Genomic DNA, 84,568 nt, shown 5'->3' with positions numbered 1-84,568 from the left:
GCCGCTGCCGGCCGCCCTGGCCACAGGTGAGCCGCAGTTCGCCGTCCGCAAGGGGCGGCCCGGCGTGCCCCGGGTGGCCAGGATCTCCGACTCGCCCGCGTCCCGGCGGGACCTCGCGGTCGGCACCGTGCTGCTCTCCGGTGCCAGCGGGACCCTGGGGGGTCTGTTCGCCCGGCATCTGGTCGCCCGGTACGGGGTGACCCGGCTGCTGCTCACCAGCAGGCGCGGTCCGGACGCCCCCGGCGCCGCGGAACTCGCCGCGGAGCTCACCGAGGCGGGTGCGACGGTCACCGTGGCCGCCTGCGACACCGCCGACCGCGACGCGCTGGCCGCGCTGCTGGCGTCGATCCCCGCCGAACACCCGCTGACCGGTGTGGTGCACGCAGCCGGGCTGCTCGACGACAGCGTCGTCGAGGCGATGCGGCCGGAGCAGCTCGAACGCGTCCTGCGGCCGAAGGTCGACGCCGCCCTGAACCTCCACGAGCTGACCGAGGGGCTCGACCTGTCGATGTTCGTGCTGTTCTCGTCGGTCGCCGGGATCCTCGGCCTGCCGGGCCAGGCCAACTACGCCGCCGCCAATGCCTACCTGGACACCCTGGCCCAACACCGCGCCGCGCGGGGCCTGCCGGCCGTGTCGCTCGCCTGGGGCCTGTGGGCCGAGGCCAGCGGCATGACCGGCCACCTCGCGGACGCGGACCTCGGCCGGATGCGCCGGGCGGGCCTCGCCCCGCTGTCCACGGCGGACGGACTGGCCCTGTTCGACGCCGCGTTGGCCTCCGGCGAGGCCCTCCTCGTCCCGGCCCGGCTCGAACCGGCCGCCGTGCGCGCCCAGGGCGTCGTGCCGCCGCTGCTGCGCGGGGTGGTCCGCGACCGGGTCCGGCGGGCGGCGGCCGCCGCCGCGGGCGGGCCGGGGGCGGTCGCGCCGCTCGGCGACGGCCTGGCCCGGATGTCCCCGGCCGACCGGGCGGAGACCCTCCTCGGCCTGGTCCGCGAGCACACCGCCGGCGTCCTGGCCCACGGCACACCCGGCGCGGTCGACCCCGGCCGCACCTTCAAGGAACTCGGGTTCGACTCGCTGACCGCGGTGGACCTGCGCAACCGGCTCGGCGCGGCGACCGGCCTGCGACTGCGCGCCACCCTGGTGTTCGACTACCCGACGCCGACGGCCCTCGCCACCCACCTCGGCGCCGCCCTCGGCCCGACCGACCCGACCGGCCCGACCGGCCCGACCGACCCGACCGACCCGATCGCGAAGCCCGCGCGGCCGGCCCGCGAGCTGGACGGGCTGGAGCTCGACGAGCTCTTCGACCTCATCGACGGCGAACTTGGCATGCCCTGACGGAGGACCCGTGAGCAACGAAGAGAAGCTGGTCGAGTACCTCAAGCGGGTCACGGCCGAGCTGCAGCAGACCAGACAGCAACTCCGCGACGCCGAGCAGGCCGGCTCCGAACCGGTCGCCGTCATCGGCATGGCGTGCCGGTTCCCCGGCGACGTCGGCTCGCCCGAGGACCTGTGGCGGCTGCTGGACGCCGGCGACGACGCCATCACCGAGTTCCCCGCCGACCGGGGCTGGGACCTGGAGGCGCTCTACGACCCGGACCCCGACACCCCGGGCCGCACCTACACCCGGCGCGGCGGATTCCTGCGCCGGGCCACGGAGTTCGACCCGGAGTTCTTCGGGATCTCGCCCCGCGAGGCGGTCGCGATGGACCCGCAGCAGCGGCTGCTCCTGGAGACCTCGTGGGAGGCGCTGGAGCGGGCCGAACTGCGCCCCGCCGCGCTGCGCGGCGCCAGGGTCGGCGTGTTCGCCGGGGCGATGGCCGCGGACTACGGCCCACGGCTGCACCAGGCCGTCGGCGGCGCGGAGGCGCACCTGCTCACCGGCACCACGAACAGCGCCGCCTCCGGACGGATCGCGTACACCTTCGGCTTCGAGGGGCCCGCCGTCACCGTCGACACGGCCTGCTCGTCGTCGCTGGTCGCGCTGCACCTGGCGGTGCAGTCGCTGCGCCGCGGGGAGTGCACGCTGGCGCTGGCCGGCGGCGCCACGGTGATGTCCACCCCGGGCATGCTCGTCGCGTTCAGCCGCCAGCGCGGGCTGTCCCCGGACGGGCGCTGCAAGTCCTTCGCCGACGCGGCCGACGGCACCGGCTGGGGCGAGGGCGTGGGCATGCTCCTGGTGGAGCGGCTCTCGGACGCACGGCGGCTCGGGCACCCGGTGCTCGCCGTGGTGCGCGGCAGCGCGGTCAACCAGGACGGCGCGTCGAACGGCTTCACCGCCCCGAACGGACCCTCCCAGCAGCGCGTCATCCGCCAGGCGCTGGCGGACGCCGGGCTGTCCCCGGCGGACGTGGACGCGGTCGAGGCGCACGGCACCGGCACCAGCCTCGGCGACCCCATCGAGGCGCAGGCCGTCCTGGACACCTACGGCGTCGACCGCGAACGTCCGCTGTGGCTCGGGTCGTTGAAGTCCAACATCGGCCACACCCAGGCGGCGGCCGGGGTCGGCGGAGTCATCAAGATGGTGCTGGCGCTCCGCCACGGCGTGCTGCCGAAGACCCTGCACGTGGACACCCCGTCCTCGCACGTGGACTGGTCGGCGGGGACGGTCGACCTGCTGACCGAGCGCCGCGCATGGCCGGCGACGGACGGGCCGAGACGGGCCGCGGTGTCGTCGTTCGGCATCAGCGGCACCAACGCGCACGTCATCCTGGAACAGGCGCCGACCCCCGAGCCGACCGAGCCGACCGAGCCGGAGGCCGTGGCCCCCGTGCCGCAGCCGCTCGCGCCGCTGGTGCTGTCCGGCAGGACGTCCGAGGCGCTGGTCGGCCAGGCCGAACGGCTGCTGCCCGCCGCGGCGGCCCTGGACCCGCTCGACGTCGCGTTCACGCTGGCGACGACCCGGACGGCGTTCGAACAGCGCGCCGCGATCGTGGCGGCGGACCGTGACGGGCTGCTCGCCGCCCTGCGCGCCGTCGCCGACGGCGACCCGGCCTCCGGTGTGGTGCGCGGCGTCGCCCGCCCCGGCCGGACCGCCTTCCTGTTCGCCGGACAAGGCACCCAGCGGCCCGGCATGGGCCGCGAACTGTACGCGGCGTTCCCGGTGTTCGCCGCGGCCCTGGACGAGGTGTGCGCCGCCTTCGACGGCCTCCTGGACCGCCCGCTGCGCGAAGTACTGCTCGGTGACACGGACACGGACACGGACACGGCCTCGGACGGTACCGACTCGGACGGGGCGGAACTGCTGGACCGCACCGGCTGGGCGCAGCCCGCGCTGTTCGCGGTCGAGGTCGCGCTGACCCGCTTGCTCTCCTCCTGGGGCGTGCGCCCGGACGCGCTCGCCGGGCACTCCATCGGCGAGCTGTCGGCGGCGTTCGTCGCCGGACTGTGGACGCTGCCGGACGCCTGCCGGGTGGTCGCCGCGCGCGGCCGACTGATGGAGCGACTGCCCGCGGGCGGCGCGATGGCATCGATCCAGGCGACCGCGGACGAGGTCGCGTCGGCGCTGACAGGCGACGACGCCGACGAGACCGGCGAGGCCGGTGTCGCCGCCGTGAACGGCCCGCGCTCGGTGGTCGTGTCGGGCGAGGAGGGCGCCGTGCTCCGCTGCGCCGAGCATTTCGCGGCCCTGGGCAGGCGGACCAAGCGCCTACGGGTCAGCCACGCGTTCCACTCGCCCCTGATGGACCCGATGCTGGAGCCCTACCGCGCGCTGCTCGCCGACGTGACCTTCCACGAGCCGGTGCTGCCGATCGTGTCCACGCTCACCGGCGAGCCGGCGTCGGCCGAGGAGCTGCGCTCACCGGAGTACTGGGTGCGCCAGGTCCGCGAGCCGGTGCGGTTCGCCGACGCGGTGCACCGGCTGTGCGAGGACGGCGTCACCCGGTTCGTCGGCGTCGGACCGGACGCGGCGGTCACCACGATGGCCGAGGGCTGCTTCACCGAAGGGGACGCGCTGCCCGTCGCGGTGCCGGTGCTGCGCGCCGACCGCCCGGAACCGGCCACCGCACTCACCGCGCTGGCCGCGGCGCACGTCCACGGCATGGAGGTGGACTGGCCCCGGGTGTTCGCCGGCACGGGTGCGACCGCCGTGGACCTGCCGACCTACGCCTTCCAGCGCGACCGGTACTGGATGGACGCCGTCGCGCAGCCGGGCGGTCTGCGGGCCGCGGGCCTGGCCGCCGGGGAGCACCCGCTGCTCGGCGCCGTGCTGACCCTGCCGGAGTCCGGCGCGACGGTGCTGACCGGCAGGCTCTCGCTGGAGGCGCAGCCCTGGCTGGCCGACCACGCGGTGCTGGGCCGGGTGATCGTGCCGGGCGCGGCGTTCGTGGAGATGGCGCTGCGGGCCGGCCGCGAGCTCGGCTGCCGGCTGCTCGACGAACTGACCGTGCACACACCGCTGGTGCTGGGGGAGCGCACCGGCGCCCGGATCCAGGTCGTGGTCGGCACCGCCGACGAGTCGGGCTGCCGCACGGTGTCGGTCCACGCCCAGCCCGACGGCGGCGACTGGATCCGGCACGCCGACGGCTCGCTGGCGGACGCGCCCCGGCCGACGGAGTTCGAGGCCACGGTCTGGCCCCCGGAAGGCGCGGACGAGATCGCCGTCGGCGCGGTGTACGCCGACCTCGGCGCCCGCGGCTACGACTACGGCCCGGCCTTCCAGGGCCTGACGGGACTGTGGCGGCGCGGCGACGAGATGTTCGCCGAGGTCGCCCTGCCGCCGGAGCCGGCGGCCGACGCGGACCGCTTCGGCCTGCACCCGGCGCTGCTGGACGCCGCGCTGCACACGGTCTGGTACGGCGGCTTCCTCGACGCGGCGGACGGCGCCGTCCTGCCGTTCGCCTGGTCGGGGGTGTCCCTGGCGGCGGTCGGGGCGTCCGTGCTGCGGGTGCGGATGGCACCCGCCGGCGAGGACGCGGTGACGCTGCAGCTCGCCGACGCGACCGGTGCGCCGGTGGCGTCGGTCGAAGGCCTGCGCTTCCGGCGACTGCCGACGACGGGTTCGGGCGGGCCCGCGGAGTCGATGTTCCGGGTGGACTGGTCGGCGGTGCCCGCCGAGCCCGCCGAGCGCGTCCGCTGGACGCTCGCGCACGGCACGGCGGACCTCCCCGCCGACCCCGAGGTGGTGTTCCTGCGCTGCCCGGCCGGCCCGGACGCCCGGCAGGTCACCGGTGCGGTGCTCGCCGTCATGCAGGAGTGGCTCGCCGACGAGCGGTTCGCCTCCGGCACGCTCGTGCTGGTCACCGAGGGCGCGGTCGGCGCCGAGCCGGGGGAGCGGGTCGGCGGGCTCGCCCAGGCGGGCGTGTGGGGCCTCGTGCGGTCGGCGCAGACCGAGAGCCCCGGCCGGTTCGGGCTGCTGGACGTGGACGCCGAGCCGGTGCCGTGGGACGCGGTGGCCGCGCTGGTCACCCTGGAGCCGCAGCTGGCGGTCCGCAAGGGCCGGGTGCTGGTGCCCCGGCTGGTCCGGGCCGAGGTCGGCAGCGGCGCCGCGCCACCGGCGGCGTTCGGCGCCGGAACGGTGCTCGTCACCGGCGGCACCGGCATGCTCGGCGGGGTCGTGGCCCGGCACCTGGTGAGCGCCCACGGCGTGCGGCGGCTGCTGCTCGTCAGCCGCGCCGGGGCCGGTTCCGCCCGGGGCGCGGAGCTGGCGGCCGAGCTGACCGGGATGGGCGCGGAGGTCGTCCTGGCCGCCTGCGACACGGCGGACCGGGCCGCGCTGTCCCGGCTGCTGGCCGACATCCCGGCCGCGACGCCGCTGACCGGGGTCGTTCACGCGGCGGGCGTGGTCGACGACGGCGTCCTGACCGATCTGACCCCGCAGCGCCTCGACACCGTGCTGGGCCCCAAGATGGTCGCCGCCTGGAACCTGCACGAGCTGACCCGCGACCTCGACCTGTCGGCGTTCGTGCTGTTCTCCTCGATGTCCGGCCTGATCGGCCCGGCCGGCCAGGCCAACTACGCGGCGGGCAACGCCTACCTGGACTCCCTCGCCCAGTACCGGCGGGCCCAGGGGCTGGCCGGGGTCTCGCTGGCCTGGGGCATGTGGGCCGAACGCAGCACGATGACCCAGCAGCTCTCCGACGTGGACCTGGCCCGGCTGGGCCGGCTCGGGGTGAGCCTGTTCTCGTCGGAACAGGGCCTCGCCCTGCTGGACGCCGCGCTGGGCCTCGAAGAGCCGGTGCTCGTCCCGGTCACCCTGGACCTCGCCTCGACCCGCGCCCAGCCGGACGTGCCCCCGATCCTGCGCCGACTCGCCGGCCGCGCAGTCGTACGCCGCACCCCGCGCTCGGCGTCCGCCCGCTCGGGCCCGGTCCTCGACCGGCTGGCCGCCCTGCCGGAGGACCGGCGCTTCGACGTGCTGCTCGATCTGGTCAGCACCCAGATGGCGGCGGTCCTGGACTACCCGACCGGACGCGCCGTCGAACCCGACCGCGCGTTCTCCGAGCTGGGCGTCGACTCGGTGTCCGCGGTGGAGTTCCGCAACCGCCTCGGCGCCGAGACCGGCCTCAGACTCGCCCAGACGCTGGTCTTCGACCACCCGACGGCGTCCGCCGTCACCCGCGAACTGATCCGGGAACTCGCGGCCCGCGTCCCGGCCCCGACCGGCTCGCTGCTCGCCGAACTCGCCCGCGTCGAGTCCGCCCTGACCCCGTCCTCGGTCACCGGCCCGGACGGCGACGAGGTCACCGACCGCATGGAGAGCCTCCTGGCGAAGATACGCGCCTACCGAGACGCCACCGACCGCCCCGAACCGAAACTCGACGTCACAGCGGCCACCGACGAGCAGCTCTTCCAGTTCCTGGACGGCAGCTGACGCTGCGTACGCCGGCCGGCGTCGCCGTCACACGCTGACGTCGACGCCCCTTCCGGCGGGCAGCCAGCGGAAGCGGTCCCGGATGTCGGCGGGGGCCGTGGCCAGGTGCCGTTCGATGGCTTCGCGGTTCTCGCGGAAGTGGTGCCAGCCCTCGTAGTGGACGGGGACGACGGTTCGCGGGGTGAGCAGACGGCACAGCTCCACAGCCTGAGCGGCCGTCATCGAGTAGCGGATCGGGCCCGTCAGCGGGAAGCGCACGCCGCCCATGTGCAACAGGGCGGTCCCCACGTCAAGGCGGCCGGCAAGGTGTCGTATCCCGTCGTGCAGGACGGTGTCTCCGGAGATCCAGAGCACGCCGTGCCGTTGTCCCTTCCAGTGGAGCGCGAAGCCGGTGACGTCCCCGGTGATCGGCCGGGACAGCGGCGGTCCGTGGCGAGCGGGGGTCGCGGTGACGTCGATCGTCGTGCGACCCGGGGCCCGGAGGCGCGTGGTCGTCCACGGTGCCAGGCCACGAGCGTTGCCGCCGAGGCGTTGTGCTCCGGACGGCGTGGTGAGCACGGTGTCCACGGTCGGCAGCAGAGCGCGCCCGGCCGTGTCGAGGTTGTCGCCGTGGTGGTCGTGGCTGAGCAGGACGGCGTCGACCGGCGGCAGGTCCGCGACGGCGAGGGCGGGACCGGACGCCTTGCGGGAGGACGTGCCCCAGCCGAACCGGTAGCGGCGCCCCGGCGGATCGAACGTCGGGTCGGTGAGCAGCCGCCAGCCGCCGACCTCGATCAGTGTGGTCGGACCGCCGATGTGGGTGACGCGGACGTCGGTCATGCCGTGATCCCTTCCGGTGGCCCGGGACGGCGGATATCACCGTCCCGGGCGTGCTGGTAGGCGCTAGCGGGCGTGCGACAAGGCCCACGAGAGCGCGTAGTCCGCGATCTCCTCCCAGCCTGGCGAGGCCGGCATCAGGTGCGGCTGCCCGGGATACACCTTGACTTCGGTGACGGTGTTCGACTTGTAGTGCTGGGCGTTGGACTGCTGGACCTTGGGCGGCATGAGGTGGTCCAGCTCGCCGGAGAGGAACAGCAGCGGTGCCCGGTCGTCGTTGTGGTAGTTCACCCAGATGTCCTGGTGGCCGGGCTGGAGGTTGGCCAGCACGCTGTTCCACAGGATGCGGCCCGACGCGGGAATCGCGTACCGCTCGTAGAGCGCCCGGGACTCGTCCTCGGGAAAGGTGTTGGTGAAGGCGTAATGCCACTGCTCAGGGGTGAGGCCGACCGCCTTGTGGTGGTTGGCGGGGTTCTTGAGCACGGGGAAGGTCGCCTTCACCTGACTCAGCGGGGTCACCTTCACGCCTTCGGTGGGCGCGGAGTTGATGGCCACTCCCGCCGCGCCGAAACCGTGGTCGAGCAGGACCTGGGTGAACGCGCCGCCCGCGGAGTGGCCGATCAGGACGGGCGGTCTGTCGAGCCCGCGGATCACGTTCGCCAGGCTCTCCATGATCTGCGGGGCGGTCACCCTCTCGATCGGGGTCGGGTCGGCGTTCAGGGACTCGACCTCTGCCTCGAAGCCGGGGTAGGCGGGCGCGAGCACGCGGTAGCCCTGCTTATCGTAGCGGTCGATCCAGTGCTCCCAGCTGCGCGGCGTCACCCAGAAGCCGTGGATCAGGACGATGGTGTCCGGTGCGTTCATCGGTGTTCCTTCCAGGACGTCAACGGGTGGCGCGGTGGGCGGCCAGGATCTGGCGGACCACGATGTCGGGGTGCGACATCATCACGACGTGGGAGGAGCCCTTCACCTCGACGGTCGTGCTCCTGGCGCGCTGGGCCATGAAGCGCTGCACCGCGGCCGGGATGACGTGGTCGGCGGTGGGGATCACGTACCAGGACGGCAGGCTCCGCCAGGCCGGTACGCCGCTGCCGGAGGCCAACCCGCCCACGCTGCCCGGGCGTTGGGTGGCCGCCATGAGGCGTGTCACGGAGGTCGGCAGATCCTGGGCGAAGACCTCGTGGAACTTCGCCTGGTCGATATAGCCGTCGGTGCCGGTTGTGCCGTCGGGCAGCGGGAACGGGCGGGTCACCAGCGCATCCTTCAGTTTACTGCCCGGGAACATGTCGGCGAGTTGCAACGCGCTCTCGCCCTCGTCGGGCGCGAAGGCCCCGACGTACACCAGTGCCTTGACCTGGGAGCGATCGCGTCCGGCGTTGGTGATGACCTCGCCGCCGTAGGAGTGGCCGACCAGGATGACCGGGCCGGGGATCGTGTCGATGACGCTGGAGACGTATGCGGAGTCAGTCGTCAGGTCGCGCAGGGGGTTCGCCGGGGCGATGACCGGGAAGCCGGCCTTCAGCAGCCGGGCGACGACGTCGTTCCAGCCGGAGGAGTCGGCGAACACGCCGTGCACGAGCACGACGGTCGGTTTCGCGCCGCCGCCCGGGCGGGCGGCGGCGGGGGCGGGGGCGGCGCCGAGCGTGACGGCTCCCGCCGCGAGCAGCCCGCCGAGTACGCGGCGGCGGGGCTGACCTTCGGGAATCATGCGGTGGTTCCTTCTGTGGTCAGGAGTTGAGGAAGTCCAGCAGGTCGGCGCCGAGCTGTTCCTTGTGCGTGTCCGTGATGCCGTGCGGCGCGCCCGGGTAGACCTTCAGCGTCGCGTTCTTGATGCGGGCCGCCGACGCCTTGCCGCCCACCTCGAAGGGCACGACCTGGTCGTCGTCGCCGTGGACGACCAGGGTCGGCACGTCGAAGGCGTCCAGGTCGGCGCGGAAGTCGGTGGCCGAGAAGCCCGCGATGCACTCGTAGGCGCCTCGGTGTCCGGCCTGCAGGCTCTGGCGCCAGAAAGCGTCCCGGATGCCCTGGGACACGTCGGCGCCGGGCCGGTTGTTGCCGAAGAACGGGCCGTCGGCCAGATCGCGGTACAGCTGTGAGCGGTCGGCGAGCGAGCCGGCGCGGATCGCGTCGAACGCCTCGACCGGTACACCGCCGGGATTGTCGTCGGTCTTGAGCATGAACGGCGGTACGGCGGAGACCAGCACGAGCTGCGCGATGCGGGCGGTGCCGTGCCGCCCGATGTAGCGGGCGACCTCCCCGCCGCCCGTGGAGAAGCCGACGAGCGTCGCGTCGCGCAGGTCGAGCGCGTCGATGAGGGCGGCGAGGTCGTCGGCGTAGGTGTTCATCTCGTTGCCGTGCCAGGTCTGGGAGGACCGGCCGTGCCCACGACGGTCGTGGGCGATGGCGCGGAAGCCGTTCGCGGCGAGGAACAGCTGCTGCGCCTCCCAGCTGTCCGAGTTCAGCGGCCAGCCGTGGCTGAGCACGACCGGCCGGCCCGTGCCCCAGTCCTTGTAGAAGATCTGCGCTCCGTCGGTCGCGGTGACATAGGGCATGGAAAGCTCCCGTCTGCAGGATCTGTTCGGTCGCCCCAGCCTCGGCCAGGACGGACGGTGCCCGAATCCCGTGGAGCGCGTAGGCGTGGCCGCCGTCAGTCGTCGAACGCGTGGTGGAGTTGGCGCCGGGACGTCACGTCGAGCTTCCGGAAGACCTTCCGCAGGTGGTAGTCGACGGTGCTGGCGCTGATGTACAGCTGGGCCGCGATCTCGGCGTTGGTGGCTGCGCCCTTGGCGAGGCGGGCGATCTGGAGTTCCTGCGGGGTGAGTGTGCTCGTCGTCCCGGCCGTCCCGCGCCGGGGGTGCGCCCCGGTGGCGGCAAGCTCCTTGGCGGCGCGCGCCGCGTATCCCGTGGCCCGCATGGCGTCGAACATCGAGACGGCCGTGCGCAGGTGCTCGCGGGCGTCCTTGCGGCGCTTGCGGCGGCGCAGCCACTCGCCGTACAGCAGGTGGGCGACGGCGAGATCGGAGCGGGCTCTTGTGCCCGACAGGAGGGTGATCGCCTCGTCGTACAGCGGCTCGGCGTCGTCGACAGGTGCGAGCAGGGCGCTCGAGCGGGCCAGCAGGCCCAGGGCCCAGGGCGTGCCGGAGGCCGTTGCCCGGGAGGCCAGCGTGGCCAGCGTGGTCGTGGCCAGGAGCCGGTCGCCGCAGCGTACGGCGGCCTCGACAAGGCAGGGGAGCAGCCGGGAGTGCACCCCGAGCACGTCCTGCTCGATCAGTTCGTGCGCGACAGTGCGCGCCTCGGCGTAGTCGCCGCGGCTCAGGGCCAGCACCACCATGCCGATGCGGGCGATGGACTCGACCGCACCGCTGCCGAGCCAGGTGCCGGCCTCCAGCGACCCGCGCAGCACCGCGTCCAGGTCGTCGCGCCCGCCGTGCCAGGCCATCAGCTCGGGATGCCGGTAGATGGCCCACACGTCGTCGTTCGCGCCGATCGCCGCACGAATCTGGTGGCTCTCGGCCAACAGGTCGTCGGCGGCCGCCAGCTCGCCGAGATTGGTCTTGGACATCGTGGCGCAGTACAGCGCGGAGTCCAGTTGCCACAGGGAGCCGGTCCGCCGGGCCACGTCAGCCGCCCGCCCTATGACAGCGATGTGCGTCTGCTCATCCCAAAGGATCATCGACAGAGTGACGGCGGGCAGATAGGCGCGCAGCACCTCCTCCTCGGGGGTGTCCGGGTCCAGCACCACGGCGCAGGCCCGCCGCAGGTGCGGTACGGCCTGTTCGTAGCCGTCGGTGGCCAGGACCGCGAAGCCGCGCAGCACGAGGTCGACGCCGGTCGCCTCACCGGTGCGCGGGACGAGCGTCTCCACGGCCCGGGCGATATCGGCCGGCGTCGTGTCCCGTATGAGGTGCTCCGCGGTGATGACCCGGTCGATCGCCCTCAAGAGCGCCTCACGAGCCAGGTCCGGAGCGCCGTCGGAGAGGAATCGTGCGGCGCGCACGCACAGCGCCGGCGCCTGCGCGAACGAATCCGCGCGGCCCAGCGCGATGCCCGTGTTCGCCCGGACGAGCAGGGCCCGGCCCTGGCCGACCTCCCCGAGCAGCTCCCCGTCGATCCCGTCCAGCAGCGACTCCGCCTGGAGCGGCGCCCCGGCCCGCAGCGCCGCCTCGGCCGCCGCCAGCAGGCGCCCCACTCGTACGTCGCTTTCGGGCGTCAGCTCGGCCGCCCGGGTCAGGAAGGTGGCGCGCGCGGCGTAGCCGCCTCGCGCGCCCGCCCGGTCGGCCACGCGTTCCACCTCCGCGGCGACGGCGGCATCGGTCCCGATCGCGGCCGCGGCGAGATGCCAGGCACGCCGGTCGGCGTCGGCCGGGCGGTCGGTGACCTGGGCCAGCGCGTGGTGCGCCCGCCTTCGCTCGACGCTGGTGGCGCCGCTGTACACCGCCGACCGCACCAGCGGATGGCGGAACTGCGCGGCGGCGTGCAGCACCACGAGGCGCGCGGCTTCGGCCGGACCGGAAGCCTCCGTGCCGATCCCGAGCAGGTCTGCCGCGCTCATGAGGTACCTGAGATCACCGCCCGCCTCGGCGGCGGCGAGCAGCAGCCAGGTCTGCGTCGGCTCCGGCAGCTCGCGGACCTGCTCGAGGTAGTGCGCCTCCAGCCTGCCGCCCACGGGCAGCGGTTCGGGCAGTGCGAGCCCTCCGGAGAGCTGGTCGGCGGACAGTTCCCGGCCCAGGTCGGCCAGTGCCAGCGGATTCCCGGCCGTGGCGGCCACGATCCGCGCCGCGACACGGGCGTCGAGCTGTCCGGGGACGGCCTCCCGCAGCAGTTCCAGAGCGAATTCTTCCTCCAGCCCGGCGACTTCGGTGCAGGGAATGCCCGCAGGTGCGTCGAAACCGGTCCGGGCGGCGAACAGCAGACCGACGCCCTCGGCGTGCACCCGCCGACCGACGAAAGCGAGCACGCCCAAGGACTCCTTGTCGAGCCACTGCACATCGTCGACGCAGGCCAGCACAGGTCGTTGCTTCGCGGCCTCGGCGAGCAGACTGAGCGTCGCGAGCCCCACCAGGAACTGATCGGCGGCCGGGCCGTCGGCCAGCCCACAAGCCACCCGCAGCGCCGCGCGCTGGGCCGCGGGCAGCGCGCCGGGCTCCTTGAGGCCGTCCAGGAACGGCAGGAGCAGACGGTGCAGCGCCGCGAACGGGAACCCGGACTCCGGCTCCACCCCCGCCACCCGCAGGACGCGCAGGTCGGCGGCCTCCGCAGCCGCATGATCCAGCAGGACGGTCTTACCGATCCCGGCGTCACCGCGCAGGACGACGACGCCGCTCAACCGCTCGCGCAGGTCCGCGACCAATCGACCGAGGGTTTCACGTTCCCTGACCCGCCCCTTGAGCATCACGCCGACAGTCCGTTCACTGCCACGGTCAGAGCCCTCTTGCGTAACCTGCCCCCCACGACAACCCCTCCCGAGTCGCTCGGCATTCGACTATCTTGATAGTCGAGACATATTTAGCTTGATTGTCGTGCTACTTGAATGTCAAGGGAACCAGTGGAGTCCGTCGAAGAACTGCGCGCCCGGCTCGGCGAGGAGGCGCAGGCGTATCAGGCCTCGTTCGATGCCGTGGACGAGGCCGCCGCCTCACTTCTCGGTGTCAACCGCACCGATCTGCGCTGCCTGGAGATCCTGGTCGGGCAGGAGAGCGTGCCCCCGAGCCGGCTCGGCGCCGCGCTGGGCCTCACCACCGGCAGTGTCACCGCGATGCTCGACCGCATGGAACGCCTGGGCTACCTGACCCGCACCCCGGACCCGGACGACCGTCGCAGAACGCAGATCCGCATCACCCCCGAAGCCGCCCGCCTGGCCTGGGAGATCTACGGGCCCATCGCCGAGGAAGGCGCCGCCGAGATCGCCGCCTACACCGGCGACGAACTCGCCGCGATCATGAACTACCTGCGCCGCAGCCGGGCTCTCCAGGACCGCCATCGCCTCCGCATCGCAGCCATGCCCCCGGCCCCCGGCCGCAGGTGACCTACCGCGTGTGTGTCGATTTTCATAGACATCTTTGGGTCCGGGCATGTCATTGTTCGGTGAAGAAAGCCTCTGACCTGCAGAAAGCGGGCGGAGAGCCGTATTCGGGAGCCCAAATGCTGCGCACCATGTTCAAGTCCAAGATCCACCGCGCCACCGTCACCCAGGCCGACCTGCACTACGTGGGATCGGTGACCATCGACGCCGAGTTGTTGGACGCCGCCGATCTGCTGCCCGGCGAGCTCGTGCACATCGTCGACGTCACCAACGGGGCCCGGCTGGAGACGTACGTCATCGAGGGGGAGCGGGGGTCGGGGGTGGTCGGGATCAACGGGGCCGCCGCCCATCTCGTCCACCCCGGCGATCTGGTGATCATCATCAGTTACGCTCAGGTGACCGATGCCGAGGCGCGGACGCTGGAGCCACGGATCGTGCACGTGGACCGCGACAACCGGATCGTGGCCCTCGGCGCCGACCCGTCGCAGCCGGTACCGGGCTCCGACCAGGAGCGCAGCCCGCACGCGGTGTCGGTCTGACCGCAGCAGCCCTCGCACCGGGAGTGCCCATGAGCGACATCGAGATCCGCGACGACCGGGCGGCCGGCCGCCTCGAAGCCGTCGGCGAAGGCGGCGAAGTCGTGGGCCGCATCGAGTACTTCGTCCTGGAGTCGCCCGGGCGCGCGTTCGTCCCGGTGCACACGATCGTCGAGCCCGCCCACGAGGGCAAGGGCATCGCGGGGTCGCTGGCGCGCGAGCTGTACGCCGTCTCCGAGCGCGAGGGCGTTTCCGTGGCGCCGCTGTGCCCGTATGTCGTGAAGTGGGCCGCCCGTCATCCCGACGAGGCTCCCGCCGCCGACCCCGAGCTGCTGGCCGCCGCGAAGGACTGGCTGCGCGCGCACCCCGGCCGGTTCTGACCGGGTGAGTGACCGGGCGCGCCCCGGGTACGCGGGGAGTGGTCCAGAGCCAAGCGCGACAACTGGCCGGAGGACACCATGACCGACCCGCACCCCACCCCGCCCCCGGTCCCCCCGGACCCCTTCCCCACCCCGGTACCCACCCCGCCCCCACCCCCCACCCCGGAACCGCCCCCTTCCCCGATCCCCCCGGGCCCGGAACCACCCCCCATCCCAGACCCAGGCCCACCCCTGACCTGACCCCAGCGCCGCGCCCCCCAAGGGGCGCGGGGAACCGCGCACCCAACCCCCACACACCCGCCCCCGACCGACGGGCGCATGCCCCCCCAGGGGCGCGGGCAACTGCGCGGCCACCCCCCACGCACCCGCCCCCGACCGACGGGCGCACGCCCCCCAAGGGGCGCGGGGAACTGCGCGAGCAACCCCCCACTCACCCGCACCCGCGCCCCCACAGAACCCCCCACCCCCCCTCGCGCACCGCGGGCTACGCGCTTGCGCACCGCGGGCTACGCGCTACGCGGAGACCTCCGACCGATCCCCGCCCCACAGCGTGTGGAACGCCCCCTCCCGGTCCACCCTCCGATACGTGTGCGCCCCGAAGAAGTCCCGCTGCCCCTGCGTGAGCGCCGCAGGCAACCGCTCCGCACGCAGCGCGTCGTAGTACGCGAGCGCCGCCGAGAACCCGGGCGCCGGCACCCCCTGCAGCGTCGCCGCCACCAGCACCTCACGCCACGGGTCCTGCGCCGCCGCGATCTCCGAGGCGAACGTCGCGTCGGACAGCAGGCTCGGCAGGTCGGCGCGGGCGTCGTACGCGGCGCGGATCCGGTCCAGGAACGCCGCGCGGATGATGCAGCCGCCGCGCCAGATCGCGGAGACCGCGCCGAGGTCGATGTCCCAGCCGTACTCCTGGCTGCCCGCGGCGATCTCGTGGAAGCCCTGCGTGTACGACACGATCTTCGAGGCGTACAGCGCCTGCTCCACCCGGTCGGCGAAGGCCTGCGCCTCCGCCGCGCCCAGCGCCGACGCCTTCGGCCCCGCCAGGCCGCGCGAGGCCTCGCGCAGAGCCGCGTGACCCGACAGCGACCGTGCGAAGACCGCCTCGGCGATGCCCGAGACCGGCACGCCCAGGTCCAGCGCGATCTGCACCGTCCAGCGGCCGGTGCCCTTCTGCTCGGCCTGGTCCACGACGACGTCCACGAAGGGCCTGCCGGTGGCCGCGTCCACGTGGGACAGCACCTCGGCCGTGATCTCGATCAGGTAGGAGTCGAGGCGTCCGGTGTTCCAGGTGCGGAAGATGTCCGCGATCTGCGCGGGCTCGTACCCGGCGACGTCGCGCAGCAACTGGTAGGCCTCGCCGATGAGTTGCATGTCGGCGTACTCGATGCCGTTGTGGACCATCTTCACGAAGTGGCCGGCGCCGTCCGGGCCGACGTGCGTGACGCAGGGTGAGCCGTCGGCGGCCTTCGCGGAGATCTTCTCCAGCATCGGGCCCAGCGATTCGTACGACTCCGGCGAGCCGCCCGGCATGATGCTCGGGCCGTGCAGCGCGCCCTCCTCGCCGCCGGAGATGCCGGCGCCGACGAAGTGGATGCCCTGCTCGCGCAGTTCGCGCTCCCGGCGGCGGGTGTCGGCGAAGTGCGCGTTGCCGCCGTCGATGATCATGTCGCCGGGTTCGAGCAGCGGGGCGAACTCCCGGATCACCGCGTCGGTCGGGTCCCCGGCCTTGACCATGATGACCAGGCGGCGGGGCCGCTCCAGCGCCGCCACGAACTCCTTCGCGGTCTCGGCCGCGACGAACGTGCCCTCGTGGCCGAATTCCTCGACCAGGGCGTGCGTCTTCGCCGCCGTACGGTTGTGCACCGCGACGGCATAGCCGTTGCGGGCGAAGTTGCGGGCGAGATTGCGGCCCATGACCGCGAGCCCCGTGACGCCGATCTGGGCTGAAGTGCTCATACGGTTGGCTCCTCCAAAGGTGTGCCCGTCAGTACGGTCGAAACCGTCACCGTCCTTGAGGACCATCTTGACGGGTTTGCCGACCGGTTTCCCGGCGGGGTCGCCCCGTGGTCGCCCCGTGCTCCCGACGGAGCCCATGCGGCCGGTTGTCGTCTTGTCATGGCCTGTTCGCAGCCCGTACTTTTGCCGCTCCTGACGCATGTCGATGGGGGATCTCCATGGCCGTACGCGGCCGGCACCGCCGGTATCAGCCGAACAGGATCAACCGCGCCTCACTCACCGTCACGGCGGGCGGCGCCGGCATGGCGATACCGCTGATCGGCACCGGAGTCGCCCAGGCGGCCGACGTGGACACCTGGAACAAGGTCGCCGCGTGCGAGTCGACCAACGACTGGAACATCAACAGCGGCAACGGCTTCTACGGCGGGCTGCAGTTCACCCAGTCCACCTGGGAGGCGTACGGCGGCACGCGCTACGCGCCCCGTGCGGATCTGGCCACCAAGGACCAGCAGATCGCCGTGGCCGAGAAAGTGCTGGACGGACAGGGCCCCGGCGCCTGGCCGCTGTGCTCGGAGCGGGCCGGGCTGACCCGGGGCGGCGACGCGCCCGACGTCCACCCGAACGGCACAGCCTCGAAGACGACCGAGAAGTCCGCCGAGACGTCGAAGACGTCCCTGGACGACGTGCGGCCGCAGAGCACGCCCCAGTCCCGGGCCGGCACCGCGGAGATGTACACGGTCGTCCGCGGCGACACCCTCTCCGGCATCGCCGAGACCGAGGAGGTCAAGGGCGGCTGGCAGGGGCTGTACGCGGCCAACCGGACGGTCGTGGGAGCCGACCCGGACCTGATCCTGCCGGGCCAGCGGCTGAGCCTCCAGGAGGCGGCGAAGCAGAAGAACTCGCCGAGCACCTCGCCGAAGACGTCCCCGAAAACCTCTCCCAAGACTTCCCCCAAGCCCTCCTCGGGCGCCAAGGAGAGCAAGAAGGAGACCAAGAAGGAGAGCAAACCGGCCAAGAGCGCCAAGGAGACCGGCGGCAAGACGACGACCGGCCATTCCCTGGTCGCGCCCGTCACCGCCGCCGCCGGAACGCCGTACCACGCGACCGGCTCCTCCTGGTCGAAGGGCTACCACACCGGCGTCGACTTCCCCGTGCCCACCGGCACGTCCGTGAAGGCGGTCTCGGCGGGCACGGTGGTCAGCGCGGGCTGGGGCGGCTCCTTCGGCTACCAGGTGGTCGTCCGGCACGCCGACGGCCGCTACTCGCAGTACGCCCATCTCTCGGCGATCTCCGTACGGGACGGTCAGTCGGTGAGCGGCGGCCAGCGCATCGGCCGGTCCGGCTCCACGGGCAACAGCACGGGCCCGCATCTGCACTTCGAGGTGCGGACGGGGCCCGGTTTCGGTTCGGACGTCGACCCGGTGGCCTATCTCAGGGCCGGCGGCGTCAGGATTTGACGCGCACCCGATGCCGGTCGGGGGCCGGTGCGGCGACGTACAGGCCCCCGGGGAAAGTGTGGTGGATGAGGACGACCGGTGGGTCGTCCTCCGCCGGCACGTCGACGGGTTCCGTCTCACCGCCCTGGGCAGGCACCCGTGCCTGCGCTCCCTGGACTCGCTGAGCTCCCCGCGCCGCCGACACCGGCAGGTTCGCCTGCTCCTCCAACGCGTCCTCCAGAGCCTCTTCCAAGGTCTCCCCCGAGGCTTCCGCTGAGGCCTCTTCCGGGGCCGGCGTCAGCGCCGCCGGGGCGGCCTGGGCAGCCGGAAGCCCGGCCACCGGGGATCCGCTTTGAAGACGCTCTGTCGTCAGCAGGATCAGTCCGCCCGCCGCCACCACACCGCAGCTCAGCGCGAGCGCCGTGCCCGTGCTGCCGTAGCGGAAGGTCTCGCCGAACATCGTGATGCCGACCGCGGCCGCCACCACCGGGTTGACCACGGTCAGCGTCGCCAGCGGGGCCGCGAGGCCCGCACCGCGGTAGGCGGCCTGCGAGAGCAGCATGCCGGCCGTGGCCAGCACCCCGATCACGGCCAGGGACGGGAGGTCGGCGGCGGAGACGCCGCCGGTCCAGTCGACGGCGACGGTCTTGGTGAACACCGACGACATGCCGAACGCGATGCCCGAAGCGGTCGCCAGCAGCATGCTGCGGACCGCCGGGTGCCGGTGCGCGGCCCGCGCGGCGATCATCAGGGCCACCACCGCACCGGCGGTGAACATGGCCACCGTCACCCGCTGCGGCGTGCTCAGGGACTGCGCGTCGGACGCCCCGACCAGGGACAGCAGACCGGCGAGGCCGACCGTCGCCATGATCGCGCCCCGCCAGGCCGTCGCCCCGGCCTTGCGACCGACGAACAGCGCGGCCATCGGCAGCGCGAACACGATGGTCAGCGCGCCCAGCGGCTGGACCAGACTGAGCGGCCCGTAGGCCAGCGCCACCACGTGGAGAACGCCGCCGAGGCCGTTCAACGCCACCGCGCCCCACCAGCTCGCCCGGTGCAGCGGGGCGTACTCCTCGCCCGGCGAGGACTCCGCGACCCGCTCCTGCACGATCGCCCCGCCCGCGTACGCCACGGCGGAGACGAGCGACAGGACGACGGACAACGCGAGGGCGCTCATGAGCTGCTCCTCTGCGTGAGGCGGGGGCGCGGGGCCCGGCGCGGCGAACGGCTGGCTCTCATAACCAACACGATGCCTTGTGGATCTGTTCCCGTCGTCGTCCCTGAGCACGCAATGAGTCCTACTACCGATGGAGTACGAGGCTTCCTTTGTCCTCCCTCAGGCGGGTGACGTACCGGGGATCCCCCTGACCGCGACCCCTACCGGCCTTGGTACTACTGCACCTCGTGGACCTCGACCCGCAACTCGCCGCGCTCCGCCCGCTCGGCGGCTTCTTCGCCCTGCGCACCCCACTACCCGGCTCAGGAGAGCCGCCCCGCCCCCTGCCGACCCTGGCGCGGGCCTACGGGGACATCGGGGAGATCCCTGACGGCGCGGCAGCGGATGCCGAAGCCGACGCCTACGCCGACCCGCTGACCTTCCGGGTCCGCAAGGTCAACCGGGCCCTGCGCGCCCCCGAGGAGCGCATCGGCGCCTCCGTGGCGCAGCAGGGTCTCGCGGCCCGGCTCTGGTCGGTCACCCTGGGCTGCGCCGTCCTGTACGGGTCGATCCCCGACCTCACCCCGAGGCTGCTGCGCTGGGACCCCGACGCCGGGGCCCCGGACGACCTGTGGCTGACGGAGGTGCGGCCGCGGCCCGCGGACGCGGCGACCGTGGCCGCGACCGTCCTCGACGGCCACCTCGAACCCCTCTCCGCCGCGCTGCGCGCCCGCTGCCCGGTCGCGCCGGGCCTGCTGCGCGGCAACGCCGCCTCGGCCCTGGCCGCGACCGCCCGCCTGCTGGTGCAGTGGGCACGCCCGCAGGGCCGCCCCGACGTCGCCGCACACGCGCGTGCCCTCACCGCGGAACTCCTCGCCCACCCGCTCCTCGCGGACACGGGCGCCCTGACCGGCACCGCGTTCCGCCGCCGCAGCTGCTGCCTCTACTACCGGGTGCCCGACGGCGGTCTGTGCGGCGACTGTTGCTTCACACGAGCCCCGCGCTCTTCCCCACACGCCCCGTCTGGGTGACCATGAAGGAAGCCGATCGCTGAGATGGGGGGTTCCGGGTGCGAGTGGGACTGCTGACCCGGGAGTATCCCCCGGACGTGTACGGCGGAGCCGGCGTCCATGTCGAGTTCCTCGCCCGCGAGTTGAGGCAGCTCATCGACGTCGAGGTGCACTGCTGGGGCGAGGGTTCGGGCGCGGACAGAGCGTCCGGCGTCCGGCGTCACCGCCCCTGGTCGGCGCTCGACGGCGCCAACGACGCGCTGCGCACCTTCTCCGTGGACCTCGCCATGGCGGCCGCCCTCGAAGGCCGCGAACTCGTCCACTCCCACACCTGGTACGCCAACCTCGCCGGACATCTCGCGAAGCAGCTGTACGGCGTCCCGCACGTCGTCACCGCGCACTCGCTGGAGCCGCTGCGGCCCTGGAAGGCCGAGCAGCTCGGCGGCGGTTACGCCCTGTCGAGCTGGGCCGAGCGGACCGCGGTGGAGGCGGCCGACGCGGTGATCGCCGTCTCCGGTGCGATGCGCGAGGACATCCTCACCTGCTATCCGTCGCTCGCCCCGGAGCGGGTCCACGTCGTGCACAACGGCATCGACACCGCCCTCTACCGCCCCGACCGCGGCACCGACGCCCTCGCCCGGATCGGGCTCGACCCGGACCGGCCGTTCGTGCTGTTCGTCGGCCGCATCACCCGGCAGAAGGGCGTGCCCCAACTGCTGCGCGCAGTACGGGACATCGACCCGGCTGCGCAGGTCGTGCTGTGCGCGGGCGCGCCCGACACCCCCGAGATCGACCGGGAGTTCCGCGATCTCTTCGCGGAGCTGAGCGGCGCCCGCGACGGCGTGCACTGGATCCCGAAGATGCTGCCGCGCCCCGAGGTGATCCAACTCCTCACGCACGCCGCCGTGTTCGTCTGCCCTTCGGTGTACGAGCCCCTCGGCATCGTCAACCTGGAGGCGATGGCGTGCGGCACGCCCGTCGTGGCCTCCCGGGTCGGCGGGATCCCGGAGGTCGTCGAGGACGGCGTGACGGGCGCCCTCGTGACGGTCGACGACGATTTCGAGGCGGGCCTCGGCCGTGCGCTGGACGCGCTCCTCGGCGATCCGCGGACGGCGCGCCGCATGGGGGAGGCGGGCCGGGCCCGCGCGGTGGGCGAGTTCGGCTGGGACGCGGTGGCGCGGCGGACCGTCCGGCTGTACGAGGAGATCGTCAAACAGGCGTAGACGGCCCCGCGCCTGGGCAGCCATGGGTATCCAACTGGGTGAGGGGAGCGGCCATGCGTCGTGGTGGTGGACCTTCGGTGCTCGGGATCGTGCTGGCCGGCGGCGAGGGCAAACGCCTGATGCCCCTCACGGCGGACCGCGCCAAACCGGCGGTCACCTTCGGCGGCACGTACCGGCTCGTGGACTTCGTCCTGTCCAACCTCGTCAACGCCGACATCCTGCGCATCTGCGTGCTGACGCAGTACAAGTCGCACTCGCTGGACCGGCACATCACCACCACCTGGCGGATGTCGAGCCTGCTCGGCAACTACGTCACGCCGGTCCCGGCCCAGCAGCGGCTCGGCCCGCGCTGGTACCTCGGCAGCGCGGACGCCATCCTGCAGTCGCTGAACCTGATCTACGACGAGCGGCCCGAGTACGTGGCCGTGTTCGGGGCCGACCACGTCTACCGCATGGACCCGCGCCAGATGCTCGCCCAGCACATCGACAGCGGCGCGGGCGTCACGGTGGCCGGGATCCGGGTGCCGCGCGGCGAGTCCTCGTCCTTCGGGGTGATCACGCCCGGCTCGGACGGCCAGACGGTCGAGCGCTTCCTGGAGAAGCCCGCCGACCCGCCGGGGCTGGCGGACGACCCGGCGTCGGTGTTCGCCTCGATGGGCAACTACATCTTCACCACCAAGGCGCTCATCGAGGCGCTCCAGCGGGACGCCGAGGACGAGACCTCCGTCCACGACATGGGCGGCTCGATCCTGCCTCAGCTCACCCGGCGCGGCGAGGCGCAGCTGTACGACTTCCGCGACGGCCATGTGCCCGGCGAGACCAGCCGCGACCAGGGCTACTGGCGGGACGTCGGCACGCTCGACGCGTACTACGACGCCCATATGGACCTGATCGCCGAGCGGCCCGCCTTCAATCTCTACAACCGCAGCTGGCCGATCTACACCCACTCGGGCCAGCTCTCCCCGGCCCGGTTCAGCGCGGGCGGCATCGCCGGTGAGTCGATCATCAGTTCGGGGTGTCTGATCCGCGGTCAGGTCACCCGGTCGGTGCTGTCCCCGGGGGTCGTGGTCGATCCGGGAGCCGTGGTGCAGGGGTCGATCCTGCACGACAACGTGCGCATCGGGCGGGGCGCGGTCGTGCGCGGGGCGGTCCTGGACAAGAACGTCGAGGTCCCTCCGGGTGCGACCATCGGCGTGAACCCGGAGCGCGACACCGAGCTGTACACCGTGTCCAAGGGCGGCGTGATCGCCCTGGGCAAAGGACAACAGGTGTCCTGAACTTAATGCGCTGTTAACTGTGCGTAGCATGATCGTACTTGACCGTAATCGCCCGGCGCGATTGACTGCTTGCCTCACCCTTCGTCGACGCGAGGCAAGTCCTTGACTGCTGATGATCTGCTGGCACCCCTCGACCTGGCGTTCTGGAACCTCGAGTCGGCCGAGCACCCCATGCACCTGGGCGCGCTCGGCGTCTTCACGGCGGACTCGCCCACCGCGGGCGCCCACGCCGCCGACCTGCTCGCTGCCCGCGCGGCCGCCGTCCCCGGGCTGCGCATGCGCATCCGCGACGTATGGCGGCCGTTCGACTCCGCCCAGCCGTTCGACCTGCGCCGTCCGTTCGACCTGCGGCTGCCGCTCGCCTTCGGCGGCGCGACCCGGGAGCCGGACCCCGAGTTCGACCCCGTCCACCACGTCACGCTGCACGCGGCGACCGCCGACTTCCAGACCGACGCCGGCCTGCTCATGCAGCGGCCCCTGGAGCGCGGCCGCCCGCCGTGGGAGGCGCATGTGCTGCCGGGCGCGGACGGCGTCTCGTTCGCCGTGCTCTTCAAGTTCCACCACGCCCTCGCCGACGGCCTGCGCGCCCTGACGCTGGCCGCGGCCGTCCTCGATCCGCTGGACCTGCCCGCGCCCCGGCCGCGCCCCGCCGAGCCGCCCCGCGGGCGCCTCCCCGACGTGCGCAGACTGCCCGACCTGCTGCGCGGGGCCGTCTCCGACGTGGGCCGCGCCCTCGACATCGGCGCCTCCGTCGCCGTGCACACCCTGGGCATGCGCCCCACCCCCGCCCTCACCGCCCGCTCCAGCGGCACCCGCCGCACCGCCGGCGTGGTCATCGACCTCGACGAGGTGCACCGGATCCGCAAGGTCGCCGGCGGCACCGTCAACGACGTGCTGATCGCCGTCGTCGCCGGCGCCCTGCGCCGCTGGCTCGACGAACGCGGCGACGGCAGCGACGGCGTCGTGCCGCGCGCCCTCATCCCCGTCTCCAAACGCCGCCCGCGCACCGCCCACCCGCAGGGCAACCGGCTCTCCGGCTATCTGGCCCGGCTCCCCGTCGACGACCCGGACCCGCTGAGTCGGCTGGCCACGGTCCGCGCCGCCATGGACCGCAACAAGGACGCGGGCCCCGGCCGGGGCGCCGGCGCCGTTGCCCTGCTCGCCGACCACGTGCCGGCCCTCGGCCACCGCCTCGGCGGCCCGCTGGCCGGACAGGCCGCCCGGCTCTGGTTCGACATCCTCGTCACCAGCGTCCCGCTGCCCAGCCTCGGCCTGAAGCTCGGCGGGAACCCGGTCACCGAGGTCTTCCCGTACGCCCCGCTCGCCCGCGGACAGGCCCTCGCCGTCGCCGTCTCGACCTACCGCGGCCAGGTCCACTACGGGCTCGTCGCCGACGCCGAGGCCGTCCCCGATCTCGACCGGTTCGCACGCGCCCTGACCGCCGAGGTGGAGACGCTCATCACGGCCTGCGGCTCTTGACGGGAACGGGTTTGGAGGAGAGGCCCGGCGCTCCGTAAAATTCCCTGTTCGTAGGGCGGGCGCGGTCGGAGCGCCGCACGGGTCAGCAGGGAAGCGGCAGCGCGATGACGGTGACACAGGACGACTCCACGGCGATTCCCGAGGAGGCCGTGGACGAGGGACTGTACGGCCCCGGCATCGACCCGGAGCGGCTCGCCGTCTGCCTCGCGGTGCTGGACGAACTCGACAAGCTGGACGTCGACCACCCCGACGCGATCACCGTGCGCCGGGCCACCGCCGGCGTCTACCGCACGGTCAAGCAGCGCCGCCGCCAGGAGCGCCGGGCCGCCAAGACCGCCCACGACAAGGCGGTCACCGAGGCCACCGCCACCGGCTCCGCCCAGCGCATCGACGACGAGACCGAGGGCATCCTCCCCTCCTCCGTCACCGAGGAGGGCAAGATCGCGGGGATACTCCAGCGCCCGCGCTCCTGCTACACCTGCAAGGCCCGGTACGTGGAAGTCGACTACTTCTACCACCAGCTCTGTGCCGACTGCGCCCACCTGAACCGCACCAAGCGCGACGTCCGCGCCGACCTCGCCGGCAAGCGCGCCCTGCTCACCGGCGGCCGCGCCAAGATCGGCATGTACATCGCGCTGCGGCTGCTGCGCGACGGCGCGCACACCACGATCACCACCCGCTTCCCCAAGGACGCCATCCGCCGCTTCAAGGCCATGGACGACTCGGCCGACTGGATCCACCGCCTGGAGGTCGTCGGCATCGACCTGCGCGACCCGGCGCAGGCCGTGGCCCTCGCCGACCAGGTCGCCGAGGTGGGCCCGCTCGACATCCTCATCAACAACGCGACCCAGACCGTGCGCCGGCTGCCCTCCGCCTACGCCGCCCTGGTCGGCGGCGAGAGCGCCCCGCTGCCCGCCGGCGAGCTGCCCGCCCACCATGTCATCGGCGCCTTCGGCTCCGGCGCGGTCGACGGCCTCGCCGCGCTGCCCGCCGGCATCAGCGGCCTGGACGCGCAGGCGGTCGCCGACCTCGCCCTGGTCGCGGGCAACGCGAGCGTCGCCCGGCACCTCGACGGCACCGCCATCGACGCGGGCGGTCTCGTGCCGGACGTCGTCGACACCAACACCTGGGTGCAGACCATCGAGCAGATCTCCCCGGTGGAGCTCCTCGAGACCCAGTTGTGCAACTACACGGCGCCGTTCATCCTGATCAGCAAGCTGCGCCCGGCCATGGCCGAAGCCGCCCGGCGGGCGGACAGCGGGCGGGCGTACGTCGTGAACGTCTCCGCCATGGAGGGCGTCTTCGGACGCGGCTACAAGGGCGCGGGGCATCCGAACACGAACGCGGCGAAAGCCGCGATGAACATGGTCACGCGGACCAGCGCGCAGGAGATGTTCCAGGCCGACGGCATCCTGATGACGTCCGTCGACACGGGCTGGATCACCGACGAGCGTCCCCACTACGACAAGCTGCGGCTCGCGGAGGAGGGGTTCCACGCGCCGCTCGACCTCGTCGACGGGGCGGCTCGGGTGTACGACCCGGTGGTGCGCGGCGAGGCGGGCGAGGACGTGTACGGGGTCTTTCTCAAGGACTACGCGCCCGGGAAGTGGTAGCCCGCACTGTCAGGTCGGTGGACGCGCCGCTCTCACATTGGTGCCGCCGTCCACCAGTAGGTCGGCGCCTGTGATCCAGTTCGCCTCGTCCGACGCCAGCCACAGTACCGCCCTCGCGACGTCCTCCGGGGCGCCTATCCGGCCGAGGGGGAGGCCCGCCGCTATCTCGCCCTCTCTCGGCTCCCACATGAAGCGGGCCAGTTCGGTGCGGACGAGGCCGGGGGAGACGGAGTTGACCCGTACCCCCGGGCCCAGCTCGCCCGCCAGTTGCCGGGTGAGGTGGCGCAGGGCCGCCTTGCTGGTGCCGTAGGCGCCCACGGACGGGCCGACGTGGGTCGCGCCCTCCGTGCACACGTTCACCACCGCGCCGCCGTGCTCCCGCATCCAGCCGCGCCACGCGCACTGCACGAGCCGCAGCGGCGCCTCGACGTTCACCGTGAACGTCCGGCGCCAGACGTCGGGATCGGCGTCCATCAGCGGGCCGTACGGCTGGTTGGACGCCGCGTTGTTGACCAGGACGTCGAGCCGCCCGAACGTGCGCAGACACAGCTCCGTCAGCGCCTCGGGGCGCCCGGGGTCCGCGACGTCGCCCGCGAGGCCGATCCCGCCCAGCTCCGCGGCCGTCCGGCGCACCTCGTCGGCGTCGCGCGCGTTCACGCAGACCTGGGCCCCGGCGTCCGCGAGCGCCCGCGCCACCGCCCGGCCGATGCCGCGCGTGCCGCCGGTCACGACGGCTGCCTTACCGCTCAACCCGTACGACGACGTCATCGGCGCACGGTCTCACGGCCCACCGTCAATCGACAGCCCCGAGACGTGAGTTCCGTGCCGCCACCAGTTCCAGCACCGTGCGCCAGTCCTCCAGCACCCCCGCGTCGCATCCGGCGACCCGGCCGTCCTCGTCGGCCTGGCGCAGGCTGAAGAGGTCGTCGTCGGCGGGCGTGTCGTGCCAGGGGTGCAGACCCATGAGACGGGAGACACGGGCACCGAGCAGGGGCCGTACGGCGTCGGCGGCGCGCTCCGCACGGACGCCGGCGTCGGTGGGGCACAGGAGCCGGCCGATGGGGTGGACCAGCCCGGTGAGCTGGAGCTCCTTGTCGGCGGGGCGACTTCGGCGCAGCAGCGCCGCCGTCTGCAGCGCGTGATCGTGCAGATCGACGCCGACACCGATGCCACCGCCGTCCGCGGCGTTCGGTACGCCCCGGCAGGCGTACAGCAGGTCCATCAGCTCCTCGACGCTGCGCAGCTCCATGCGTCTGTCCTTCCGCGAGACAGCCGTTGCCGGACGCCACCAGATCATGTCCGGCTTGCGACCGGACGAACGGCACTTGAACGGCGCGACGGACCGGCAGGCGCGTTCGCCGGTGTAGGCCGGACGGGTGAACTCAAAGGGTGCGAATGTGACGGAAGGAGTTCAATTCACTTGCGACGACATGCGGGTGACGCCCCATGGTTACGCCAAGTTTTCAGCCCTATCGAGCGGCACCCCGCTCATTTGGTTAGTCTGTATCGGACGGACAGCACGACGGAGTGCCACCCACACCCACCGTCCGTCTGGGACAAGCCGGTTCACAACGGCCAGCCCTCCTGGGAGTCACCGGCGCCACAGCGTCGCCACCGACTCCAGCCAGACCCGAGGGAGCGTCGAGCGCCGGATCGCAGACTGACCGGCACGCCCCGAGGGTGACCCGACACATAAGGAGTGCGCGGTGACACCGGAGAAGACGAATCGCGAGCAACGCCCCAAGGAACGCCCGGAGCGGGCCGGCCGTAAGCCCGGAGAGATCGGCAGCCTGGACGTGTGGGCCCGCTCCGCCCCCATCCGCCTCGCGGGCTACGAGGACGACCTCGCCGAGGACCACATCCTGCCCAGCGTGGACTGACCCGCTCGCGATCGACGACCGCATGGGCGTGCGCCGCGACCGGCACGCCCATGCCGAGCCTCCGGCCGTTCCCTCTCCGTCTCCTCCCCGTCTCCTCCCCGTTCCCGCCCCGTCCCCGCCCCGCCGCTTCTCAGTCGAGCGGGGCCGTCCGCCGCCACGGCTGCAGGCTCTCCAACTGCTCCGCCAGCCGCAGCAGTTCGCCCTCCGTCCCCGGCCGGCCCACCAACTGCACGGCGGTCGGCGCGCCCGACGGCAGCGTCCCGAAGGGGACCGCTATCGCGGGCCAGCCGGTCAGGTTCCACGGCGGGGTCAGCGGCGAGTAGTTCGTGTTCACCAGGACGTTGCGCAGCCAGCCCCGCTCGTGCCACGGCGCCGACCTCGGCGACCGTCGCGCGAGCGCCGGTGTGAGCAGCACGTCGTACTCCGCGAAGAACGGCTCCAGCCGCCGGCGCAGCGTCTCCCGCGCCGAGCCGTCGCGCACCTCGGCCAGGAAGCGCCGGCCGAGGGCCGCGTGCACCCGGGTGCGCCGGGTCAGCAGCCGGGCGTCGAGGTGCGCGGCGTCCACGGCGGTGCCGGCGGTCCAGTGCGCGAGCGAGGTGACGCCCAGCGACAGCGGATACGGCGGGTCGGCCCGCTCCACGCGCTGTCCCGCCCGGACCAGCACCGCGGCCGCCTCCCGCGCCGCGTCCCGGTAGGGCCGGCTCACCGCGGTTCCGGCCAGCGGACTGCGCACCGACACCGCGATCCTCGGCCCGCCGGGCTTCTCGGCCGCCGTCACGTCGGCGCCGGCGAGGACCGACAGCATCAGCCGCGCGTCCTCGACCGTCGTCGCCAGCGGACCGTTCTCCGACATCCCGAACCAGTCGCCGTCGCCGATCCCGGCCGGCACCACCCCGTGGCCCGGCTTGACGGTCACCAGGCCGCAGTTGGCCGCCGGTATGCGCAGCGACCCCATGCCGTCGTTGCCCAGCGCGATCGGCGTCATCCCGGCGGCGACCGCGGCCGCGCTGCCGCCGGACGAGCCGCCGGCCGTGCGGGAGGTGTCCCACGGATTGCGGGCGGTGCCGTGGACGCCCTCGGTGGTGCCGAAGACGCACAGCTCCGGCACATTGGTCAGCCCCACGACCACCGCCCCGGCCGCGCGCAGCCGGGCCACGGTGACATGGTCGGCTTCGGCCGGGGTGTCCGGGGTCGCGGCCGAGCCGACCCGTGTCGACTCGCCCCGCACGCCGAGGTTGTCCTTGACCGCCACCGGCACCCCGGCCAGCGGCAGTTCGGCCAGTTCGGCCAGGTCGGCGCGGGCGGCCAGCGCGTCGGCCTCGGCGAGCGCCGCCGCGGCGCGCACCACCCGGAACGCCCCGATCCGGCCGTCCAGGCGCTCGATCCGCGCGAGATGCTCGGCCACCACCTCGCGCGGCGTGACCTCCTTGTCCCGAACGGCGGCGGCGATCTCGACGGCGGTCCGGCCGACCCAGCTGGTCACGGCGGCTCCTCGGTCCTACTGGTGAGTATGTGAGGAGAACTGTGCCCCGCCTCGACGCCCGCGTCGAGAGTCCGGCGACCTGTCGCGGCCGTCTGCCGGTCACGTCCCGGTCAGGGGGCCACCTGCGCCCTGAGCCACTCCGCCACCTCGCCGACATGGGCGGCCGCAGCCGAGCGGGCCGCCTCCGGGTCGCGGGCGGCCAGGGCGCGGTGGATCGCGGCGTGTTCCCGGCGGGTGCGGTCGAACGCGCCCTCCTCGCGGTAGCCGCGCCAGACCCGGGCCCGGAAGGTGCGCGAGGACAGGCCCTCCAGGATCGCCGCCATCGTCTCGTTGCCGGCGGCCGCCGCGATCGCGCGGTGGAAGGCGAGATCGTGGGCGAGGATCTCGTCGGGGTCGTCGGTGGCGTTCATCGCGTCCAGGTGGCCCTTCACGACGGCCAGCCGGTCGGGGGTGATCCGTGCGGCGGCCAGCGCGGTCGCCGTCGACTCCAGGATCCGCCGGACCTCCAGCAGTTCCACCAGCCGGGGCCCGCGCGACAGATCGGCGACCACCCCGAACGTCTCCAGCAGGTCCCCGGCCTGGAGCTGCGTCACATAGATGCCCGAGCCGTGCCGGGCCTCCAGCACGCCCAGCACCGTGAGCGCCCGGATCGCCTCGCGCATCGAACTGCGCGAGATGCCCAGCTGCGCCGCGAGATCGCGCTCGGTGGGCAGCCGCTGGCCCGGCTCCAGCAGCCCCTCGCCGATCAGCGCCTTGATCCGCTCGATGGCGCGCTGCGTCACCGTGCCCTTGGGGGCTGCTGCCGCGCCCTGCCGGGGCTCGTCCACGTGCTCTCTCCTGTCGCCGGTGCCGCGCAGTCTAGCCATCGATGTGGTCGGACCACTTGGGTCAATAATGCGCCCAAACTCGGCTTCGGGGGTGTTGTGAGGGGGAAGTGGTCTGATAAATATTGCGGCTGTCGCACGAAGCGCGACCTATGAAGCACCGAGCACGACGCCTGAAGCACCATGCGTCGAGCACCGAGCACGCCAGATGAGGAGCCGACCGATGGCGCCCCCGCCCACCGCCCGCGTCACCGCGGTCGACACCCACGACATCCGCTTCCCCACCTCGCGCGAGCTGGACGGCTCCGACGCGATGAACCCGGACCCCGACTACTCGGCCGCCTACGTCGTCCTGCGCACCGACGCGCCCGACGGCCACGAGGGGCACGGCTTCACCTTCACCATCGGCCGGGGCAACGAGGTGCAGGTCGCCGCGCTCGACGCGCTGCGCGAGCACGTCGTCGGCCGCTCCGTCGACGAGCTCTGCGCCGACCCGGGCACGCTCAGCCGCGACCTGATCGGCGACAGCCAGCTGCGCTGGCTCGGCCCCGAGAAGGGCGTGATGCACATGGCGATCGGCGCGGTCGTCAACGCCGCCTGGGACCTGGCCGCCAAGCGCGCCGACAAGCCCCTGTGGCAGCTGCTCGCCGACGCCGAGCCCGAGTGGCTGGTGCGCCAGATCGACTTCCGCTACCTCACCGACGCCCTCACCCCCGACGAGGCCCTCGACCTGCTGCGCCGCGGCAAGGAAGGCGCCGAGGAACGCCGGGCCCGGCTGCTGGAGCGCGGCTACCCCGGCTACACCACCTCGCCCGGCTGGCTCGGCTACGACGACGCCAAGCTGAGCCGCCTCGCCGCCGAGGCCGTCGCCGACGGCTTCCGGCAGATCAAGCTCAAGGTCGGCGCGGACCTCGACGACGACATCCGGCGCTGCCGCGTCGCCCGCTCCGTGGTCGGCCCGGACATCCGGATCGCGGTCGACGCCAACCAGCGCTGGGACGTCGACGAGGCGATCCGCTGGACCCGGGCCCTCGCCGAGTTCGACCCGTACTGGATCGAGGAGCCCACCAGCCCCGACGACGTCCTCGGTCACGCGGCCGTCCGCCGGGCCGTCGCCCCCGTCAAGGTGGCCACCGGGGAGCACGTCCACAACCGCGTGGTCTTCAAGCAGCTCCTCCAGGCCGGTTCCCTCGACGTCCTCCAGCTGGACGCGGCCCGGGTCGGCGGGGTCAACGAGAACCTCGCCATCCTGCTGCTGGCGGCCAAGTTCCGGATCCCGGTGTGCCCGCACGCCGGCGGCGTCGGCCTGTGCGAACTCGTCCAGCACCTGTCGATGTTCGACTACGTGGCCCTCAGCGGCACCACCGAGGACCGGGTCATCGAATACGTCGATCATCTGCACGACCACTTCCTCGATCCGGTGGTGATCCGCGAAGGTCACTACACGGCACCCACCGCGCCGGGTTTCTCGGCCGCCATGCGGCCCGAGTCGATCGCGCGGTACACGTATCCCGGCGGCGACTTCTGGGCCGCCGACCTCAAGGACCGGAAGGAGCAGGCGCAGTGAGCGACTTCGAAGGGCTGACCGCCCTGGTGACGGGGGGCGCCTCGGGCATCGGCCGGGCGACCGCGGAACTCCTGGCCGAGCGCGGCGCCCGGGTCGCCGTCCTCGACCTGGACCCGTCGGGCGTCGAGAAGCCGTTGCTCGGCTACCGCGCCGACGTCGGCGACGACGCCTCGGTGCGCGCGGCCGTCGAGGCGGCCGTCGCCGAACTCGGCGGGCTGGACATCCTCGTCAACAACGCGGGCATCGGCGCGCAGGGCACCGTCGAGGACAACGACGACGCCGAATGGCACCGGGTGCTGGACGTCAACGTCGTCGGCATGGTCCGGGTCGCCCGCGCCGCCCTGCCGCATCTGCGGCGCTCCGCGCACGCGGCCGTCGTCAACACCTGCTCCATCGCCGCCACCGCGGGCCTCCCGCAACGCGCGCTGTACAGCGCGACGAAGGGCGCGGTGTACTCGCTGACCCTCGCCATGGCCGCCGACCACATCCGCGAGGGCATCCGCGTCAACTGTGTGAACCCCGGCACCGCCGACACCCCGTGGGTGGGCCGGCTGCTCGACGCGGCCGCCGACCCGGCCGCCGAGCGCGCCGCGCTGGAGGCCCGCCAGCCCACCGGCCGGCTGGTCAGCGCGGCCGAGGTCGCCGGGGCCGTCGCCTATCTGGCGAGCCCGCTGTCCGGCGCGACCACCGGCACCGCGCTGGCCGTCGACGGCGGCATGCAGGGCCTCAGGCTCAGGCCGGCGGGCCGGTGAGCGGGCTCGGGCGCAGCGGCGTCCCCGTCAGCCCGCTCGGCTTCGGCGCCGCCGTCATCGGCAATCTGTTCACCGAGGTCGGCGAGGAGCAGGCGCACCAGACCGTGGCCGCCGCCTGGCAGCAGGGCATCCGCTACTTCGACACCGCGCCGCACTACGGCCTCGGCCTGTCCGAACGCCGCCTCGGCGCGGCCCTGCGCGAGCACCCCCGTTCGCAGTACACCGTCTCGACCAAGGTGGGCCGTCGCCTGGAGCCGACCGGCCGGGGCGGCGACGACCTGGCCGACGGCTTCGCCGTCCCCGCCACGCACGAACGCGTGTGGGACTTCACCGCCGACGGCATCCGCCGCACCCTGGACGCGAGCCTGGAGCGCCTCGGCCTCGACCGCGTCGACGTCGTCTACCTCCACGACCCCGACGACCACGCCGAACAGGCCTTCCGCGAGGGCTACCCGGCGCTGGAGAAGCTGCGCGCGGAGGGCGTCGTCGGGGCGATCGGCGCCGGCATGAACCAGGCCGAGATGCTCACGCGCTTCGTCACCGACACGGACGTCGACGTGGTGCTCTGCGCGGGCCGGTACACGCTCCTCGACCAGCGGGCCCGCGCCGAGCTGCTGCCCGCCGCCGTCGAGCGGGGGGTGTCGGTGGTCATCGGGGGAGCGTTCAACTCCGGTCTGCTGGCGGACCCCCGGCCCGGTGCGACCTTCAACTACGCCCAGGCACCGGCCGAGTTGCTGGACCGGGCGCTGCGCATGCAGGAGATCGCCGACCGGCACGGCACCACCCTGCGGGCCGCCGCCCTGGCCTTCTGCTCCGCCCACCCGGCCGTCGCGAGCGTCCTGGTCGGCACCCGCTCGCCGGACGAAGTGCGCGACTGCGCCGAACAGTTCGCGGCCCCGGTCCCCGCCGCCTTCTGGCAGGAGCTGCGCGACACCGGGCTGCTGCACGGTCCGCTGCCCGACGAGGAGCCGTCATGAGGGTCGCCCTGCACACCAAGGTCCGCGCGGACCGCGTCGCCGCGTACGAGGCCGCCCACCGCGAGGTCCCGAAGGAGCTGACGGACGCCATCCGGGCCGCCGGGGCCACCTCCTGGACGATCTGGCGCAGCGGCACGGACCTGTTCCACGTCCTGGAGTGCGAGGACTACGCCCGTCTCCTCGCCGAGCTGGAGAAACTGCCGGTCAACGTGGTGTGGCAGGCCCGGATGGCCGAGCTGCTCGACGTGGTGCACGACTACTCCGACGACGGCGCGGGCGCGGGCCTGCCCGTCGTCTGGGAGCTGCCGTGACCGTCGACGCGCACCACCACGTCTGGGACCTGTCGGTCCGCGACCAGGACTGGATCGCCGAGGACAGCCCGCTGCGGCGGGACTTCACCGTCGACGACCTGGCGCCCGAGGCCCGCGCGGCCGGAGTCGACCGCACGGTCCTGGTCCAGACGGTCACCGTGGCCGAGGAGACCCCCGAGTTCCTCGCCCTCGCCGCCGAGAGCGACCTGATCGCGGGCGTCGTCGGCTGGACCGACCTCACCCGCCCGGACGTCGCCGACGAACTGGCCCGGCTGCGGGAGCTGCCCGGCGGCCGGTACCTCAAGGGCGTCCGGCACCAGGTCCAGGGCGAGCCGGACCCGGAGTGGCTGCTGCGGGCGGACGTCCGGCGTGGTCTCGCCGCGGTCGCCGACGCCGGACTCGTCTACGACCTGGTCGTGCTGCCCTGCCAACTCCCGGCCTGCGCCGAGGCGGCCGCCGCCCTGCCCGGACTCACCTTCGTCCTCGACCACTTGGGCAAGCCGCCGATCGCCACCGGCGCGCGGGAGCCGTGGGCGTCGGCCGTGCGCACCCTCGCTGCGCTGCCCAACACGGTCTGCAAGCTGTCCGGCATGGTCACCGAGGCCGACCCCGAGTCCTGGAGCGTCGACGACCTGCGCCCGTACGCGGACACGGTGCTCGCGGCCTTCGGCCCGGACCGGCTGATGTTCGGCTCGGACTGGCCGGTGTGCACGCCCCTGGCCTCGTACGGCGAAGTCCTCGCCCTCGCCCGTCAGTTGACCGACCCCGGCGATCACGCCCAGATCTTCGAGACCACCGCCGTCCGCGTCTACGGCCTCTGAGCCGGTTCCGCCAGCCGGGTCGGCGGCAGGAACTCCCGCACATAGGTCCGCTCCCACCAGGCGCCCGTCTCCCGCAGCTCCCGCCACGTCGTGTAGCGGTAGCGGAAGAGGCGGGCGCGGATGTGACGGGGCGGCTCGTCCGGCCGGAACGGGGAGCCGCGCAGCAGCTTCAGCGTGTCGCGGTCGTTCTCCAGCAGCCGCTCCACCAGGGCGCCGAACCACGGTCCGGCGTACGCGGGGGAGAGCGCCGCGAACCACATCAGCCAGTCGAGCCGCAGATGGTACGGCGCGAACTGGCGCGGCCGGCGCCGGGGATCGCCCGGCTTGCCCTTGAACTCGTACTCCCGCCAGTCGGAGTCCTCGCGCGGCACGTCGTCCAGCGTGCCCTCGACCACCACCTCGTAGCGGATCCGGCTGACGCTGCCGAACGCCCCGTAGGTGTTGACCAGGTGCAGCGGATCGAAGGAGCGGTTCATCACCTGGCGGCGGGAGAGCAGGTTGACCACCGGGTGGTAGCTGAGGAACAGCAGCAGCGCGGCGACGGCGAGCACGACCGCCTCGTACCAGACCGGGGCGGCCGGGAAGGACCTCGGTCCCCCGGGGAGTTCGAGCGCGGGCACGGCCAGGACGATCGTGATCCAGTTCAGCCAGGCGAAGTTGCCCGACGCCACCAGCCACAGCTGGGTCAGGATCATCAGCGACGCGGCCGCCGTCGCGACCGGCTGCGGGGCGAACAGCAGGAACGGCACGACGAGTTGGGTGACGTGGTTGGCCGCCGCCTCGGCGCGGTGCAGCGGCTTTGGCAGCCGGTGGAAGAACCAGCTCAGCGGGCCGGGCATCGGCTGCGTCTCGTGGTGGTGGTAGAGACAGGTGAGCTTGCGCCAGCAGGCGTCGCCCCGCATCTTGATCAGCCCCGCGCCGAACTCCACCCGGAAGAGGATCCAGCGCATCAGGAACAGCACGAGGACCGGCGGGGCCACCTCGTCGTTGCCGAGGAACACGGCGAGGAAGCCCGTCTCCAGCAGCAGCGACTCCCAGCCGAACGCGTACCAGGTCTGCCCGACGTTGACGATCGACAGATACAGCGCCCACGGCGCCAGCCACAGCGCCATCGCCGCCCCGAGGGGCAGCAGGCCGTCCAGCCCGGCCAGCAGCGCCGCGGACACCGCGCAGCCCGTCCAGGCGCAGAGCGCGAACAGTCGGTCGGAGTAGCGCCAGTGGAACAGGCTGGGCGCGCGCCGGAAGGGCACCCGCTCGACGAACCGGGGCACCGGCAGCATCCCCCGCTCGCCGAGCAGCGCCCGGAACTGCAGGGCCGCCGTCAGGAACGCGACCAGGTACACCCCGGCCAGGGCCCGCTGGAAGACCAGCCGGCTCAGCCCGTACTCGGGTGCGGTGAACCACTCCACGGACCTGCGCTCCTCTTCTCCGATCCGGCCCGGTCGCTGTGCGTGTGCGCGTGCTCCACTTGCGTGACCTGGGCGGGTGAAGCAGACAATAGTGGGCGAATCACCTCCCGGTGGATTCGTGTGGACTGACCCGACGATGTGGGAGAACGTGGTGCGACTACCCCTTGCCGCTCTCCTCACCGCCTGCGCGCTCTCGGCGGCGCTCCTCGTCGCCGGCCGTGACGGTGCGGAAGCGAACAGCACGATGCCGGGCTCGGAGGTCGTCCTCCCGGCGGCCGAGGGGCGGGCCCTCTTCGCGGACCCGGAGGATGAGGCCATTCCCGACGGCGGCATCGACGCCGACCTCGACCGCGGCCTCGCCCCCGACGCGTTCGAACCGAACGCCCTCGGGCCCGAGACCGTCCCGGAGCTGCCCGATCCGCTCGACGGCGGCGGACTGATCCCGGACGGCCCCGACGAGTCGGAGAACTTCGCGCAGTCCGAGACGTCCGATGCGTCCGGCGCGTTCGAGGTGGCCGATGCGGCCGGCATCGTCTTCGGCAGCCCCGCCGACGCCCTCAGCGGCTGACCGTGGGCGCAGCCTGGTCGGGCGGGCCCGGCTCCCCGGTCGAAGAATCGTCCGAATCCTGGCAAAGTGGGCGCATGGCTGATCGGGGAGCGAGGGCCCCGTCACTCCCGGACGACTGGCCCGCCCACCCGGATCCGATCCTGGCGCTCAACCGCATGGGCACCTTCGACTGGGACCTGGACTCGGGCCTGTTCCACATGGACGCCCGGGCCCACGAGATCTTCGACCTGCGCCCCGACGAATACGACGGGAACCCGGCCAGCCTCTCGATCCGGGTCCCGCCCAACGAGGGCATCCGGCTGGACGAACTGGTCGCCCAGGCCATCAAGGACGGCAGCGAGAACTACGGCGCCTACTTCCGCATGCGGCTGCGCGACGGCCGGCTGCGCTGGACCCACACCCAGGGCTACATCCGGCGCGACGGGACCGGCCGGCCGCGCCGCATCGTCGGCATCGTGCGCGACGCGACCGACGAGCTCAGCGACCTCGCCGCCCGCAGCGACGAGGCCGCCCTGGACGACGCGCGCCGCGAGCAGACCAACGTCGTCCAGCTCACCACCGCCGCCCTCGCGCACGCCCGCACCGTGCAGGACGTCATAGACGTCCTCAAGGACACCCACGGCCTGACCCATCTCGGCGCGACCAGCCTGGTCATGGGCCTGGTCGAGGCCGGCCGCATCCGGCTGATCGCGGAGGGCCCGGAGGGCAGCTTCGTGCCCGGCACCCTGGTCACCCGGATAGACGAGCCGTACCCGATGAGCGAGGTCGTCCGCACGCTCACCCCCCGCTTCATCGAGTCGCCGGAGGAGTTCGCGGCCGGCTACCCCGTGCTGTGGCCGCACATCACCGACCTGGAGATCACCTCCGCGGCCTATCTGCCGCTCATCGTCCAGGCCCGCCCGATCGGCGCGATGGGCCTGCTCTACAGCAATCGCGCGGGGTTCACCCAGGACGAGCGCAACATCCTCGTCGCCCTGGGCAGCAGCATCGCGCAGAGCCTGCAGCGGGCCATGTTCTACGAGCAGGAGAAGGACATCGCCCAGGGCCTCCAGCAGGCCATGCTGCCGCGCACCATCCCCAGCGTGCCGGGCGCCGACGTGGCCGTCCGCTACCGCGCCGCCACCATCGGCGGCTCGCTGGGCCGCGACATCGGCGGCGACTGGTACGACCTGATCCCGCTGCCCGGCGGCCGGGTCGGGGCCGTCATCGGCGATGTGCAGGGCCACGACACGCACGCGGCGGCCGTCATGGGCCAGCTGCGGATCGTGCTGAAGGCCTACGCGGCCGAGGGGCACACCCCGGCCACCGTGATGGCCCGGGCCTCCGTCTTCCTGCACGAGCTGGACACCGACCGCTTCGCGACCTGCCTGTACGCGGAGGTCGACCTCACCACCGGGGTCGTCCAGGCGGTCCGCGCCGGGCACATCGACCCCCTGCTGCGCCGCCCCGACGGGACCTGCCGGCGCGTCCCGGTGCCCGGCGGGCTGCCGCTCGGCCTGTCCGCCGAGTTCGGGCAGCTCGACTACCCGGTGGGCACGCTCGAACTCGACCCCGGCCACACCCTGCTGCTGTGCACCGACGGACTGGTCGAACAGCCCGGCGCCGACCTGGAGGACGGCATGCGGGCCCTGGCCGCCTTCATCGCCGCGGCCCCCGACGACGTCCGCAAACTCGCCGACCAGCTCATCGAGGTCGCGGAGCAGCAGGGCGGGGACGACGACGTCGCGCTGCTCCTGCTGCGCCGGCGCGGCCCGGACAGCCCGCAGGCCGGGAGCCGGCTCCAGCAGCATGTGGCGCCCGGCGACCCGGAGGCCCTCATCGAGGCCCGGCACATGATCCGCGCCGCCGCCCGCGCTTGGGGCGTCCGGGTCCGCTCCGACGAGATCGAGCTGGTCGCCGACGAGCTGATCACCAACGCGCTGATGCACACCGAGGGCGCGGCGATCGTCACCCTGCGGGCGCTCACCGGCGGGGAGCGCCGGCTGCGGGTCGAGGTCGAGGACTCCTCCAGCGCGCTGCCGCGTCGCCGTGAGCCGGGCGTGTCGGGGGTCTCCGGGCGGGGCCTGCTGCTGGTGGACCTGCTGGCCGACGCCTGGGGCGTGGAGGCGCGGGGCGGCGGCAAGTGCGTGTGGTGCGAGTTCGTCGCGTCGGAGCGGAGCTGACCGCTCCGGCGGCGGATGGCACTCTGGACGTATGCCGGAACTCCCCGAGGTCGAAGCGCTGAAGGACTTCCTGACCGGGCATCTCGTGGGCCACGAGATCGTCCGGGTGCTGCCGGTCGCCATCAGCGTCCTGAAGACGTACGACCCGCCCGTCACCGCCGTCGAGGGCCAGGAGGTCACGGCCGTGCACCGGCACGGCAAGTTCCTCGACCTGGCGACCGGCGACGGCCTCCACCTCGTCACCCACCTGGCCCGCGCGGGCTGGCTGCACTGGAAGGACCGGCTGCCCGACGGGCCGCCCCGCCCCGGCAAGGGCCCCCTGGCCCTGCGGGTGGCCCTGGAGACGGGGGCGGGCTTCGACCTGACAGAGGCCGGCACCCAGCACCGGCTCGCGGTGTACGTGGTCCACGACCCGCAACAGGTGCCCGGCATCGCCCGCCTCGGGCCCGACCCGCTCGCCGCCGACTTCGACGAGGCCCGCTTCGCCGCCCTGCTCGCGGGCGAACGCCGTCAGCTGAAGGGCGCCCTGCGCGACCAGAGCCTGCTGGCAGGCGTCGGCAACGCCTACAGCGACGAGATCCTGCACGCCGCGAAGATGTCCCCGTTCAAACGCGCGGCCTCCCTGACGCCGCAGGAGACCCACACCCTGTACGAGGCCCTGCGCTCCACGCTGACGGAGGCGGTCGAACGCTCGCGGGGCGTCGCCGCCGGGCGTCTCAAGGCCGAGAAGAAGAGCGGCCTGCGCGTCCACGGCCGCACCGGCGAACCCTGCCCGGTCTGCGGCGACACCGTCAGAGAGGTCTCCTTCAGCGACTCGTCCCTGCAGTACTGCCCCACCTGCCAGACGGGCGGCAAGCCGCTGGCGGACCGCAGGATGTCCAAGCTCCTGAAGTAACCCGGACCGCCGGACGGGCGGGCGGGAAGGTCGACTTGCGCGCCGCCCGGGGCGGGGCGGACGCTGGAGATGTCCCCTCGACACAGTCCCTCCGACCGCGTTCACCTGCGAGGAATGCCGGAAGAAGGGGCACCATGAACACGCACGACGAGTACGAACCGCGCGTTCGCCTGTACTGCGCCCAACCGGAACAGCCGGAGCCCGTGCTGCGCCCGGACCTCAGCACCCGCCGGGCGGCCGCGATCCTGCAGAACCGCACGAAGTGGGCCAACGGGACCGTCCTGCACTACGCCTTCATGGACGAGGGCGGGGACGTGGGCGGCCAGGAGCAGCTGGAAGAGGTCCGGCATGCCTTCGGCAAGTGGAAGAGCCTCGGCATCGGCCTGGACTTCCGTGAGGTGGACGACCTCGACGAGTCCGAGATCCGTATCGCCTTCAGCGAGGCCGAGGGCTCCAAGTCGACCGTCGGCAGAGACGCCCTGACCGTCGGCACGGACGAGCCCACGACGCACTACGGCTGGCCGCTCGACACCCCGGACGGCAGATCCACGGCACTGCACGAGCTCGGCCATGTCATCGGTCTGTCCCACGAGCACCAGAACCCGAACGCGGGCATCGAGTGGGACGACGAGGCCGTCTACGCCGAACTCGCGGGACCGCCCAACGAGTGGCCGCGGGAGGTCACCTTCCACAACATCCTGCGCAAGCTCCGCAGGAGCCAGGTCCTCGACTCCCCCTGGGATTCCGATTCGGTGATGGAGTACGGCTTCCCGCCCGGGCTGATCGTGCAGCCGGAGCGGTACGGCCGCGAGGGCATCCCGGAGCCCCTGGACATCTCCGCCGTCGACAAGGACCGCGTCCTGCAGTGGTACCCGCCGCTCGTCGCCCGCCCGGCCCGGCTCGAACCCTTCCAGTCGCACCCGCTGCGGCTGTCCTCCGGTGAGCAGGCGGACTTCGAGATCGTCCCCACCGAGACCCGCAAGTACGTGCTCGGCGCGTTCGGCGCCAGCGACTTCGTGATGGTCCTCTTCGAGGAGCGGGACGGCGAGTTGCGCTATCTCGCCGGCGACGACGACAGCGGCCAGGACCGCAACGGCCGGCTGGAGGTGCGTCTGGTCCGGGGTCGGCGCTATGTGGCCCGGGCCCGCCTCTACTCGACCTGGGGCAGCGGAGGCGCGGCGCTCATGTACTGGTGAGAGCGCCGTCGGCAGCGCGCCCTGAAGGGGCGCGGAGCTCTGACATGTGCGGCTCCGCCGCGATGGGGGTCCCCCCGCTCGAGCGCAGCCGAGAGTGGGGGAGCGACCAGCCACGATGGTGCCGCAGCAAAGAGACGGCACATCGCGGCACATCGCGGCACTTCCAGCGGAGCGCCTACTGGGCGTTCAGCGTCACCAGGTGCTCTCCGGAGTCGGTGCGCAGTTCGAAGCGGACGATCTGGTCGGAGTGCCAAGCCGCGGCGCCCTGCATGATGTTGGGGCGGGCGTCGTGCTCGGGGGCGCTCCAACTGGTGACCGTCTGCTCGGAGCCGTCGACGCCGATGGCGATCAGCCGGCAGTCGCGCGGGCCCGCGGCGTCCTTCACTTCGAGCTGCACATGGCTGCCCCAGGTCTCGTCCTCGGTGGTGATCTGGGCCCACACCCCGGACTTCTCGTCCGTCGCGGTGAGCCGCACGGCGTCCTGGGCGTCGCCGCCGCTGCCGCCGCCCGCCATCATCATCAGCGCGGGGGCGGCCACGGCGACCACCACGGAGGCCGCGAGGGCGAACACCAGCCGCCGGCGCATCGCGCGGTGCCGGGTCGCCACCTCGGCGAGCAGCCGGTCGAGCAGCTGCGGGCCGGGGCCGGCGAAGGGGTGCACGGTGCGCGGGGTCGCGCGCCGATACAGCATCATCTGCCGTGTGGTCGGCCCGAACTCGGTGACCTGCGCCGCACACTGAGGACACTCCATGAGGTGGTCCTCAAAGCGGAAAGCTTCCGCTTCGTCCAGCACGCCGAGCGCGTACGCGCCGACGTCGCGATGCCTTTCCAGGGACCTCATGCCGAAACCTCGTGCCGTTGAGTGCCAGTGGGGTTACTCCTTGCTCCCACCGGTACGCACCCGACCGACGAATCACTCAAGCCTCGTACCGAATCGTGACCCAGATGTTCGGAGCGGCCCGGCCCGCGGATTGGTGTGAATCTAAAAAAGATGAATCGCCAAGTGGCCGAGGGGCAGTCCGAGCTGCCACGCGGGTGTCCAGACCTTGGGTCCTTCGTCCTCGCCGACCGGGGCGCCGCCCGGGACCGCGTTGAGGTCGGGGGCCAGCAGCTCCGTCTCCTCGAGCCAGCGCCAGGCCGCGGCCGCCAGGTCGAGATCGGGCGCGGGGCCATCCAACTCGGCGGCTTCGGCTGTCAGTTGGGACATACGTTCGTCAACCCAGTCCTGCCACGGCTGGTCGTACGCCGTGAGCGAAAGCCAGGTCTCGAGTTGGGTCACGACCCGGATGCCGGACAGTTCTCCGTCGGTGTCGGACAGGAAGATGGTGAGCGCGAGGGCGTCGCGCCCGGCGCGGAACTCGAAGGACGTCGGCGGCATCAGATCGCCGGTCCGCAGCAGTTCGTCGGCGATGTACTCGGCATACAACCAGGCCATGGGGACGGTCAGTTCACCGCCGTCGGTGCCGTCCGTGCTCTGGTGACCTCTGTGCAGCATCCCTTCCTGCCTTCCTCCGGTGCTTGCGCGTCGCCCGTCGCCGGGACCCCAGTCCGGAACACGGATAAGGACACCCGATTACTCAAAGGGGGTCCTCGGCAAGGCGCTTTACGGAGGCTTGACCGAGCCGTGGGTTTCAGTGCAGGTCGGCCGCGTATCCCGGAAGCACCCTGCGCAGGGCGCGCAGCGCGTAGTAAGCGCGCGACTTCACGGTACCGGGAGGAATTCCGAGCGTTTCGGCGGCCTCCGCCACACTCGCCCCTTGGAAATACACCAGCACCAGTACTTCGCGGTGTTCCGGAGTGAGTGTCTTCACAGCCTCGCGCACATCGAGGGCCGCCGCGGCCCGCTCGGCGTGGTCGGCGCAGACGGGCGCGTTCTCCAGCACCGCGTCCCCGACCTCCGCGGGCCGCGCCTGCCGGGCCCGCCGCGCGTCGATGGCGAGCCGCCGGCCGACGGTGAGCAGCCAGGGCCGGACGGATTCGAAGGCGTCGGTGCGCAGGGCCTCGGGATGCTGCCAGGCGCGCACCAGGGTCTCCTGGACGAGGTCCTCGGCGCGCTGGCGGTCGCCGTCGCACAGCCTCAGCAGCAGCGCGAAGAGTGGCCTGCCGTGCTCGCGCTGCAGCGTTGCGAGCTCGTGCTCGGCGGTCGTCGTCCTGGCTTTGAGGGCGGTTCCGGCGGTCATGCGCGTATGGCACCGCAGTGCGCCGGTTCGGGACAGGGTGCGCACAACGTTCTGCGGCGGACGGTCGATCGCGTCGACGAACGGTTCGACGAACGGTCCGGGCTACGCCGATCGCGGGCATCGGTCCTGGACGAAGGGAGTGCCGGGCCGGTCGGGCGTCCGTCATGGACTAGTAGTGATACGTGCGTAAATATGACAAGCCATCCGAGATGGGGTGACCCGGTGATCGCACGCAGACACCAGGTGGCTCTGGCGCTGACGGCCCTCCTCACGTCGGCCGCCGCCTGCCAGGCCCGAGACCACCAGCCGACCGACCGGCCCGGACGCCCGGCGCCGTCCGCCGCCCGCGGCTTCACCCTCGTGGCCTCGGGCGACATCCTCCCGCACACCGCCGTCCTCGACCGCGCCCGCTTCGACGCCGGAGGCACGGCGGATGCGGCAGGCGCGGCAGACGCGGGAGGCGCGGGCGGCGCGGGAGGCAGTGCAGGCACCGCGGGCGTCGGAGGCTCCGGTTACGACTTCCGGCCCATGTTCGAGGGGGCCAGGTCCGTCGTCTCGCGCGCCGATCTGGCCCTGTGTCACCTGGACACCCCGTCCGGCTTGAACGGCGACTACACCGGTCACCCCCTCTTCAAGTCCCCGCCCGAGCTGGCCCAGGCCCTCGCCGCCACCGGCTACGACGGCTGCTCCACCGCCTCCGACCACAGCCTCGACGACGGACCCGCCGGCGTACAGCGCACCCTCGACGCGCTCGACGCCGCAGGCGTACGGCACGCGGGCACCGCGCGCACCGAGGCCGAGGGCAACTCGGTCACGCTGCTGCGCGCCGGGCGCGCGACCGTCGCCCACCTCGCCTACACCTACGACACCGGTGGGCAGCCGCTTCCGCAGGGGCAGCCCTGGAGCGTCGGCCTCGCCGACGAGAACCGGATCGTCGCCGACGCCAAGGCCGCCCGGAAGGCGGGCGCCGACGTGGTCGTCGTCTCCGTGCACGGGGGCACCCCCTGGCAGGACGCCCCGGACGGCCGCCAGCTCGACCTCGCCCGCACGCTCACCGCCTCCCGCACGGACGGCCGCCCCGACATCGACCTGATCCTCGGCGGCCGCGCCCACGTCCCGCAGGCCTACGAGAAGGTCAACGGCACCTGGGTCGTCTACGGGCTGGGCGACCAGATCGCGGGCGAGATGGTCAACCCGCAGGGCGTCACGGACCCCCGCGGCAGCCAGTCCACCGTCGCCCGCTTCACCTTCGGCCCGCCCGCCCGGCCCGGCGGCCGCTGGGAGGTGCGCAAGGCCGAGTTCGTGCCCCAGATGTTCGACATCGACGCGGGCCGGATCGTCGACCTCGACAAGGCCCTCGCCCAGGGCGCCGGGGTCGCCGGCGTACGCGACCGCATCCGCGACGTCGTCCTGAGCCGCGGCGCCGCCAAGGACGGGCTGGTGATGGGGTAGCGACAGCCGGCCCCGCGGGTGACGGCGTGCTACGGCACCACCGTCACCGGCCATCGCCCGGCCTTCACCAGCCGTACCGCGACGGAGCCCACGATCCGGTGGCCGGCCTGTTCGGAGGCGCCCACCACCACGGCGTCCGCCTTCAGTTCGTCCGCCGCCCTCACCAGGCCGCTGTAGGGGTCGCCGCGGAAGGTGCGGAACTCCCAGCGCACATCGAATATCCCGCGCATCTGCTCGGTGGCCTGCCGGATGTGCGCGGCCAGCTCCTCGGCGATCCGGTCCGTCGCCGCCCCGACCGGCGCGCCGAACGCGGCGCCCGTCGCCATCACCGGCTGCACGTACACCAGCGCGAGCAGCGCGTTCTGGCGGCGGGCCAGACCGGCGGCGTAGGCCGCGGCCCGCAGCGAGGTGTCGGAGCCGTCCACGCCGGCCAGGATCACCCTGGGCCCGTCCGTGCCCCGCTCGAACTGGTGCTCGGGCTGCTGCGAGTGCTGTTCCTCCGTCACGGCGCAGAGGCTATCGGAACCCGCAGGTCCGGCCGGTGCGCGGGCCGCTCGACGGGCGGCCCGGCCCGGGTGTTCCTACAGTCGGAACATGAGTGCCACCGTGGACACCGCCACGGCGAAGCGCGCCTCCGGTCCGCCCCGGCGGTTCGCGGGCCGCTCCCTCGGCCGGGTGCCCGAAGTCTTCGCCGCGTTCTTCGGCGCCCTCGCCCTGCTCTGCGTCCTGCTGGCCCTCATCGCGCCGCTGCGCCGCGTGCTGCGCCCGGTCGTCCGCTTCCTGGACCTCCTCATCGTCCCGGTCAGCGCCAACCTCGCCTACGCCGTCTTCCTCCTCCTGCTGGCCGCCGCCACCGCCGCCCGCAAGAAGGTCGCCTGGTGGCTGGTGGTCGTCTACCTGGGCCTGGTCGTCCTCGCCGACCTCCTCGGCGTGGCCCTCGGCCTGTACGCGCAGTCCCTCCCGTCCCTGGTGGTCTGCGCGCTCGCGCTGGGCCTCCTGGTGCTCGCCCGCGACGAGTTCTACGCCGCCTCCCGCCGCGGCGCGGTCCGGCGGGCGCTCGCCGTCCTGGTCGCCGGGCTGGTCCTGGCGATCCTCGCCGGCTGGGGCCTGGTGGAGCTGTTCCCGGGCACGCTGCCCAGCGGCCAGCGCTTCGGCTGGGCCGCCAACCACGTCCTCGGCGGACTGGTCTCCACCCGCTCCTTCGACGGCCGCCCGCCCCGGGCCCTCTACTTCCTCCTCGGCCTCCTCGGCGCCCTCGCCCTCCTCAACGCCGCCGCCGCCCTGTTCCGCTCCCAGCGCATGGAGGCGGCCCTGCACGGCGACGAGGAACCCCGCATCCGCGCCCTGCTGAAGGCCTACGGCGAGGCGGACTCCCTCGGCTACTTCGCCACCCGGCGCGACAAGGCCGTCGTCTTCTCGCCCAGCGGCAAGGCCGCCGTCACCTACCGCGTGGAGGCCGGCGTCTGCCTGGCCAGCGGCGACCCCGTCGGCGACCGCGAGGCCTGGCCGCACGCCATCGCCGCCTGGCTGGACGCGGCCCGCCGGCACGCCTGGGCGCCTGCCGTCATGGGCGCCTCGGAGGACGGCGCGAAGGCCTTCGCCCGCGCCGGCCTGGGCGCCCTGCAACTCGGCGACGAGGCGATCCTGCACGTCGTCTCCTTCGACCTCGCCGGGCGCGAGATGAGGGTCACCCGGCAGGCCGTCAACCGGGTGCGCCGCACCGGCGCCCGCTGCCGGGTCCGCCGCCACTCCACCCTCACCGACGAGGAGATGGAGGAGGTCGTCGGCCGGGCCGACGCCTGGCGCGACACCGAGACCGAACGCGGCTTCTCCATGGCCCTGGACCGCCTCGGCGACCCCGCCGACGGCGACTGCCTCCTCGTCGAGGCACTGGACGGCGACGGCCGCCTCCTCGCCCTGCTCTCCTTCGTCCCCTGGGGCGCGGACGGCGTCTCCCTGGACCTGATGCGCCGCGACCGCTCCGCCCCCAACGGCGTCATGGAGTTCATGGTCGCCGACCTGTGCGCCGCCGCCCCCAAGCTCGGCGTGCACCGGATCTCCCTCAACTTCGCCGTCTTCCGCTCGGCCTTCGAGGAGGGCGCCCGGATCGGCGCCGGACCGGTGCTGCGGCTGTGGCGCCGGCTGCTGCTGTTCTTCTCCAAGTGGTGGCAGCTGGAAGCCCTCTACCGCTCCAACGCCAAGTACCGCCCCGAGTGGTACCCCCGCTTCCTCTGCTACGGCGACGCCGGCTCCCTCGCCCGGGTGGGCCTCGCCTCCGGCATCGCCGAGGGCTTCGTCTCCGTGCCCTCGCTGCGCACCCTCTGGGGCAAGCGGCAACCGAAGGGCGGGCCGCGCCCCGCCACCACCGAGAGCCTGCCGCCCCTGGCGGAACTCGGCCTCGACGGAGGGGACGAGGCCGGGTCCACCGGTCCGGACGCGGGCCTGCCCGAGCAGGTCCGCGTCCGGCGCCGCACCCTCGACCGGCTGCGCGCCGCCGGCACCGACCCGTATCCCGTGGGCGTCCCGCCCCGCACCCACACCCTCGCCGAGATCCGCCCCGGCGAGACGGTCACCGTCGCGGGCCGGATCATGCGGGTGCGCGACTTCGGCGGGATCGTCTTCGTGACCCTGCGCGACTGGTCGGCCGACCATCAACTCGCCCTCACCGGCGACGCCCTCGGCGCCTTCCGCGCCGACACCGACCTCGGCGACCAGATCACCGTCACCGGCGCCGCCGGCACGAGCGACAAGGGCGAGCCCACCGTCTTCGTCACCGCCTGGCAGCTCACCGCCAAATGCCTGCGCCCCCTGCCCGACAAGCGCCGCGGCCTCACCGACCCCGAGGCCAAGGTCCGCATGCGCTACCTCGATCTCATCGCGAGCCCCGCCGCCCGCGATGTCGTGCGCGCCCGCTCCACCGCCGTACAGGCCCTTCGCCAGGGCCTGTTGGAGCGCGGCTACCTGGAGGTCGAGACGCCGATGCTCCAGCAGATCCACGGCGGCGCCAACGCCCGCCCCTTCACCACCCACATCAACGCCTACGACCTCGACCTCTATCTGCGCATCGCCCCCGAGCTGTACCTCAAGCGACTGTGCGTCGGCGGCCTGGAGAAGGTCTTCGAGATGGGCCGCACCTTCCGCAACGAGGGCGTCTCCTACAAGCACAACCCCGAGTTCACGATGCTGGAGGCGTATCAGGCGTACGCCGACTACGACGTGATGCTCGACCTGGTGCGCGAGCTGATCCAGGGCGCGGCCACCGCCGCCTTCGGCTCGCCGGTCGCCCGCAAGGACGGGCGGGAGCACGACATCTCGGGACAGTGGCCGGTGCGCACGGTCTACGGCGCGATCTCCGAGGCGCTCGGCGAGGAGATCGACCCCGGCACCGCCCTGACGGTCCTGAAACGGCACTGCGACCGCGCCTCGGTCCCCTACACACCGGACGACGGCCACGGCGACGTCGTCCTGGAGATGTACGAGCGGCTCGTCGAGGAGAAGACCCGACTCCCCACCTTCTACAAGGACTTCCCCACCGACGTCTCTCCGCTCACCCGTCAGCACCGCATCGACCCGCGCCTCGCCGAACGCTGGGACCTCGTCGCCTTCGGCACCGAACTCGGCACCGCCTACTCCGAGTTGACCGACCCCGTCGAGCAACGCCGCCGCCTCACCGAGCAGTCCCTGCTGGCCGCGGGCGGCGACCCCGAGGCGATGGAACTCGACGAGGACTTCCTCGACGCCCTGGAGTACGCGATGCCCCCGACCGGCGGCCTCGGCATCGGCGTCGACCGCCTGGTCATGTTCCTCACCGGCCTCACCATCCGCGAGACCCTGCCCTTCCCGCTGGTACGCCACCGTTGACCGGGCGGGTGCCGGGCCGGCCGGACACTGGGCCGGCCGGGTGGATTCGTGCCGCCGGAGCGGTGTCGATGGGGTGGGCCGGGGCTCGGCCGGGCGACTGATTAGGCATGAAGAAGGATCAGTTGTTCACGCGGCGCCGGGCGTTGCTCGCCGGGGCCGCCGTCGTCGCAGGCGTCGGCACGGCCACTGTGTTCGTGCGGGGCGAGAACGGCGGGCCGGTCCGGGCCGCCGCCCCCGCCGCCGGCGCCCCGCCGCGTGGCGTCCCGCTGAAGCCCTCCGTCTACCGCCTCCAGCCGCTGACCGGCTACGGCCCCGCGCGCACCGCGCCCGGCCGCACCCCGGTGCGCCGCGAACCGCTGCTGAGGATGACCGGCCTCGGCCGCACCATGGTGCTGACCTTCGACGACGGACCCGACCCCCGCTACACCCCCGGCATCCTCGACACGCTGGCCGAGTACGAGGTGCCCGCGATGTTCTTCGTGTGCGGGGAGATGGCGGCCGACCACCAGGAGCTGCTGGGCCGCATGGCCGACGAGGGCCATCTCGTCGGCAACCACACCTGGTCCCACCCGCTGCTCACGAAAATGACCCGCCGCCAGATCCACTCCGAGATGTCCCGCACCTGCGACGTCATCGAGGAGGGATACGGCGAACGGCCCCGCTGGTTCCGCGCCCCCTACGGCGCCTGGAACCGCGCCGCCTTCCAACTCGGCGCCGAACTGGGCATGGAGCCCCTCGCCTGGACGGTCGACACCCTCGACTGGACCTCTCCCGGCACCGGCGTCATCGTCGACCGGGTCGAGCAGGGCGCCGCCCCCGGCGTCGTGGTGCTCTCGCACGACGCCGGCGGCGACCGCTCACAGAGCGTGCGGGCGCTGCGCAGCTATCTGCCGCAGCTCCTGGACTCCGGCTACCACCTCACCGTCCCGCGCCGGCCGCACGCCTGATCCCGGGCCCCTTTTCGCCGCCCGCCCGGTCGGACAGCCGCTCAGCGGACCTCGACCAGGCGGGCGAAGGCGACCACGTTCCCGTCGTAGCCGTTCGCCTTGGAGAAACCGCCGCCGCAGGTGATGACCCGCAATTCGGGGGCGCCCTTGGAGGCGTAGACGCGGTCGCCGGGGAAATTGTTCTTCTCGAAGACCTCGATGCCGTAGATCTCGAAGATCGCGGTCTTTCCGTCCTTGCGCGCCACCTCGACGCGATTTCCCTTCTTCAGCGCGCCGAGACCGTAGAAGACCGCCGGCCCCAGCTGGTTGTCCACATGGCCGACGACGACCGCGGTTCCTTTTTCGCCGGGCGATACGCCACCGGTGAACCAGCCGGCCAGATTGGGGTCCTCCGGCGGCGGCGCGCCGACCCAGCCGTCCGCGTCCAGACCCACCGCCATGACCGGCGCGTTCACCTGGATGGCGGGGATCCGCACCCGGTCCGGCTCGGCGTACGGCAGCGGAGTCGGGGTCCGGCCGAAGGCGCCGCCCGCGGTGCGGCCGTCCGCGGCCGCCGCCGAGGCCGGCTGAGGCGGGCCGATGTCGAACTCCCCCGACCCGTTCCGGATGAGCGCGAGACCGGTCAGCAGAACAAGCGCTATCACGCCCCAAGGGGCGCGCTTCCTCCGCCGCTCCTCTTCTTCCGCCGCCTCGGACAGCTCGTACGCAGACATTCGCCATCCCCTTTCGACGCGGCCGTCGCCACGTCCTTTCGCGCATACCAGAACGCTAAGTCCCCCGGCCCGAACCGGCGACGGGGCGACAGCGAACGGGTGGCGCCCTCACGCCCCCGGCGTCCTTTCGGTGCGCCATCCGAGTTGCCGACGGCAGGAATTTTCTGACGGTCCGTGACCTGCGGCGATATCCCTTTGCATGCATTTTGCTCGGCGTGTCCGCTCACCAGGACGGACCATTCCCGAAATGCGGGCGCGTGCACGGCATCTGAGGGTCTTTTTGGGAGGCGCTTTCTCGCCGACATGCCGGGGACGGGCCCCGGGGCGCCTTCCGCGGAGGATCACATGCTTACCACTCGTGTTCTGGCGGCGTCAGCGGTCTCCGTCGTCGCGGCCACCGCCCTGGGAGTCGCCGCCCCCGCTGCCGTCGCCCGCGACGGCATGGGCGCCAATCCCAGCAACATCGTCGTCCTGCCCGCCGTCATCGCCCGCGGCGGCCAGATCACCGTCACCGTCGACGGCTGCCCCACCGGCGGAACCATGACCTCGAACGCGTTCCGGCAGGCCAACCTGACGCCGATCAGCGGCGCCAACCAGACGTCCAAGGGCACCGCGACCATCGACGACAACGCCCGGCCCGGCACCTACGACCTCACCGTCAACTGCTCCGGCCGGACCCTGACCCGCCCGGCCGCCTTCACCGTCATCGGCGGGGTCCGCGGCGGTCTCGGCGGCAGCACCACCACCGGCGCCACCCCCACCGACATGGCCATCGGCGGCGGGCTCGTCGCCGCGGCCCTGCTCGGCGGCGGACTGTTCTGGATGCGGCGGCGCACCGAGCGCCGCATCTGACGCGCGAACAGGCCTTCGCCCCGGTCCCTTGGGAATCCGGGGCGAAGGCCTGCGCGCGAACGGGGCTGCGGGCGCCCGAGCCGTCAGCCGGCGTCCTCCGAGGTGCGCCGCCGGGCGAACCAGTACGCGGCGCCCACCGAACCCGCGATGAGCGCCGCGCCCAGCCCGATCTCCTGGAGGTCGAACCCGGCGACGCTGCCGCCCTCACCGGCGTGCACGCCCTGCGGGACCGGACGGCCGCCGACGATCGTCAACTCCTTGACGGCGCTCAGACCGCCGCAGTCGAACGTCACCCGGTACGAGGCGCCCGCCCTGGCGTCCCGGTCGACCACGACCACCGCCGACGAGGAGCCCCGCGGGATGACGACCGCGTCGAACACCCCCGAAGTGACCGTCACGGAGCTTTTGCAGCCGCTGGTGTGACGGTCCACCTGAACGGTGACCTGCCCGCCCGCAGATACGGCCGAGGGCAGCAGGCTGTAGCCGTTGGACATGACGTAGTGGTCGTCGTCGCCGCTGGCGACGGCGGCCGGTGCGGAAAAGGTCAGGGCGGTGACGCCCAGCAGGGCGGCCGAAGCGACGCGTATCGCGCGCATGGTGGATCCTCCGGTCCCCGAGGAGCAGCTGCGGACCTGTTCCGCTTGCGCCATAAATGCACCTCGATGACCGAAACGCTAGGAACATGTGTGCGCTCGCGCGATCGCAGTCGGGCGAATGGGGCACGCGTGTGGGCCGCACAGGGGACGGCCCCGGCGTGGCGGCCGCCCCCCGAACGCCCGAGCCGTCGAGAAGCTCAGCGCTTGACGCCGGGGAAGAGATGGAGGAACGGTTCCGCCGACGCGGTGATGCCCCGGCTGTAGGGCGCGTCGAAGTCCCAGATGAGGAACAGCAGGAAGGCGATGAGTGCGGAGAACAGCCCGGCCAGGACCAGTTCGCGCGGCGTGCGCCGGATCTGCAACGCGAACACCATGCCGATGGTGATGGCCGCCCCGGCCAGCAGTCCGAACCACACGACCCCGGGCATGGTCGCCCCGGTCGAGGCGGCGCGGGCGTTGCGCGCCTGGTCGGCCGCGGCCAGCTGGTCGAGCAGCGGCTGGTAGGCCTGCGCCTGGAAGTCCGTCTTCGGCTCGTAGTCGGTGACGTCCACCCGGATCTGCCGCAGGAGTTCGTCGCCGCGCTTCGTCACCTCGCCGTCGTCGGCCATCTTCTTCCACTCGGTGGTGACGACGTGTCCGACATAGGCGTTGACATCCTCCCGAATGCGGTCACGGGCGTCGGCCGGGTAGACCCGCACCCGCTCCGAGATCTCGTGCAGCGCCTGCGCCTCCGCCTGGACGTGGTCCTGTGCGACGCTGCGCGCCTCCCAGACCCCGGCGATGGCCAGGCCCAGCACGATGGCGTACACCACGCCGATCCACATCGTCATGTACTCGATGACGTCCGGGGTCTCGGAGGGGTCCTCGTCCTCAGGTGCCCGGCGATGTCGAACGAGGGTCACGACGACCACCACCGCACAGGCGGCGAGCATCGCGAGGGTGAGAACAAGCCATTCCGGCAAGAGATGCCTCCAGCTTCGGTGTCAGCGCGGTCGCAGCGCGGCGACGGCGATCACCGCGGGCACGGTGATGAGCAGGACGTAGGTGACCGGCGACTGGCCGCCGCGGGCGGGCCGCTGATGCGGCGAGGAGTGGTACACCGGATAGCTCACCGGGGTCGGGGAGGGCGGGGGCGGGGGCGTGGGCTTGGGTGGCGGCGTCGGCTCGGGGGTGGGAGCCGGCGCGGGCGGGGGCGGCGGGACCGGCCGGGGGAGCGGCGCCGCGGGCCGGGGCGCGGGCGGTGGCGGCGTCGGGCGCGGCTTCGGCGCCGGCGGCCTGGGCTTCGGGGGCGGCGCGGGCTCGGGGGGCGTCGGCTTCGGCGGTGGCTTCGGCGTCGGCTTCGGCGGTGGTGTCGGGCTCGGGGTGGGACTGGGAGTGGGCGTAGGCGTGGGAGTCGGTGTCGGCGTCGGCTTGGGCGGTGGCTTGGGCTTCGGCGGCGTGGGGGTCGGGGTGGGCGTCGGCGTCGGCTTCGGGCACACCGGGGGAGTCGGCCACCCGTGGCCGCCGGCGACCGCCACCGCCTCGGTGCCGTCCGGGCCCGTCGAGGCGTACGCGCACGCGTCGGCCGTGGCCACCCCGGCCGGTGCGGCCGCGAGGATCCAGGCCACGGCTCCCAGGGCCAATGCCCTGATGGCGCGGGCGGATCGGGTCGGTTCGGATCCATGCACGACGGAGATCATGCGGCTTCCCGCACCGCCCCACGCCCACCCCGTACGAGGATTGCCCCGAACGGGGGAAGTTCCGGCCCGCGGGTTTGCCGGCGATGCGTGCGCGCATCCGGTCGCCTCGTGCGCGTGTACGACGGAACGGGGCCTTCGCGGCCCTTCTCGGCCCTTCGCGGCAGGTCACGGTGGACGTCCCGGTCGCCGCCGCGGTGGCCGGACCCGGCCCGCGTCACAGGTCGCGGAAAGAATTTTGTGCCGGGTTTGAACGCAACGGCCACCGCCCTGCGTACTCAGGACCGTGCGGCGGCGCAGCAGGGCGCTGCGACACCCTTGTGATGATCGGGGAGTTGTTGACGATGAAGACCACCTGGCGGAGCGCCTCACTCGCGGCGAGCGCTGTGGCCGTTCTGGCGCTGACGACGGCGTGCGGTTCTGAAAGCGGCACGTCGTCGAGCCAGAACGTCGGGGCCACGGCCCCGGCCGGTGGCATCGCGGGAGTCGGTGTCGGAAGCGGCGTCGGCAGCGGTGTCGGCACCGGTGCGAGCGCCAGCCCGACCGGCGGTGCCGGCGCGCAGGGCGGATCGGGCGAACTGGCCATCTCCGCGAACACGGAGCTCGGCAAGATCCTTACCGACGGCGGCGGCAAGACCCTCTACCGTTTCGACGCGGACACGGCCGAACCGCCGAAGTCCAACTGCGACGGCGACTGCGCGACCACCTGGCCGCCGGTCTCCGCCGACGACGTCAGCGCCGGCGACGGCATCGACAAGTCGCTGCTCGGCGAGGTCACCCGCACCGACGGCAGCAAGCAGCTGACCGTGGCCGGCTGGCCCGCCTACTACTACGCCAAGGACGCCAAGGCCGGCGACACGACGGGCCAGGGCGTGGGCAACAAGTGGTTCGCGCTGACCCCCGAGGGCAAGAAGGCCGCCAAGTCGGGCGCGGGCTCGGGCTCGGGTTCCGAGGCCGGCACCGAGCTGCCCGGGCTGTCCGTGCGCAACGACCCCAAGCTCGGCAAGATCGTCGTCGACAAGGACGGCATGACGGTCTACCGCTTCGTGAAGGACAAGGCGTGGCCCAAGCCGGTCTCGAACTGCAACGGCGCCTGCCGCGAGAAGTGGCCGGTGGTCGAGCCCGTGGACTTCGCGGACACCAAGGGCATCCAGGAGAAGGGCTACATGATCTTCACCCGGGGCGACGGCGACGAGCAGCAGACCATCAACTGCTCGCCGATCTACACCTTCGCCAATGACAAGGAGCCCGGAGACACCAACGGCCAGGGCGTCGGCGGCACGTGGTTCGCTGTCGCGCCCGACGGAAAGCTGGTCGGAGCGCCGGCGCAGTAGAGATCACCTCCCCAGGGCTGATCTCCACAACTGCCCCCTGGCGCACGACCGTTGGTCCGCCCCCTCCGCGCCGCACGGAGGGGGCGGACCGTTGTGCTTGGCCGCCCCCCGGTTCCTGTGCGTAGACTTTCGCCGCTCTGTGGACCGCCCGGAACTCTCCGGAACGTCCCGGGCACCCTTCGTAGCCCCACGGGGGGCGTCGATTCGGCACGTGCCGCAGGCAGTGACCGGGAACGGACGGTCAATTTCCGTTTCCACTCGCCCGTTTGGCGGGCGATCAGTAGCCTCAGCTCGAACACCGGATCGCCTACGCCTTGGAGAGATTGATGGAGCGTCCCGCCTGGGCACCTCGAAGCATCGACATCTCGGTGCCGAGTGTCTCGCGGATCCACGACCACTACCTGGGCGGTTCGCACAACTTCGAGGTCGACCGGGAAGCCGCCCGCAGGGCCATGGAGTTCATGCCGGGGCTTCCCAAGATCATGCAGGCGAACCGGGCGTTCATGCGCCGGGCCGTGCGCCACGCGGCAGCCGAGGGCGTCACCCAGTTCCTCGACATCGGCTCCGGCATCCCCACCTTCGGCAACACCCACGAGGTCGCCCGGGCGGCGAGCCCCGGCGCACGTGTGGTCTACGTCGACCACGACCCGGTGGCCGTCGCGCACACCCAGGCGGTGCTGGCGGGCGACGCCGACGCCGACGTCGTGGCCGGTGATCTGCGCAAGCCGCACGACATCCTGGGCAGCCCGCAGGTGGAGCGGCTGATCGACCTGGAGCGGCCGGTGGCGCTGCTGCTCGTCGGCGTCCTGCACTTCGTCGAGGACGCGGACGACCCGTACGCGGCGGTGGCCGATCTCGGCGCCGCGCTCGCACCGGGCAGTCTGCTCGTGCTCGCCCATGCCTCGTACGAGGGAATCCCGCAGCCGTCGGAACGGGCCGAGGGCGCGGTGGACGTATACAAGGACATCCGCAACCCGCTGATCATGCGCTCGCGTGACGAGATCGCGCGGTTCTTCGAGGGGTACGACATGGTGGAACCGGGACTGGTGCCGACGCCGCACTGGCGGCCGGACACGGCGCCGGAGGACGAGGACCCCTGGGCCCTCACCGGTTTCGCGGGCCTGGGACGTACGGCGTGAGCGCGGAGCCGGACGGGCCGGAGGACAGACTGCGGCGGTTCGCGACGATCTGGAGCCGGGCCGTGTTCCCGGTGACCGCGACGTCGCTGACCCGGCCCGAGCTGGAGGAGCAACTCCTGCCGCTGGCCCGCCGATTGCGCGAGGCGCTGCTGGAGCGGGCGTTCGACGCCGCCGCGGGCAAGACCGTCGGCGCCGCCCTCGTCGATGTGCACTGCACCGACCCCGAGGCGCTCAGCCGGTCCCTCGACTGCGTCGACGCCTATCTGGTGCTCTACTGCGGCGAGGACGGTCCCCAGGAGGACCTGCGCACCCGCGCTTCACGGCTGCAGCACGCCATGGCGGCCGGGTACGCGTACGCGCTGCGCGAGCGCACGCTCGCCGAACAGGAGGCCATCGCGCGGGCCGCGCTGCAGGCACAGGGCGTGGTCGCGCAGGCGCTGCACGCGAGCGAGGCCCGCTTCCGCGCGGTCTTCGAGGGCGCGGCGATAGGAATCAGCATCGCCGATCTGGAGGGCAGCGTCCTCCAGGTCAACGGGGCGCTGCTGCGGATGTTCGGCGGGTCCGAGCAGAGTCTGCGCGGCCGCAAGGTCCAGGATCTGACGCACCCCGAGGACTCCCCGCAGATCTGGAAGCTCTACGACGAGCTCGTCCGCGGCGAACGCGAGCACTTCCACACGGAGAAGGCGTTCAGCCGCCCCGACGGAACGGTCCTGTGGACCAATCTGACGGTCTCCCTGCTGCGGGACGCCGACGGCGCACCGCAGTACATGCTCGCGCTGATGGAGGACACCACCGAGCGCCGGCTGCTCAACCTCCGGCTGCGCTACGAGGCCACCCACGACGCGCTCACCGGTCTGCCCAACCGCACGCTGTTCTTCGAGCGCCTGGAGAAGGTGCTGGGCGCCGGCGAGAGCAAACGCTTCGGCCTGTGCTACCTCGACCTGGACGGCTTCAAGACCATCAACGACAGCCTCGGCCACGCGGCCGGCGACCGGCTGCTCGTCGAGGTCGCCGACCGGCTGCAGTCCTGCGCGACCGCGCCCGGTGAGATGGTCGCGCGGCTCGGGGGCGACGAGTTCGTGGCGCTGACCACCGGCCGGGACACCCGCCACGAGGTCGACGAACTCGCCGCCCGCATCATGAACGCCCTGATCGCGCCGGTGAGCATCGACGGCCGGGAGCTGACCGTGCGCGGCAGCATCGGCATCGTCGAGGGCCCGGCGGGGGAGCGCAGCGCGGCGGAGGTGCTGCGCAGCGCCGACATCACGATGTACCGGGCCAAGTCCGCGGGCGGCAACCGCTTCGAGCTCGCCGACCCGGAGGCCGACGCCCGCGCGATCACCCGGCACGGCCTGACCACGGCGCTCCCGGCGGCTCTCGAACGCGGTGAGTTCTTCATCGAGTACCAGCCGCTGGTCCACCTCGGCGACGGCAGTGTGCGCGGCGCGGAGGCCCTGGTGCGCTGGCTGCACCCGCAGCACGGGGTGCTCGGCCCCGACCGGTTCATCCCGCTCGCCGAGCACACCGGGCTGATCGTGCCGCTGGGCCGCTGGGTGCTGGAGGAGTCGGTCCGCCAGGCGAGCGAGTGGCGCGAGCGCGGCGGGGACACCGACCCGCTCCGTATCAACGTCAATCTCTCGCCCTGCCAGCTCACCCACCCGGGGCTGGTGCAGGACACCGTCGACATCCTGGAACGCGCGGGCGTCGCCCCGGAGGCCCTGTGCCTGGAGGTGACCGAGTCGGCGTTGATCGGCGCGGACGACGACCTGCTCAAGCCGCTGCGCCGGCTCGCCGAGATGGGCGTGGACATCGCCCTGGACGACTTCGGGACCGGCTACTCCAACCTCGCCAACCTGCGCCGTCTTCCGGTGAGCGTGCTCAAGCTGGACCGCTCCTTCACCCAGGGCATGCAGCAGTTCCCGGCGGACCCCGTCGACCTCAAGATCGTGGAGGGGATCGTCTCCCTCGCCCACAGCCTGGACCTCGCGGTCACGGTGGAGGGGGTGGAGACCGGCGCCCAGGCCGAGCAGCTGCGCATACTGGGCTGCGACACCGCCCAGGGCTGGTACTACGCCCGCCCCGGCCCGCCGGACCGGCTCCACGAGCTGGCCCTGGTGGACGCGACGGCCTGAGCAGCGAGGGCCCGCCTCCCGGGACGCGTGGTGGACGGCGCGGCGGGCCTCCCGCCGCCGTCACCTCTCCAGCAACATGCGCTGCAGCTCGCGCGCGGCCCGCGGTGGCGCCACATCGCTGCGGTGGGCGAGGGCGATCGTGCGGTGCAGACCGGGCCGGGCGATCGGGGTGACGCGCAGCCCCCGGCCCGACCGGGCGGCGACCATGCGCGGGACGACGGCCACGCCCAGCCCGGCCCGCGCGAACCCGAGCACCGCGTCCATCTCCCCGCCCTCCACCGCGAAGTCCGGCTCGAACCCCTCCGCCCGGCAGGCGGCCACGGTGAGTTCCCGCAGGTCGTAGCCGTGCCGGAACATCACCAGGGGCTCGCGCTCCAGATCGGCGATCCGGACCGTCCGGCCCCCGGTCCCCGGTCGGGCGGCCTCGGGGGAGGACACCACGACCAGGTCCTCGCGCAGCAGCTCCACCGTCGTCAGCGCCGGGGACGGCGTCGGCAGGGGCAGGACGACCAGCGCCAGGTCGAGGGCGCCGCGGGCCAGCTGGCGGACGAGGTCGTGCGAGCCGCCCTCCTCGATCATCAGCCGGATGCCCGGGTAGCGGTCGTGGAAGGCGTGCAGCACATCCGGCAGCAGGCCGGTGCACACGCTCGGCGTGGCCCCGAGCCGCACCCGCCCGCTGCGCAGCTGCACCAGCTCCTGCACCTCGTACCGGGCGGTCTCGGAGTCCGCGAGGATCCGCCGGGCCAGCGGCAGCAGCGCCTCGCCCGCGTCGGTGAGCGTGATGTTGCCGCGCGCCCGCAGGAACAGATCCGCCCCCAGTTCCCGCTCCAGCGCCTTGATCTGCTGCGACAGCGAGGGCTGCGCGACATGCACGAGCTCGGCGGCCCGGGTGAAGTGCCGGGTCTCCGCGACGGCCACGAAGTACTGGAGCTGCTGGAACTGCATGTGACCAGCCTACGCCTCCGATAGTCATCGACTATGGAAACCAGGCAGACCATGTCTTGGACCGATGGGGTACTTCGGTCCTACCGTCGGGTCCATGGCTCTGGCACCGGGGACGGACCGAAAACCGTCCATGACGCGCACCATGTGGGACTCGTCCGTAGGCAAGAAGACCGTGATGGCTGTCAGCGGTCTGATCATGTTGTCGTACCTGGTCGTCCATATGCTCGGCAACCTCAAGATCTTCTTCGGATCGGGCGACTTCAACCACTACGCGCACTGGCTGCGCACCCTCGGCGAGCCCTTCCTGCACTACGAGTGGGCGCTGTGGATCATCCGGGTGGTCCTCGTCGTCGCCGTCGTCGCGCACGCCACGTCCGCGTACCAGCTGAGCCGCCGCGGCATCAAGGCCCGTCCGACGAAGTACGTGCACAAGAAGCCGCGGTCCGACTACGCCACGCGCACCATGCGCTGGGGCGGCATCATCCTCGCGCTGTTCATCGTCTGGCACATCCTGGACCTGACGACCGGCACCGTGCACCCGGACGGCTTCCAGTCCGGACACCCGTACCAGAACGTGATCGACACCTTCTCCACCTGGTACGGCAACGTCATCTACATCGTCGCGATGCTCGCGCTCGGACTGCATGTCCGGCACGGCTTCTGGAGCGCCGCCCAGACCCTCGGCGCCGGCAGCCGCACCCGCGACCGCGCCCTGAAGGCCAGTGGAGACGTCCTCGCGCTGCTGCTCACGGCCGGCTTCATCGCCGTCCCCGTGGGCGTCATGACCGGAGTGGTGAGCTGAACATGACTACCGATTACGCGGACTACACGCTCGGCGAGCCGATCGTCGACGCCAAGGCCCCTACGGGCCCGATCAACGAGCGCTGGGACAAGCGCCGCTTCGAGGCCAAGCTGGTCAACCCGGCCAACCGGCGCAAGCACACCGTGATCGTCGTCGGCACCGGACTCGCCGGCGGCGCGGCCGGCGCCACGCTCGCCGAACAGGGCTACCACGTCGTCCAGTTCTGCTACCAGGACTCCCCGCGCCGCGCCCACTCCATCGCCGCGCAGGGCGGCATCAACGCCGCCAAGAACTACCGCAACGACGGCGACTCCATCCACCGCCTCTTCTACGACACCGTCAAGGGCGGCGACTTCCGGGCGCGCGAGTCCAACGTCCACCGGCTCGCGCAGATCTCCGTCGAGATCATCGACCAGTGCGTGGCGCAGGGCGTGCCCTTCGCCCGCGAGTACGGCGGTCTGCTCGACACCCGTTCGTTCGGCGGCGTCCAGGTCTCCCGGACCTTCTACGCCCGCGGCCAGACGGGCCAGCAGCTGCTGCTGGGCGCCTACCAGGCGCTGAGCCGGCAGATCGCCGCCGGGAACGTCGAGATGCACCCGCGCACCGAGATGCTCGACCTGATCGTCGTCGACGGCCGGGCACGCGGCATCGTGGCCCGGGACCTCATCACCGGCAAGATCGACACCTACTTCGCGGACTCCGTCGTCCTCGCCAGCGGTGGCTACGGAAACGTCTTCTACCTGTCGACGAACGCGATGAACTCCAACGCCACCGCGATCTGGCGGGCGCACCGGCGCGGCGCGTACTTCGCCAACCCGTGCTTCACCCAGATCCACCCCACCTGCATCCCGCGCACCGGCGACCACCAGTCGAAGCTGACGCTGATGAGCGAGTCGCTGCGCAACGACGGCCGGATCTGGGTGCCGAAGGCCAAGGGCGACGACCGCCCCGCGAACAAGATCCCCGAGGACGAGCGCGACTACTACCTGGAGCGGATCTACCCCTCCTTCGGCAACTTGGTCCCGCGCGACATCGCCTCCCGCGCCGCGAAGAACGTCTGCGACGAGGGCAAGGGCGTCGGCCCCGGCGGCCAGGGCGTCTACCTGGACTTCGCCGACGCCATCAAGCGCATGGGACGCAAGGCCGTCGAGGCCAAGTACGGCAACCTCTTCGACATGTACCAGCGGATCACCGACGAGGATCCGTACCAGGTGCCGATGCGGATCTACCCGGCCGTGCACTACACGATGGGCGGACTGTGGGTCGACTACGACCTGCAGACCACCGTCCCCGGCCTGTTCGCGATCGGCGAGGCCAACTTCTCCGACCACGGGGCCAACCGCCTCGGCGCCTCCGCGCTGATGCAGGGCCTGGCCGACGGCTACTTCGTCCTCCCGGCGACCATCAACGACTACCTCGCCCGCAACCCGAACCAGGACGAGGTGAGCGACGAACACCCCGTCGTCCGTGAGGTGCTGGCCGAGACCCAGGACCGGCTCAACCTGCTGCTCGCGGTCGACGGCGACCGCACCCCGGACTCCTTCCACCGCGAAGTCGGCGAACTGATGTGGGAGTTCTGCGGCATGGCCCGCACCGACTCCGGACTGCGCAAGGCGCTGGAGCGCATCCCGCAGATCCGCGAGGAGTTCTGGCGGCGCATCAAGGTCCCCGGCACCGGCGAGGAGTTCAACCAGTCGCTGGAGAAGGCCAACCGGGTCGTCGACTACCTGGAGCTCGCCGAGCTGATGTGCCTCGACGCACTGCACCGCGCCGAGTCCTGCGGCGGCCACTTCCGCGAGGAGTCGCAGACCCCGGACGGCGAGGCCGCCCGCCGCGACGACGCGTTCGGGTACGCCGCCGCCTGGGAGTTCACCGAGACCGGCGACGCCCCCACCCTGCACAAGGAAGACCTCGTCTTCGAGTACGTCCACCCCACCCAGCGGAGCTATGCATGAAGCTCAAACTGCGCGTCTGGCGGCAGCGCAACGCCGACGCCGACGGCGCGATGTCCACGTACGAGGTGGACGGCATCTCGCCCGACATGTCCTTCCTGGAGATGCTCGACACCCTCAACGAAGAGCTCATCCTGCGCGGCGACGACCCCGTCGCCTTCGACCACGACTGCCGCGAGGGCATCTGCGGCGCCTGCTCGCTCGTCATCAACGGCGACGCGCACGGACCGGAGCGCACCACCACCTGCCAGCTGCACATGCGGTCCTTCCGGGACGGCGACACGATCGACGTCGAGCCGTGGCGGGCCGCCGCCTTCCCCGTCGTCAAGGACCTGGTCGTCGACCGCGGCGCCCTCGACCGGATCATCCAGGCCGGCGGCTACATCACCGCCCCCACCGGCGCCGCGCCCGAGGCCCACGCCACCCCGGTGCCCAAGCCGGACGCCGACCTCGCCTTCGAGCACGCCGAGTGCATCGGGTGCGGGGCGTGCGTGGCCGCCTGTCCCAACGGGGCGGCGATGCTGTTCACCTCCGCCAAGGTCAACCACCTCAACGTGCTGCCCCAGGGCGCTCCCGAACGCGAGACGCGGGTGCTCGACATGGTGGCGCAGATGGACGAGGAGGGGTTCGGCGGCTGCACGCTCACGGGGGAGTGCGCGACGGCCTGCCCCAAGGGCATCCCGCTGGTCTCCATCACGAGCATGAACAAGGAGTGGCTGCGGGCCACGCGCAAGGTCGCCAAGCGGTAGCGCCGCGGAAGCCGCCGCAGGGGCCGGGCCGTCGTCGTCGGGTGCACGTCCGGCGTGGCTTGTCGCGCAGTTCCCCGCGCCCCTGGGGGGCGTCCTCGCCGTCGGCCGAAAGCGGCTGTCTCCCGGGATTCAGCAGCCGCACATCCCCGGGTCCCGCGCAGGACACGCCGAGGCCAGCCGGCCGCGGAAGAAAGCAGGTGCACATCCCCATGCACCGTCCCCAAGCTTCTTCCGCTCGGCGCAGGAGACCTCATGACCGCGATGCCGCTCTCGCCCCCCGCCCTCGCCGCCCCGCCCGGCGGCAACGGCTATCTCGTGTCGCTCGCCCGTGACCAGGACGACGTCCGGGCCGCACAGCGACTGCGCCACCAGGTGTTCGCCGGGGAGCTCGGCGCCCGGCTCGACGGCCCCGAACCGGGCCTGGACACGGACGCCTTCGACGCCTACTGCGACCACCTTCTCATCCGGGACCGCGTCACCGGCGAGGTGGTCGGCACCTACCGGCTGCTGCCGCCCGAGCGGGCCGCGATCGCCGGACGGCTGTACTCCGAGGGCGAGTTCGACCTGAGCCCGCTCGACGCGATCCGGCCCGGCATGGTCGAGGTCGGCCGCTCGTGCGTGCACCCCGACCACCGGGACGGCGCCGTCATCGGCCTCATCTGGGCCGGCATCGCCCGCTACATGGTGGACCGCGGCCACGAGTGGCTGGCCGGCTGCTGCTCGATCCCGCTGGCCGACGGCGGCACGCTCGCGACGGCGACCTGGGACCGGGTCCGCGACAAGCACCTGGCCCCGCCGGAGTACCGGGTCCGGCCGCTGCTGCCTTGGACCCCCAACGCCGCCGCCCCGCCCGCCCGCACCGAACTGCCCGCCCTGCTGCGCGGCTACCTCCGGCTCGGCGCCTGGGTGTGCGGGGAGCCCGCCCACGACCCCGACTTCGGTGTCGCCGACCTGTATGTGCTGCTGTCGATGCGCCGGGTCAACCCGCGCTATCTGCGGCACTTCCTCTCGCTCGTCCCGGCGTGATGAGCGTCTGGCTGCCCAGCGCGCCCTGCACCCCGCGGGCGTGCGTGGAGAAGACGGCGTCCCTCACCGGCCTGCCGCGAGCCGTGCTGCGGCTCACGACGGTCGTCCTGCTGGTCCTGGTCGGGGTCGTGCTGGCGCCGCTCAGCGACTGGATACCGGCCCGCGTGGTCCGCTCGTGGAGCCGGACCGTGGTGCGGGCGGCGGGGGTCCGGGTCCGGGTCACCGGTACGACCGCGCCCACCTCGACCGGGCTGCTCCTGGTCGCCAACCACATCTCCTGGCTGGACATCCCGCTGCTGGCCGGGGTCCGCCCGGCCCGGATGCTCGCCAAGGCCGAGATCCGGCGGTGGCCGGTGGCGGGCGCGCTCGTCGCCCGCGGCGGGGTCCTGTTCATCGACCGGGACCGGCTGCGCGCCCTGCCCGAGACGGTCGCCCGGATCGCCGACGCGCTGCGCGCCGGACGGGCGGTCGCGGTGTTCCCGGAGGGGAGCACCTGGTGCGGGCGCGCCCAGGGGCACTTCCGGCGGGCCGTGTTCCAGTCCGCGCTGGACGCCGGAGTGCCCGTCCAGCCCGTGCGCATCCGCTACCGGGACCGGGCGGGAGCGGCCAGCACGGTGGCCGCCTTCGTCGGCGACGACCCGCTGCCGGCCTCGCTGTGGCGGGTGGTGACGGCCCGCGGCCTGATCGCGGAGGTCGAAGTACTCCCCACCCTCCCCCCGGGCACCCACCCCGACCGCAAAGCCCTGGCCGCAGCGGCCGGATCCCGAGTCCTGGGAGCTCGGCAGCGCCCCTTCAGGGGCGCGGGGAACTGCGCGACCAGCCACGACGGCGCCGCACCGGAACGACGGCACAACGCGGCACTACCAGCGGAGCATAGTCGCGTCGAACGGATTTCCGGTAAGTGATGGGCCGGCCGGCGGTTCTGGTGGGATCATGGCGCATCCCGAACTCCGAGGGGGCGCGTGTGAGCGGAAGTCCGGCCGGCCGAACGGTTCTCGTCACCGGGGGCAGCGGCTTCGTCGCCGCCCATCTCGTCCGTCAGCTCCTGGAACGCGGCTACCGCGTGCACACCACCGTGCGCTCCACCGCGAACCCGGCGAAGCTCCGGCCCCTGCACGCCCTGCGGGACGCCCATCCCGGCCGGCTCGACCTCTTCGAGGCGGACCTGCTCACGGAGGGCTCCTTCGACGAGGCGATGAAGGGCTGCACGGTGGTCTTCCATGTGGCCTCGCCCTTCCTGATGCCGGAGAAGATCAAGGACGGCCGACGGGACGTGGTGGAACCCGCCCTGCGCGGCACGCGCAACGTCGTGGCGGCCGTCGACCGCACGGAGACCGTCGAGCGCCTCGTCCTCACCTCCACCGTCGGCGCGATCTTCGGCGACTACTCCGACGTACGGGCGATGGACGACCGGACGCTGTCGGAGAAGTACGTCAACACCACCAGCACCGTCGAGAACAACCCGTACCACTACGCCAAGACGGTGGCCGAGCAGGCGGCCCGGGAGGCCGAGGCCGCACAGCGCCGCTGGCGGATGGTCTCCCTCAACCCCGGCCTGATCCTGGGCCCGTCCCTCACCCCCGCCTCGGACTCGGGCAGCCTGTTCCTGCTCGACGAGCTCTTCAAGGGCTACTTCTTCTACGGCGCCCCCGACTTCAGCTTCACCACCGCCGACGTCCGGGACGTGGCCGCGGCCCACATAGCCGCGGCGGAACACCCCGAGGCGCACGGCCGTTACATCGTCGCCGCGCCGGAGATGACCTCCTTCCACCAGATGGCGCGGGCCCTGCTGAAGCACCACCCGAGAAACCGGCGCCTCCCGCGCACCGCGCTCCCGCACTGGCCGGTCCGCATCCTCGGCCCCGCCTTCGGCCTCTCCCAGGCCTACATCCGCAACCATCTCGGCATCCGCTTCCGCGTCGACAACCGCAGAAGCACCGAGGAACTCGGCCTCGTCTACCGCCCGATCGAGGAGACCCTGGTGGACCACTACCGCTCCTGGCAGGAGCAGCAGCGCAGCTAGCGGTTCCGCTCCTGGTCCACGATCCCGGCCAGCCGCCGGTAGGAGTCCAGCAGCGCGGCGCGGTCGTAGGTGCTGGTCGTGACGAGGATCTCCTGGGCCTCGGTCTCCTTCAGCAGGGTTTCCAGCTCGTCGGTCACCTGTTCCTCCGTGCCCGCGATATGGCCGCTCAGGCCGGACTCGTAGAAGCCGCGTTCCTTCGCGGTCATCGCGCGGGTCTCGACCTGCCCGGCGGGCGGCAGCGGCGGGAAGGTGCCGTGGGTGCGGGAGTACGCCATCGACCAGGCCTCCGGCAGCAGCAGACGGCGCGCCTGCTCGGGGTCGGCGGCCACCACGACCGTGCCCGAGACCACGACATACGGCCGCGACGCCCAGGGGGAGGGGCGGAAACGGGCGCGGTAGTCGTCGATGCCCCGCCGCATCCGGTCGCGGTCGCGGAGGTCGCCGATGACCAGCGGCAGCCCCGCCCGGGCCGCGATCGTCGCGCCTTCGCCCATCGCCAGCACGAACGGCGGCACGCTCAGGCCCTCCGCCGGGTACGCGTGCACCCGGGTCGGGGAGCCGCCCCGGAACCAGCCGAGCAGTTCCGCCAGCTGGGCCGCGAAGTCGTCGGCGTCGGCGTCGTCCTTGTCCCGGCCGAGCGCCCGGCGCACGCCGTCGGTGAAGCCCACCGAACGGCCCAGGCCCATGTCGACGCGGCCCGGGAAGAGCGACTCCAGCACCCCGAACTGCTCGGCCACCACCAGCGGCCGGTGGTTGGGCAGCATGACCCCGCCCGTGCCGACCCGGATCGTGCGGGTCGCACCGGCCACGGCGGCCGCGAGGACGGTGGGCGCCGAGCCCGCCACCCCGGGCACGCCGTGGTGCTCGGACACCCAGAAGCGGTGGTAGCCGAGCCGCTCGGCCTCCCGCGCCAGCGCCACGGTGTCGCGCAGCGCCTCGGCGGCGGTGTGCCCCTCGCGGATGCGCGAGCGGTCGAGGACGGAGAAACGGGCCGAGGCGATCACGGAACTCATACAAGGTTCAACACCGCACGGCCCCCAGGATTCCTGAGCCGCCCCGCCCTTTATCGCGACCAGCCACGATGGCGCCTCAGCGCAACGACGGCACAGCGCGGCACTTGCTGCGGAGCGCCTAGGGTGGCTGTCGTGACCGACAGCAGCAGACGGCCCGTCGCCGTGTTCGACCTGGACAACACCCTCGCCGACACGGCCCACCGGCAGCGGTTCCTGGAGCGCAGCCCGCGCGACTGGGACGCGTTCTTCGCGGCCGCGCCGCACGACCCGCCGATCCCGCAGGGCATCGCCCTGGTGCTGGCCAGCGCCGAGGAGTGCGAGGTCGTCTACCTGACCGGCCGGCCCGAGCGCTGCCGACGGGACACCCTGGCCTGGCTCGCCGCGCAGGGTCTGCCGGACGGGCGTCTGCACATGCGGCGCAACGACGACCGCCGGCCCGCCCGGCGCACCAAGCTGGAGATCCTCCGCAGGCTGGCCCGCGACCGCGAGGTCCGCATGCTCGTGGACGACGACGAACTCGTGTGCGACGACGCCGAACGGGCCGGCTTCACCGTCGTCCGGGCGCGCTGGACGGCTCCGTCCGGCGCGCTCGAACAGGCACAGGAGGGCGAGGGCCGGACCTGACGGGCCTCGGCACCGGCTTCGGCTCGGCCGTCAGGCCGACTCGTCCAGGCGGAAGCCGACCTTCAGGCCCACCTGCCAGTGCGCGATGGCGCCGTTCTCGATCTGGCCGCGTACCTGGGTCACCTCGAACCAGTCCAGGTTGCGCAGCTTCTGCGAGGCGCGGGCGACGCCGTTGCGGACGGCCTGGTCGACACTGTCCGGCGAGGTGCCGACGATCTCCGTGACCCGGTAGGTGTGGTTCGACATCAGGTGCTCCTCTCGACCGTGACGGCGTCGTCACGTATGTCACACGTCACTCCACCGTGCCCCACGCCGAGGCGGAGCGCGAGGCGATGGGGCGAGGGGGAGGCGTCACGGTGTTCAGCGCACGGTGCTCAGCGACAGGGCGAAGCGGCCCGCGGCGTCGGTCCACCAGTGGGTGGACTCCAGTCCGGCGGCGTGCAGTTCCGCCCGTACTCCCTCCTTCCGGAACTTCGCCGAGACCTCGGTGCGCAGTTCCTCGCCGGCCGCGAAGTCGACCGCGAGATCGAGCGCGGGCACCTTCACGGTCTGCGCCGTCCGGGAACGCAGCCGCATCTCGATCCACTCGTTGTCCGCGTCCCACAGAGCGACGTGGTCGAAGGCGTCGGGGTCGAAGTCCGCGCCCAGTTCACGGTCGACCACGGCCAGGACGTTCTTGTTGAACGCGGCCGTCACCCCGGCCGAGTCGTCGTAGGCCCGCACCAGCACCCGCTCGTCCTTGACCAGGTCGGTGCCCAGCAGCAGCGCGTCGCCCGGCGCGAGCAGCGCGCGCACCGAGGCCAGGAACGCGGCGCGCTCGGCCGGCAGCAGGTTGCCGATCGTGCCGCCCAGAAAGGCGACCAGGCGCGGGCCGGGGGAGCCGGGCAGCCTCAGCCGCGCGGTGAAGTCGGCGATCAGGGCATGGACGTTCAGCCCGGGCCGCTCGTCGATCAGGGCCTGCCCCGCCTGGGCGAGGGCGCTCTCGCTGACGTCGACCGGCACATAGGTGTCCAGCTCCGTCATGGCGTCGATCAGCAGCCGGGTCTTCTCCGAGGAGCCCGACCCGAGCTCGACGAGGGTGCGGGCGCGGGCCGCCACGGCGATCTCGCCGGCCCGGTCCACAAGGATCTCGCGCTCGGCGCGCGTCGGGTAGTACTCCGGCAGTTCGGTGATCCGCTCGAACAGCGCGCTGCCGTGCGCGTCGTAGAACCACTTCGGCGGCAACGTCTTCGGGCTCGCGGTGAGGCCGCGCCGGACGTCGGCGCGCAGGGCGGCGTCCGTGGCGTCCTCGGGGAGGGTGCGGGTGATCTGGAACGGGCTCACGTGCCGGTCTCCTTGCGTGGTGCGGATGCCACGTCCGGGCTCGGGTCCTTCAGCGGGGTGAGCAGGACGTCGGCGCGGCTCGCCGCGAGCAGGGTGCGGTCGGGGACCTCCTGCCAGCGCGGATCGTCGTCGTACGGTTCGGAGGCCACGACCGTGCCCCGGCCGGGCTCCGCGAGATACCACAGGGTGTCGCCCCAGGCGGTCGCGGTGATGGAATCGCCGTCGGTGAGCAGCAGGTTGAGCCGGGACCCGGGGGCCGTGCCCGCGACCTCCAGGACGGTGTCCGTGAGCGCCTGGCTCTCGGTGTCCCCGCCGTGCAGCCGGGCCAGCACCAGCGCCCACACGAACGCGGAGTCGTTGCGGGCCTCCATCGACAGCAGTTCGGCGGCGGGCAGGGAGCCGGTCAGCGGGGCCAGCGAGCGCGGCCAGCCGGCGACCGCCCCGTTGTGGCTGAACAGCCAGGTCCCGGCCGCGTAGGGGGCCGCGGCGGCCTCCCCGTCGGCCCCGGCCAGGGTCGCGTCCCGGACGGCGGCCAGCAGGGAGCGGCTGCGGACGACCCGGGCCAGGTCGGCGAAGGACAGGTCCGCCCAGATCGGCCCCGCCCGGCGGTAGCGGGCCGGGACCGGGTCGCCGTCGGCGTACCAGCCCACCCCGAAACCGTCGGCGTTGACCGTCCCGTACCGCTGCCGCCGGGGGGCCCAGGACTGGCGGTACAGGCTGTGCGGGGGCTCCGTCAGCAGCCGTCCGAGCTGCTCCGCCGGCCCCAGATAGGCGAGGTGACGGCACATCAGACGGCTTCCGAGCGGGCCGTGCGGAACCCGGAGAAGATCTGCCGCCGGATCGGGTAGTCCCAGTTGCGGAAGGTGCCCCGGCAGGCCACCGGGTCCACCGCGAACGAACCGCCGCGCAGCACCTTGTACTCGGGGCCGAAGAACACCTCCGAGTACTCCTTGTACGGGAACATCCGGAACCCGGGGTAGGGAAGGAAGTCGCTGGACGTCCATTCCCACACATCGCCGATCAACTGCCGTACCCCGAGCGGGGACTCGCCCTCCGGGTAGCTGCCGGCGGGTGCCGGACGCAGATGCCGCTGGCCCAGGTTGGCGTGCTCGGGGGCGGGGTCCGCGTCGCCCCACGGGTAGCGCGTCGAGCCGCCGGTCGCCGGGTCGAAGCGGGCCGCCTTCTCCCACTCGGCCTCGGTGGGCAGCCGCCGTCCGGCCCAGCGGGCGTAGGCGTCGGCCTCGTACCAGCACACGTGCAGGACCGGCTCGTCGGGCGGTACGACCTCGGTGACGCCGAAGTGCCGGCGCAGCCATTGCCCGCCGTCGCGGCGCCAGAACAGCGGGGCGTGGATGCGGTGCCGGCGGATGTGCGCCCAGCCCTCCCCGGTCCACCAGCGCTCGTCCTCGTAGCCGCCGTCTGCGATGAAGGCCTGGTACGCGGCGTTCGTCACCGGTGTGGTGTCGATGTGGAAGGGGGCCACCTCGCGCCGGTGCGCGGGCCGTTCGTTGTCCAGCGCCCAGGGCTCACCGGACGTGCCCATCGTGAACGGGCCGCCGGGCACGAGGACTTCGGCCGGGCCGGTGAACAGCGGCACCGGCTCGGGGTCGGGCGCGGTGAGGGCCTGCGGGCCGGTGCGCAGCTGATGGGTGATCAGCATCGTCTCGTCGTGCTGCTGTTCGTGCTGCGCGATCATCCCGAAGGCGAAACCGGCCTCCGTCAGCCGGGTGCCGTGGAAGTCGGCCGACTCCAGCAGGTCCGTCACCCGGCCGCGCACCTCCGCCGCGTACCGGCGCGCCTCGGCGGGCGGCAGCAGCGGCAGCGAGGGCCGTTCGGCGCGCGAGTGCTCGAAGGCGTCGTACAGCCCGTCTATCTCGGGGCGCATCGCCTCCCGGCCGCCCACCGCGCGCAGCAGCCACAGCTCCTCCTGGTTGCCGATGTGGGCGAGGTCCCACACCAGCGGGGACATCAGCGGGGAGTGCTGGGCGGTGAGGTCGGGCTCCTCCACGCAAGCGGTCAGCAGCGTGGTGCGCTCTCGGGCCGTGGTGAGCGAGGCGAGCACGCGGGCGCGCAGGGTGTCCGCGTCGAGGGCGACGGGTTCGGCGCCCGCGTCCGGGGCGGGCTCGGTGTCCAGGGCGGGCTCGGTCATGTGCGGAGGTCCTTCCCGTGCGCGCGGGGGTCCGTGCCGCGCAGGCGGTCGAGCTGGTCGTCGGCGGGGGTGCGGCCCTTGCGGACGTAGCGGTCCAGGTAGTCCGTCACGGCGCCCATGACCTCGTCGGAGGCGCCGAGGCGGGGCAGGGCCCGCAGCGCGGTGGCGAAGCAGGCGACGGCGACCTCGTGCAGTTCGGGGTCGGTCAGCGCGAACCGGGCCGCGTCGATCCACAGCGGATTGTGCGGGGCCGGCTGCGGCCGGGCCCGCTCCGCCAGCGGCTTCACGGCGCGGTAGGCCACCTCGGCGGCTTCCGGGTCCTCGAACAGGGCGGTCGTCACGGCGAGCGGCACGATCCAGCCGTCGTCGCCGGGCTGCGCGTCGATCATGCGCAGCTCCAGGTGGCCGCGCGGTCTGACCGGCGGGAACAGGGTCGTCAGGTGGTAGTCGAGATCCTCGCGGGTCGGCGCGCCCGTCCGGGTCCACTCCCGGAAGGTGAGCCGTTCGGGCACGTCCCACGGCCCGCTGTCGCGCCGGACGCACATCACGGGCGCGTCCAGCACATGCCGGGCCCAGGCCACGCGCGGATCGCCGTCCAGATCGGGCCCGCCCGCGCGGCCGGGGCCGATCTCCATCCACAGCAACTGCCGGGTGGAGCGCCAGCCGGTGGGCGCGCCGCAGAGCAGCGGGGAGTTGGCGAAGGCCGCCACCAGCACCGCGCCCAGCATGTGCGACAGCCACCAGCGGCGGCCGTGTCCCAGCGGGCCGGGCTCCTCGTACCCGGCGTCCAGGCAGACCTGCACGGAGGCCGAGGTGCACATCATGGCGCGGCCGGCCGGGCCCCCGCGGTCGAGGCACGCCTCCATGGCGTCGTAGCGCGGCTCGTGCAGGAACCGGCGCGGAGTGTGCCAGGGGTCGGTGCCGCTGCCGGCGAGGGCGAGGCCTTGCCCGCCCAGGGTCGCGCGGACGGCGGCGAGGTCGGCGGAGACGATGCCCACGCACTCCATCAGGGAGGCGGCGGGCGGCGAGCTCAGTTCCAGCTGGCCGCCGGGTTCGATCGTGAGCGGCGAGCTCAGCGGCACGTCCCGCAGTGCGGCGTAGGCCGCTTCGAGTCGTTCGGGTGTGACGGGCAGCTGCGGCGCGCGCAGCTCGTGGACCAGCCATTCGACCTCGACCCCGACGGCGCGGGGTGGGCCTGTCTTGAAACAGATGCCCCGGACCAGGGCCTCCACCTCGGCTTCGGTGAGGGCGCTGCGGGGCTCTGCTCCGTCGGTACAGTCACTGACCGAGTCGGACATGTCGGGATCCTCCTGAGATTCCACCATGCCACCTGTCCGTCCTCGGTGCGGCCGGACAGGCATCGCTCGTCCCACCCAAGACCTTCGATCCGGATCGCACAAGGGTGCACAACGGCACTTTTGGGACCGGGAATCGATGATTCCAGGCGTTTTCTGTGTGTGCGCAGCGTGTTCACGTGCCCGAGAAACCCTGTTGCACACGTTGTCCAGGATCACTCACGATGCGTGGATGAGCACGACGGGGGAGACCGGCGGGGTGCGGGACACCGCGCCGCACGCGACCATGGGGTCCACGGGGGTGGCGCCATGAGCGCGCGGCTGCGCGGTATCGCGCGGGAGACGCAGGAGATCGTCGCCGCGGGCGGCTACCGCACGTCCGACGGGCGCGCGGTGTCCCTCACGGACGCGATCGAGGCCGCCCGCGCGGGCACACGGATGCTGGGACCGGGACCGGTGGACGTGCCGAAGAACCCGCCCGCGGAGACCCAGGGCACCGCGGGCGCGCTGGACACCCCGGACGCGCTGGACACCCGTGCCGAGCCTGTCGTCGAGGTCACGGGCGAGAGCAGCCTGGAGGCCGCCCGCCGGCTCGCCGACGCACCGGTCGCCGTCCTGAACTTCGCCTCCGCCCGCAATCCCGGCGGCGGCTTCCTCAACGGCGCCCAGGCGCAGGAGGAGGCCCTGTGCCGGGCCTCCGCGCTGTACACCTGTCTGCTCCAGGCCCGCGAGTTCTACGACCATCACCGAGCGCACCGCGACCCGTTCTACACCGACCGGGTCATCCACGCGCCGGCCGTGCCCGTCTTCCGCGACGACCGGGGCCGTCTGCTGGCCGAGCCGTTCGCCGCCGGTTTCCTGACGGCCGCCGCGCCCAACGCGGGCGTGGTGCTGCGGACGGCGCCGGAGCGGGCCTCCGCGTTGCCGGCGGCGCTGGCGGTGCGCGCCGAGCGCGTTCTGGAGACGGCCGCCGCGCACGGCTACCGGCGGCTGGTGCTGGGCGCGTGGGGCTGCGGCGTGTTCCGCAACGACCCCGCGCAGGTGGCCGAGGCGTTCCGGGCGCTGCTGTGCCCCGGCGGACGATTCGGACGGACCTTCGCCCACGTGGTGTTCGGAGTGCTCGACCGGACGCCGGGGACCGCGGTCCTGGGCGCGTTCGAGAAGACGTTCGCCCGCTGCTGAGCGCTCCGCTGGAAGTGCCGCGCTGTGCCGTCGTTCCGCTGCGGCGCCGTCGTGACTGGTCGCGCCCGCGCGGCGGAGCCGCACATGTCAGCGCCCCGCGCCCCTTCAGGGCGCTGCCGAACCGCAGCCGACTTCGCCCCGACCTGCTTGGCCGAGCAGGGGCTCAGGTCCAGCCGTAGCGCTCGTGCAGTCGTCGGCGGACGAGGTTGAACCGCATCCGGTCCAGCGCGCAGGCCTCGCGGCGCATGCCGTGCTCGTGCAGGCGCAGGACGCGGTCGACGTCCACCCACGAATCCCGCCCGGTGCGGTCCCAGGGCCCGCTGCCGATCGGCACCCAGTCCCGGTCGCCCTCATGGCGCTTGCTGGAGAGCTGCACCGCGAGGAAGGTGCCGCGCGGCTCCCGGGCGACGACGAGCACCGGGCGGTCCTTGCCCCGGCCGTCGTTCTCTTCGAAAGGCACCCAGGTCCAGACGATCTCACCGGGGTCGGGATCGCCGTCGTGCGCGGGCGAGTACTCGGTGCGCACCCGGCCGACCTCGCGGGGGTCGGCCTCGATCGTGGCGGAGGGGCCGAAGCGGCCCGGCGGGTTCTCATCGGTAGACGTGCTCACGAGGGCACCCTACGGTCTGCCCCCGTGAGCACGTCCTGGACCCAGGTCAGTTCTCCTCGACCGGCACCCTCTGCGAAGGCGGCGCGGCCACCCCGTTGAGCGGTGAAGCCCCGCCCGACGGCTGCCCGTTCTGGTTCATCGACGCGAGCAGCTGACGCGCCAGCCCCAGCCCCGTCCCGCCCATGGTGAGCGCCTTGGCCAGCATGTCGGCCACACCGTCGGCGCCGTTGAGCACCACCATGTTGTCGACGTTGCCGAACGCGGACGCGCCCGCCTGGACGATCTCCGGCCACTTCTCCGCGAGTTGCTGCGCGACGACGGCCTCCTGGTTCTCGGCGAGGGCGGCGGCGCGGGCCTTGATCGCGTCGGCCTCGGCCAGGCCCTGGGCCCGGTTCGCCTCGGCCTTCGCCAGACCCTTCGCCTGCGTGGCGGCGGCCTCCGCCTCACCGGTGGTCCGGGTCTCCGTCGCCTTGGCCTCGGCCGCCGAGATCCGCGCGTCGCGCTCGGCCTCGGCCAGCGTCCGCTTCTCGTACGCCTTGGCGTCGGCCGGCTTGCGGACGTCGGCCTGGAGCTGCTGCTCGCGCCGCTGGGCCTCGAGTTCGGCGACCCGCGTCTCCTGGACCACGACCTCCTGACGGGCCGCGGCGTCGGCGAGCGGACCGGCCTGCCGGGCCTTGGCGTTGGCCTTGTCCTGTTCGGCCTGGTACCCGGCCTTGAGGATCTCGCTGTCCCGGGTGGCCTCGGCCATGCGGCCGAACGCCAGTTGCTCCGCCTCGGTGGCCAGCCGGTCGGCCTCGGCCTGCGCGATGCGCGCGTCCCGCCGCACGGCGGCCAGATGCGGCGCGGACAGGTTCTTGATGTACCCGGTCGGGTCCTCGATCTCGTGGATCTGCAGGGAGTCCACGATCAGGCCGAGCTTCTCCATCTCCGTGCCGCACGCGGCGCGCGCCTGCCCGGTCAGCTTCTCCCGGTCGCGGATCATGTCCTCGACCGTCAACCCGCCCACGATGGCCCGCAGATGACCGGCGAACACGGTGTGCACGCGCTCCGCCATCAGCTTCTGCTGGTCGAGGAAGCGGCGGGCCGCGTTGGCGATCGACACGAAGTCGTCGCCCACCTTGAAGATGACCACGCCCCGCACCTTCAGCGGGATCCCCTGGTGGGTGACGCAGTCCACGTGCAGTTCCGTCTGGTTCAGGTCGAGCGAGAGCTTGCGGACCGCCTGCATCCCGGGCGTCACGAGGGTGCCCCGCCCGGTGACGATCCGGAACCCCATGCCCTCCTCGAGACCCTCCAGCTTGTGCTTCGAACCGGAGATGATGAGGGCCTCGTTGGGCTCCGCGACCCGCCACATCAACTTGAACGCGCCGATCAGGACCAGGACGGCGCCGAACGCCGCCCCGACGAGAACTCCGACTTCCATGAGCATGACCTCCCCCTGTGCCGGGTGCCCCCGGGGCACCGAACGTAAAGGGAGTGTGAGCCCGCGCACGCGCCGTGTACACATGCGGAAGAACCGCTGTTGCCCGCTTGGTACCCACTGTTGCCCGCTCGGTACACAGGAAGGCCCAGCGGCATCAGGGGTCTCCACCGCCTCAACCGCCGTACATGGCCGAGACGTAGACCGTCCGCGGCGGCAGGTACTCCACCACCGTGACCATCGTGCCGCGCTCGATGCGTTCGGTGCCGGTGGCGGCATAGGCGAGAAAGTGCTCGGCGCCGCCGCGCACCCGGACGATCACCTCGCCGACGAGCCCGGGCCCGACCGTTCCGGTGACCCGCCCCATGAGCCCGACCATCGACGCTTCGTCCATGGTCACAGAGTAGGGGCCACAACGCCGTTGCACCGCCGGGCTTTCCACGCCGCGGCACACGGTGCGCTACAGGTTTCGCACAGGTGTCGTCCAGTCCCGCCCAAACCATTGACGTGCACCTGCCCCAGCTCTACTTTCTGCTCGACTTCTCGAACTTTGTTCGACATGTCGGACACGTGAACCTGCATCTGAAGCAGTCGCATCTGAGCCCGCGTCTCATGCATGAGTCCCAGGGAGAGCCGCCCGTGACCACACGCCCCTCCACCCCCTCCCGCCGCGCCCTGCTCCGGGCCCTGGCCGTCCTGCCCGCCTCGGCGCTGGTCCTGGGCGAACTGCCCGGACTGCTCGGCACGGCCGCGGCCGCCGCCCCCGCCAGCGGGTCCGCCACCCGCTACACGATCGTCCCGTTCCTCAACAGCAACGACGGCACGGTGAACGTCTACCAGTCCGACGACGCTACCGACTTCCGGCTGGTGCAGGCCTCCGCCTACACCCCGCCCAGCAACCGCATCCGCGACGCGAGCATCTTCAAGCACGCCAACGGCTACTACTACGTCACCTACACCACCCACACCTGGCAGGACACCAGCACCACCATCGGCTTCGCCCGCAGCTCCGACCGGGTCAACTGGACGTTCCTGTACGACTACACGGTCCCGATCGCGGGCCTCTCGCGCGCCTGGGCGCCGGAGTGGTTCGTCGACAGCGACGGCAGCGTCAACGTCATCGTGTCCTGCTCGGTCACCAGCGACGAGTGGATCTTCACCCCGTACCTGCTCAAGGCGACCAACACCGCGCTCACGGCGTGGAGTTCACCGGTCGCCCTGTCCGGCATCGGGTCGAACCACATCGACACGTACATCGTGAAGATCGGCTCGACGTACCACGCGTTCACCAAGAACGAGACGGCGAAGTACATCGAGTACGGCACGGCGTCCAGCCTGGCCGGGCCGTACACGATCACCAGGACCGGCAACTGGGCCGGCTGGGGCAGCTACCGCGAGGGCCCGTCCGTCATCCAGCTCGACAACGGCGCCTGGCGCATCTTCTTCGACGGCTACGGCGACGGCACCTACTACTACAGCGACAGCTACGACACCTTCGCCACCTGGACCGCGCCCAAGGCGCTGCCCGGCATCTCGGGCACGGCACGGCACTTCACGGTCGTCAAGGAGACGGTGACCGGCGGCCCGGCCCTCGCGAAGAGCGTCACGCGGTCCTTCAGCTCCGTCAACTACACCACCCGCTACTGGCAGGAGCAGTCCGCGCTGCTCAACCTGCCCGTGGTGACCGGCTCCAGCACCACCGCCGAGAAGCAGGCGTCCACCTTCACCGTGGTGGCGGGCCTCGCCGACGCCAACGGCTATTCCTTCCGCGACGCCGCCGGCAACTACCTGCGCCACTACAACTACCGCGCCCGCTTCGACGCCGACGACGGCACGGCGACCTTCGCCAAGGACGCCACCTTCGTCGCCCGCACCGGCACCACGAGCAGCGCGATCCGCTTCGAGTCGTACAACTACCCCGGCTACTACCTGCGCCACTACAACTACCAGCTCAGCGTGGCCCTGACGGACGGCACCGACCTCTTCCGCCAGGACAGCTCGTTCGTGCCGGCGACGGCCTGGGCGTAGCCCGGTCGCGAAACCCGCCGCAGAACGCGGAACCGGGCCGGGATGACGGGGCCCCGGCCCGGTGGTCATGCGCTCGCCGCTGTCACCGGTGGTGCGGCGACGTCAGGTAGTGCTGCCTGAGCAGCTCCTTGCCGTAGTCGTTGCCGTTGGGGGTGCGGACGACGGAGTGGACGTGCTTCTGCGTCGCGCCGCTGCCCTGGCTCGCCCCGTACGCCCCGGCCAGCGGGCCCGGCGCCTGGCAGTCCACCTCGATCCAGATGACCGGGCTGTGCACACGGACGTAGAAGGCGGCGTCGTCTCCGGTCCCGCCGGCCCAGGTCACGTAGGTGTCGTCGAGGTGCTTGCGGACCTCGGCCAGGTGCGCCTTGGCCACATCGGCCTTGGCGCGGCCGGCGAAGGCCTGGACGATGCCCAGGAGCCTGGTCTTCTGGACGGCGGTCAGCGCGTCGCCGCGGATGCCGGTGTACGCCTGGACCGCGTTGTCCGAGAACGCCCCCGCTGTCATCGACTCGTTGGACTTGGTCGTCGACTCGACGGCGACCGCCTGCTGCTCCGTGGTCAGGGAGTTGATGAAGGCGAGGCCGGCGACGACCTCCTCGTGACAGACGGTCACCGTCTCGCCGTCGATCTCCATCGAGGTCGGCTCCGAACCCCAGAAACAGGGGCTCATTACGACCTGGCCGCCCAGCACGAAGTAGTTGATCACCAGGTGGTGGCCGTCGAACTGGAAGCCCCAGGGCTCGGTCGCCGACGGGGTGCCCATCACGGTCCAGTAGTAGGCGTCCTCGTTGAAGGCGGTGGTGTTGCCGATCGCCTCGCCGGCCGCCTGGTTGATCTTCCGGATCTTCTCCGTGGTCTCCAGCCCGTCGGCGCTCAGGGCCGACTTCAACAGGGCGGTGCCCAGGGCTTTCTGATCGTCGCTCAGGTCGGCGAGGGACACGCCCTGACGGTCGTAGGAGTCGATGTTGCTCCACAGCCGCCACTCGGTGGAGTGGACCGTGAACTGCGTCGAGGACTTCTGGGTGTCGGTGAGCCCGGCCAGGAACGCGTTCGCGGCGGCGATCACCGGTGCGGTCTTCACTCCGGTGGAGTGGATCGTGAACAGGTCGTCGATCCGCTTGCCGTCGGTGGTGAGGCCGAAGAAGTCCTCGGTGATCGACTGGTTGCCGGGGCCGCCGGCGCCGCCGCCCGGGCCACCGCTGGGCGCGCCGCTGGGAGCGGGGGAGGCGGAGGCGTCGGCCGTGCCGGTGGTGTCGTCGGCCAGCGCCGCCCACGCTCCGGCGCCGCCCATGGTCGCGACGGCCGTGGCGCCACTGGCGAAGAACACCTTGCGCATGAAGTTGCGGCGGCTCGCGTGAGCACGGCCGCCGGCTTCGGACTGCGGCTCACGGGCCGTCGGTTCACCGGTGTCCAGCTCGGTCATCGTCGCTGACTCCCTTCGTCATGGGCACATCCACGCTGGACGGCCGCCCGGTGATCACTGTGGTCCAGCGACCTTAGGCAGGCCTGAAGTGCGGGCCGGACGACGGGCGCAAACCGCCCACAGGGCATGCGCGTACACGTTCTGAACTGCGGTTCTGTGAGAGCCCTTAGAGTTCGGATCAGGCGGTCACGGGGAGCGTGACCGTGAACTCGGCGCCGACGCCCGGCTCGCTGCGCACCTCGATGCGGCCGCCGTGCGCCTCCGTGAGCGCCGCCGCGATGGCCAGCCCCAGGCCGGTGCCGCCCTCCCCGCCGGAGGTACGGGAGCGGGAGCCGTCGGCGCGGGTGAAGCGTTCGAAGATGGTGGGGAGCAGCTCGGGCGGGATGCCCGGCCCGTCGTCCCGTACCCGGATCACGCACTGCCTGCCGCCGGACTCCGTACTGCCCGACTCCGCACTGCCGGACCCCGTACTGCCGGACCCCGTACCGTCGGCCGGCGAAGGCGCGACGCTCTCCACCACGACGGTGATCTTCGTGCCGGCGGGTGTGTGCACCCGGGCGTTGGCCAGCAGGTTGGCCACCACCTGATGCAGCCGGGAGGGATCGGCGACGACGGACACGGGCCCGTCGAGCCGCAGCGAGAGCTGCCATTCGTGCTCGCTCCCCGCGGCCTGCGCGTCCCAGACGGCCTCCGCGACCAGCGTCGCCAGGTTCACCTCCGTCCGCTGCAACGGCCGTCCCTCGTCGAGTCGGGCGAGCAGCAGCAGGTCCTCGACCAGGCCGGTCATCCGGGCCGACTGCGCGGAGACGCGGCGCCAGGCGAGCTCCGGGTCGATCGTCCGGTGGTCGCTGTCGCCCTTCATGTATTCCGCGTAGCCGGCGATGGAGGCGAGCGGGGTGCGCAGTTCATGGCTGGCGTCGGCGAGGAAGCGGCGCATGCGTTCCTCGGTGCGCCGGCGTTCGGCGAGCGAGGACTCGACGTGGTCGATGAGCCGGTTGAGCACGACGCCGACCTGGCCGGCCTCGGTGCCGGGATCGGTGTCCCGCGGGGCGACGCGGGCGAGCGCGGCGACCTCGCCGCGGTCCAGCGGCACTCGGGCGACCTCGGCGGCGGTCGCCGCGACCCGACCCAGCGGGCGCAGCTGCCGCCGGATGACCAGCGCGGAGATGCAGGCCGCGGCGGCCAGTCCGACGGCGCCGATCACCGTCTCGACGACGACCAGCCGGTCGATCGCCTGCTGGACGTCGGCCGTCGGCAGCCCGGCCAGGACGGGGACCCCGTCGCCGCCGAGCGCGGTGAGGCGGTACGTGCCGAAGCCGGGAACGGTGCGGGTGTGCAGCGACCCGTCCGCGGTGATCCCCTTCAGGGCGGTGAGCTGGGCGGCGGTGAGCACCTGCTGCCGGCCGTCCGCGGTCACCACCTCGGCGGCGATCACCTCGCCGTCCGCGAGCCGGGCGGCCAGCGTGCCGGCCGGCTGCCCCCGCTCGTTGAGGAACCCCAGATCCGTCGCGCCGCCCGTCCGGCGTTGCAACCCGCCCTGGCTGCGCTCGGCGGCGTCGGTGACGCGCTGGTCCAGCGCGCCCAGGAGATGGGCGCGCTGGACGAGGACCGTGGTCAGCGCCATGGCCGCGCACACGACGACCAGGGTCGCCGAGACGAACAGCACGAGCCGGACCCGCAGCGAACGCCGGCCGAGGCGCAGCTCCGTCACGTCCACTTCGTCACGTCCACTCGTCGGCGGCCCTGATCGCGTACCCCACCCCGCGCACGGTGCGCAGCATCGGCGCCCGTCCCTTGTCGATCTTCGCGCGCAGGCCGTGGATGTAGACCTCGACCAGGTTCCCCTCGCCGTCGAACGAGGCGTTCCAGACGTGGTCGAGGATCTGGGTCTTGCTGAGCACCTGGTGCGGATGGCTCATCAGGAACCGGAGGAGGTCGAACTCCTTGGTGGTGAGCGTGACGGGGACGCCGGCGCGCTGCACCTCGCGGGTGCCCTCGGACAGCACGAGGTCCCCCAGCGTCAGCACGGCGCCGCGCTCGGACGTCTCGGCGGGGCGGGCCCGGCGCAGCAGACCGCGCAGCCGCAGGACGACCTCCTCCAGGGAGAACGGCTTGGTCACGTAGTCGTCCGCGCCGGCCGACAGCCCGTCGATGCGGTGCTCCAGCGCGTCGCGGGCGGTGAGCATCAGCACGGGCAGCCGGGCGTTCTCGCTGCGCAGCCGGCGCAGCACCTGGACCCCGTCGACGTCGGGCAGCATCCCGTCGAGGACGACGACGTGCGGGGCGCAGTCGCGCGCGAGGCGCAGCGCGGTGCGGCCGTTCCCGGCGGTGAAGGATCGCCAGCCCGCCTCGGTCACGGCCGCGGACAGCAGCTCGGTGAGCTCGGGCTCGTCGTCGACTATCAGCACGCGGACCGTGCCGTCACGGGGAGCGGAGGTGCCGGACATGGAGCGAGCCTCTCGCGGTTCGCTCTCGGTCCGCCATGAGGACGATGTGCGTGGGCTGTGCGTGTCCCGTGGTCACAGGCGTGGGGAGCGGCGGACGGTCAGGACGGCGACGTCGTCGTGGCGGCGGCCGTCCCCGGCGAACGCGCGGGCGTCCTTGTGCAGGGCCCGGGGCAGTTCGGTGGGGGAGACGTCGAGCTGTTTCATCAGGCGCTCGTCGACCGGGTAGAACGTGCCGTCGGCGGCGCGGGTCTCGGTGAGGCCGTCGGTGGTCAGCACGAGCGTCGAGCCGGGCGGGAAGTCGAACCAGTCCACGGTCGTGGGCTCGGCGGCCAGTTCGGCGAGCCCGAGCGGGACGCCGGAGTCCAGCGCGGGCGTGGTGACGGCGCCGTCGTTCATCAACCGGGGCGGAATATGGCCGCAGTTGACCACCTGCGCCTCCGGGCCCGCGTCGACGCAGACGATCAGGGCGGTGACGAACCGTTCGTCGTCGCCGGTCTGCTCGGCGTAGGAGTTGTGCCGGACGACCGCGGCGTCCAGGGCGTCGACCAGCGCGGTGAGCGTGGGCTCGCGGTGGGCGGCCTCCCGGAAGGCCCCGATGACGGCGAACGCGGCGCCCACCGCGGCGAGCCCCTTGCCCTGCACGTCCCCGATCAGCACCCGGGTGCCCCAGGGCGAGTCGACGACGTCGTAGATGTCGCCGCCGACCAGCCGGTCCTCCTGCACGGGCTCGTAGACGCCGTTGACCAGGACGTCGTCGGTGAGCAGCGGCAGGGGGTGCAGGATGTGCCGCTGCATGGCGGCGGCCGTGGAGCGCAGCCGCAGCATCTCGCGCTCGCGTCCGATGCGCCGGTGGCAGGCGTAGACGGAGACGGCCCCCAGGGCGAGGGTGAGCAGCACCAGCAGCGCCCGGTCCATCCAGCGGCCGCCCGCGGGGGCCCGCACCACCACCGTGGCGGTGACGAAGAGGACCGTCCACGCGGCGATGAACCGCGTCTGCTGGACCGTGCACACCGCCGACGCCGCGCTCGGCAGGAAGATCAGCAGCCCGAGCAGCCACACCTCGGAGCCGGACAGGATGCCGAGCAGCTCCACCAGGAGCGTCACCGTCAGCACGCCGAGGACCGTCTCGGCGTTGCCCGGGGGCTCGATCGCGTCGAGGGCGTCGAGGGCGACGGCGGTCCGCTTCCGACGGGTACCGAACATGGGAACTCCCGCGCAGGTGATGATCTCTCTGCCAGCTTAGACAGCTCGCCGACCACCGTTGCGATACGGCGTACCGTACAATGACCCGTATGCCTCGCCATTCCCCTTCGCTGGACCGTGCGACACCGGACCGCATCGCCGAGACCGCCCTGCTCCTGGTCGACGAGGGCGGCCCCGAGGCGCTCACCTTCCGGGCGCTGGCCGCGCGCCTGGAGATCTCCCTCGCCTCCCTCCAGCGCCGCTGCACCGACCTGGCCGGACTGCTGGACCTGTGCACCGACCACCTCGCCGCCCGGCTGCCCGAGATCGCGCCCGGCACCGACTGGGCGACCGCCACCCGGACCCGGTTCACCGCGCTGTACCGGCTGCTGGCGGAGCATCCCGGACTGCTCGCCCTGCGCGGCGCCCGCCCCTGGCTGAGCCCGAACCTGCTGGCCCGCCTGGTCGAACCCCAGCTCGCCGACAGCCTCGCGGCCGGGATGACCCCCGAGGCCGCGATCACCGCGTACCGGCGGATGTACCTGCTCACCCTCGGCAGCGCGAGCTTCGTCGACCACCGCGACCCGAAGTCCACCGGCGCGGCGGCCCGCACCGCCCTCGCCGCGCTCGACCCCGAGACGTTCCCGGTGCTGACCGGCCAACTCGCGACGCTCGTGCCCGCCCTGACCGACCACGAGGTCTACCACGGCGCGCTGCGCCAGCTCATCCACGCGGCCGACCCGCGCCGCGACCACCAGTGAGGACCGAGGCCCCATGAGCACCACCGTCACCCCCACCGCACGCGTCTTCAGCAGCGACAACGCCGCCGGCGCCTCCCCGGAGATCATCGAGGCCGTGACCCGGGCGGCCGCCGGACAGGCGCTGCCCTACGGGGCCGACGACAGCACGGCCGCGGTCCGCCGCCGCCTCGCCGAGGTCTTCGAGCGCGAGGTCGACGTCCTGCCGGTCTCCACCGGCTCCGCCGCGAACGCCCTGAGCCTGGCGGCGCTCACCCCGCCCTGGGGGAGCGTGCTGTGCCACCGCGACAGCCACATCAACAACGACGAGTGCGGCGCGCCCGAGTTCTTCACGGCGGGCGCCAAGCTCGTCCCGCTCGGCGGCGCCGACGCCAAGATCGACCCCGACGAACTGCGCGCGGCCGTCCGGCACAAGGCCGGGGACGTGCACAGCGTCGAACCCTCGGTCGTGAGCGTCACCCAGGCCACGGAGACCGGCGCGGTCTACACCCTCGACGAGATCCGCACCCTCGGCTCGATCGCCCGGGAGGCCGGGCTGGGCCTGCACATGGACGGCGCCCGGTTCGCCGGAGCCGTCGCCGCCCTCGGCTGCACCCCCGCCGAGCTGACCTGGCGGGCCGGCGTCGACCTGCTGTCCTTCGGGGCCACCAAGAACGGCACGATGACCGCCGACGCGATCGTCGTCTTCGACCGCTCGCGCACCGCCGAACTCTCCTTCCGCGCCAAGCGCGCCGGACAGCTCGCGTCGAAGATGCGCTTCCACGCGGCCCAGCTCGACGCCTACCTCACCGACGGCCTGTGGCTGCGCAACGCCGCCCACGCGGGCGCCATGGCCGCCCGGCTCCAGCAGGGTCTCGCCGCGATACCCGAGGTCGGCCTGCTCGGCGCGGCCGACGCCAACATCGTCTTCTGCCGCCTGCCCCACCGCATCACCGAGGCGCTCCTGGCGGACGGCTACGCCTTCTACCACGACCGCTGGGAGCCCGGCGTGGTCCGCTTCGTCACCTCCTTCGCCACGACCCCGCAGGACGTCGACGGCCTCCTCGCCGACGTCCGCCGACACGCCCTCTGATCCCCGGCCGGACGGTTGAACGGGCCCCGCCGTTCGCGCGTATCCCCTGGTGAACGCCCGTCCACAGGCGCGGACGGGCAGAGCGCCTGATACGGAGTCGTACGTGCTTCAGCAGCCCCTGTCCCGCCGTGTGCGCGCCGCCGCCCTGGCCGGCAGCCTGGCCCTGCTCTCCCTCGTCACCGCGTGCAGCGGCGGCGGGGACGACGCCGCCGCGAAGGCCACGCCGACGCCGACCACGGTGACCGCCGCCCCCGAGGCCGGCGTCGTCGCGCCCGCGAAGGTCGAGGTGATCGCGGGGCTGACCGGCTGCACGGCCAAGATCCGCATCGAGGCGGAGGAGCTGCGCCAGGGCGTCTGCCACACCGAGGAGGCGGACTATTTCATCACCACGTTCCCCGAGGAGCAGCTGAAGGAGACCTGGCTGGACGCCGCCAGCGTCTACGGCGGCCAGTACCTGGTCGGCTCCCGCTGGGTCATCAGCGCGCAGCCGAAGAAACTGACCGAACTGCGCCCCAAGCTCGGCGGGACCATCCAGCAGCTGGGCGGCACGGGCCCGAGCGCGGTCCCGACCACGTCGTGACGGGTGTGACGGGGGTGGGGGTGCGGACGCCGGTCGGCTACGGGCGCGGCCAGGGGCGCGCGCCGATCGCCTCGATGCCGTAGTTGAAGCGCCGCAGATAGGCCGCGAAGGCGGCGATGTCCTCGTCGGACCAGTCGGCCATCACCTCGCCCAGGATCTCCACGATCCCCTCCCGCTCCGCGTCGAGCAGCCGGTCGCCCTCCTCGGTGAGCCGGAACTTGCGCGCCATCCCGCCCTCCGGGTCGGGGATCCGCTCCAGGAGCCCCGCCCGCATCGCCGCCGCGGTCTGCCGGTTCAGCGTGGAGGCGTCCAGACCGAAGGCGTCGCTGAGTTCCCCGATCGACATGGGTCCCTGCATCCGGATCCGGCTCAGCATGATGTACGCGCTGCGCTCCATGACGCTGTTCTTGCGACGGCCGCCCCGCTGGTTCAGGAACGAGTGGCGGCTCAGCAGCATCTGCTCGTACTCGACCTCGTGCGCCGGCGTCTCCATGTGCCCGACCTCCTGCTTCGCTGCGCTCG

73 protein-coding genes and 1 pseudogene are annotated in these 84,568 nt (G+C 72.7%); 39 read left to right on the top strand and 35 right to left on the bottom strand.

The features are described from left to right. Positions 1-6,815, top strand: a pseudogene (locus ACWCPF_RS20150) (SDR family NAD(P)-dependent oxidoreductase); the annotation flags it as partial. A 27-nt stretch (positions 6,816-6,842) separates the two neighbouring features. On the opposite strand, the gene ACWCPF_RS20145 reads toward ACWCPF_RS20150, so the two are convergent. From ACWCPF_RS20145 to ACWCPF_RS20125, 5 genes are all read right to left on the bottom strand, one after another. Continuing rightward, positions 6,843-7,634, bottom strand: a complete 792-nt coding sequence (locus tag ACWCPF_RS20145) for an MBL fold metallo-hydrolase (protein WP_451046402.1) — start codon at positions 7,632-7,634, stop codon at positions 6,843-6,845. Between the two features lie 63 nt (positions 7,635-7,697). Further along, a complete protein-coding gene (locus ACWCPF_RS20140; protein ID WP_451046401.1) occupies positions 7,698-8,495 on the bottom strand; it encodes an alpha/beta hydrolase in 798 nt (265 codons plus the stop codon). Positions 8,496-8,514: 19 nt separating this feature from the next. Then, entirely contained in the window at positions 8,515-9,339 is an 825-nt protein-coding gene (locus ACWCPF_RS20135; protein WP_451046400.1) for an alpha/beta fold hydrolase, read from the bottom strand. A gap of 19 nt (positions 9,340-9,358) precedes the next feature. Next, positions 9,359-10,183, bottom strand: a complete 825-nt coding sequence (locus ACWCPF_RS20130; RefSeq protein WP_451046399.1) for an alpha/beta fold hydrolase — start codon at positions 10,181-10,183, stop codon at positions 9,359-9,361. A gap of 95 nt (positions 10,184-10,278) precedes the next feature. Then, on the bottom strand, positions 10,279-13,023 hold the full coding sequence (locus ACWCPF_RS20125; protein WP_451046398.1) for an AAA family ATPase: 2,745 nt from the start codon (positions 13,021-13,023) through the stop codon (positions 10,279-10,281). A 153-nt stretch (positions 13,024-13,176) separates the two neighbouring features. On the opposite strand from ACWCPF_RS20125, the gene ACWCPF_RS20120 reads away from it, so the two are divergent. From ACWCPF_RS20120 to ACWCPF_RS20110, 3 genes are all read left to right on the top strand, one after another. Continuing rightward, a complete protein-coding gene (locus ACWCPF_RS20120) occupies positions 13,177-13,656 on the top strand; it encodes a MarR family winged helix-turn-helix transcriptional regulator (RefSeq protein WP_451046397.1) in 480 nt (159 codons plus the stop codon). A gap of 116 nt (positions 13,657-13,772) precedes the next feature. Beyond that, positions 13,773-14,192 (top strand): aspartate 1-decarboxylase, encoded by a 420-nt coding sequence (panD, locus tag ACWCPF_RS20115; protein ID WP_451046396.1) that lies wholly within the window; start codon positions 13,773-13,775, stop codon positions 14,190-14,192. A 29-nt stretch (positions 14,193-14,221) separates the two neighbouring features. Then, the gene (locus ACWCPF_RS20110; RefSeq protein WP_451046395.1) at positions 14,222-14,569 is read left to right on the top strand and encodes a GNAT family N-acetyltransferase; all 348 of its coding nucleotides are present in this window, start codon (positions 14,222-14,224) and stop codon (positions 14,567-14,569) included. Positions 14,570-15,082: 513 nt separating this feature from the next. Here ACWCPF_RS20110 and gndA read toward each other — a convergent pair. Then, positions 15,083-16,522, bottom strand: a complete 1,440-nt coding sequence (gndA, locus tag ACWCPF_RS20105) for an NADP-dependent phosphogluconate dehydrogenase (RefSeq protein WP_451046394.1) — start codon at positions 16,520-16,522, stop codon at positions 15,083-15,085. Between the two features lie 218 nt (positions 16,523-16,740). Between gndA and ACWCPF_RS20100 the strand changes: the two genes are divergently transcribed. After that, positions 16,741-17,979 (top strand): transglycosylase family protein, encoded by a 1,239-nt coding sequence (locus tag ACWCPF_RS20100; RefSeq protein WP_451046393.1) that lies wholly within the window; start codon positions 16,741-16,743, stop codon positions 17,977-17,979. Here the strand turns inward: ACWCPF_RS20100 and ACWCPF_RS20095 are convergent. Continuing rightward, complete coding sequence (locus tag ACWCPF_RS20095; RefSeq protein ID WP_451046392.1) at positions 17,969-19,135, bottom strand: DMT family transporter; 1,167 nt, start codon at positions 19,133-19,135, stop codon at positions 17,969-17,971. The genes ACWCPF_RS20100 and ACWCPF_RS20095 overlap by 11 nt on opposite strands. A gap of 209 nt (positions 19,136-19,344) precedes the next feature. Between ACWCPF_RS20095 and ACWCPF_RS20090 the strand changes: the two genes are divergently transcribed. From ACWCPF_RS20090 to ACWCPF_RS20070, 5 genes are all read left to right on the top strand, one after another. Beyond that, a complete protein-coding gene (locus ACWCPF_RS20090; protein WP_451046391.1) occupies positions 19,345-20,145 on the top strand; it encodes a (2Fe-2S)-binding protein in 801 nt (266 codons plus the stop codon). Between the two features lie 38 nt (positions 20,146-20,183). Then, entirely contained in the window at positions 20,184-21,347 is a 1,164-nt protein-coding gene (gene glgA / locus ACWCPF_RS20085) for a glycogen synthase (RefSeq protein WP_451046390.1), read from the top strand. A gap of 53 nt (positions 21,348-21,400) precedes the next feature. After that, complete coding sequence (glgC, locus tag ACWCPF_RS20080; RefSeq protein WP_451046389.1) at positions 21,401-22,624, top strand: glucose-1-phosphate adenylyltransferase; 1,224 nt, start codon at positions 21,401-21,403, stop codon at positions 22,622-22,624. Positions 22,625-22,726: 102 nt separating this feature from the next. Continuing rightward, positions 22,727-24,103 (top strand): wax ester/triacylglycerol synthase family O-acyltransferase, encoded by a 1,377-nt coding sequence (locus ACWCPF_RS20075; protein WP_451046388.1) that lies wholly within the window; start codon positions 22,727-22,729, stop codon positions 24,101-24,103. Between the two features lie 104 nt (positions 24,104-24,207). After that, positions 24,208-25,716, top strand: a complete 1,509-nt coding sequence (locus ACWCPF_RS20070) for an SDR family NAD(P)-dependent oxidoreductase (protein ID WP_451046387.1) — start codon at positions 24,208-24,210, stop codon at positions 25,714-25,716. Positions 25,717-25,725: 9 nt separating this feature from the next. On the opposite strand, the gene ACWCPF_RS20065 is transcribed toward ACWCPF_RS20070, so the two are convergent. Both ACWCPF_RS20065 and ACWCPF_RS20060 read right to left on the bottom strand, forming a co-directional pair. Continuing rightward, a complete protein-coding gene (locus ACWCPF_RS20065; protein WP_451046386.1) occupies positions 25,726-26,484 on the bottom strand; it encodes an SDR family oxidoreductase in 759 nt (252 codons plus the stop codon). 25 nt (positions 26,485-26,509) lie between these two features. Next, positions 26,510-26,965, bottom strand: coding sequence for a hypothetical protein (locus ACWCPF_RS20060; RefSeq protein WP_451046385.1), 456 nt, complete (start codon positions 26,963-26,965; stop codon positions 26,510-26,512). Between the two features lie 457 nt (positions 26,966-27,422). On the opposite strand from ACWCPF_RS20060, the gene ACWCPF_RS20055 reads away from it, so the two are divergent. Next, positions 27,423-27,596 (top strand): hypothetical protein, encoded by a 174-nt coding sequence (locus ACWCPF_RS20055; RefSeq protein WP_451046384.1) that lies wholly within the window; start codon positions 27,423-27,425, stop codon positions 27,594-27,596. A 130-nt stretch (positions 27,597-27,726) separates the two neighbouring features. On the opposite strand, the gene ACWCPF_RS20050 is transcribed toward ACWCPF_RS20055, so the two are convergent. Further along, positions 27,727-29,079, bottom strand: a complete 1,353-nt coding sequence (locus tag ACWCPF_RS20050; protein WP_451046383.1) for an amidase — start codon at positions 29,077-29,079, stop codon at positions 27,727-27,729. Between the two features lie 110 nt (positions 29,080-29,189). Next, positions 29,190-29,945: a FadR/GntR family transcriptional regulator gene (locus tag ACWCPF_RS20045; RefSeq protein ID WP_451046382.1), complete on the bottom strand. Its 756-nt coding sequence runs from the start codon at positions 29,943-29,945 to the stop codon at positions 29,190-29,192. 181 nt (positions 29,946-30,126) lie between these two features. On the opposite strand from ACWCPF_RS20045, the gene ACWCPF_RS20040 reads away from it, so the two are divergent. The 5 genes from ACWCPF_RS20040 to ACWCPF_RS20020 are packed head-to-tail and all read left to right on the top strand — an operon-like array spanning position 30,127 to position 34,331. Beyond that, entirely contained in the window at positions 30,127-31,470 is a 1,344-nt protein-coding gene (locus tag ACWCPF_RS20040; RefSeq protein ID WP_451046381.1) for an L-fuconate dehydratase, read from the top strand. Next, positions 31,467-32,222: an SDR family NAD(P)-dependent oxidoreductase gene (locus ACWCPF_RS20035; RefSeq protein WP_451046380.1), complete on the top strand. Its 756-nt coding sequence runs from the start codon at positions 31,467-31,469 to the stop codon at positions 32,220-32,222. Before ACWCPF_RS20040 ends, ACWCPF_RS20035 begins: the two co-directional genes overlap by 4 nt. Continuing rightward, positions 32,219-33,199, top strand: a complete 981-nt coding sequence (locus ACWCPF_RS20030) for an aldo/keto reductase (protein WP_451046379.1) — start codon at positions 32,219-32,221, stop codon at positions 33,197-33,199. Before ACWCPF_RS20035 ends, ACWCPF_RS20030 begins: the two co-directional genes overlap by 4 nt. Continuing rightward, a complete protein-coding gene (locus ACWCPF_RS20025; protein WP_451046378.1) occupies positions 33,196-33,510 on the top strand; it encodes an L-rhamnose mutarotase in 315 nt (104 codons plus the stop codon). Before ACWCPF_RS20030 ends, ACWCPF_RS20025 begins: the two co-directional genes overlap by 4 nt. Then, entirely contained in the window at positions 33,507-34,331 is an 825-nt protein-coding gene (locus ACWCPF_RS20020) for an amidohydrolase family protein (RefSeq protein WP_451046377.1), read from the top strand. Before ACWCPF_RS20025 ends, ACWCPF_RS20020 begins: the two co-directional genes overlap by 4 nt. On the opposite strand, the gene ACWCPF_RS20015 is transcribed toward ACWCPF_RS20020, so the two are convergent. After that, positions 34,319-35,740, bottom strand: a complete 1,422-nt coding sequence (locus ACWCPF_RS20015; RefSeq protein ID WP_451046376.1) for a lipase maturation factor family protein — start codon at positions 35,738-35,740, stop codon at positions 34,319-34,321. The genes ACWCPF_RS20020 and ACWCPF_RS20015 overlap by 13 nt on opposite strands. A 151-nt stretch (positions 35,741-35,891) precedes the next feature. Between ACWCPF_RS20015 and ACWCPF_RS20010 the strand changes: the two genes are divergently transcribed. The 4 genes from ACWCPF_RS20010 to ACWCPF_RS19995 all read left to right on the top strand — a co-directional run bounded on the left by ACWCPF_RS20010 (position 35,892) and on the right by ACWCPF_RS19995 (position 40,561). Then, positions 35,892-36,308 carry a hypothetical protein gene (locus ACWCPF_RS20010; RefSeq protein ID WP_451046375.1) on the top strand — a complete coding sequence of 139 codons (417 nt, stop codon included), beginning with the start codon at positions 35,892-35,894 and terminating at the stop codon, positions 36,306-36,308. A gap of 74 nt (positions 36,309-36,382) precedes the next feature. After that, on the top strand, positions 36,383-38,470 hold the full coding sequence (locus ACWCPF_RS20005; protein ID WP_451046374.1) for a SpoIIE family protein phosphatase: 2,088 nt from the start codon (positions 36,383-36,385) through the stop codon (positions 38,468-38,470). 31 nt (positions 38,471-38,501) lie between these two features. Continuing rightward, positions 38,502-39,365 (top strand): Fpg/Nei family DNA glycosylase, encoded by an 864-nt coding sequence (locus tag ACWCPF_RS20000; RefSeq protein WP_451046373.1) that lies wholly within the window; start codon positions 38,502-38,504, stop codon positions 39,363-39,365. Positions 39,366-39,499: 134 nt separating this feature from the next. Then, positions 39,500-40,561: a matrixin family metalloprotease gene (locus ACWCPF_RS19995; RefSeq protein ID WP_451046372.1), complete on the top strand. Its 1,062-nt coding sequence runs from the start codon at positions 39,500-39,502 to the stop codon at positions 40,559-40,561. Between the two features lie 175 nt (positions 40,562-40,736). Here the strand turns inward: ACWCPF_RS19995 and ACWCPF_RS19990 are convergent, their stop codons facing one another. From ACWCPF_RS19990 to ACWCPF_RS19980, 3 genes are all read right to left on the bottom strand, one after another. Next, positions 40,737-41,402 (bottom strand): zf-HC2 domain-containing protein, encoded by a 666-nt coding sequence (locus ACWCPF_RS19990; RefSeq protein ID WP_451046371.1) that lies wholly within the window; start codon positions 41,400-41,402, stop codon positions 40,737-40,739. A gap of 141 nt (positions 41,403-41,543) precedes the next feature. Further along, positions 41,544-42,056 (bottom strand): hypothetical protein, encoded by a 513-nt coding sequence (locus ACWCPF_RS19985; RefSeq protein ID WP_451046370.1) that lies wholly within the window; start codon positions 42,054-42,056, stop codon positions 41,544-41,546. A gap of 136 nt (positions 42,057-42,192) precedes the next feature. Beyond that, entirely contained in the window at positions 42,193-42,741 is a 549-nt protein-coding gene (locus ACWCPF_RS19980) for a sigma-70 family RNA polymerase sigma factor (protein WP_451046369.1), read from the bottom strand. Positions 42,742-42,963: 222 nt separating this feature from the next. Between ACWCPF_RS19980 and ACWCPF_RS19975 the strand changes: the two genes are divergently transcribed. Beyond that, positions 42,964-44,193: a CapA family protein gene (locus ACWCPF_RS19975; protein WP_451046368.1), complete on the top strand. Its 1,230-nt coding sequence runs from the start codon at positions 42,964-42,966 to the stop codon at positions 44,191-44,193. A gap of 29 nt (positions 44,194-44,222) precedes the next feature. On the opposite strand, the gene ACWCPF_RS19970 is transcribed toward ACWCPF_RS19975, so the two are convergent. Beyond that, positions 44,223-44,699 carry a universal stress protein gene (locus ACWCPF_RS19970; protein WP_451046367.1) on the bottom strand — a complete coding sequence of 159 codons (477 nt, stop codon included), beginning with the start codon at positions 44,697-44,699 and terminating at the stop codon, positions 44,223-44,225. A gap of 88 nt (positions 44,700-44,787) precedes the next feature. On the opposite strand from ACWCPF_RS19970, the gene lysX reads away from it, so the two are divergent. Further along, positions 44,788-48,054, top strand: a complete 3,267-nt coding sequence (gene lysX, locus ACWCPF_RS19965) for a bifunctional lysylphosphatidylglycerol synthetase/lysine--tRNA ligase LysX (RefSeq protein ID WP_451046366.1) — start codon at positions 44,788-44,790, stop codon at positions 48,052-48,054. Between the two features lie 107 nt (positions 48,055-48,161). Beyond that, positions 48,162-49,001, top strand: a complete 840-nt coding sequence (locus ACWCPF_RS19960; protein ID WP_451046365.1) for a polysaccharide deacetylase family protein — start codon at positions 48,162-48,164, stop codon at positions 48,999-49,001. A gap of 41 nt (positions 49,002-49,042) precedes the next feature. Here ACWCPF_RS19960 and ACWCPF_RS19955 read toward each other — a convergent pair whose 3' ends face one another. Further along, positions 49,043-49,714, bottom strand: a complete 672-nt coding sequence (locus ACWCPF_RS19955; RefSeq protein ID WP_451046364.1) for a class F sortase — start codon at positions 49,712-49,714, stop codon at positions 49,043-49,045. A 345-nt stretch (positions 49,715-50,059) separates the two neighbouring features. Between ACWCPF_RS19955 and ACWCPF_RS19950 the strand changes: the two genes are divergently transcribed. Then, positions 50,060-50,566, top strand: coding sequence for a hypothetical protein (locus tag ACWCPF_RS19950; protein ID WP_451046363.1), 507 nt, complete (start codon positions 50,060-50,062; stop codon positions 50,564-50,566). 83 nt (positions 50,567-50,649) lie between these two features. On the opposite strand, the gene ACWCPF_RS19945 is transcribed toward ACWCPF_RS19950, so the two are convergent. From ACWCPF_RS19945 to ACWCPF_RS19935, 3 genes are all read right to left on the bottom strand, one after another. Continuing rightward, on the bottom strand, positions 50,650-51,162 hold the full coding sequence (locus tag ACWCPF_RS19945; RefSeq protein WP_451046362.1) for a hypothetical protein: 513 nt from the start codon (positions 51,160-51,162) through the stop codon (positions 50,650-50,652). Positions 51,163-51,359: 197 nt separating this feature from the next. Continuing rightward, positions 51,360-52,124 carry a bestrophin-like domain gene (locus tag ACWCPF_RS19940; protein WP_451046361.1) on the bottom strand — a complete coding sequence of 255 codons (765 nt, stop codon included), beginning with the start codon at positions 52,122-52,124 and terminating at the stop codon, positions 51,360-51,362. A 21-nt stretch (positions 52,125-52,145) separates the two neighbouring features. Continuing rightward, on the bottom strand, positions 52,146-52,829 hold the full coding sequence (locus ACWCPF_RS19935) for a hypothetical protein (RefSeq protein ID WP_451046360.1): 684 nt from the start codon (positions 52,827-52,829) through the stop codon (positions 52,146-52,148). Between the two features lie 353 nt (positions 52,830-53,182). On the opposite strand from ACWCPF_RS19935, the gene ACWCPF_RS19930 reads away from it, so the two are divergent. The 3 genes from ACWCPF_RS19930 to ACWCPF_RS19920 all read left to right on the top strand — a co-directional run bounded on the left by ACWCPF_RS19930 (position 53,183) and on the right by ACWCPF_RS19920 (position 57,443). Continuing rightward, positions 53,183-54,172: an SCO0930 family lipoprotein gene (locus ACWCPF_RS19930; protein WP_451046359.1), complete on the top strand. Its 990-nt coding sequence runs from the start codon at positions 53,183-53,185 to the stop codon at positions 54,170-54,172. A gap of 326 nt (positions 54,173-54,498) precedes the next feature. Then, on the top strand, positions 54,499-55,311 hold the full coding sequence (locus ACWCPF_RS19925) for an SAM-dependent methyltransferase (protein ID WP_451046358.1): 813 nt from the start codon (positions 54,499-54,501) through the stop codon (positions 55,309-55,311). Next, positions 55,308-57,443 (top strand): putative bifunctional diguanylate cyclase/phosphodiesterase, encoded by a 2,136-nt coding sequence (locus tag ACWCPF_RS19920; protein ID WP_451046357.1) that lies wholly within the window; start codon positions 55,308-55,310, stop codon positions 57,441-57,443. Before ACWCPF_RS19925 ends, ACWCPF_RS19920 begins: the two co-directional genes overlap by 4 nt. 60 nt (positions 57,444-57,503) lie before the next feature. Here ACWCPF_RS19920 and ACWCPF_RS19915 read toward each other — a convergent pair whose 3' ends face one another. Continuing rightward, complete coding sequence (locus ACWCPF_RS19915; protein WP_451046356.1) at positions 57,504-58,388, bottom strand: LysR family transcriptional regulator; 885 nt, start codon at positions 58,386-58,388, stop codon at positions 57,504-57,506. Positions 58,389-58,518: 130 nt separating this feature from the next. Here ACWCPF_RS19915 and ACWCPF_RS19910 point away from each other — a divergent pair, with 130 nt between their 5' ends. The 6 genes from ACWCPF_RS19910 to ACWCPF_RS19885 all read left to right on the top strand — a co-directional run bounded on the left by ACWCPF_RS19910 (position 58,519) and on the right by ACWCPF_RS19885 (position 64,940). Then, positions 58,519-59,190 carry a succinate dehydrogenase gene (locus ACWCPF_RS19910; protein WP_451046414.1) on the top strand — a complete coding sequence of 224 codons (672 nt, stop codon included), beginning with the start codon at positions 58,519-58,521 and terminating at the stop codon, positions 59,188-59,190. Between the two features lie 2 nt (positions 59,191-59,192). Continuing rightward, complete coding sequence (locus tag ACWCPF_RS19905) at positions 59,193-61,145, top strand: fumarate reductase/succinate dehydrogenase flavoprotein subunit (protein WP_451046355.1); 1,953 nt, start codon at positions 59,193-59,195, stop codon at positions 61,143-61,145. Then, a complete protein-coding gene (locus ACWCPF_RS19900; protein ID WP_363171284.1) occupies positions 61,142-61,891 on the top strand; it encodes a succinate dehydrogenase/fumarate reductase iron-sulfur subunit in 750 nt (249 codons plus the stop codon). The genes ACWCPF_RS19905 and ACWCPF_RS19900 overlap by 4 nt, the downstream gene beginning before the upstream one ends. Positions 61,892-62,143: 252 nt before the next feature. Then, positions 62,144-62,917 (top strand): GNAT family N-acetyltransferase, encoded by a 774-nt coding sequence (locus tag ACWCPF_RS19895; protein WP_451046354.1) that lies wholly within the window; start codon positions 62,144-62,146, stop codon positions 62,915-62,917. Next, complete coding sequence (locus ACWCPF_RS19890; RefSeq protein ID WP_451046413.1) at positions 62,917-63,822, top strand: lysophospholipid acyltransferase family protein; 906 nt, start codon at positions 62,917-62,919, stop codon at positions 63,820-63,822. The genes ACWCPF_RS19895 and ACWCPF_RS19890 overlap by 1 nt, the downstream gene beginning before the upstream one ends. A gap of 59 nt (positions 63,823-63,881) precedes the next feature. After that, a complete protein-coding gene (locus tag ACWCPF_RS19885; RefSeq protein ID WP_451046353.1) occupies positions 63,882-64,940 on the top strand; it encodes an NAD-dependent epimerase/dehydratase family protein in 1,059 nt (352 codons plus the stop codon). Here the strand turns inward: ACWCPF_RS19885 and ACWCPF_RS19880 are convergent. Next, a complete protein-coding gene (locus ACWCPF_RS19880; protein ID WP_451046352.1) occupies positions 64,937-65,953 on the bottom strand; it encodes an LLM class flavin-dependent oxidoreductase in 1,017 nt (338 codons plus the stop codon). The genes ACWCPF_RS19885 and ACWCPF_RS19880 overlap by 4 nt on opposite strands. A gap of 132 nt (positions 65,954-66,085) precedes the next feature. Between ACWCPF_RS19880 and ACWCPF_RS19875 the strand changes: the two genes are divergently transcribed. Continuing rightward, positions 66,086-66,577 (top strand): phosphatase domain-containing protein, encoded by a 492-nt coding sequence (locus tag ACWCPF_RS19875; RefSeq protein ID WP_451046351.1) that lies wholly within the window; start codon positions 66,086-66,088, stop codon positions 66,575-66,577. Between the two features lie 30 nt (positions 66,578-66,607). Here ACWCPF_RS19875 and ACWCPF_RS19870 read toward each other — a convergent pair whose 3' ends face one another. From ACWCPF_RS19870 to egtA, 5 genes are all read right to left on the bottom strand, one after another. After that, positions 66,608-66,823, bottom strand: coding sequence for a dodecin (locus ACWCPF_RS19870; protein WP_451046350.1), 216 nt, complete (start codon positions 66,821-66,823; stop codon positions 66,608-66,610). Between the two features lie 114 nt (positions 66,824-66,937). Next, positions 66,938-67,900 (bottom strand): L-histidine N(alpha)-methyltransferase, encoded by a 963-nt coding sequence (egtD, locus tag ACWCPF_RS19865; RefSeq protein WP_451046349.1) that lies wholly within the window; start codon positions 67,898-67,900, stop codon positions 66,938-66,940. Further along, positions 67,897-68,688, bottom strand: coding sequence for an ergothioneine biosynthesis protein EgtC (egtC, locus tag ACWCPF_RS19860; RefSeq protein ID WP_451046348.1), 792 nt, complete (start codon positions 68,686-68,688; stop codon positions 67,897-67,899). Before egtC ends, egtD begins: the two co-directional genes overlap by 4 nt. Continuing rightward, positions 68,688-70,049: an ergothioneine biosynthesis protein EgtB gene (gene egtB, locus ACWCPF_RS19855; RefSeq protein ID WP_451046347.1), complete on the bottom strand. Its 1,362-nt coding sequence runs from the start codon at positions 70,047-70,049 to the stop codon at positions 68,688-68,690. The genes egtC and egtB overlap by 1 nt, the downstream gene beginning before the upstream one ends. Continuing rightward, positions 70,046-71,347: an ergothioneine biosynthesis glutamate--cysteine ligase EgtA gene (gene egtA, locus ACWCPF_RS19850; protein ID WP_451046346.1), complete on the bottom strand. Its 1,302-nt coding sequence runs from the start codon at positions 71,345-71,347 to the stop codon at positions 70,046-70,048. Before egtA ends, egtB begins: the two co-directional genes overlap by 4 nt. A 306-nt stretch (positions 71,348-71,653) precedes the next feature. On the opposite strand from egtA, the gene ACWCPF_RS19845 reads away from it, so the two are divergent. Continuing rightward, positions 71,654-72,526, top strand: a complete 873-nt coding sequence (locus ACWCPF_RS19845) for a TIGR02452 family protein (protein WP_451046345.1) — start codon at positions 71,654-71,656, stop codon at positions 72,524-72,526. Positions 72,527-72,689: 163 nt separating this feature from the next. On the opposite strand, the gene ACWCPF_RS19840 is transcribed toward ACWCPF_RS19845, so the two are convergent. The 3 genes from ACWCPF_RS19840 to ACWCPF_RS19830 all read right to left on the bottom strand — a co-directional run bounded on the left by ACWCPF_RS19840 (position 72,690) and on the right by ACWCPF_RS19830 (position 74,950). Further along, positions 72,690-73,136 carry a type II toxin-antitoxin system PemK/MazF family toxin gene (locus ACWCPF_RS19840; protein ID WP_451046344.1) on the bottom strand — a complete coding sequence of 149 codons (447 nt, stop codon included), beginning with the start codon at positions 73,134-73,136 and terminating at the stop codon, positions 72,690-72,692. Between the two features lie 46 nt (positions 73,137-73,182). Then, a complete protein-coding gene (locus ACWCPF_RS19835; protein WP_451046343.1) occupies positions 73,183-74,565 on the bottom strand; it encodes a flotillin family protein in 1,383 nt (460 codons plus the stop codon). A gap of 166 nt (positions 74,566-74,731) precedes the next feature. Continuing rightward, positions 74,732-74,950, bottom strand: a complete 219-nt coding sequence (locus tag ACWCPF_RS19830; protein WP_351919620.1) for a hypothetical protein — start codon at positions 74,948-74,950, stop codon at positions 74,732-74,734. 245 nt (positions 74,951-75,195) lie between these two features. On the opposite strand from ACWCPF_RS19830, the gene ACWCPF_RS19825 reads away from it, so the two are divergent. Further along, on the top strand, positions 75,196-76,584 hold the full coding sequence (locus ACWCPF_RS19825; protein WP_451046342.1) for a glycoside hydrolase family 43 protein: 1,389 nt from the start codon (positions 75,196-75,198) through the stop codon (positions 76,582-76,584). 82 nt (positions 76,585-76,666) lie between these two features. Here ACWCPF_RS19825 and ACWCPF_RS19820 read toward each other — a convergent pair whose 3' ends face one another. From ACWCPF_RS19820 to ACWCPF_RS19805, 4 genes are all read right to left on the bottom strand, one after another. Beyond that, entirely contained in the window at positions 76,667-78,007 is a 1,341-nt protein-coding gene (locus ACWCPF_RS19820) for a DUF3500 domain-containing protein (protein ID WP_451046341.1), read from the bottom strand. A 178-nt stretch (positions 78,008-78,185) separates the two neighbouring features. Next, positions 78,186-79,718: a sensor histidine kinase gene (locus ACWCPF_RS19815; protein WP_451046340.1), complete on the bottom strand. Its 1,533-nt coding sequence runs from the start codon at positions 79,716-79,718 to the stop codon at positions 78,186-78,188. A 10-nt stretch (positions 79,719-79,728) separates the two neighbouring features. Then, positions 79,729-80,454: a response regulator transcription factor gene (locus ACWCPF_RS19810; RefSeq protein ID WP_451046339.1), complete on the bottom strand. Its 726-nt coding sequence runs from the start codon at positions 80,452-80,454 to the stop codon at positions 79,729-79,731. A 72-nt stretch (positions 80,455-80,526) separates the two neighbouring features. Further along, positions 80,527-81,657, bottom strand: coding sequence for a PP2C family protein-serine/threonine phosphatase (locus ACWCPF_RS19805; protein ID WP_451046338.1), 1,131 nt, complete (start codon positions 81,655-81,657; stop codon positions 80,527-80,529). Positions 81,658-81,746: 89 nt separating this feature from the next. Here ACWCPF_RS19805 and ACWCPF_RS19800 point away from each other — a divergent pair, with 89 nt between their 5' ends. From ACWCPF_RS19800 to ACWCPF_RS19790, 3 genes are all read left to right on the top strand, one after another. Continuing rightward, on the top strand, positions 81,747-82,397 hold the full coding sequence (locus tag ACWCPF_RS19800) for a TetR/AcrR family transcriptional regulator (protein WP_451046337.1): 651 nt from the start codon (positions 81,747-81,749) through the stop codon (positions 82,395-82,397). A gap of 13 nt (positions 82,398-82,410) precedes the next feature. Continuing rightward, positions 82,411-83,466 (top strand): threonine aldolase family protein, encoded by a 1,056-nt coding sequence (locus tag ACWCPF_RS19795; protein WP_451046336.1) that lies wholly within the window; start codon positions 82,411-82,413, stop codon positions 83,464-83,466. Between the two features lie 103 nt (positions 83,467-83,569). Continuing rightward, a complete protein-coding gene (locus ACWCPF_RS19790; RefSeq protein ID WP_451046335.1) occupies positions 83,570-84,046 on the top strand; it encodes a hypothetical protein in 477 nt (158 codons plus the stop codon). A gap of 37 nt (positions 84,047-84,083) precedes the next feature. Here the strand turns inward: ACWCPF_RS19790 and ACWCPF_RS19785 are convergent, their stop codons facing one another. After that, complete coding sequence (locus ACWCPF_RS19785) at positions 84,084-84,539, bottom strand: MarR family winged helix-turn-helix transcriptional regulator (protein WP_450944778.1); 456 nt, start codon at positions 84,537-84,539, stop codon at positions 84,084-84,086. Positions 84,540-84,568 lie beyond the last annotated feature (29 nt).

Source organism: Streptomyces sp. NPDC001858 (genome assembly GCF_053594615.1).
The sequence above is the reverse complement of the archived record's forward strand: the minus strand, read 5'-3'. Positions and strand labels throughout refer to the sequence as shown.

What these genes read in the sequence shown, in the direction of transcription:
- ACWCPF_RS20045 (WP_451046382.1), bottom strand. Translation starts at nt 29,945, where the DNA reads ATGGCTAGACTGCGCGGCACCGGCGACAGGAGAGAGCACGTGGACGAG.
- ACWCPF_RS20130 (WP_451046399.1), bottom strand. Translation starts at nt 10,183, where the DNA reads ATGCCCTATGTCACCGCGACCGACGGAGCGCAGATCTTCTACAAGGAC.
- ACWCPF_RS20095 (WP_451046392.1), bottom strand. Translation starts at nt 19,135, where the DNA reads ATGAGCGCCCTCGCGTTGTCCGTCGTCCTGTCGCTCGTCTCCGCCGTG.
- ACWCPF_RS20040 (WP_451046381.1), top strand. Translation starts at nt 30,127, where the DNA reads ATGGCGCCCCCGCCCACCGCCCGCGTCACCGCGGTCGACACCCACGAC.
- ACWCPF_RS19800 (WP_451046337.1), top strand. Translation starts at nt 81,747, where the DNA reads ATGCCTCGCCATTCCCCTTCGCTGGACCGTGCGACACCGGACCGCATC.
- ACWCPF_RS19880 (WP_451046352.1), bottom strand. Translation starts at nt 65,953, where the DNA reads ATGAGTTCCGTGATCGCCTCGGCCCGTTTCTCCGTCCTCGACCGCTCG.
- ACWCPF_RS19980 (WP_451046369.1), bottom strand. Translation starts at nt 42,741, where the DNA reads ATGACCGCCGGAACCGCCCTCAAAGCCAGGACGACGACCGCCGAGCAC.
- ACWCPF_RS20140 (WP_451046401.1), bottom strand. Translation starts at nt 8,495, where the DNA reads ATGAACGCACCGGACACCATCGTCCTGATCCACGGCTTCTGGGTGACG.
- ACWCPF_RS19890 (WP_451046413.1), top strand. Translation starts at nt 62,917, where the DNA reads ATGAGCGTCTGGCTGCCCAGCGCGCCCTGCACCCCGCGGGCGTGCGTG.
- ACWCPF_RS20025 (WP_451046378.1), top strand. Translation starts at nt 33,196, where the DNA reads ATGAGGGTCGCCCTGCACACCAAGGTCCGCGCGGACCGCGTCGCCGCG.
- panD (WP_451046396.1), top strand. Translation starts at nt 13,773, where the DNA reads ATGCTGCGCACCATGTTCAAGTCCAAGATCCACCGCGCCACCGTCACC.
- lysX (WP_451046366.1), top strand. Translation starts at nt 44,788, where the DNA reads ATGAGTGCCACCGTGGACACCGCCACGGCGAAGCGCGCCTCCGGTCCG.
- egtB (WP_451046347.1), bottom strand. Translation starts at nt 70,049, where the DNA reads ATGACCGAGCCCGCCCTGGACACCGAGCCCGCCCCGGACGCGGGCGCC.
- ACWCPF_RS19810 (WP_451046339.1), bottom strand. Translation starts at nt 80,454, where the DNA reads ATGTCCGGCACCTCCGCTCCCCGTGACGGCACGGTCCGCGTGCTGATA.
- ACWCPF_RS20070 (WP_451046387.1), top strand. Translation starts at nt 24,208, where the DNA reads ATGACGGTGACACAGGACGACTCCACGGCGATTCCCGAGGAGGCCGTG.
- ACWCPF_RS19870 (WP_451046350.1), bottom strand. Translation starts at nt 66,823, where the DNA reads ATGTCGAACCACACCTACCGGGTCACGGAGATCGTCGGCACCTCGCCG.
- ACWCPF_RS20065 (WP_451046386.1), bottom strand. Translation starts at nt 26,484, where the DNA reads ATGACGTCGTCGTACGGGTTGAGCGGTAAGGCAGCCGTCGTGACCGGC.
- ACWCPF_RS20060 (WP_451046385.1), bottom strand. Translation starts at nt 26,965, where the DNA reads ATGGAGCTGCGCAGCGTCGAGGAGCTGATGGACCTGCTGTACGCCTGC.
- ACWCPF_RS19830 (WP_351919620.1), bottom strand. Translation starts at nt 74,950, where the DNA reads ATGGACGAAGCGTCGATGGTCGGGCTCATGGGGCGGGTCACCGGAACG.
- ACWCPF_RS20110 (WP_451046395.1), top strand. Translation starts at nt 14,222, where the DNA reads ATGAGCGACATCGAGATCCGCGACGACCGGGCGGCCGGCCGCCTCGAA.
- ACWCPF_RS19895 (WP_451046354.1), top strand. Translation starts at nt 62,144, where the DNA reads ATGACCGCGATGCCGCTCTCGCCCCCCGCCCTCGCCGCCCCGCCCGGC.
- ACWCPF_RS19930 (WP_451046359.1), top strand. Translation starts at nt 53,183, where the DNA reads ATGAAGACCACCTGGCGGAGCGCCTCACTCGCGGCGAGCGCTGTGGCC.
- ACWCPF_RS19785 (WP_450944778.1), bottom strand. Translation starts at nt 84,539, where the DNA reads ATGGAGACGCCGGCGCACGAGGTCGAGTACGAGCAGATGCTGCTGAGC.
- ACWCPF_RS19910 (WP_451046414.1), top strand. Translation starts at nt 58,519, where the DNA reads ATGACGCGCACCATGTGGGACTCGTCCGTAGGCAAGAAGACCGTGATG.
- ACWCPF_RS19805 (WP_451046338.1), bottom strand. Translation starts at nt 81,657, where the DNA reads ATGTTCGGTACCCGTCGGAAGCGGACCGCCGTCGCCCTCGACGCCCTC.
- ACWCPF_RS19985 (WP_451046370.1), bottom strand. Translation starts at nt 42,056, where the DNA reads ATGCTGCACAGAGGTCACCAGAGCACGGACGGCACCGACGGCGGTGAA.
- ACWCPF_RS19950 (WP_451046363.1), top strand. Translation starts at nt 50,060, where the DNA reads ATGCTTACCACTCGTGTTCTGGCGGCGTCAGCGGTCTCCGTCGTCGCG.
- ACWCPF_RS19960 (WP_451046365.1), top strand. Translation starts at nt 48,162, where the DNA reads ATGAAGAAGGATCAGTTGTTCACGCGGCGCCGGGCGTTGCTCGCCGGG.
- ACWCPF_RS20125 (WP_451046398.1), bottom strand. Translation starts at nt 13,023, where the DNA reads ATGCTCAAGGGGCGGGTCAGGGAACGTGAAACCCTCGGTCGATTGGTC.
- ACWCPF_RS19990 (WP_451046371.1), bottom strand. Translation starts at nt 41,402, where the DNA reads ATGAGGTCCCTGGAAAGGCATCGCGACGTCGGCGCGTACGCGCTCGGC.
- ACWCPF_RS19795 (WP_451046336.1), top strand. Translation starts at nt 82,411, where the DNA reads ATGAGCACCACCGTCACCCCCACCGCACGCGTCTTCAGCAGCGACAAC.
- ACWCPF_RS19820 (WP_451046341.1), bottom strand. Translation starts at nt 78,007, where the DNA reads ATGACCGAGCTGGACACCGGTGAACCGACGGCCCGTGAGCCGCAGTCC.
- ACWCPF_RS19835 (WP_451046343.1), bottom strand. Translation starts at nt 74,565, where the DNA reads ATGCTCATGGAAGTCGGAGTTCTCGTCGGGGCGGCGTTCGGCGCCGTC.
- ACWCPF_RS19900 (WP_363171284.1), top strand. Translation starts at nt 61,142, where the DNA reads ATGAAGCTCAAACTGCGCGTCTGGCGGCAGCGCAACGCCGACGCCGAC.
- ACWCPF_RS20135 (WP_451046400.1), bottom strand. Translation starts at nt 9,339, where the DNA reads ATGATTCCCGAAGGTCAGCCCCGCCGCCGCGTACTCGGCGGGCTGCTC.
- ACWCPF_RS20005 (WP_451046374.1), top strand. Translation starts at nt 36,383, where the DNA reads ATGGCTGATCGGGGAGCGAGGGCCCCGTCACTCCCGGACGACTGGCCC.
- ACWCPF_RS19955 (WP_451046364.1), bottom strand. Translation starts at nt 49,714, where the DNA reads ATGTCTGCGTACGAGCTGTCCGAGGCGGCGGAAGAAGAGGAGCGGCGG.
- glgC (WP_451046389.1), top strand. Translation starts at nt 21,401, where the DNA reads ATGCGTCGTGGTGGTGGACCTTCGGTGCTCGGGATCGTGCTGGCCGGC.
- egtA (WP_451046346.1), bottom strand. Translation starts at nt 71,347, where the DNA reads ATGTCCGACTCGGTCAGTGACTGTACCGACGGAGCAGAGCCCCGCAGC.
- ACWCPF_RS19995 (WP_451046372.1), top strand. Translation starts at nt 39,500, where the DNA reads ATGAACACGCACGACGAGTACGAACCGCGCGTTCGCCTGTACTGCGCC.
- egtC (WP_451046348.1), bottom strand. Translation starts at nt 68,688, where the DNA reads ATGTGCCGTCACCTCGCCTATCTGGGGCCGGCGGAGCAGCTCGGACGG.
- ACWCPF_RS19905 (WP_451046355.1), top strand. Translation starts at nt 59,193, where the DNA reads ATGACTACCGATTACGCGGACTACACGCTCGGCGAGCCGATCGTCGAC.
- ACWCPF_RS20145 (WP_451046402.1), bottom strand. Translation starts at nt 7,634, where the DNA reads ATGACCGACGTCCGCGTCACCCACATCGGCGGTCCGACCACACTGATC.
- ACWCPF_RS19845 (WP_451046345.1), top strand. Translation starts at nt 71,654, where the DNA reads ATGAGCGCGCGGCTGCGCGGTATCGCGCGGGAGACGCAGGAGATCGTC.
- ACWCPF_RS19945 (WP_451046362.1), bottom strand. Translation starts at nt 51,162, where the DNA reads ATGCGCGCGATACGCGTCGCTTCGGCCGCCCTGCTGGGCGTCACCGCC.
- ACWCPF_RS19925 (WP_451046358.1), top strand. Translation starts at nt 54,499, where the DNA reads ATGGAGCGTCCCGCCTGGGCACCTCGAAGCATCGACATCTCGGTGCCG.
- ACWCPF_RS20100 (WP_451046393.1), top strand. Translation starts at nt 16,741, where the DNA reads ATGGCCGTACGCGGCCGGCACCGCCGGTATCAGCCGAACAGGATCAAC.
- ACWCPF_RS19915 (WP_451046356.1), bottom strand. Translation starts at nt 58,388, where the DNA reads ATGCAGTTCCAGCAGCTCCAGTACTTCGTGGCCGTCGCGGAGACCCGG.
- gndA (WP_451046394.1), bottom strand. Translation starts at nt 16,522, where the DNA reads ATGAGCACTTCAGCCCAGATCGGCGTCACGGGGCTCGCGGTCATGGGC.
- ACWCPF_RS20000 (WP_451046373.1), top strand. Translation starts at nt 38,502, where the DNA reads ATGCCGGAACTCCCCGAGGTCGAAGCGCTGAAGGACTTCCTGACCGGG.